The sequence below is a fragment of the Bradyrhizobium sp. USDA 336 genome, from assembly GCF_044908355.1.
GTDB classification, from domain to species: Bacteria; Pseudomonadota; Alphaproteobacteria; order Rhizobiales; family Xanthobacteraceae; genus Bradyrhizobium; species Bradyrhizobium yuanmingense.
This window is the reverse complement of record NZ_JBIYDC010000002.1, coordinates 2,586,741-2,700,909: the sequence shown is the minus strand read 5'-3', so window position 1 is coordinate 2,700,909 and position 114,169 is coordinate 2,586,741. Positions and strand designations below refer to the sequence as shown.

104 protein-coding genes and 2 pseudogenes (2 of these 106 only partly in view) are annotated in these 114,169 nt (G+C 65.4%); 63 read left to right on the top strand and 43 right to left on the bottom strand.

Annotated features, from left to right (window positions below; genetic code table 11):
• The 8 genes from ABIA45_RS13610 to ABIA45_RS13575 all read left to right on the top strand — a co-directional run.
• Positions 1-858, top strand: partial view of a TonB-dependent receptor gene (locus ABIA45_RS13610; RefSeq protein WP_404652392.1) — the 3' end only. It extends 1,500 nt beyond the left edge of the window; 858 of the gene's 2,358 nt are visible here — the last part of the coding sequence; the start codon falls outside the window, past its left edge; the stop codon is at positions 856-858.
• A gap of 12 nt (positions 859-870) precedes the next feature.
• Positions 871-2,295, top strand: coding sequence for a PepSY domain-containing protein (locus tag ABIA45_RS13605; protein ID WP_271541175.1), 1,425 nt, complete (start codon positions 871-873; stop codon positions 2,293-2,295).
• Positions 2,296-2,746: 451 nt separating this feature from the next.
• Complete coding sequence (locus tag ABIA45_RS13600; RefSeq protein ID WP_271541174.1) at positions 2,747-4,756, top strand: hydantoinase/oxoprolinase family protein; 2,010 nt, start codon at positions 2,747-2,749, stop codon at positions 4,754-4,756.
• Complete coding sequence (locus ABIA45_RS13595; protein WP_271541172.1) at positions 4,753-6,333, top strand: hydantoinase B/oxoprolinase family protein; 1,581 nt, start codon at positions 4,753-4,755, stop codon at positions 6,331-6,333. Before ABIA45_RS13600 ends, ABIA45_RS13595 begins: the two co-directional genes overlap by 4 nt.
• Positions 6,334-6,343: 10 nt before the next feature.
• Positions 6,344-7,639 (top strand): aminotransferase class III-fold pyridoxal phosphate-dependent enzyme, encoded by a 1,296-nt coding sequence (locus ABIA45_RS13590; RefSeq protein WP_404652391.1) that lies wholly within the window; start codon positions 6,344-6,346, stop codon positions 7,637-7,639.
• Positions 7,636-9,318 carry a long-chain-fatty-acid--CoA ligase gene (locus ABIA45_RS13585; protein WP_404652389.1) on the top strand — a complete coding sequence of 561 codons (1,683 nt, stop codon included), beginning with the start codon at positions 7,636-7,638 and terminating at the stop codon, positions 9,316-9,318. Before ABIA45_RS13590 ends, ABIA45_RS13585 begins: the two co-directional genes overlap by 4 nt.
• Before the next feature lie 115 nt (positions 9,319-9,433).
• The gene (locus ABIA45_RS13580; protein WP_271541166.1) at positions 9,434-10,366 is read left to right on the top strand and encodes an N-carbamoyl-D-amino-acid hydrolase; all 933 of its coding nucleotides are present in this window, start codon (positions 9,434-9,436) and stop codon (positions 10,364-10,366) included.
• Between the two features lie 5 nt (positions 10,367-10,371).
• Entirely contained in the window at positions 10,372-11,031 is a 660-nt protein-coding gene (locus tag ABIA45_RS13575) for a flavin reductase family protein (RefSeq protein ID WP_404652386.1), read from the top strand.
• Here ABIA45_RS13575 and ABIA45_RS13570 read toward each other — a convergent pair.
• The gene (locus ABIA45_RS13570) at positions 11,028-11,690 is read right to left on the bottom strand and encodes an aspartate/glutamate racemase family protein (RefSeq protein WP_157282598.1); all 663 of its coding nucleotides are present in this window, start codon (positions 11,688-11,690) and stop codon (positions 11,028-11,030) included. The two genes, ABIA45_RS13575 and ABIA45_RS13570, sit on opposite strands and share 4 nt — an antisense overlap.
• A 56-nt stretch (positions 11,691-11,746) precedes the next feature.
• Here ABIA45_RS13570 and hydA point away from each other — a divergent pair, with 56 nt between their 5' ends.
• The 13 genes from hydA to ABIA45_RS13505 all read left to right on the top strand — a co-directional run bounded on the left by hydA (position 11,747) and on the right by ABIA45_RS13505 (position 27,349).
• On the top strand, positions 11,747-13,216 hold the full coding sequence (hydA, locus tag ABIA45_RS13565; RefSeq protein ID WP_404652385.1) for a dihydropyrimidinase: 1,470 nt from the start codon (positions 11,747-11,749) through the stop codon (positions 13,214-13,216).
• A 16-nt stretch (positions 13,217-13,232) separates the two neighbouring features.
• On the top strand, positions 13,233-14,207 hold the full coding sequence (locus tag ABIA45_RS13560; RefSeq protein ID WP_404652383.1) for an NAD-dependent epimerase/dehydratase family protein: 975 nt from the start codon (positions 13,233-13,235) through the stop codon (positions 14,205-14,207).
• Between the two features lies 1 nt (position 14,208).
• Positions 14,209-14,958, top strand: a complete 750-nt coding sequence (locus ABIA45_RS13555; protein ID WP_404542105.1) for an SDR family oxidoreductase — start codon at positions 14,209-14,211, stop codon at positions 14,956-14,958.
• On the top strand, positions 14,955-16,391 hold the full coding sequence (locus tag ABIA45_RS13550) for an NAD(P)-binding domain-containing protein (protein ID WP_404542103.1): 1,437 nt from the start codon (positions 14,955-14,957) through the stop codon (positions 16,389-16,391). Before ABIA45_RS13555 ends, ABIA45_RS13550 begins: the two co-directional genes overlap by 4 nt.
• A 119-nt stretch (positions 16,392-16,510) precedes the next feature.
• Complete coding sequence (locus tag ABIA45_RS13545) at positions 16,511-18,130, top strand: ABC transporter substrate-binding protein (RefSeq protein WP_404542101.1); 1,620 nt, start codon at positions 16,511-16,513, stop codon at positions 18,128-18,130.
• Between the two features lie 28 nt (positions 18,131-18,158).
• Positions 18,159-19,193: an ABC transporter permease gene (locus tag ABIA45_RS13540; protein ID WP_275510197.1), complete on the top strand. Its 1,035-nt coding sequence runs from the start codon at positions 18,159-18,161 to the stop codon at positions 19,191-19,193.
• A complete protein-coding gene (locus ABIA45_RS13535; RefSeq protein WP_036005271.1) occupies positions 19,190-20,038 on the top strand; it encodes an ABC transporter permease in 849 nt (282 codons plus the stop codon). Before ABIA45_RS13540 ends, ABIA45_RS13535 begins: the two co-directional genes overlap by 4 nt.
• Positions 20,035-21,705: a nickel ABC transporter ATP-binding protein NikE gene (gene nikE, locus ABIA45_RS13530; protein WP_404652381.1), complete on the top strand. Its 1,671-nt coding sequence runs from the start codon at positions 20,035-20,037 to the stop codon at positions 21,703-21,705. The genes ABIA45_RS13535 and nikE overlap by 4 nt, the downstream gene beginning before the upstream one ends.
• Before the next feature lie 150 nt (positions 21,706-21,855).
• Positions 21,856-23,460 (top strand): ABC transporter substrate-binding protein, encoded by a 1,605-nt coding sequence (locus tag ABIA45_RS13525; RefSeq protein ID WP_157282610.1) that lies wholly within the window; start codon positions 21,856-21,858, stop codon positions 23,458-23,460.
• A gap of 17 nt (positions 23,461-23,477) precedes the next feature.
• Positions 23,478-24,419: an ABC transporter permease gene (locus tag ABIA45_RS13520; protein WP_157282612.1), complete on the top strand. Its 942-nt coding sequence runs from the start codon at positions 23,478-23,480 to the stop codon at positions 24,417-24,419.
• A complete protein-coding gene (locus ABIA45_RS13515) occupies positions 24,416-25,339 on the top strand; it encodes an ABC transporter permease (RefSeq protein WP_036005259.1) in 924 nt (307 codons plus the stop codon). The genes ABIA45_RS13520 and ABIA45_RS13515 overlap by 4 nt, the downstream gene beginning before the upstream one ends.
• 31 nt (positions 25,340-25,370) lie before the next feature.
• Positions 25,371-26,360: an ABC transporter ATP-binding protein gene (locus ABIA45_RS13510; protein WP_198399679.1), complete on the top strand. Its 990-nt coding sequence runs from the start codon at positions 25,371-25,373 to the stop codon at positions 26,358-26,360.
• Entirely contained in the window at positions 26,357-27,349 is a 993-nt protein-coding gene (locus ABIA45_RS13505) for an ABC transporter ATP-binding protein (RefSeq protein ID WP_404652378.1), read from the top strand. Before ABIA45_RS13510 ends, ABIA45_RS13505 begins: the two co-directional genes overlap by 4 nt.
• Positions 27,350-27,599: 250 nt before the next feature.
• On the opposite strand, the gene ABIA45_RS13500 is transcribed toward ABIA45_RS13505, so the two are convergent.
• The 11 genes from ABIA45_RS13500 to ABIA45_RS13450 form a co-directional block, all read right to left on the bottom strand.
• Positions 27,600-27,887, bottom strand: coding sequence for a YciI family protein (locus tag ABIA45_RS13500; RefSeq protein WP_404652376.1), 288 nt, complete (start codon positions 27,885-27,887; stop codon positions 27,600-27,602).
• A 76-nt stretch (positions 27,888-27,963) separates the two neighbouring features.
• Positions 27,964-28,938 carry a sugar ABC transporter substrate-binding protein gene (locus ABIA45_RS13495; RefSeq protein ID WP_271541142.1) on the bottom strand — a complete coding sequence of 325 codons (975 nt, stop codon included), beginning with the start codon at positions 28,936-28,938 and terminating at the stop codon, positions 27,964-27,966.
• Positions 28,939-28,979: 41 nt separating this feature from the next.
• The gene (locus ABIA45_RS13490) at positions 28,980-29,957 is read right to left on the bottom strand and encodes an ABC transporter permease (protein WP_404652374.1); all 978 of its coding nucleotides are present in this window, start codon (positions 29,955-29,957) and stop codon (positions 28,980-28,982) included.
• Positions 29,954-30,904, bottom strand: coding sequence for an ABC transporter permease (locus tag ABIA45_RS13485; RefSeq protein WP_404652372.1), 951 nt, complete (start codon positions 30,902-30,904; stop codon positions 29,954-29,956). The genes ABIA45_RS13490 and ABIA45_RS13485 overlap by 4 nt, the downstream gene beginning before the upstream one ends.
• Entirely contained in the window at positions 30,897-32,420 is a 1,524-nt protein-coding gene (locus ABIA45_RS13480; RefSeq protein WP_404542091.1) for a sugar ABC transporter ATP-binding protein, read from the bottom strand. Before ABIA45_RS13480 ends, ABIA45_RS13485 begins: the two co-directional genes overlap by 8 nt.
• 10 nt (positions 32,421-32,430) lie before the next feature.
• Entirely contained in the window at positions 32,431-33,825 is a 1,395-nt protein-coding gene (locus ABIA45_RS13475) for an FAD-linked oxidase C-terminal domain-containing protein (RefSeq protein WP_404652370.1), read from the bottom strand.
• A 50-nt stretch (positions 33,826-33,875) separates the two neighbouring features.
• Positions 33,876-34,760, bottom strand: a complete 885-nt coding sequence (locus ABIA45_RS13470) for an intradiol ring-cleavage dioxygenase (RefSeq protein ID WP_404652368.1) — start codon at positions 34,758-34,760, stop codon at positions 33,876-33,878.
• A 14-nt stretch (positions 34,761-34,774) separates the two neighbouring features.
• Positions 34,775-35,677, bottom strand: coding sequence for an NAD(P)-dependent oxidoreductase (locus ABIA45_RS13465; RefSeq protein WP_404652366.1), 903 nt, complete (start codon positions 35,675-35,677; stop codon positions 34,775-34,777).
• A 21-nt stretch (positions 35,678-35,698) separates the two neighbouring features.
• Positions 35,699-37,063 (bottom strand): amidohydrolase family protein, encoded by a 1,365-nt coding sequence (locus ABIA45_RS13460; protein ID WP_404652365.1) that lies wholly within the window; start codon positions 37,061-37,063, stop codon positions 35,699-35,701.
• A 4-nt stretch (positions 37,064-37,067) separates the two neighbouring features.
• Positions 37,068-38,147: a maleylacetate reductase gene (locus tag ABIA45_RS13455; RefSeq protein WP_404652363.1), complete on the bottom strand. Its 1,080-nt coding sequence runs from the start codon at positions 38,145-38,147 to the stop codon at positions 37,068-37,070.
• Positions 38,144-38,467, bottom strand: coding sequence for a Dabb family protein (locus ABIA45_RS13450; RefSeq protein ID WP_036034831.1), 324 nt, complete (start codon positions 38,465-38,467; stop codon positions 38,144-38,146). Before ABIA45_RS13450 ends, ABIA45_RS13455 begins: the two co-directional genes overlap by 4 nt.
• A gap of 107 nt (positions 38,468-38,574) precedes the next feature.
• Between ABIA45_RS13450 and ABIA45_RS13445 the strand changes: the two genes are divergently transcribed.
• The 5 genes from ABIA45_RS13445 to ABIA45_RS13425 all read left to right on the top strand — a co-directional run bounded on the left by ABIA45_RS13445 (position 38,575) and on the right by ABIA45_RS13425 (position 44,699).
• Positions 38,575-39,498, top strand: a complete 924-nt coding sequence (locus ABIA45_RS13445; protein WP_404652361.1) for a LysR family transcriptional regulator — start codon at positions 38,575-38,577, stop codon at positions 39,496-39,498.
• Between the two features lie 11 nt (positions 39,499-39,509).
• On the top strand, positions 39,510-40,955 hold the full coding sequence (gene xylB, locus ABIA45_RS13440; RefSeq protein WP_404652359.1) for a xylulokinase: 1,446 nt from the start codon (positions 39,510-39,512) through the stop codon (positions 40,953-40,955).
• Positions 40,956-41,093: 138 nt separating this feature from the next.
• Entirely contained in the window at positions 41,094-42,617 is a 1,524-nt protein-coding gene (locus ABIA45_RS13435; protein ID WP_404652358.1) for a sugar ABC transporter ATP-binding protein, read from the top strand.
• Positions 42,610-43,650, top strand: a complete 1,041-nt coding sequence (locus ABIA45_RS13430) for an ABC transporter permease subunit (protein WP_157282642.1) — start codon at positions 42,610-42,612, stop codon at positions 43,648-43,650. Before ABIA45_RS13435 ends, ABIA45_RS13430 begins: the two co-directional genes overlap by 8 nt.
• A gap of 101 nt (positions 43,651-43,751) precedes the next feature.
• On the top strand, positions 43,752-44,699 hold the full coding sequence (locus ABIA45_RS13425; protein ID WP_197946720.1) for an ABC transporter substrate-binding protein: 948 nt from the start codon (positions 43,752-43,754) through the stop codon (positions 44,697-44,699).
• A gap of 131 nt (positions 44,700-44,830) precedes the next feature.
• Here ABIA45_RS13425 and ABIA45_RS13420 read toward each other — a convergent pair whose 3' ends face one another.
• The 3 genes from ABIA45_RS13420 to ABIA45_RS13410 form a co-directional block, all read right to left on the bottom strand.
• Positions 44,831-46,366 (bottom strand): hypothetical protein, encoded by a 1,536-nt coding sequence (locus tag ABIA45_RS13420; RefSeq protein WP_404652357.1) that lies wholly within the window; start codon positions 46,364-46,366, stop codon positions 44,831-44,833.
• A 29-nt stretch (positions 46,367-46,395) separates the two neighbouring features.
• Complete coding sequence (locus ABIA45_RS13415) at positions 46,396-47,568, bottom strand: glycosyltransferase family 4 protein (protein WP_271541114.1); 1,173 nt, start codon at positions 47,566-47,568, stop codon at positions 46,396-46,398.
• A 206-nt stretch (positions 47,569-47,774) separates the two neighbouring features.
• Entirely contained in the window at positions 47,775-49,121 is a 1,347-nt protein-coding gene (locus ABIA45_RS13410; RefSeq protein WP_404652355.1) for a lipopolysaccharide biosynthesis protein, read from the bottom strand.
• A 408-nt stretch (positions 49,122-49,529) separates the two neighbouring features.
• On the opposite strand from ABIA45_RS13410, the gene ABIA45_RS13405 reads away from it, so the two are divergent.
• Positions 49,530-50,747 carry an FAD-dependent oxidoreductase gene (locus ABIA45_RS13405; RefSeq protein WP_404652354.1) on the top strand — a complete coding sequence of 406 codons (1,218 nt, stop codon included), beginning with the start codon at positions 49,530-49,532 and terminating at the stop codon, positions 50,745-50,747.
• Positions 50,748-50,766: 19 nt separating this feature from the next.
• Here ABIA45_RS13405 and ABIA45_RS13400 read toward each other — a convergent pair whose 3' ends face one another.
• Positions 50,767-51,903 (bottom strand): GNAT family N-acetyltransferase, encoded by a 1,137-nt coding sequence (locus ABIA45_RS13400; RefSeq protein ID WP_404652352.1) that lies wholly within the window; start codon positions 51,901-51,903, stop codon positions 50,767-50,769.
• A gap of 316 nt (positions 51,904-52,219) precedes the next feature.
• Complete coding sequence (locus tag ABIA45_RS13395; protein ID WP_271541106.1) at positions 52,220-52,342, bottom strand: hypothetical protein; 123 nt, start codon at positions 52,340-52,342, stop codon at positions 52,220-52,222.
• 237 nt (positions 52,343-52,579) lie between these two features.
• Between ABIA45_RS13395 and ABIA45_RS13390 the strand changes: the two genes are divergently transcribed.
• Positions 52,580-52,840 (top strand): hypothetical protein, encoded by a 261-nt coding sequence (locus ABIA45_RS13390; protein WP_128262436.1) that lies wholly within the window; start codon positions 52,580-52,582, stop codon positions 52,838-52,840.
• A gap of 74 nt (positions 52,841-52,914) precedes the next feature.
• Complete coding sequence (locus ABIA45_RS13385; RefSeq protein WP_275501217.1) at positions 52,915-54,204, top strand: c-type cytochrome; 1,290 nt, start codon at positions 52,915-52,917, stop codon at positions 54,202-54,204.
• Positions 54,205-54,234: 30 nt separating this feature from the next.
• Here ABIA45_RS13385 and ABIA45_RS13380 read toward each other — a convergent pair whose 3' ends face one another.
• Positions 54,235-56,205 carry a 4Fe-4S binding protein gene (locus ABIA45_RS13380; RefSeq protein ID WP_404652351.1) on the bottom strand — a complete coding sequence of 657 codons (1,971 nt, stop codon included), beginning with the start codon at positions 56,203-56,205 and terminating at the stop codon, positions 54,235-54,237.
• 137 nt (positions 56,206-56,342) lie between these two features.
• On the opposite strand from ABIA45_RS13380, the gene ABIA45_RS13375 reads away from it, so the two are divergent.
• From ABIA45_RS13375 to ABIA45_RS13330, 10 genes and pseudogenes are all read left to right on the top strand, one after another.
• Positions 56,343-57,110, top strand: a complete 768-nt coding sequence (locus tag ABIA45_RS13375; RefSeq protein ID WP_404652349.1) for a biotin/lipoate--protein ligase family protein — start codon at positions 56,343-56,345, stop codon at positions 57,108-57,110.
• Positions 57,107-57,646: a DUF6505 family protein gene (locus ABIA45_RS13370; protein WP_404652347.1), complete on the top strand. Its 540-nt coding sequence runs from the start codon at positions 57,107-57,109 to the stop codon at positions 57,644-57,646. The genes ABIA45_RS13375 and ABIA45_RS13370 overlap by 4 nt, the downstream gene beginning before the upstream one ends.
• Positions 57,643-58,651 (top strand): annotated as a pseudogene (locus tag ABIA45_RS13365) (DUF6352 family protein). The gene ABIA45_RS13370 and the pseudogene ABIA45_RS13365 overlap by 4 nt, the downstream one beginning before the upstream one ends.
• The gene (locus ABIA45_RS13360) at positions 58,648-59,163 is read left to right on the top strand and encodes a DUF3305 domain-containing protein (RefSeq protein ID WP_275501077.1); all 516 of its coding nucleotides are present in this window, start codon (positions 58,648-58,650) and stop codon (positions 59,161-59,163) included. Before ABIA45_RS13365 ends, ABIA45_RS13360 begins: the two are co-directional and overlap by 4 nt.
• Positions 59,160-59,771, top strand: a complete 612-nt coding sequence (locus tag ABIA45_RS13355; RefSeq protein ID WP_404652345.1) for a DUF3306 domain-containing protein — start codon at positions 59,160-59,162, stop codon at positions 59,769-59,771. Before ABIA45_RS13360 ends, ABIA45_RS13355 begins: the two co-directional genes overlap by 4 nt.
• A 129-nt stretch (positions 59,772-59,900) precedes the next feature.
• Positions 59,901-60,680, top strand: a complete 780-nt coding sequence (locus ABIA45_RS13350) for a molecular chaperone TorD family protein (protein ID WP_404652343.1) — start codon at positions 59,901-59,903, stop codon at positions 60,678-60,680.
• A gap of 29 nt (positions 60,681-60,709) precedes the next feature.
• Positions 60,710-60,919 (top strand): twin-arginine translocation signal domain-containing protein, encoded by a 210-nt coding sequence (locus ABIA45_RS13345; RefSeq protein WP_036005112.1) that lies wholly within the window; start codon positions 60,710-60,712, stop codon positions 60,917-60,919.
• Between the two features lie 13 nt (positions 60,920-60,932).
• The gene (locus ABIA45_RS13340) at positions 60,933-63,875 is read left to right on the top strand and encodes a formate dehydrogenase subunit alpha (protein WP_404652342.1); all 2,943 of its coding nucleotides are present in this window, start codon (positions 60,933-60,935) and stop codon (positions 63,873-63,875) included.
• Between the two features lie 13 nt (positions 63,876-63,888).
• Positions 63,889-64,485 carry a formate dehydrogenase FDH3 subunit beta gene (fdh3B, locus tag ABIA45_RS13335; RefSeq protein WP_036005105.1) on the top strand — a complete coding sequence of 199 codons (597 nt, stop codon included), beginning with the start codon at positions 63,889-63,891 and terminating at the stop codon, positions 64,483-64,485.
• 40 nt (positions 64,486-64,525) lie between these two features.
• Entirely contained in the window at positions 64,526-65,527 is a 1,002-nt protein-coding gene (locus tag ABIA45_RS13330) for a formate dehydrogenase subunit gamma (RefSeq protein WP_128262429.1), read from the top strand.
• Positions 65,528-65,542: 15 nt separating this feature from the next.
• On the opposite strand, the gene ABIA45_RS13325 is transcribed toward ABIA45_RS13330, so the two are convergent.
• Entirely contained in the window at positions 65,543-65,743 is a 201-nt protein-coding gene (locus ABIA45_RS13325; protein WP_036023649.1) for a hypothetical protein, read from the bottom strand.
• A gap of 340 nt (positions 65,744-66,083) precedes the next feature.
• Here ABIA45_RS13325 and ABIA45_RS13320 point away from each other — a divergent pair, with 340 nt between their 5' ends.
• Both ABIA45_RS13320 and ABIA45_RS13315 read left to right on the top strand, forming a co-directional pair.
• A complete protein-coding gene (locus tag ABIA45_RS13320; protein ID WP_271541087.1) occupies positions 66,084-67,148 on the top strand; it encodes a HoxN/HupN/NixA family nickel/cobalt transporter in 1,065 nt (354 codons plus the stop codon).
• Entirely contained in the window at positions 67,129-69,441 is a 2,313-nt protein-coding gene (locus tag ABIA45_RS13315; protein WP_404652340.1) for a TonB-dependent receptor, read from the top strand. Before ABIA45_RS13320 ends, ABIA45_RS13315 begins: the two co-directional genes overlap by 20 nt.
• A gap of 49 nt (positions 69,442-69,490) precedes the next feature.
• On the opposite strand, the gene ABIA45_RS13310 is transcribed toward ABIA45_RS13315, so the two are convergent.
• The 15 genes and pseudogenes from ABIA45_RS13310 to ABIA45_RS13240 all read right to left on the bottom strand — a co-directional run bounded on the left by ABIA45_RS13310 (position 69,491) and on the right by ABIA45_RS13240 (position 85,174).
• A complete protein-coding gene (locus ABIA45_RS13310; protein WP_271541083.1) occupies positions 69,491-70,555 on the bottom strand; it encodes a UDP-glucuronic acid decarboxylase family protein in 1,065 nt (354 codons plus the stop codon).
• A gap of 11 nt (positions 70,556-70,566) precedes the next feature.
• Positions 70,567-71,691, bottom strand: a complete 1,125-nt coding sequence (locus tag ABIA45_RS13305) for a glycosyltransferase (protein ID WP_271541080.1) — start codon at positions 71,689-71,691, stop codon at positions 70,567-70,569.
• Complete coding sequence (locus ABIA45_RS13300) at positions 71,688-72,776, bottom strand: glycosyltransferase (protein ID WP_271541078.1); 1,089 nt, start codon at positions 72,774-72,776, stop codon at positions 71,688-71,690. The genes ABIA45_RS13305 and ABIA45_RS13300 overlap by 4 nt, the downstream gene beginning before the upstream one ends.
• On the bottom strand, positions 72,773-73,903 hold the full coding sequence (locus ABIA45_RS13295) for a glycosyltransferase (RefSeq protein WP_271541076.1): 1,131 nt from the start codon (positions 73,901-73,903) through the stop codon (positions 72,773-72,775). The genes ABIA45_RS13300 and ABIA45_RS13295 overlap by 4 nt, the downstream gene beginning before the upstream one ends.
• The gene (locus ABIA45_RS13290) at positions 73,900-75,012 is read right to left on the bottom strand and encodes a glycosyltransferase family 4 protein (RefSeq protein WP_404652337.1); all 1,113 of its coding nucleotides are present in this window, start codon (positions 75,010-75,012) and stop codon (positions 73,900-73,902) included. Before ABIA45_RS13290 ends, ABIA45_RS13295 begins: the two co-directional genes overlap by 4 nt.
• Positions 75,009-76,295, bottom strand: a complete 1,287-nt coding sequence (locus ABIA45_RS13285; RefSeq protein WP_404652335.1) for a TIGR04295 family B12-binding domain-containing radical SAM protein — start codon at positions 76,293-76,295, stop codon at positions 75,009-75,011. Before ABIA45_RS13285 ends, ABIA45_RS13290 begins: the two co-directional genes overlap by 4 nt.
• Positions 76,292-77,350 carry an NAD-dependent epimerase/dehydratase family protein gene (locus ABIA45_RS13280; RefSeq protein ID WP_404652334.1) on the bottom strand — a complete coding sequence of 353 codons (1,059 nt, stop codon included), beginning with the start codon at positions 77,348-77,350 and terminating at the stop codon, positions 76,292-76,294. Before ABIA45_RS13280 ends, ABIA45_RS13285 begins: the two co-directional genes overlap by 4 nt.
• Positions 77,350-78,463 (bottom strand): annotated as a pseudogene (locus tag ABIA45_RS13275) (NAD-dependent epimerase/dehydratase family protein). Before ABIA45_RS13275 ends, ABIA45_RS13280 begins: the two are co-directional and overlap by 1 nt.
• Positions 78,464-78,670: 207 nt before the next feature.
• On the bottom strand, positions 78,671-79,876 hold the full coding sequence (locus tag ABIA45_RS13270; protein WP_404652333.1) for a phosphopentomutase: 1,206 nt from the start codon (positions 79,874-79,876) through the stop codon (positions 78,671-78,673).
• Positions 79,864-80,814, bottom strand: coding sequence for a beta-xylosidase (locus tag ABIA45_RS13265; RefSeq protein ID WP_404652331.1), 951 nt, complete (start codon positions 80,812-80,814; stop codon positions 79,864-79,866). Before ABIA45_RS13265 ends, ABIA45_RS13270 begins: the two co-directional genes overlap by 13 nt.
• The gene (locus tag ABIA45_RS13260) at positions 80,811-81,578 is read right to left on the bottom strand and encodes a TIGR04290 family methyltransferase (protein ID WP_404652330.1); all 768 of its coding nucleotides are present in this window, start codon (positions 81,576-81,578) and stop codon (positions 80,811-80,813) included. The genes ABIA45_RS13265 and ABIA45_RS13260 overlap by 4 nt, the downstream gene beginning before the upstream one ends.
• Complete coding sequence (locus tag ABIA45_RS13255) at positions 81,575-82,375, bottom strand: sugar phosphate nucleotidyltransferase (protein WP_404652329.1); 801 nt, start codon at positions 82,373-82,375, stop codon at positions 81,575-81,577. The genes ABIA45_RS13260 and ABIA45_RS13255 overlap by 4 nt, the downstream gene beginning before the upstream one ends.
• A 2-nt stretch (positions 82,376-82,377) precedes the next feature.
• Positions 82,378-83,481, bottom strand: a complete 1,104-nt coding sequence (locus ABIA45_RS13250) for a glycosyltransferase (protein ID WP_404652327.1) — start codon at positions 83,479-83,481, stop codon at positions 82,378-82,380.
• The gene (locus tag ABIA45_RS13245) at positions 83,478-84,074 is read right to left on the bottom strand and encodes a histidine phosphatase family protein (RefSeq protein WP_271541056.1); all 597 of its coding nucleotides are present in this window, start codon (positions 84,072-84,074) and stop codon (positions 83,478-83,480) included. The genes ABIA45_RS13250 and ABIA45_RS13245 overlap by 4 nt, the downstream gene beginning before the upstream one ends.
• Positions 84,074-85,174, bottom strand: coding sequence for an inositol-3-phosphate synthase (locus ABIA45_RS13240; protein WP_404542011.1), 1,101 nt, complete (start codon positions 85,172-85,174; stop codon positions 84,074-84,076). The genes ABIA45_RS13245 and ABIA45_RS13240 overlap by 1 nt, the downstream gene beginning before the upstream one ends.
• Before the next feature lie 113 nt (positions 85,175-85,287).
• On the opposite strand from ABIA45_RS13240, the gene ABIA45_RS13235 reads away from it, so the two are divergent.
• From ABIA45_RS13235 to ABIA45_RS13210, 6 genes are all read left to right on the top strand, one after another.
• Positions 85,288-85,530 (top strand): hypothetical protein, encoded by a 243-nt coding sequence (locus tag ABIA45_RS13235; RefSeq protein ID WP_404652325.1) that lies wholly within the window; start codon positions 85,288-85,290, stop codon positions 85,528-85,530.
• Between the two features lies 1 nt (position 85,531).
• Positions 85,532-85,819, top strand: a complete 288-nt coding sequence (locus tag ABIA45_RS13230; RefSeq protein WP_157282700.1) for a hypothetical protein — start codon at positions 85,532-85,534, stop codon at positions 85,817-85,819.
• A gap of 12 nt (positions 85,820-85,831) precedes the next feature.
• A complete protein-coding gene (locus ABIA45_RS13225) occupies positions 85,832-86,752 on the top strand; it encodes a hypothetical protein (protein ID WP_404542006.1) in 921 nt (306 codons plus the stop codon).
• A gap of 88 nt (positions 86,753-86,840) precedes the next feature.
• A complete protein-coding gene (locus tag ABIA45_RS13220) occupies positions 86,841-88,607 on the top strand; it encodes an SDR family oxidoreductase (RefSeq protein ID WP_404652323.1) in 1,767 nt (588 codons plus the stop codon).
• Between the two features lie 124 nt (positions 88,608-88,731).
• A complete protein-coding gene (locus ABIA45_RS13215) occupies positions 88,732-88,950 on the top strand; it encodes a DUF6894 family protein (protein WP_157282706.1) in 219 nt (72 codons plus the stop codon).
• Between the two features lie 14 nt (positions 88,951-88,964).
• Positions 88,965-89,435, top strand: coding sequence for a metallophosphoesterase family protein (locus tag ABIA45_RS13210; RefSeq protein ID WP_404652321.1), 471 nt, complete (start codon positions 88,965-88,967; stop codon positions 89,433-89,435).
• A gap of 21 nt (positions 89,436-89,456) precedes the next feature.
• Here ABIA45_RS13210 and ABIA45_RS13205 read toward each other — a convergent pair whose 3' ends face one another.
• Entirely contained in the window at positions 89,457-89,645 is a 189-nt protein-coding gene (locus ABIA45_RS13205; protein ID WP_404652319.1) for a hypothetical protein, read from the bottom strand.
• Positions 89,646-89,813: 168 nt separating this feature from the next.
• On the opposite strand from ABIA45_RS13205, the gene ABIA45_RS13200 reads away from it, so the two are divergent.
• On the top strand, positions 89,814-89,990 hold the full coding sequence (locus ABIA45_RS13200) for a hypothetical protein (RefSeq protein WP_275501111.1): 177 nt from the start codon (positions 89,814-89,816) through the stop codon (positions 89,988-89,990).
• Between the two features lie 610 nt (positions 89,991-90,600).
• On the opposite strand, the gene ABIA45_RS13195 is transcribed toward ABIA45_RS13200, so the two are convergent.
• Complete coding sequence (locus tag ABIA45_RS13195) at positions 90,601-90,780, bottom strand: hypothetical protein (protein ID WP_404652317.1); 180 nt, start codon at positions 90,778-90,780, stop codon at positions 90,601-90,603.
• A gap of 357 nt (positions 90,781-91,137) precedes the next feature.
• On the opposite strand from ABIA45_RS13195, the gene ABIA45_RS13190 reads away from it, so the two are divergent.
• The 4 genes from ABIA45_RS13190 to ABIA45_RS13175 all read left to right on the top strand — a co-directional run bounded on the left by ABIA45_RS13190 (position 91,138) and on the right by ABIA45_RS13175 (position 93,307).
• A complete protein-coding gene (locus tag ABIA45_RS13190) occupies positions 91,138-91,644 on the top strand; it encodes a DUF2243 domain-containing protein (RefSeq protein WP_271541034.1) in 507 nt (168 codons plus the stop codon).
• On the top strand, positions 91,616-91,780 hold the full coding sequence (locus tag ABIA45_RS13185) for a hypothetical protein (protein WP_271541032.1): 165 nt from the start codon (positions 91,616-91,618) through the stop codon (positions 91,778-91,780). Before ABIA45_RS13190 ends, ABIA45_RS13185 begins: the two co-directional genes overlap by 29 nt.
• A 142-nt stretch (positions 91,781-91,922) precedes the next feature.
• A complete protein-coding gene (locus tag ABIA45_RS13180; RefSeq protein WP_157287658.1) occupies positions 91,923-92,360 on the top strand; it encodes an NUDIX hydrolase in 438 nt (145 codons plus the stop codon).
• Positions 92,361-92,410: 50 nt separating this feature from the next.
• Entirely contained in the window at positions 92,411-93,307 is an 897-nt protein-coding gene (locus tag ABIA45_RS13175; protein WP_404652315.1) for an SIR2 family NAD-dependent protein deacylase, read from the top strand.
• A gap of 207 nt (positions 93,308-93,514) precedes the next feature.
• Here the strand turns inward: ABIA45_RS13175 and ABIA45_RS13170 are convergent, their stop codons facing one another.
• The 3 genes from ABIA45_RS13170 to ABIA45_RS13160 form a co-directional block, all read right to left on the bottom strand.
• Positions 93,515-94,525, bottom strand: coding sequence for a patatin-like phospholipase family protein (locus ABIA45_RS13170; RefSeq protein WP_404652313.1), 1,011 nt, complete (start codon positions 94,523-94,525; stop codon positions 93,515-93,517).
• A 218-nt stretch (positions 94,526-94,743) separates the two neighbouring features.
• Entirely contained in the window at positions 94,744-96,981 is a 2,238-nt protein-coding gene (glgX, locus tag ABIA45_RS13165; protein ID WP_404541987.1) for a glycogen debranching protein GlgX, read from the bottom strand.
• Between the two features lie 20 nt (positions 96,982-97,001).
• Positions 97,002-97,235 (bottom strand): hypothetical protein, encoded by a 234-nt coding sequence (locus ABIA45_RS13160; RefSeq protein ID WP_404652310.1) that lies wholly within the window; start codon positions 97,233-97,235, stop codon positions 97,002-97,004.
• Between the two features lie 189 nt (positions 97,236-97,424).
• Between ABIA45_RS13160 and treZ the strand changes: the two genes are divergently transcribed.
• A complete protein-coding gene (gene treZ / locus ABIA45_RS13155) occupies positions 97,425-99,236 on the top strand; it encodes a malto-oligosyltrehalose trehalohydrolase (protein WP_404652308.1) in 1,812 nt (603 codons plus the stop codon).
• A gap of 26 nt (positions 99,237-99,262) precedes the next feature.
• Here the strand turns inward: treZ and ABIA45_RS13150 are convergent, their stop codons facing one another.
• Both ABIA45_RS13150 and ABIA45_RS13145 read right to left on the bottom strand, forming a co-directional pair.
• Entirely contained in the window at positions 99,263-100,681 is a 1,419-nt protein-coding gene (locus tag ABIA45_RS13150) for a cytosine permease (RefSeq protein ID WP_404652306.1), read from the bottom strand.
• Between the two features lie 262 nt (positions 100,682-100,943).
• Positions 100,944-101,438 (bottom strand): MarR family winged helix-turn-helix transcriptional regulator, encoded by a 495-nt coding sequence (locus ABIA45_RS13145; RefSeq protein ID WP_404652304.1) that lies wholly within the window; start codon positions 101,436-101,438, stop codon positions 100,944-100,946.
• Positions 101,439-101,598: 160 nt separating this feature from the next.
• Between ABIA45_RS13145 and ABIA45_RS13140 the strand changes: the two genes are divergently transcribed.
• From ABIA45_RS13140 to ABIA45_RS13095, 10 genes are all read left to right on the top strand, one after another.
• Positions 101,599-102,876 carry an amidohydrolase/deacetylase family metallohydrolase gene (locus ABIA45_RS13140; RefSeq protein ID WP_404652303.1) on the top strand — a complete coding sequence of 426 codons (1,278 nt, stop codon included), beginning with the start codon at positions 101,599-101,601 and terminating at the stop codon, positions 102,874-102,876.
• 111 nt (positions 102,877-102,987) lie between these two features.
• Complete coding sequence (locus tag ABIA45_RS13135; RefSeq protein WP_404655666.1) at positions 102,988-105,279, top strand: xanthine dehydrogenase family protein molybdopterin-binding subunit; 2,292 nt, start codon at positions 102,988-102,990, stop codon at positions 105,277-105,279.
• Entirely contained in the window at positions 105,276-106,109 is an 834-nt protein-coding gene (locus ABIA45_RS13130) for a xanthine dehydrogenase family protein subunit M (RefSeq protein ID WP_157287672.1), read from the top strand. Before ABIA45_RS13135 ends, ABIA45_RS13130 begins: the two co-directional genes overlap by 4 nt.
• Positions 106,106-107,302 carry a 2Fe-2S iron-sulfur cluster-binding protein gene (locus tag ABIA45_RS13125; RefSeq protein ID WP_404652302.1) on the top strand — a complete coding sequence of 399 codons (1,197 nt, stop codon included), beginning with the start codon at positions 106,106-106,108 and terminating at the stop codon, positions 107,300-107,302. Before ABIA45_RS13130 ends, ABIA45_RS13125 begins: the two co-directional genes overlap by 4 nt.
• 76 nt (positions 107,303-107,378) lie before the next feature.
• Positions 107,379-108,533, top strand: coding sequence for an ABC transporter substrate-binding protein (locus tag ABIA45_RS13120; RefSeq protein WP_036004998.1), 1,155 nt, complete (start codon positions 107,379-107,381; stop codon positions 108,531-108,533).
• Between the two features lie 185 nt (positions 108,534-108,718).
• Positions 108,719-109,591: a branched-chain amino acid ABC transporter permease gene (locus ABIA45_RS13115; RefSeq protein WP_057029909.1), complete on the top strand. Its 873-nt coding sequence runs from the start codon at positions 108,719-108,721 to the stop codon at positions 109,589-109,591.
• A complete protein-coding gene (locus ABIA45_RS13110) occupies positions 109,588-110,634 on the top strand; it encodes a branched-chain amino acid ABC transporter permease (protein ID WP_404541970.1) in 1,047 nt (348 codons plus the stop codon). The genes ABIA45_RS13115 and ABIA45_RS13110 overlap by 4 nt, the downstream gene beginning before the upstream one ends.
• Positions 110,634-111,416, top strand: coding sequence for an ABC transporter ATP-binding protein (locus ABIA45_RS13105; protein WP_404541968.1), 783 nt, complete (start codon positions 110,634-110,636; stop codon positions 111,414-111,416). The genes ABIA45_RS13110 and ABIA45_RS13105 overlap by 1 nt, the downstream gene beginning before the upstream one ends.
• Positions 111,409-112,113, top strand: coding sequence for an ABC transporter ATP-binding protein (locus ABIA45_RS13100; protein ID WP_271541001.1), 705 nt, complete (start codon positions 111,409-111,411; stop codon positions 112,111-112,113). The genes ABIA45_RS13105 and ABIA45_RS13100 overlap by 8 nt, the downstream gene beginning before the upstream one ends.
• Positions 112,106-112,438 carry a Rieske (2Fe-2S) protein gene (locus tag ABIA45_RS13095; RefSeq protein WP_271541000.1) on the top strand — a complete coding sequence of 111 codons (333 nt, stop codon included), beginning with the start codon at positions 112,106-112,108 and terminating at the stop codon, positions 112,436-112,438. Before ABIA45_RS13100 ends, ABIA45_RS13095 begins: the two co-directional genes overlap by 8 nt.
• A 124-nt stretch (positions 112,439-112,562) precedes the next feature.
• Here the strand turns inward: ABIA45_RS13095 and ABIA45_RS13090 are convergent, their stop codons facing one another.
• Positions 112,563-113,423, bottom strand: a complete 861-nt coding sequence (locus ABIA45_RS13090) for an alpha/beta hydrolase (RefSeq protein WP_271540998.1) — start codon at positions 113,421-113,423, stop codon at positions 112,563-112,565.
• Between the two features lie 17 nt (positions 113,424-113,440).
• On the bottom strand, positions 113,441-114,169 hold the 3' portion of the coding sequence (locus ABIA45_RS13085; protein WP_404652300.1) for an amidase. 642 nt of this gene lie beyond the right edge of the window; 729 of the gene's 1,371 nt are visible here — the last part of the coding sequence; its start codon lies off the right edge, out of view — the gene reads right to left on this strand; it ends in the stop codon at positions 113,441-113,443.

Genomic DNA, 114,169 nt, shown 5'->3' with positions numbered 1-114,169 from the left:
AGCTTCGCGCTGATCGGCGGCCTCCGCGTCGAGCATATCGGGCTCGACCGTAATTCGACCGACAAGAACGGGATCGTGAAGGCGGGCTTCCCGTTCACGAAAGACTGGGCGCCGGTGACGGGCCGCATCGGCTACACCTGGGAGGCCGTTCCCGGCCTGACCTTCTTCAGCCAGTACGCCACCGGCGCCGACGTCGCAGCCAACAACATCTTCCTGCTCTCGCCCACCCAGCCGCTCGATCTGACCACCGCGCGCACCTATGAGACCGGTGTCAAGCACCTGTTCTGGGACAACCGGGCGGAATGGTCGTTCTCGGCCTACGACATCGTGCGCAAGAACGTCTATGCGGCCGCCGGCGGCATGCAGCTGAATATCGCCGGGCGGCAGGAGTCGAAGGGCATCGAGCTTGCCGCCTCGATACGCCCGATCGAGCCGCTGCGGCTGTGGGGCAACATCGCCTATGTCGATGCGCGCTATGCCGACTACAATTTTGCCGGCGGCTCGTTCTCGGGCAACACGCCGCCAAACGTGCCGCGTATCGTCGCAAACGCCGGCGCGTCGTATCGCTTCTTCACACCGTGGCCGGTGGAGCTTGGCATCACCGGTCGTCATGTCGGCGACCGCTACAACACCGACGCCAACGTCGTGACGATGAAGGCCTACACCGTGGCCGACGTCTACGCCTTCGTCGACATCCCCAAGACGGCGTTCAATGCGGTCGACCAGGCCCGCCTGACCTTCCGTGTCCGCAACATCACTGATAAGCGCTATGCGATCTGGGGCGATCCGTTCTATCCGGACCAGATCCTCCTGGGCGCGCCGCGCACCTATGAAATATCGGCCGCGTTCAAATGGTGAGGCCCTGAGCGCATGATGGGCGCGATCGTCCTCACGCATCGCTGGCTCGGCATCGCGTTCTGTCTGTTGTTCGCGATGTGGTTCGCGAGCGGGATCGTCATGCACTTCGTCCCGTTTCCGTCGCTGACGGAAGCGGAGCGATTTGCCGGACTTGTGCCGGTCGATCGCGACGGGACGAGGATCTCGGTCGCGGACGCCGTTGCGGCGAGCGGGATTGCCGATGCGACACGTGTTCGGCTGATCCAGCGGAGCGATGGACCGGTCTACGTCGTCTCGGGCTCCGCAGGTTCGCGAGCGGTTCGCGCCTCCGATGGAGGAGACGCGTCGGTGACATCAGCCGATGTCGCGCTCACCATCGTGCAAGCTTATTCACGTCAGCGCGGGCTTGAGGCGGTGCGCGCTGCAATCGTCGCGCGGTCGGACTACGATCAGTGGAGCGTGCCGAACGGTTTTGATCGGCATCGCCCCTTGTTTCGCGCCGCTCTCGGCGATGCCCCTGGAACGGAGGTCTACGTTTCGTCGCTGACCGGCGAAATCGTCCTGGATACGACGCGCAGCGAGCGCGCGTGGAACTGGGCCGGCAGCGTGCTGCACTGGATCTATCCGACAATTCTGCGCAGCAGCTGGGCGCTGTGGGATCGCGTGGTCTGGACGCTGTCGCTGCTGGCCCTGATCGCAGCACTGCTTGGCGCGGTGCTCGGAATCGTGCGTGTGAAGATACGGGGACGCCAGCTCTCGTCGCCCTATCGGGACTGGCACGCCCTGCATCACATCATCGGTCTTGTCGTGACCGTGTTCGTGCTGACCTGGATCTTCAGCGGCTGGCTGTCGATGGATCACGGCCGGCTGTTCTCGCGCGGGCAATTGACGCCGGCGGAGGCCGCCGTGGTCGATGCCGCCCCGGATTGGCGAGACGCTTCATCGCTGCAGCCAATATCGCCGTCGGCGCTCGAGGTCGAATGGTTCGCGTTCGGCGCCAAGGTCTATCGGCGCGACCGGGTTGGTCTCGGCCGTCAGGCTTTGATCAAGGCAGGGGACGTGCCACGCGGACAGTCGGCATACCTGGATAGGCCGGAGATCGGCGACCTGACAGCGCGCCTTGGCGCCGGCTGTGCCGCACCGTTCCTGCTCGCCGGCAACGACGGCTATCCAGCGCAATCCGCACTTCCGGGGGTCCCCGTCTACCGCACAACGTGCGGCGATCTCTGGTTCGATGTCGATGCTGCCGATGGCAAGGTGCTGCAAAGGCTGGACCCGTCGCGCCGCGCCTATCGCTGGCTTTACAGTGCGTTGCACACGCTTGACTTCCCGATTCTGCTGGCTCATGCGCGGCTGCGTGACGCTCTCATCGTCGGGCTCTGTACGCTCGGGCTGATGTTCTCCATCACCGGCATCGTCATCGGTTGGCGGCGCTTGCGGGCATGGCTGGCAGCCTGAGCAGCTTGAAACGGCACGCCGGGTGCTACGCCCGGTTATCCACCAGCGGCCGGTGATGTTCTCGCTTACTGACCGTACAATAAAGAGAGGCTGAGCCGACCTCCGTGCATAGCTCCTGGTCAGTCCTCTCTCCCGCACCGCCGTTCGATCGCCTGCAAATTAGACAAGCGACCTCGCGCGATCCGATTGCAGTGCAACGGGCGCTTCTATTTGCCTCGAAGAATCCAGGGGTGGGCTGCACATTTCTGCTTCGTGTGCTTCTGCTCTCTGCGCGAGCAGCGCTGCACTAAAACGTGCAGTCGATGGTGCGCCGCGCAATGCCGGTGGCTGTGCTGGCCCAGTGGTTTGCGACAACTCTGGCCCTATCCCGCGGCCATCGCTCTGTCGCACGCTCGCACGTGATGGCATGACAGGGAATGATGATGAACGTCATGCGTAGCTGACTGTGCAGATGAGCGATTCCGGCAATCACTGGGAGGTCGGCACCGATATCGGTGGCACCTTCACCGACATCATCGCGATCCGGCGCGATTCCGCGGAAGCGCGGATTGCCAAGGTGCCGTCGCGCCCCGACGCACCGGTGCAGGCGATGCTGGAGGCGATCGAGGCGGTCGGCCTGCGCAAGAGCGAGGTCAAGCGCTTCGTCCACGGCACCACGCGCGTGACCAACGCGATCGTCGAGAACCGGCTGCCGAAGGTGGCGTTGGTCGCGACCGAAGGCTTTGCCGACGTGCTCGAGATCGCCCGCTATCGCCGGCGCGATCTCTATCGGCTCGACATTCCGCCGAAATCGCCGCCTCTGGTGCCGCCCGAACGATGCTTTGGGCTCGCCGAGCGCCTCGATCATGAGGGCCGGGTGCTGAAGGCGCTCGAGGAAGCCGAGATCGAACGCCTGGTGGCGTGGCTGAAAGGCACCGGCGTTCAGAGCGTTGCGGTCGCGCTCCTTCACGCTTATGCCAATCCAGTCCACGAGAAGATGCTGGGCGAGCGGCTCAGGGGCGTCGTCGCCCATGTCTCGCTCTCGCACGAGGTCAATCCCGAGGCGCGCGAATATGAGCGAACCTCGGCAACCGTGTTCAACGCGGCCGCGATGCCGATCGCGGTTCAATATCTCAGCGAGCTGGAGCAGCGGCTGCCGATCGGGCCCGGTCTGCAGGTGTTTCACTCCGCCGGCGCCATGGTCCCGATTTCGGCGGTGAAGCGGCGTCCGCTGGTGATGGCGATGTCGGGCCCGGCGGCCGGCGTCTCGGCGTCGGTCAGCATCGCGCGCCAGCTCGGCTGCGCGCGGATGCTGACCTTCGACATGGGCGGCACCACGACGGACGTGTGCCTGATCATCGACGGCCAGGCCGAAATGACCGACGGCCGCATGCTCGGCGACAAGCCGCTGCGCCAGCCGATGCTCGCGGTGCATTCGATCGGCGCCGGCGGCGGATCGATCGTGCGCAACGGTCCCGGCGGCCTGACGGTCGGGCCGGAAAGCGCCGGCTCCGAGCCGGGCCCGGCCTGCTATGGCCGCGGCGGCACGGAGCCGACCATCACCGATGCCAATGCGGTGCTCGGCTATCTCAATCCCGAGACCAAGCTTGGTGATCGCATCGGGATCGACATCGCGGCCGCAAAGCGCGTCATCGCGCCGATTGCCCGCGCGCTCGGGCTGAGCCTGACGGAGACGGCGCTCGGCATCATCAAGGTCGCGAACGCGACCATGGCCCGCGCGCTCCGCCGTGTCACGGTCGAGCGCGGCATCGATGGCCGCGACTGTACGTTGCTCGCCTTCGGCGGCGGCGGTCCTATGCATGCCGCGGGCCTCGCCGATCTCTACGGCATTGCAGAGGTGGTCGTGCCCAGTGCCTCGAGCGCGTTCTCGGCGCTGGGTTGCCTCACTGCCGATTTCAGCTTCCTGCAGCAGCAGACCCTTCGCGCTGCCCTCGACGGCATCGATCTCGCGCGCGTCTCGGAACGGATCGAGGCCCTGATTGCCGATGCCTCGGCGCCGCTTCTCGCCAACAATGTTGCGAAGGCCGAGATCCAGGTCGAGCTGGTGGCCTTGATGCGCTACGCCGCGCAGAACGACGCCATTCCGGTATCCTTCACGCTGCCGCTCGACGTTGCCAGGCTGAAGCAGGACTTCCTGACGCGGCATCATGAGCTGTTCGGCTATGCGACCGGCGAACCCTGCGTTATCGAGTCGGTGCGGGTGCAGGCCCGTCGCCCGTCGACGACAATTGTCAGCCGGCCGGCGACCGCGGCGAGGGCAGTGTCTATGACCACGCGCACCTGCTCGTTCGACGGCTTCCACGACATCGCAACCGCGATCGTCGACCGCGCGTCGCTCACCGAGACCATCAATGGTCCCGCCATCATCGAAGACGCCTGGTCGACCGTGGTGGTGCCGCCGGGCTGGCAGGCGAGGCCCGATCCATCGGGCAATCTGTTCCTGACGCGGAGGGCGGCATGAAGCTCGATCCGTTCGTCGTCGAGGTCATCAGGCATGGGCTCTCCGCCGCGGCCGAGGAGATGAGCCTCGTGATGACGCGTTCGGCGCGCTCGCCGCTCCTGCGCGAGGCCGGCGACCTGTCATCGGCGATTACCGACGGCCATGGCGGCCTGGTCGGGCAGGGCCGCGACATTCCGATCCATCTCGGCGCGATGGCCTACACCATCCCCGAACTCCTGAAGGTGATGCCGCGCGATGGCCTGAACGACGGCGACGTCGTGATCTACAATGTCGGCGCGCTCGGCGGCAATCATCTCAACGACGTCAAGGTCGTGCGCCCCGTCTTCTTCGAGGGCGAGATCGTGGCTTTCGCAGTCAGCCTTGCGCATTGGCCTGACATCGGCGGCACCTGGCCCGGCAGTTATTTCGCCAAGGCCGTCGATACGTTCCAGGAGGCGATGCGGATTCCGCCGGTGCTGATCGCGACTGCCGCCGGCCTCAGTACGCCGATCGTGCAGCTGCTCAAGGCCAACGTTCGCGATGCCGAATCCTGCGAGGGCGATCTCCTTGCCCAGATCGCGGCGACCAAGGCCGGCGAGAAGCGCATCGTCGAGCTCTGCCGCGAGCATGGCAAGGCAGTCTTCATGGCGGCGCAGTCGCGCCTGCACGACCTCTCCGAAATCGAGATGCGGGCGGCACTGCGCGATCTTCCGGATGGCGTCTACGAGGGCGAGGATTATCTCGACGACGGCAGCGCAAACAATGCGCCGGCGCGCATCCATGTGAAGATCACCATTCGCGGGGATGAAGCGACCTTCGACCTCTCCGGAAGCTGCGACCGCGTCTCCAATTTCTGCAACACGACGCCGTTCATGGCGCGCTCGGCGGTCGCCTATGCCGCGCGCATCATGAGCGGACGCGACATGCAGCAGAACGCCGGCGCACTGCGGCCGCTGACCATCATCACGCGCCCGGGTTCGATCCTCGAGCCCGGCTGGACCGCCTCCGTTGCCGCCGGCAATCACGAGACCTCCATGCGCATCGTCGATGCGATCTTTCGCGCCATGCAGGACACCATTCCCGAGCGTCTGTCGGCGGGCGGGGCGACCACCGCGGGCGTGCTGTTCTTTGCCGAGCCGCGGCCGAACGGGTCGTGGAAGATGCTCTACGAGGTCCATGGCGGCGGTGAAGGCGCGCGGCACGATCGCGCCGGCACGTCCGCAACCCGCGTGCATCTGTCCAACACTTCGAACACACCGGTCGAGGTGATCGAGGCGAACTACGCGATCCGGCTCGAGCAGCAGGCGATTCGCCGGAATTCCGGCGGCGCGGGCGCACATCGCGGCGGTGACGGCTCCGTCCGCACCTACCGCATCCTGGCGCCCTCGATGCACCTGACCACTTGCATCGAGCGCATGGTGATGGCGCCGTGGGGCATGCAGGGCGGCTCTCCCGGCGAGGCCTGCCGCATCTCGCTGGTCCGGCAGGGCGCCAACGTCGCCATCGACGGCAAGTCGAACCTGGTGTTGCAGCAAGGCGATCTCGTCACGATCGAGATGTGCGGTGGCGGTGGCTACGGCGCCGTTCCGGCGGAGTGAGGCAGTGGCGATGAGCAGATTGTTGCGAACCGGGCTGAATGCGGGCGAGGCTGCGCCGATGGCCGTGGTCGGCGGCGAGGGCGTCTACTTTCACCTTGCGGATGGCCGCAAGCTGATCGACGGCAGCAACACCGGCGGCGGACTCGGCCACCGCCATCCCGCAATGGTGGAGGCGATCCGCCGCGCGGCGGATACGCCCGTCGTCAACGAGGGCTGGACCTGGGTCGGCCGCGAGCAGGCCGCCGACGATCTGATGGCTATCGCCTTCAAGGGCGAAGAGGACTGGGTCGGCGCGGTGCGCTTCTGCATCAGCGGCAGCGAGGCCAATGACATGGCGCTGTCGCTGTGCCAGGCGTTGACGCAGCGCTCGGCGCTGGCAACGCGCGAGCGCGCCTATCACGGCATCACCGGCCTGTCGCGCAGCATGACCGTGCAGCCGCAATGGCACGGCGGTCTCGCCGTGCACGCCGGCGGCTCCAAGATGCCGGCACCGATGGCGCCGGTGCGGATCCTGCCGGCGCCGCATGGCGCGATCTACGGCGCGCCGGCCAACAAAGCGCCGCCCAGTGAATATCTGGCGGATGCTCCGCGCCTGCTCTCGGATACGGCAGCGACGATCATCGACTACACCCAGGGCGGCATCTATTACGACGGCGCCTATCAGGATGAAATGGCAAAGCGCGCGCGAGAGGCCGGCTCGTACTGGATCGCGGACGAGGTCGTCACCGGCGCGGGCCGTGCTGGGCGCTGGTTCGCGTTCCAGGGCGCGCAGAGCCGCCCCGATATCGTCACGCTCGGCAAGTCGCTCGGCGGCGGTGCGGCTGCTGTGGCTGCCGTCGTGGTGTCGAAAGACATCGTCGAGCGGCTGAAGGGAACGAGCTGGCAGAATTACGGCACGCTGCGCGGTCATCCGATCAGCATGGCTGCGGTGAGCGCTTATCTGAAGGTCGTCAGCGACGATAAGATTCTGGAGCACGTCGCGAGCCTCGAGAAGCTGTTCGCCCGCCGCCTGCTCGCGATCGCACAAAAGCATCCGAGCGTGCAGCGCGTAGCGGGGCAGGGGCTGCATTGGACGGTTGAGCTGCACGGCCCGGACTGGCGCACCTGGCACGCCGACACCACCGAGGTGCCGATTGCTTCGCGCGTCGCGGAACGCGCGCTGGAAGCAGGCGCGGTGATCGGTACCAGCGGCGAGCAGACCTCGCTGTTCCTGGCGCCGGCGCTGGTGATCTCCGAGCGCGAGGCGACGCTGCTGCTCGATGCGCTCGACCACGGCCTCGATATTGCCGACAAGGAGCACGGGTGAACGCGGACCACGCAGCACCTCGTCGCTCGCCGGCCTGGCCGGCGGACGAGCCCTGGCATCTCGCGATGCCTGATGGGACGCTCTACGACGCCCTGGTGCGTGCGGCACGTGAACGACCATCGCATCCGGCGACAATGTTCTACGGGGCGAGCCTGAGCTACGCCGAGCTGCGTGACCGGGTCGATGCCATGGCCGGCTTTCTGCAAGGCGTTTGCGGAGTGAAGCGCGGCGACCGCGTCATGATCGCGCTGCAGAATTCGCCGCAGTACGTCATCGCTTACTATGCGACGATGCGGGCGAACGGCGTGATCGTGCCGGTCAATCCCATGAACAAGACCGCCGAGATCGCGTATCTCGCCGCGGACAGCGGCGCCAGGGTTGCAATCATCGGCAGCGAGCTAAGCGATGTGTTTGCACCGCTGGTAGGCGAGGCGATTACGCATGGGATTGTCGCGCGGTACCGCGACGAAGTTCCAGCCGCGACGCCCTACACGCTGCCATCATGCGTGACCGAAGCGCCGTTGGAGCCGCCGTCATCGCCGGGCTGGTATTCGTGGTCGCCCGCGATAATGCAGGACCTGCAGCCGGGTGCGATGGAGGCGGGGCCGGCGGATCTGATGATCCTGCCCTATACCTCAGGGACAACAGGCAAGCCCAAGGCGTGCATGCACACCCATCGCAGCGCGCTGTTCACCGCCGTCTTGCAGGCGCGCTGGTATGGGCTCGATGGCAGCGACGTGATGACCGGCTTCATGCCGCTGTTCCATGTCGCGGGCATGCAGGGCTCGATGAATGCCGCCATCGTCTCCGGCGCCACGCTGCTGCTGATGGCGCGCTGGGACAAGGATCTGCTGCCGGATTTGTTCGAGACCTATGGCGTCACATTCTGGAACGCCGCGCCGACCATGATCGTGGATGTGCTCGCCAGCGCCAGCTTCCGCGACAAATGTTTTGCGAAGCTCAAGGTGCTGACTGGTGGCGGCGCGGCGATGCCGACAGCCGTCGCGGAACGGCTGAAGGGGCGGTTTGGGCTCGATTTCGTCGAGGGCTACGGCATGACCGAGACGATGTCTCCAACGCACCTCAATCCAATGGCGGCGCCGAAGCGGCAGTGCCTCGGCATCGCCGTGCACGAGACCGATGCCAGGGTGATCGACCCCGACAGCCTGGTCGAGCTCGACGACAACGTGGTCGGCGAGATCGTCGTGCACGGGCCGCAGGTGCTGCAGGGTTACTGGAACAGGCCGGAGGCGGATGCCGAAGCCTTCATCGAGCGGGACGGCAAGCGGTTCCTGCGCACGGGCGATCTCGGCTACCGCGATGCCGGCGGCTATTTCTTCGCCGTCGACCGCCTGAAGCGGATGATCAATGTCAGCGGCTTCAAGGTGTGGCCGGCCGAGGTCGAGGCGGCGATGTACCAGAACCGGGCTATCCGGGAATGCTGCATCATTTCAGCGCCGGACGGCTATCGCGGTGAGACCGTCAAGGCGCTGGTGGTGCTCGATGACGCCGCGCGCGCGACGACGTCGGAGGGCGACATCGTCGGCTGGGCGCGGAGCGCGATGGCGAGCTACAAGGCGCCGCGCGCCGTCGTCTTCGTCGAGTCCCTGCCGCGGACCGCTAGCAACAAGGTCAACTGGCGGCTGTTGCAGGATGCCGAATGGGGGCGGACGGCATGAAAGCTGCTCGGCTGGAAAAACAGCGCGAGGCTGCGATATGCTGCGCGCGCCAACACGCCCCTGAACGTGCGATCCCAAGCCTCGCCAAGAAACTCAAGAAATCAGGAATTCGCTGATGCGCATCGTCAATGTCGCCGCCGCCCAGATGGGCCCGATCCAGAAAGCCGACAGCCGCGAGGCCGTGGTCAAACGCATGATAGCGCTGATGGACGAAGCCAAGAGCAAGGGTGCCGACCTGATCGTCTATCCCGAGCTGGCGCTGACGACGTTCTTCCCGCGCTGGTACGTCGAGGACCGCGCCGAGTTCGACATCTGGTTCGAACGCGAGATGCCGAACGCGGCGACCAGGCCGCTGTTCGAGCGCGCGGCGCAGCACGGAATCGCGATGAACTTCGGCTATGCGGAGCTGACGCCGGACGGTCATCATTTCAACACCGCGATCCTGACCGACAAAACCGGCAAGATCGTCGGCAAATACCGCAAGGTGCATTTGCCGGGCCATGTGGAATACGACAGCAAGCGCTCGCACCAGCACCTGGAGAAGCGCTATTTCGAGCCGGGCGATCTCGGCTTCAAGGTCTGGCGCGAGCTCGGCGGCATCATCGGCATGGCGATCTGCAACGACCGCCGCTGGCCCGAGACCTATCGCGTCATGGGCCTGCAGGGCGTCGAAATGGTGCTGATCGGCTACAACACGCCGTCGGTGAATGCCGAGAAGAGCGAGGAGGGCGTCGAGAAGCGCCTGTTCCACAACCGCCTCTCGGTGCAAGCCGGCGCCTATCAGAACGCGACCTGGGTGGTCGCAGTCGCCAAGGCCGGCAATGAGGACGGTCATGCGCTGTTCGGCGGCAGCCTGATCGTCGATCCCAATGGCGAGATTGTCGCCGAGGCCAAGAGCGAAGACGACGAGGTGCTGGTCCACGCCTGCGACCTCGACGCCACGGCCTTCGGCAAGACCACGATCTTCGATTTCGCTCGCCATCGCCGCATCGAACATTACGGCCTGATCACCAGCCAGACCGGCGCGGTGCCGCCGCCGGAGACGTGACGCCGATGGCTGACAAAGGCATCTCCTTGCGTGAACTCGATCCGCGCGATCGCTACAAGCTGCTGTGCGGCGTGGTGGTGCCGCGGCCGATCGCGCTGGTGACGACGCTGGACGAGAACGGGGCGGTGAATGCCGCGCCGTTCAGCTTCTTCAACGTGTTCTCCGAGAGTCCCGCGCTGATCGTGCTCGGACTCCAGCACAAGCCGGATCACGCGCCAAAGGACACCACCCGCAACATCCATCGCGACGGCGAGTTCGTGGTGCACATGGTGGACGAGGCGCTGTCAGGCGCGATGAACGACTGCGCGGTCGATTTTCCCTCCGGCGCCAGCGAGGTCGCCGCGACGGGCCTGGCCACGCTTCCCTCCGTCGACGTGAAGGTGCCGCGCCTCGCCGCGGCCCCCTTCGCGCTGGAATGCCGGCGCCATGTCGTGCTGACCTTCTCGCCCGATCGCGAGCTCCTGGTCGGCGAGGTCTTGCGGGTTCACGCCCGCCAGGGCCTGGTCGATACCGCCAACATGTATGTCGATCTCGACGCCTATCGGCCGATCGGCCGCATATTCGGCAATCTCTACACCACCCAGCGCGACACGTTTGCCCTGGTCCGCGAAAGCCATGCGCAATGGCTCGCGCGCCAGGACACCAAAGAGCTGAAGGACGCCTAGTGAGCCGAGAACTGCACCGTACCCAGCGCCATGGTGACGGCCGCCTGTGTCGGGTCGATGACGGGAATCCGCAGCGCGTCTTCCAGCGCGCGGCGGTGGCGCGCCATGCCGGCGCAGCCCATCACGACGGCACGGGCGCCGTCCTCGTCGCGCAGCGCGCGGCCGACCTCGATCATCTTGGCGAGCGTACCTTCGCCCGAAGCGGTTTCGGCGACGCTCATGTTCAGCGGCCGCTCGCCGGAAAAGCGGTCGGTCAGGCCCATCTGTCTGAGATAGCGCATGTGACGCGGGATCGAACGCTGGGCGATCGCGATGACGCCAAAAGTCTCCGCGCGGGAAAGCGCCGTCAGCACGCCGCACTCGGCGATGCCGAACACCGGGCGGTCGGTGCCTTCGCGGCAAACCTGCAGTCCGGGATCGCTGTAGCAGGCGATGATGAAGGCGGCCGAGCTGTTGTCGCTTTCGACCAGCTTTCGCAGCGGGATCGCAACGCTATCGGCGTCCGCCTGGCTTTCAATGCCGAACGGACCCTCGGCCAGCGTCTGGCAGACCACCTCGGGCCCGCCCTCGAAATCGAGCGGCTTCAACGCGTCCTCCAGCCCCTGCGTGACCTTGTGGTTGGAGTTCGGGTTGATGACGAGAATGCGCGGCCGGGACATGATGGACTTCCTGCGAGAATAAGCGAACGTGCCTCGAGCCTATCACGGAGTGCCTCATGACTGAACCCGCTTACGACCTGATCATCCGCGGCGGCCACGTCGCCACCACGACCGATGTCTTCGAGGCCGACGTCGCCGTCTCCGGCGAGACCATTGCGGCCATCGGCCGCGGGCTTCCTCCCGGAAGGCGCGAGATCGACGCGCGCGGCAAGCTGGTGCTGCCCGGTGGGGTCGACAGCCATGCCCATATCGAGCAGCTGTCGGCCGCCGGCATCATGAACGCCGATACGTTCGAGAGCGCCACCGTCTCCGCCGCCTTCGGCGGCACCACCACGGTGATTCCGTTCGCGGCGCAACATGTCGGCATGAAGCTGCCACAGGTCGTCGCGGACTATCACGCCCTGGCGAAGAAGGGTGCGGTGATCGACTACGCCTTTCACATGATCATTGCGGACGCGACCAAGGAGACGGTCGAGGAGCACATCCCCGCGCTGGTGAAGCAGGGCCATGCCTCGATCAAGATCTTCATGACCTACGACCGCCTCAAGGTCGACGACGAGCCGCTGCTCGACATTCTGCTCGCGTCTCGCCAGTCCGGTGCGATGCTGTGCGCCCATGCCGAGAACCACGGCATCATCGCCTGGATGGTGAAGCGGCTGCTTTCGCGCGGCTACACGATGCCGAAATACCACGCCGTCAGCCACGCCCGCATCTCGGAGGCGGAAGCCTTCACCCGGCTGATCGGCATGGCGGCGCTGATCGACCAGCCGATCATGATCTTCCATGTCTCGACGGCCGAAGGCGCCAAGGTGATCCGCGACTCGCGCGGGCAGGGGCTCAAGGTCTTCGCCGAGACCTGCCCGCAATACCTGTTCCTCACGGCAAACGATCTCGACAAGCCCGGCGCCGAGGGGGCGAAGTGGATGTGCAGCCCGCCGCCGCGCACGCATGCCGACCAGGAGGCGCTGTGGCAGGCGCTCTCGCTCGGCGATCTCCAGACCATCTCGTCGGACCACGCGCCGTATCGCTACGACGAGACCGGCAAGCTGCGCGCCGGCCCGAACCCGAATTTCAAGCAGGTCGCCAACGGCCTGCCGGGCCTTGAGCTGCGGCTGCCGCTGTTGTTCGACGCGATGGTGTCGAAGGGACGGCTGGGCCTCGAAAAGTTCGTCGAGCTGACCGCGACGGCGCCCGCAAAGATCTACAACCTGCATCCGCGCAAGGGCTCGATCGCCGTCGGGGCCGACGCCGATATCGCGATCTGGGATCCCAGCCGCGAGGTCACCATCGCGGACCAGATGATGCACGACCTCGCCGGCTACACGCCGTTCGCGGGTCGCAAGCTCAAGGGTTGGCCGGTGTCGGTGCTCTCGCGCGGCCGCGTGATCATCGAGGGCGACAAGTGCCTCGCGAGCGCCGGCAGCGGAAAATTCCTCGCACGCAGCGGCGGCGAGGCGGCCAGGCCGACCGGCCGGCTCGTCGCCGACATGGATCCCGAACGGAATTTTGGAGCCAGGCTGCTGTGATGGCGGATTGCGCGCGATGAGGATCGTCATCTTCGGCGGCACCGGCTTTGTCGGCCTCAATCTGGCCGAGGTGCTGCTCGCGCGCGGGCACGAGGTGACGCTGTATGATCGTGCGGCATTGCCGCCGTCCGCGCAGCGATCTCTTGCCGATTACGGCGCACGACTTAAAGCCGTGCAGGGCGATATCACCGATGTAGATACCATCGATGCCCTGATCGCACAGGGCTGCGATGCGATCGTGCTGGGCGCCGCGATAACCGCCGGCGATGACCTCGAACGGGTGTCGCCCGCACGCGTTCTCGAGATCAACGTCATGGCCCAGATCCCGATCCTGCAGGCCGCGATCCGCCATGGCGTTCGCCGCGTCGTGAATCTGTCGTCGGCCTCGGCCTATGGCACTGCGGGCCAGCGCTATCAAATGCTCGATGAGGAAACGCCCTGCGATCCAGTCTCGTTCTACGCCATCAGCAAGTTCACTTCGGAACGCTCCGTCGCGCGCCATGCCGAGCTCTTTGGCGGCGATTTCCTGAGCGTGCGCTTAAGTGCCGTTTTCGGTCCGTGGGAGCGGCCCGGTTCGGTGCGCGACACGCCCAGCCTCCAGTTCCAGATCCTTGCTGCGTTCGCGCGCGGCGAGCCGGCGCTGCTGCCGGCGCCGGGCATCAAGGATTGGACCTATGCTGTTGACGCTGCCGAGGCTGTGGCTGTGCTGATCGAAGCCGAGCGGCCGCGCCACCGGCTCTACAACATCTCCAGCGGCACGGCCTGGTCGGCGCTGCAATGGGGCGAGGCGTTTGCGGCCCTGCATCCCGGGCTGGAGTGTCGGCTGGCGGAGCCGGGCGAGAAGACCTTCATCAAGCTTCATGGGGGCGATCGCGCGCCGCTCTCAGTGACGCGAATGGCCGACGAATTCGGCTGGCGCGCCCGCTTCGGCTGCGCGGAGTCGGCTGCTGCGATGAGCGCCTGGTGGATGCAGCACAAGGAGGGGATCTGACATGCGGCTGCAGGGGCGCACGGCCATCATCACCGGCGCGGGCTCGGGTATCGGCCGCGCCAGCGCAAAACTGTTCGCGGGGGAGGGCGCGCGCCTTGCTCTGGTCGATCGCGACGCCGCCGGTCTTGAGGAAACAATGAGCCTAGTCGGCGAAGCGACGACGCATGTCGGCGACGTCGGCGATGGCGCATTCGCCGAAACCGTCGTCGGCGACGTCGTGGCCCGGCATGGCCGGCTCGATATCCTCATGACGGCGGCTGGCTTCTCCTGTGGTGGCACGGTGCTGACGACGAGCCTGGAAGACTGGGATGCGGTGTTCCGCGCCAATGTCGGCGGCACCTGGCTGTGGGCGCGGGCCGCGGTGCCGCAGATGCAGCGGCAGAACAGCGGCTCGATCATCACGCTGGCATCGCAGCTCGCCATTGCCGGCGGCAAGGGCAACAGCGCCTATATCGCCGCCAAGGGCGCGATCATTAGTCTGACGCGCACCATGGCCGTGGATTTCGCCGCCGACGGCATCCGCGTCAACGCAATCGCTCCCGGCGCGATCGACACGCCGATGCTTCGCCGCAGCTTTGCGCGTCACGCTAATTCCGAGGAAGTGCGCGAGGCTTCGCGCAACCGCCACGCCATGAAACGGTTCGGCCGGGCGGAGGAGATCGCGCAGACCGCGCTGCATCTCGCCAGCGATGCCTCGTCGTTCACGACCGGCACCGTGATGGTGGTCGACGGAGGCTGGCTCGCGGCATGAGTGAGGCGCTCATCCAGCTCGAAGCGGACGTGCACGCCGATCTCGCTCGGATCGCGCATCCCGGCGCGGCGTGGCTCGAACCGAAAGCGGGGCCAGACGGCAAGCCGGCGCTGGATGTTCTCATCATCGGCGCCGGCCAGTCCGGCATCGCCATCGGCTTCGGCCTGCTGCGCTCGCGCGTCAGCAACATCCTACTGATCGACAAGGTCGAAGAGGGCAAGGAGGGCCCGTGGCTCACCTACGCCCGGATGCCGACGCTGCGCAGCCCGAAGGACTACACCGGTCCCGACCTCGACATCCCCAGCCTGACCTATCAGTCCTGGCACGAGGCCCGCTTCGGCAAGGCGAGCTGGCAGGAGCTCGGCCTGATCGCGCGCGAGCATTGGGCGGAGTATCTGCTCTGGCTGCGGCGCATGGTCGGCTTGCCGGTGCGCAACGCTTGCGAGCTCAAGGAGATCGCGCCGGCGGCTGAGGGCCTGCTCGCTGCGCGCGTGAAACGGGCAGGAGAGGTCGAAACTCTCTATGCCCGCAAGATCGTGCTGGCGACAGGGCAGGAGGGCATGGGCGGATGGATGATTCCGGAGCAGCTGGCGCATCTGCCGGCGAGCTCTGTTGCGACCGTCGTCGACGACATCGCTTTCGAAAGCCTGCGCGGCAAGCGCGTCGCCGTGATCGGTGCCGGCGCCTCCGCCTTCGACAATGCGGCGACCGCGCTGGAGGCCGGTGCGGCTGAAGTGCACCTGCTGTGCCGCCGTGCGCAGATCCAGGTGATCCAACCCTATCGTTGGCTCACCTTTCGCGGCTTCCTGCGTCATCTCAGCGATCTCGACGATGCCTGGCGCTGGCGCTTCATGCGCAAGATCCTCGAGATGCGGGAAGGATTTCCGCAGCCGACCTATGACCGCTGCGCGCGTCACGCCAACTTCACACTGCACGAGGGCGCGCCGGTTGAAGCCGCGCGCAAGACCGATAACGGCGTTGAACTCCAGACGCCGCGCGGCGCCATCACCGCCGATTTCGTCATCTGCGGCACCGGCATCGACATGGACTTTGCCGGCCGCAGCGAGCTCGCCCGATGTGCCGCCAACATCGCGACCTGGGCTGACCGCTACCAGCCGCCGGAAGACGAACGCAACGAACGGCTCGGCCGCTTTCCCTATCTCGCCGACGACTATGCCTTCATCGAGCGTGTGCCCGGAAAGACGCCGTGGATCGCCGACATCCATCTGTTCGCCATCGCCTCGACCATGAGCTTCGGTCCGTCGGGCTCGTCGATCAATGCGATGACGACCGCCGTTCCAAAGCTGGTCCACGGCCTGACGCGCGGCCTATTTCGCGCCGATGTCGAACGGCACTGGGATTCGCTCAGCGCCTATGACGTGCCGCAGGCCGTGGTGACGCGTCAGGCGCGAGAAATGGGGGAAACGCTGTGATCACCCATGCGCCGTCGCGACCTCGCGTCCCTCGAAATGTCCGATCGGACTGGCGCGCAACTTGCTTCTTTCTGAACCTGCCTTGCTGGCGTTCTCGTTCGAAATTCAGGGAAAAACCAATGCGTTTTGTGTCTTTCAGACTGGCGACCTCAGTTCTCGCGACCACTGCGGTGCTGCTCATCGCCGCCGCGCCGTCACAAGCGCAAACCCGGGCAGAGACCTTGCGCTACGTCACCGGCGCGTCCGTCAACACGCTCGATCCCAACATTCCCGGCTCGACCCGCGAATCCTTCGCGCTGAGTATGAGCACCTACGACCGGCTGGTGGCATTCGGCCGCAAGCAGCTCAACGGCAAATGGGTGTTCGACCTCGATACGATCACCGGCGAGCTCGCCGAATCCTACGAGGTTAGTCCCGACGGCCTGAAGATCACCTTCCGCCTGCGCAAGGATGCAAAGTTCCAGGACGGCTCGCCGGTCACGGCCGAAGACGTCAAGTGGTCGCTCGACCGCTGCGTCACCGCGCCGATTCTCGGCAAGGCGCAGCTGCTGACGGGCTCGCTGACGTCGGCCGATCAGTTCAAGGTGATCGATCCCCTCACCATCGAGGTGACGCTGCCTAAGCCCGACAAGCTTGCGCTGCCTAATCTTGCCACCGTCTACCCGATGATCATCAACTCGAAAGTGGCGAAAGAGCACGCGACGGCTGACGATCCCTGGGCCACGGCCTGGCTGAAGGAGCACACCGCCGGCAGCGGCGCCTATGCGGTCGAGAGCTTCAAGCCGGGCGAGCAGGTGATCATCAAGCGCAACGAGATCTGGAATCGCGGATCGCCGGGCAAGCCGGCGTACTTCAAGCGCGTCATCGTGCAATCGGTGCCGGAGCCGGCGACCCGTGCCAACCTCGTCGAGCGCGGCGATGCCGATCTCGTGCTCGACCTGCAGGCCAGCGACGTGCAGTCGCTGGAGGCCAAGGGCAAGCTCAAGGTGATCTCGACGCCGCAATACAACGCGGTCACCTACGTCTCGATGAACAACCAGATCCCGCCCTTCGACAACGTCAATGTCCGCCGCGCCATCGCTTCCGCGCTGCCCTATGAGGACATGTTCAAGGCGGCCCTGTTCGGCCGCGGCGCGCCGCTGTTCGGTGCGACCTGGCCGGACGGCAAGCCGCTGAACGGCATCTATCCGTTCCAGCAGCCGGTGAAGCTCGATCTCGACAAGGCCAGGGAGTACCTCAAGGCTGCAGGTCTGCCCGAAGGCTTCTCGACCACTTTCAGCTTCAATGTCGGCCAGGCCGCGACGGCCGAGCCGATGGCCGCCCTCGTCAAGGAGTCTCTTGGCAAGATCGGCATCAAGGTCGACATCCAGAAGCTGCCGGACGCGCAGATGTCGACGCAGATCAACGAGAAGAAGCTGCCGTTCTTCACCGAAGGTATCGTCGCCTGGCTGCCGTCGACCGACTATTTCTACCGCAACTTCTACACCGGCACTCAGCGCTGGAATTACTCTTCGATCAACAATCCGGACCTTGCCGCGATTGCGCAGGAGGCGCGCTTCGAGCCGGATAAGGCCAAATACGAGGCAGCCGGCCGCAAGCTCAACGCAATGCATTTCGACCTGATGCCGCAGATCATGCTGTGGCAGCCCAATCAGGACGCGGTGATGGCGCCGTCGATCGAAGGCTACACCTATGAGTTCCACCGTCAGGTGGATTATCGCGATGTCAGCCGCAAGTGACACTTGCGGCCAGCAGGGACGTTGAATGGTGACGACCGGTCTTGGTGCAACGATGGTGCGGGCGGGCAGGCGGCTCTTGTCGTCGCTGCCGGCACTGTTCGGTGTGCTGGTCTTCACCTTCCTGTTGATGCGCGTCCTGCCCGGCGACCCCGCGGTGTTCTTCGCCTCGGGCCCCAATGCCGGCAAGGAGGAGATCGAGCAGATCCGCAAGCAGATGGGGCTCGACAAATCCGTGCCGGAGCAACTCGTGTTCTATCTCTCCGACATCGGCCACGGCAATCTCGGCCGCTCGATGATGACCGGCCAGCCGGTGCTGAAGGACCTGCGCGAGCGATTGCCGGCCTCGCTCGAGCTCACCTTCACCGCACTGCTGATCGCGCTGATCGCGGCAGTGCCGCTTGGGGTGCTGGCGGCGCTGCGGCCGGGATCGATCATCGATCACGGCGTGCGGCTGTTCTGCGCACTTGGGGTCTGCGTGCCGACTTTCGTCTCGGGCCTGCTCTTGATCTACGTCTTCTATTATCTGCTCGGGCTGGCCCCTGATCCGACGGGGCGCATCGACGTCTTCACCTCGCTGCCGCCGCAGCGCACCGGCTTTCTCTCGATCGACTTCCTGCTCGCCGGCGACGTCGAGGGCTGGTGGGCGGCCTGCAGGCAGTTGATCCTGCCGGCAGTGAGCATGGCGCTGTTCGTGATCGCGCCGCTGGCGCGGATCACCCGCGCCTCGATGCTGGTCTCGCTCGGCAGCGATTTCGTGCGCACCGCGCGCTCGGTCGGATTGTCCTGGCGCAAGGTGGTCGTCACCTATGCGCTCCGCAACGCGATCCTGCCGGTCATCACCATCGCCGGCATCGTGTTCTCGACCATGCTGGGAGCCAACGTGTTGGTGGAGAAGGTGTTCTCCTGGCCGGGCGTTGCCTCCTATGCGCTCGATGCGCTGCTGTCGTCCGACTATGCGCCGGTGCAGGGTTTCGTGCTGCTGATGGCCAGCCTGTTCGTGCTGGTCAATCTCGTCGTGGACATCTGCTACGGCATCGCCGATCCCAGGGTGTCGATCGAATGACCAGCGCCACACTTCGCCATTCGGTTTGGATCCTGCGCGGCAATCCGCTCACGGCGGTGGCCGCGGCCGGGGTGACGCTGTTCGTCCTGGTCGCGATCTTCGGACCGTGGATCGTGCCCTACGATCCCGTGGCCTCGAACGTCTCGGAGGCGCTGCTGCCGCCGAGCGCGGCGCATATTGCCGGCACGGACCAGCTCGGCCGCGACGTGTTCAGCCGCCTCATCATCGCTGCACGGCTCGACCTTGCCATCGCAGTCTCCGCGGTCGGAATTTCATTCGTGATCGGGGCCGTCGTCGGCGCGTTCTGCGGCTATGCCGGCGGACGGCTCGATCGCGCCGTCGGCCGCTTCGTCGACGTGATGATGGCCTTTCCGCTGTTCGTGCTGGCAATGGCGATGGTCGCCGCGCTCGGCAACCGGATCGAGAACATCGTGATCGCGACCGCGATCATCAATCTTCCGTTCTACATCCGCTTCGCGCGCGCCGAGGTCAACGTCCGCCGCAATGTCGGCTGGGTCGAAGCCGCGCGCGCCTGCGGCGAGAGCCATTTCTCGGTGGTGCTGCGCTTCCTGCTGCCGAACATCCTGCCCGCAATGGCTGTGCAGATCTCGCTCAATCTCGGCTGGGCCATTCTCAATGCCGCCGGCCTGTCCTTCATCGGCCTCGGCGTCAAGCCGCCGACGCCGGAATGGGGCATCATGGTCGCTGAAGGGGCGCGCTTCATCTCCACTGGACGCTGGTGGCTGGTGGCCTTTCCAGGCCTTGCGCTGATGCTGGCGGTGCTGTGCTTCAACCTCCTCGGCGACGGCATGCGGGACATTCTCGATCCCCGGATGCGCACATGAGCGAGGATCTGCTCAGGATCGACGACCTCCACGTCGCGTTCTCGACGCGGCGGGGAATGGTCGAGGCCGTGCGCGGCGTCACGCTCACCGTCAAGGCCGGCGAGATGCTCGGTCTCGTCGGCGAGAGCGGCTCGGGCAAGTCGGTTACCGGCTTTGCGACGACGCGGCTGCTCGATGCAGCCGGCCGCGTCACCGGCGGCAAGATCCTGTTCCGCGGGCAGGACGTCACAAAGCTCCGCGGCGATGATCTGCGCCAGCTGCAGGGAGCCGCGATGTCGATGATCTTCCAGAATCCGCGGGCGGCGCTCAATCCGATCCGCGCGATCGGCCTGCAGATCGCGGACGCGATCCTCACCCACAAGCGTATCTCGAAAGAGGCCGCGCGTGCCGAGGCGCTGGACCTGCTGCGCGCCGTTCAGATCCGCGATCCCGAGGCGCGGATGAACGCCTATCCGCACGAGCTCTCCGGCGGCATGTGCCAGCGCGTCATGATCGCGATCGCGATTTCCTGCAATCCTGCACTGCTCATCGCGGACGAGCCGACCACCGGCCTCGACGTCACCACGCAGAAGGTGGTGTTGGATCTGCTGGCAGACATTGCCGCCGCGCGAGGCATGGCCACGATCCTGATCACGCACGACCTCGGCCTTGCGGCGCGCTACTGCCGCCGCATCGCCGTGATGGAGCGCGGCCGCATCGTCGAGGAGGCGAGCCCCGGCATTCTCTTCAGCGCGCCGCAGCACGCCTATACGAGGCGCCTGGTTGCGGCCTCGCCCACGGCAACGTCGCGGATCGAGGATCTCGTGACGGAGGAGGAGAGAGAGCGTTACTCCGCTGTTGTCAGGAAGCCCAGGCGGGAACCCGCACACGGGACGCCCCCGCTGCTGGAAGTGCGCAAATTGGCAAAACGTTTCGACCAGGGATCCGCTGCGGTTGCCGACTTCTCGATGACGATGGCGGGCGGCGAGAGTGTCGGGCTGGTCGGCGAGTCCGGCTCGGGCAAGAGCACGACCTCGCGCATGATCTGCCGCCTGATCGATCCGAGTGAGGGCGACATCGTGTTCGACGGGCAGTCGATCGGGCACGTGGCGGCGCGCGATTTCCACCGCTCGCCATTGCGCAGGGACATCCAGATGGTCTTTCAGGACCCGAACGAAAGCCTCAACCCGCGTTTCACGGCGTTCGATTGCATTGCCCATCCTTTGATGCGGCTCGACGGCATGCGCTCGGGCGAAGGCTTGCGCAAACGGGTGGAAGAATGCGCCGAGCGGGTCGGACTGCCGCTCGATCTGTTGCCACGGTTTCCACATCAGCTCTCCGGCGGGCAGAAGGCCCGCGTCGGCATTGCCCGCGCCATCGCTTGCCGGCCGCGGCTGCTGGTGCTGGACGAGCCGACCGCCGCACTCGACGTCTCGGTGCAGGCGGTTGTGCTGCAACTGCTCGATCGCCTCAGGCGCGAGAACGACATTGCGCTGCTGTTCGTCAGCCACGATCTCAACGTCGTGCGCATGCTGTGCGACCGCACCATCGTGCTGCGCAACGGCGGCATCGTGGAGCAGGGCGAGAGCCGGGCGTTATTTGATAATCCAAAGACCGACTACACGCGCAAACTGGTCGAGGCGATCCCGCATATCGAGACCGGGCCGACGCTGGCGGCCGCTCTGTGAGCCCCGAACTCGCATTCCTGGACCGCCAAATGGCGAGATCCCGCTGGCGAAGCCGCATTTAGTGGCATACCATTTGCTTGCAAATGGGCTCGGTTTCACTTGCCCTTTGCCAATGAACAGCTGGCATCACGGCATTTCTGGGAGGACTTCATGGATCGCAGGACGGTATTGAAGGGACTGGCTGGCGCGGGCAGCCTGGCGTTGACGGGTGGCCTGTCGGCCCCGGCGATCGCTCAGGGTGCGGCGGCGCGCACCCTGCGATTCGTGCCCCAGGCCAATCTCGCCAATTTCGACCCGATCTGGGGCACGCAATATGTCGTGCGCAATGCCGCCGCGATGGTTTGGGACACGCTCTACGGCATCGATTCCTCGTTCCGGCCGCAGCGGCAGATGGTCGAGTCCGAGGAAGTGACCGACGACGGCACCACCTGGACGTTCAAGCTGCGGCCCGGCCTCAAGTTCCACGATGGCGAGCCGGTGCTCAGCAAGGACGTCGTGGCAAGTCTGACGCGCTGGTCGGCGCGCGATCCGATGGGCCTGATGATCAAGGCGCTCCAGCAGGAGCTCACGGCCGTCGACGACCGCACCTTCAAATGGGTATTGAAGCAGCCCTTCCCGAAATTGCTCTACGCGCTCGGCAAGAACAATTCGCCTTGCAGCTTCATCATGCCGGAGCGCATCGCGCAGACCGATCCGTTCAAGCAGATTTCTGAATATATCGGCTCCGGTCCGCTGAAGTTCGCCAAGAGCGAGTGGGTCCCCGGTGCGAAGGCCGTGTTCGAGAAATTCGCCGACTATTCACCGCGCCAGGAGAAGGCGTCATGGCTGGCCGGTGGCAAGCAGGTGATGGTCGACCGCGTCGAGTGGGTGATCATGCCGGATCCGGCAACCGCGGCGGCCGCGTTGCAGAACGGTGAGATCGACTGGTGGGAGAATCCGATCGCGGATCTCGTTCCGGTTCTGAAGAAGAACAAGAATATCAGCGTCGATATCGGCGATCCCCTCGGCAATATCGGCTCGTTCCGCATGAACTTCCTCTATCCGCCGTTCAACGACGTCAAGGCGCGGCGTGCGGTGCTGATGGCGCTCAGCCAGGAAGACTACATGCGCGCGATCGTCGGCGACGACAATTCGCTGTGGAAGCCGCTGCCCGGCTACTTCACGCCGGATACGCCGCTCTACACCGAAGTGGGCGGCGAGATCCTGAAGGGCAAGCGCGATCTGGACGCCGCCAAGAAGCTGCTCGCCGAGAGCGGCTACTCCGGCCAGCCGGTGACGTGCCTCGTCGCGCAGGACCAGCCGATCACCAAGGCGATGGGCGACGTCACCGCCGACCTTCTCAAGAAGCTCGGCATGAATGTCGACTTCGTCGCAACTGATTGGGGCACGGTCGGCTCCCGCCGCGCGCAGAAGACGCCTCCGGGACAGGGCGGCTGGAACATGTTCCACACCTGGCACGCAGGCGCGGATTGCGTCAATCCGGCTCCCTACACCGCCATTCGTGCTAACGGCGACAAAGCCTGGTTCGGCTGGCCCACCAGCGCGGCCACCGAAAAGGAGGTCACCTCCTGGTTCGAGGCCAAGAACGTCGACGAGGAGAAGGCCGCCATCGGTCGCCTCAACAAGGCGGCGCTCGATGACGTCGTTTACGCGCCGACTGGTTTCTTCCTGAGCTACACCGCGTGGCGTAAGAACGTCTCCGGCGTTGCCAAGGGACCGCTGCCGTTCTTCTGGGGCGTGTCGAAGTCCGCATGATCGTGCGTTGAGGCCAGATGCTCTCCTACATCCTCCGTCGCATCGTTGCGACCTTGCCGGTCATGGCGATCGTCGCGCTGTTCGTGTTCAGCCTGCTTTATATCGCGCCCGGCGATCCGGCCGTGGTGATCGCGGGCGATCAGGCAAGCCCGGAGGATGTGGAGCGCATCCGCCAGAGCCTCGGGCTGGACCGGCCCTTCCTGGTCCAGTTCGGAAGCTGGGTCTGGCGCATCCTGCACGGCGATCTCGGCACCTCGATCTTCACCAACCTGCCGGTCTCGGCGATGATCGGGCAGCGTCTCGGACCGACGCTGTCGCTGATGATCGTCACGCTGCTGCTCACGATCGTGGTGGCGGTGCCGCTCGGCGTGGTGGCGGCATGGAAGGCCGGCAGCCTGATCGATCGCGTCATCATGGGCTTTGCCGTGTTTGGATTCTCGCTGCCCGTCTTCGTGGTCGGCTACATGCTCGCCTACATCTTCGCGCTGGAGCTGGAATGGCTGCCGGTGCAGGGCTACACGCCCCTCAACCAGGGCTTCTGGCCCTGGCTCGAGAACCTGATCCTGCCGGCGATCGCGCTCGGCTGCGTCTATATCGCGCTGGTCGCCCGCATCACGCGGGCAGCCATGCTCGAAGTGCTGCAGCAGGACTATATCCGCACCGCCAAGGCCAAGGGCCTCGGGCAGGGCGGCATCCTGTTCATTCACGCGCTGAAGAACGCGGCGGTGCCGATCGTCACCGTGATCGGGATCGGCATCGCGCTCCTGATCGGCGGCGCGGTCGTCACCGAGAGCGTGTTCGCGATCCCCGGCCTCGGCCGCCTCACCATCGATGCCATCCTGCGCCGTGACTATCCGGTGATTCAGGGCATCGTGCTGCTGTTCAGCTTCGTCTACGTCCTCGTCAATCTGATGATCGACGTCGTCTACACGCTCGTTGACCCGAGGATCCGCTATTGACCGACACCACCGTTAATCCGCATTCGCTTCCGGCCGGCCTCGTCCTTGCGCCGCAACTGCCCGAGATCCTGCGGCCGGTCAGGATACGGCGCGGCTTCGTCGGCCTCCTGCGCGGCCACCCGACGGTCGCGATCGGCGGCGCGCTGCTGCTGATGCTGGTGCTGATCGCGGTCTTTGCGCCGTACCTCGGCACGGTCGACCCGACCGCGCTTGCGCCCGCCAAGCGCACCCGCGCGCCGTCAGCCGATTTCTGGTTCGGCACCGACGTGCTCGGCCGCGACATCTATTCGCGCGTGCTGTTCGGCGCGCGGGTCTCGCTCACGGTCGGCCTGTCGGTCGCGATCTGCGCTTCGGCGATCGGCCTTGCCATCGGCATGGTCTCCGGCTTCATCCGCTGGGCCGACGGCATCCTGATGCGGTTCATGGACGGCCTGATGTCGATCCCGCCGATCCTGCTGGCGATCGCGCTGATGGCCCTGACGCGCGGCAGCGTCGGCAACGTCATCCTGGCGATCACCATCGCCGAGATCCCGCGCGTCTCGCGCCTCGTCCGCAGCGTCGTTCTGTCCTTGCGCGAGCAGCCCTATGTGGACGCGGCCGTGGCCTGCGGCACGCGCACGCCGATGATCATCCTGCGCCACATCCTGCCCAACACGGTTGCGCCGATGCTGGTCCAGGCGACCTATATCTGCGCCAGCGCCATGATCACGGAGGCGATCCTGTCCTTCATCGGCGCCGGCACGCCGCCGACCATCCCGTCCTGGGGCAACATCATGGCCGAGGGCCGCGCGCTCTGGCAGGTGAAGCCCTACATCGTGTTCTTCCCGGCGGCGTTCCTGTCCGTCACCGTGCTCGCCGTGAATCTGCTCGGCGACGGCCTGCGCGATGCGCTCGACCCGCGCATGGCCAAAAGCCTGTGATGTTGTCTGTGATGGATCGAGGCTGATTGCGATGGCTTTGCTCGAAGTCGAGAACCTCCAGACCCATTTCCGCACGCCCGGCGGCATCAACCGCGCGGTCGACGGGGTGTCCTTCCATGTCAACGAGGGTGAGACGCTCGCCATCGTCGGCGAGTCCGGTTGCGGCAAGTCGGTGACATCGATGTCCTTGATGCGGCTGATTCCGGAGCCGCCGGGCCGGATCGCAGGCAGCATCCGCTTCGCGGGCAGGGATCTCCTGAAACTGTCCGACCGCGAGATGCGCGCGATCCGCGGCAACGACATCTCGATGATCTTTCAGGAACCGATGACGAGCCTGAACCCGGTGCTCACCGTCGGCCGCCAGATCCGCGAGACCTTGATGATCCATCAGGGCCTCGACAAGCAGGCGGCGGAGGCGCATGCGGTCGAGATGCTGACGCTGGTCGGCATTCCCGAGCCGAAGCGGCGTGTTGGCGAATATCCGCACCAGCTGTCCGGCGGCATGCGCCAGCGCGTGATGATCGCGGTTGCGCTGGCCTGCAATCCCAAGCTTCTCATTGCGGACGAGCCGACCACCGCGCTCGACGTGACGATCCAAGCGCAGATCCTCAAGCTGATGCTGGACCTGAAGCGCCGGGTCGGAGCGGCCATCATCCTGATCACCCACGATCTCGGCGTCGTCGCCGAGATCGCCGAGCGTGTCATGGTGATGTATGCCGGCCGCAAGGTCGAGGAGGCGCCGGTGGCCGAGCTGTTCCGCTCCCCGCGCCATCCCTATACGCAGGGCCTGTTAGGCGCGGTGCCGAAGCTCGGCTCTTCGCTTGCGGGCACCGCGACCCGTCTTGCCGAGATCCCTGGGCAGGTCCCTGATCTCCGCAAGCCCATTATCGGCTGCGTCTTCGCCGGCCGCTGTGCGCTTGCCACCGATGTCTGCCGGCAATATGCGCCGGGACTGGAAGAGAAGGGGCCGCGCCACATCGCGGCCTGTCACTACGCTGCCAAGGGAGCCGTCGCGGCATGAGTCCTCCGCTGCTCCAGGTCAACGACCTCAAGAAGCATTTTCCGGTCAAGAGCGGCCTGTTCGGCCGCAAGTCCGAGTTCGTATATGCGGTGGACGGCGTCTCCTTCGAGATCGCGCGCGGCGAGACACTGTCGCTGGTCGGCGAGTCCGGCTGCGGCAAATCGACGGTCGGCCGCGCCATCCTGCGGCTGTTCGAGATCACCTCGGGCCAGGTCATCCTCGACGGCCAGAGGATCGACGATGCCGCACCAGGCACGATGCGCCAGATGCGTCGCCGCGTGCAGGTGGTGTTCCAGGATCCGTTCTCGAGCCTCAATCCGCGCATGCGCGTGCGCGACATTCTCGCCGAGCCGATCCGCAATTTCGGCCTCGCCAAATCTGCAGAGGATCTCGAGGTCCGTGTCACATCGCTGATGGACACGGTGCGCCTGCCGCGCGAAGCCTTGAGCCGCAGGCCGCACGAATTCTCCGGTGGTCAGCGTCAGCGCATCGGCATCGCGCGGGCGCTGGCGGCCGAGCCCGAGCTGATCGTCTGCGACGAGGCGGTCTCCGCGCTCGATGTCTCGGTCAAGGCGCAGATCGTCAATCTCTTGCAGGATCTCCAGCGCGAGTTCGGTCTCGCGCTACTGTTCATCAGCCACGATCTTGCCATCGTCGAGCATATGACCCATCGCGTCGCGGTGATGTATCTCGGCAAGATCGTCGAGGTGGCCCCGCGCCGCGAGATCTTTGCCGCGCCAAGGCATCCCTACACCAAGGCGCTGCTTTCGGCCGTGCCGCTGCCGGAGCCCGGAGCCCAGCGCAACCCCATCATCCTCAAGGGCGACGTGCCGAGCCCGATCAATCCGCCGAAGGGATGCCGATTCCACACCCGTTGCCCCTTCGTCTTCGACCGCTGCCGGACCGAGGAGCCGACGCTGCGCGCCGCGGGTCCTGAGCAGTGGGTCGCCTGCCATCTCGAAGAGGCTGCGCCGGCAATGAGCAGCTGAGGGGACCTGACGCCAGTCCGCGTCGCGCACTCACGCCGACGCTTGGACGGGTGCCTGGGCAAGGGCGGACTGACATCGGGTGATGATGGCATTATGCCCCTGTTTTGCCCGACGAGTCAAAATCCACCGCCAATTTAGGGCGGCATTGGCCTCGGAAGCGAGGCCGCACGGCGCATCGGAAATTCGTAAGCAAAAACAAGCCCGTTCTACTGTGCATGGGGTTGTTTTCGCACTTTCGATGAGGCCGGTCTCATCCCTGCCGGCGCAGGAAGCCGGTGATCGTGACCTTTTCCCAGATGCCGGCTGCGGCAAAGGGATCTGCACGGTTGAAAGCTTCGACCTCGGCGCGGCCGGGGGCCTCGATGAGGAACAGGCTGCCGATCATGGTCTGGCCGTCGTCGGAGACGAGCGGACCGGACATCACGATCTTGACGCCGAAGCGCGAGGTGTCGCTGAGGAAAGCCTTGTGGGCATCGTAATTGACGAGCCGCGTCGGCAACGCGCCGGTGCGGTCGAGGGCGTGAATGGCGAACAGCATGCTGTCTCCGTTTCTTGGCTTCATTCTTGGGACGGCCGCGGGCTGCGGCCGTCCGGGCTTGGTGCGATCGGGTCGTCTACTTCGCGCTGAGCTTGCCGGCGTCTTCGAAGGTCGGGCAGGTCCGCTGCTCCAGCGGCACGTCGAACGGCCCGTAATTGTCCTTGGTGATCACCGTCGGCTTCAGCACGATCTCGCTGATAACAGGCTGGCCCCGCAAGGAGCGGATTGCCATCATGGTGCCGAGGCAGCCTTGCGCAAAGCCGTTGTAGTCGCCGCTCGCCAGCAGCTTGCCGGACTTGATTGCGTCGATCGCCTCCTTGGTGCCGTTGATGCCGATCACCTGCGCCTTGCGGTTGGCGCCGTCGAGCGCCTCGATCGCGCCGACCGCCATGGCGTCGTTGGCCGCCAGCACGCCGTCGATCTGCGAATTCGACTGCATCAAGTTCTCCATCACCTGGAGCGCTTGGAGCCGCTGGTAGTTGCCGGGCTGCGAGGCCAAGAGCTTGGCGCCGGGCGCTTCCTTTAGCGCGTCGTTGAAGCCGCGGACGCGGTCGACATTGGTCAGCGAGCCCTTGACGCCCTCGATGATGACGATGTTGCCCTTGCCGCCGAGCGTCTTCAGCAGAAAGCGCGCGGTCTCCAGCCCGAGGCTGTAATCGTCGGCGCCGACGAAGGACAGGAACTTGCCTCCGGCAGAACGGTCGGTGATGTTGACGACCGGGATCTTGGCTTCGTTGATCTTCTCGACGCCCGGCACCATTGCCTTGTAATCGACCGGCGTGAACACGATCGCGCTCGGCTTCTTCACCACGACGTCCTCGATCTGGCTGAGCTGCTCGGGAATCGAGTCCGGCTTGGTCGGGATGTATTGCAGCGTCTTCGCGTTCAGCACCTTCGCCATGTTGTCGGCGCCGACCCGCACCGTCTGGAAGAACGGGTTGGTCTGGTTCTTGGTGAAGACCGCGATGGTCTCGCCGTCCGCATGTGCCGCATTCGTGAACGCGGCCACCATCAGCAGCGGCAGCGCCACACAGCCAATTGTCTTTCTCATATTGCCTCCATCCCTCATTTTGCTTGTTGGATTGCCAGAACTCATTGCGCGCGGCGGCGGGTCTTCATGTCGAGCCAAACCGCGAGAATGACGATGACGCCGGTGACGAGCGGCTGCCAATTGGCGCTGACCGCGAGCAGGTTCATGCCGTTCAGCACCAGGGTCAGGATCAGCGCGCCGATGAAGGTGCCGAACACGGTGCCAACGCCACCGAACAGCGAGGTGCCCCCGATCAGAACGGCCGCGATCGCCGGCAGCGTCAGGCTCTCGCCGATGTCGGCCTCGGCCGAATTGAGCCGCGACAGGAAGATGATCGAGGCCAGTCCCGCCATGGTGCCTGAGACCGCGTAGACCAGCAGCAGGCGGCGCGCCACCGGGATGCCGGAGAGGCGCGCGGCGACCGGATTGGCGCCGATCGCATAGATCTCCTGGCCCCAGACCGTGCGCTGCGCGAAGAACGTCCCGATCCCGAGGAACACCAGGAGCAGATAGACCGGGATCGGCAGACCGAACAGATAGCCGCTGCCGATCTGGCGGAAGCCGGCGGGGAAGCCGTGCAGGGTCTCGCCCGCCATGTACCAATAGGTGAGGCCGTTCAGCACCCAGAGCATGCCATAGGTGGCGATGAAGGAGGGGATGCGCAGCGCCGTGACCATGATGCCGTTGATCAGGCCGACGATGCCGCCGCAGGCAAGCCCGGTGAGGATGCCGAGCGCGGGCGAACCGGTCGTGTGGATCACGGTGCCGGCGAGGCAGGCGGACAGCGCGACATTGGCGCCGACGGAGAGATCGAGGCCGGCCGTGAGCACCACCAGCGTCAGGCCGGAGGCGATGAAGAAGGTCAGGCTCGCTTGCCTCAGCACGTTGAGGATGTTGCCGAGGCTCAGGAAGGAATCGCTGAGCACGGCGAGCACGGCGCAGATCAGGAAAGCGGCGAGCAGGCGATAGAACAGCTGGACCGCGTCCTGCGACAGGAAAGAGCGGGGCGGCGCCATGGCGCCCTTGGTGATGTCGGTCATGTGCGGCTCCTGAGGCCGTCGAGGAACAGGGCAACGATCACGAGCACGCCGACGCTGGCGACCTGCACCGAGGAGGGCAGCGAGATCAGGTTCAGCCCGTTGCGCAGCACGCCGACGGAGAGAACCCCGAGCAGCGTACCGAGCAGCCAGCCATTGCCGCGCTCGAACGAGGTGCCGCCGACGGCGACGGCCGCGATGGCATCGAATTCCAGACCGAGGCCCGCGGTGGGGTGACCGGAGTTCATGCGTGCGGTCATCAACAGGCCGGCGATGCCGGCCATGGCGCCGCCGATCGCGTAGACCGCGATCAGCAGCCTGTTGGGCGAGAGGCCGGCATAGCGCAGTGCCTCGCGGTTGCCGCCCAGGGCAAAGATGTAGGTGCCGAACCGGGTGTGATAGAGCAGGCCGTGAAAGGCCGCATAGGTCACCAGCGCCATCACGATCGGCACGGGGATGCCTGCTAGCGTCGCCGAGTAGATGTCGCGCACGCTGTGGGGAATGCCGACCACGCTCTGGCCGTCGCTGACGATCAGCGACAGGCCCTGCGCCATGCCGAGCGTGCCGAGGGTCGCGACGAACGGCGGTATGCCGAGAATGGCGACTAGCCAGCCGTTGGCAACGCCAAAGGCCGTGCCGACCAGAAGGCCGGCGCCGAGGCCCAGTAGCATCGACTTGGTCGCGAGCGACACGATCGCCACGCAGAGCGAAGTCAGCGTCAGCACCGCGCCCATCGACAGGTCCAGCCCCTCCGTCATGATGATCAGCGTCATCGGCAGCGCGAGCATGGTCAGGATGGTCGACTGCACCAGCACGTTGGAGAGGTTGGCGACCGACAGGAAGCCGGGCGCGATCACGCTGAACAGCGCGATCAGCAGCACCAGCACCATGGCAACGCCGGGAATGCGCTGCAGCGGATTGGGTTGAGCGACGACCGCGACCTCACGCATGATGCATCCCCAATCGCACGATGTTCTCCTCGGTCAATTCGTTGCGTGACAAATGTCCCGCGATGCGCCCCTCGCGCATCACATAGGCGCGGTCGCAGACATGGCAGATCTCGACCTGCTCGGACGAGATCATCAGCGCCGCCGCGCCGTCCGCCACGAGGCGGTCGATCAGCGCGAAGATCTCCGACTTGGCGCCGATGTCGATGCCCCGCGTCGGCTCGTCGAAGATGAAGAGCTTCGAGCCGGCGGCGAGCCATTTGCCGATCACGACCTTCTGCTGGTTGCCGCCGGAGAGCAGGCCGACGGTCTGGCGTGCGCTCGGCGTCGCGATGCGGAGCTGCCGGATCAGGCCGTCGGCGGTACGCTGGGCCGAGCGTTGGTCGAACAGCCCGCTCGGGAACAGTTTTTTCAGCGCCGACACCACCAGATTGTCGCTGACGGATCGCAGCAGCGCGAGGCCTTCGCTCTTGCGGCTCTCCGGGATCAGCGCGATGCCGCGGCGGGCGGCGAGATCCGGCTCGCCGGACATGCTCTTGCCGTCGAAGATGATCTCGCCCGAGGCCACGGGATCGGCGCCGAAGATGGCGCGGGCGACCTCGCTGCGGCCGGAGCCGACCAGGCCGCACAGCCCGACGATCTCGCCGCGGCGCACCTCGATGTTGATGTCGGAGATGCCGGTGGGCGCGGAGAGGCCCTTGACCTCGAGCAGCACCTCGCCGGGCTTGTCGGCGAAATGGCGCGGATAGGTCATGTCGACGTTGCGGCCGACCATCATGCGGACCAGCTGGTCCGGCGTGACGTCGGCGGGCCGGACTCCGTCGATGCGGCGGCCGTCGCGCAGCACGGTGATGCGATCGCCGAGCGCGAACACCTCGGCCATGCGGTGCGAGATATAGACGATCGAGACGCCGTCGGCCTTCAGCCGCGCAATCAGCGCGAACAAAAGCTCGGTCTCGCGGTCGGACAGTGCCGCTGTCGGCTCGTCCATGACGAGGATGCGGGCGTTCTGGCTGATCGCCTTGGCGATCTCGACCATCTGCTGCTGCGCGACGCCGAGCTTGTCGACGGTGGTGGCGGGATCGATGTCGAAGCCGATGGTGTCGAGCACGCGCCTTGCGTCAGCCAATATCCTGCGACGGTCGATGGTGCCGGGAATGCGGCCCTTCGGCTCGCGGCCAAGAAAGATGTTCTGGGCGATGTCGAGATGGGGGACCAGCGAGAATTCCTGGAAGATCACGGCGATGCCGAGCTTCTGCGCATCGGCGGTCGAAGAGATCGCGACCCTCTCGCCGTTGTAATAGAACTCGCCCGCGTCGGCGCGATACGCGCCGCACAGCACCTTCATCAGGCTCGACTTGCCGGCGCCGTTCTCGCCCAGCAGCATATGGACTTCGCCGGGGTAGACGGCAAAGGACACGTCGTCGAGCGCCTTGACGCCCGGAAACTCCTTGCTGATGCCGCGCAGCTCCAGCAGCGGCGTGGGTGAGGTGACCTCGATCGGGAGCGCGTCGCTCATGGCGTATTGCTCATGTTTTGGCTCTGCCAGCAAAAATCTTTCCGGGGTTCATCAATCCGTCGGGATCGAGCGCCGCCTTGATCGATCGCATCACGTCCACGGCCTCGCCGAGCTCGTCGGTGAGATAGTCGATCTTGCCGAGCCCGATGCCGTGCTCGCCGGTGCAGGTGCCGTCCATGGTGATGGCACGCGCGACCATGCGGGCCTGCAGCGCCTTGGCGCCTTCGGCCTCCTCCGGTTTTGTCGGGTCGATCAGGATCAGCATGTGGAAATTGCCATCGCCGACATGGCCGACGATCGGCGCGGTGAAGCCATGCTCGTCCGCGTCACGACGCGTCTCGGTCAGGCATTCGGCGAGACGCGAGATCGGCACGCAGACGTCGGTGATGACGGCGCGTGCGCCGGGGCGCAGGCCGAGGCCCGCATAGAGCGTGTTGTCGCGGGCATGCCAGAGCCGGCTGCGGTCTTCCTGCGCTTTGGCCCAGGCAAAGCCATGGCCGCCATGATCGGCTGCGATCGCCTGCGCGGCTTCGGCCTGCTCGGCGACGGAGGTTTCGGAGCCGTGGAATTCGAAGAACAGCGTGGGGGCCTCGCGATAGCCGAGCTTGGCGTAGGCATTGATGCCCCGCATCATGACGTCATCGAGCAGCTCGATGCGGGCCACGGGGATCGCGGACTGGATCACGGAGATCGCGGTGTCCACCGCATCGTGCAGGGTGTCGAAGCTGCAGACCGCGGCCGAGATCGCCTGCGGCACCGGGTGCACCTTCAGCGTGATCTCCGTGATGACGCCGAGCGTGCCTTCCGCGCCGACGAACATGCGCGTCAGATCATAGCCCGCCGCCGATTTCCGCGCGCGCCGGGCAGTGCGGATGATGCGCCCGTCGGCCAGCACGACCTCGAGCGCCATGACGTTGTCTTTCATGGTGCCGTAGCGCACCGCCATCGTGCCGGAGGCGCGCGTCGAGGTCATGCCGCCGATCGAGGCGTCGGCGCCGGGATCGATCGGGAAGAACAGGCCGGTATTGCGCAGCTCAGCATTCAGTTGCTTGCGTGTGATGCCGGGCTGCACCACGACGTCCATGTCGCTGTCGTGCAGGCTGAGCACCTTGTTCATGCGCGCGAAGTCGAAGCAGACGCCGCCGGCGACCGCCGCCGCATTGCCTTCGAGCGAGGTCCCGGCGCCGAACGGGACGATCGGCATGCCCACGCCGGCGCAGAGCTTGACGATTTCTGCGACCTCCTGCGTGGTCTCAGGGAAGACCACGATGTCGGGCGGTAGGCTCTGATAGTGCGACTCGCTCTGCCCATGCTGATCGAGCACGCCGCGCGCGACGCTCGCGCGCGGACCGATCATTCCAGCAAGGCGCTCGGCCACAATGCCCGTGCTGACCCGCGGTCCCATCCTCAGCTCCCGTCCCTGTTTTACGGACTCTTGTTGGTCCGCTGTTGAGCTTAAGCGGCTCTTGCGTTGCTTGCGACCTGCTTCAGGCCGAAATCATAGTTGAGATGAAAATAGTCGCGCTCCACCATGCGACCATCCGGCGCACGGCCGGCCGGATGACGGACGAAGTTGCGGATCAGGCTGTCCTTGACGCCGAACACGACGTCGCTGTCGAGATATTGGTCGCCGGCAACGAACACGTGCGTCACCAGCTGCTCGAAACCTGGCGCTGAGATCATGAAGTGCACGTGCGCCGGGCGCCAGGGATGGCGTCCCTGCACCTCCAGCATCTCGCCGACCGGTCCGTCATGCGGAATCGGGTAGGCGGCCGGCTTGATCGACCAGAAATGGAAGCAGCCGTTGGCATCGGTGTGGAAGCGGGCGCGCATCGCGAGATCGCCGATCTCATCGAGCTGCTGCACGTCGTAATAGCCGTCGTCGTCGGAGTGCCAGACGTCCACGATGGCGCCGGCGAGCGGCTTTCCGTCCACGGTCGAGACCGAGCCGGTGACCAGCATGGGATCGCCATCCATCGGCCCGGAGATGTCAGCGCCGCTGTCCTTCTCGGGCGCAGCCTGGACGAAGAACGGCCCGAGCACCGTGGTCTCGGTCGCGCCTTCGGGCACCGGATGGTTGATGGCATCGACCAGCATGGAGACGCCGAGCGTGTCCGACAGCAGGATGAACTCCTGGCGCTTGTCGGTGCACATATGCCCGGTGCGGGTCAGGAAGTCGATGCCGTATTCCCACTCCTTCTGGGTCGGCCGCACCTCGCGGACGAAGGCGTGAAGATGCCGCACCAGCGCTTCGCTCACCTGCTTGATGCGCGGATCGGTCGCGCCCGCGATCCGCTCCAGCACCGCGTCCGTGATCGTGTTTTCGTTGAAGTTACGCATGTGTATCTCCGCGATCAGAGTTTTGGTTCGCCGAGGCCGGACAGTCGTTCGAGATGCTTGACGGTCGCAATGAAGTCGGTGTCGCCGTCGCCTTGCGCGACCAGCGCGCCATAGGTCTCGCGCACTTGCGCGGCAAGCTGCAGCGGCACGCCGACGGCGTGGCCGGCGCCCAGGATCAGGTCGAGATCCTTCGCCATCTGCTTGCAGGAGAAGGTGGACTCGAAGTCGCGAGTCCGTAGCGGCGCGGTCTTGTACTTCACCATGGGCGAGGCGACTGCGCTATCGTCGAGCACCTTCAGGATATCCTGCCAGGCAATGCCGCCCTTGCGCGCGAGCGCCAGGCTCTCGGCCATCATTGCCGCCGAGACCGCGATCATCAGGTTGACCGAGAGTTTTGCGTAACGCGCTTCCTCGGCCGGGCCGAGATAGGTCTGGGCGCGGGTGAATGCGGTGAACAGCGGCTTTGCGCTCTCGAACGCGTCCTTCGGCCCCGAGACGAAGCAGGTCAGCGCGCCGGTGTGCACGATGCTGGCATTGCCGGAGACCGGCGCGCGCAGATAGGCAATGCCGCGTGCCTGCGCGGCGGCCGCAATCTCAGCCGAGGCGTCGACACTCACGGTGCTGGTTTCGATCAGGACGGCACCTTGTGCCATCGCGGCGACCAGGCCGGCGGGGCCGAGCAACGCGCTGCGCAAGGCGGCGTCGTCGGGCAGGGACGTGATCACGGCCGCCTTGCCGCTCACGGTCTCGGCCGGCGAAGCGGCAATCGCAATGCCCTGCGCGTGAGCCTCGCTGATCCTCGCCGCGCTCTGATCGAACGCGGTGACGGTGTAGCCGGCTTTCGCGACGAGCACCGACATCGGCAGGCCCATCTTGCCGATCCCGATGAAAGCAACATTCTTCGAAGCGTCAGTCATTGTTCTGGTCCATTGGCGCCTTCAGGCGGCGTGTCCCTGTCGTTCGATATCCTGCACCAGCCGCCGGCCGGATTGTGCCAGCAACTCCTTCTTCGTCTCGAGTCCCTCGACCAGAAGCCGGCCGTTCCTCTTCTGCCAAACGCCGCCGATCATGACGGCCTCGATGTTGGCGAGGCTCGTCTGCATCACGACAGTTGCGATCGGGTCATGCACCGGATGAAGATTGAAATCGGAGGCGTTGATGATGACGAGGTCGGCGAGCTTGCCCGGCGTCAGCGAGCCGATCTGGTGCTCGCGGCCGAGCATGCGGGCGCCTTCCGTCGTGACCCAGCGCAGCGCTTCGCGCACGGGAATCGTGGTCGTCGCCGGAATGGCGCCACTCACTTTGCGCGATTCCGCATTGTCCAGTGCCCGCTGCATCGACAGCGCAACGCGCGCGGCGGAGAGGAGATCGCCGGCCAGCACGGACTCCAGGTCGATGCCGATGGTCGGCCGCACGCCGCGCTTCAGAAGGCGGCCGGTGATCGGAAAGCCATGGCCCTGGATCATCTCGTTCTCGGGCGTCACCGAGAACGATACGCCGAGATCGACGAGACGATCGAGCAGATCATCGGGCAGATCGTTGCCATGGACGATGTTGATGCCGGGGTCGACGAGGCCGACCTCGAGCAGCTTTTCCCAGCCGCCGGGCGTCTTCGCCGGACCGCCGCCGTGATGCATCGATGCGATCAGGTTCAGCTCCCGCGCCAGGCGGAAATCGTGCATGGCGACGTCGAGCGTCGAATAATGCGGACCGAGGATGGCGAGCCCGAGCGTGACGAGTCCATTGCGGTCGGCGAGGGGACCCGCCAGCAACCGCTCGACCTCGCGGCGCGGATGCGGCACTTCCGAGAAATGCGGCTCGCCCGGCTTCGGCTCGGGCTTCGGTGAGCCGTGGAAGAACGCGGCGCGGATGCCGCTTTCGATCAGGCCGCGCACGGCGGCGTCGGTATGGTCCGGCGTCGGGTTGTTGTGGCACCAGTCGACCAGCGTGGTGACGCCGTGATTGATCTGGTTCAGCGCGCCGACAAGGGTTGCGATGTAGATGTCGTCGGGCCGGAACACGGTGGCGAGGCCCGCATGCATGCGGCGGAAATATTCCAGCAGCGTCCAGTTCGCTGCAAAGCCGCGCAAGCCGGTCTGCCAAGTATGCATATGTGCGTTGATCAGGCCGGGAATGACGATGCGGCCCGTGCCGTCGACGACCTCCGTGTCGGCCGCAGCGTCGATCGACGGGCGCACCTCGGCGATCCGGCTGCCCTCGACCAGCACATCGCCGGTCGCGAGATCGCCGATCGCGTCATCCATGCTGATGACGGTGGCGGATCTGATCAGGGTGCGCCGCATCGCCTCACGCCGCCGCTTTGATGGCGCTTGGCGGCTCGCCGGCGAAGGCGCGTGCAATCAAGTCGCGAATGGCGCCACGCTCGAGCGGGCGCGGGTTCCAATAGGCGTTGGTGACGGCGAGATCGGCCGCCTTGTCGATGCCGCTCTCGGGCATGCCGACATCGCGCAGCGCGACCTTCGCACCCAGTCGCTTCGCAAGATCGAAAAGTCCCTGCGATGCGTCGGTCGCGCCGATCGCGCGCGCGATCCGCGCCATCGCGTCGGGCACGGCCGGCGCGTTGTAGGCCAGCGCATGCGGCAGCACGATGGTGTGGGTTTCGGCGTGCGGCAGGTCGAAGGTGCCGCCGAGCGTATGGCAGAGCTTGTGATGCAGCGCCATGCCGACAGTGCCCAGGCAGACACCGCACAGCCAGGCGCCATAGAGCGCCTCGGTGCGGGCCTCGCGATCGTCGCTGTTGGCGGCAATACCGGGCAAAGCGCGCGCCAGCGCGCGGATGCCTTCTTCGGCCATCAGCGAGGTGACAGGATTGGCGTCGCGCGCGTAGAGCGCCTCGACCGCATGCGCGATCGCGTTAATGCCGGATGTTGCGGCCAGACTCGCCGGCAGCGTCAACGTCAGGTCGACGTCGTAGATCACGGTCTCCGGCAGCACGGCCGCATCGCGCACCGTGGTCTTCAGCCCGTTCTCGGTCTGGCCGACGATCGGCGTCATCTCCGAGCCGGCATAGGTGGTGGGAATGCAGAGCTGGTTGACGCCGGTACGCAAGGCCAAAGCCTTGCCGAGCCCGGTGGTCGAGCCGCCGCCGAGCGAGACGACGCAATCGGCCTCGCATGTCTTCATCACCGCGAGCGCGCGTTGCGTGACCTCGACCGGCGTGTGCATGGTGGCGCCGGAAAAGATGCCGGCATAGAGCGGGCCGAGCGCTGCGCCGAGGCTCTTGCCCTGCGCCTCCTGCTGCGGCGTCGTCAACACCAGCGCACGCTTGCCGCCGAGCCGCTCGACCTCGGCCCTGGCGCTCGCCAGCGTTCCGCTGCCGAACACGACGCGGCAGGGCAGGTTTTCGAAGGTGAACGAACCGATCATGCGCCGGTCTCTTTGATGGGATAATCGACCTGGAAGCGCCCGATCCGCAAGTCGCCTAGCGCCTCGCGCACACGCAGATGTTCCGGGTGGTTGGCGTAGGCCGCAAGCGCCGCCTGGTCCGTGAATTCGGAGAACAGCACCACGTCGCAGGCGTAATCGACCGCGCTGACGTCCATGCCGACTTCGATATGGGTGAGGCCGTCGATCCGGCCTTTGAGGCCCTCGAACAAGGTCTTGACCTTGAGCCGGGCGGCCGAGCGCTCCGCGGGCGTCTCCCCGCGCAGTCGCCACATCACGATGTGCCTGATCGGGCCCGACATTTCCTGATTTCCTCGCCTGCAATGGTGCTTTGTTGGCGCCATTTTGCCTTGCAGAAAACGGAAATAAAGGTCAAAGTTTGTAAGTCTCTTTTCCTCGTTTCGCAAAAATGGACCGGCTGCTTCAACTCGAGGTCTTCTCCAAAACCGCTGAGCTCGGCAGCCTTTCCAAGGCCGCCGAAATACTGCGGATGTCGAACGCCGCTGCGAGCCGCCATCTCAGTGCGCTGGAGGAGCGGCTTGCGGTCCGGCTGATCGAGCGCAACACGCGCCGGCAATGGCTGACCGAAGCGGGACAGGAACTGCTGCAGCGGTGCAGCACGCTTCTGAACGAGCTCGCCGAGGCCGAGGACGCCGTCTCCGACCGCGCGCTGTCGCCGAAGGGCATGCTGCGCGTGACGAGCTCGCTCTCCTTTGCGATGATCTATCTCGCGCCGATGCTGCCCGCCTTCCGCGCGCTCTATCCTGATCTCAGCGTGCAGATCATCAGCGCGAACCGCTACCTCGATTTCATCGAGGCCGGCATCGACGTTGCGATCCGCACCCGCGAGCACGAGCCGGATTCAAACATCGTCGTCCGCCGCATCGGTCAGATGCACCGCGTGCTCGCGGCCGCTCCCTCCTACCTCGAGAAGCACGGCCGGCCCGAACATCCCGCCGATCTCGCCCGCCACAACATGCTGATCTACAACCTCGCCAATGATCCCTATTCGCTGCGGCTGAGCCAGGGCAGCACGACGCAGACGATCCGGATCGCGCCGACGCTCGACAGCAATGACGGCCAGATCATCTGTGGCGCGGCGCGCGCGGGGCTCGGCATCCTGATCCAGCCGCTCTATATCGTGCAGGGCGATATCGCGGCTGCGCGGCTGGTGCCTGTCCTGAGCGATTGGCAGCTGCCGTTGCTCACCATGAACATCGCCTATCAGAACCGCGTCAGGCTGCCGGCCAAGATCAGGGTGTTCTCCGACTTCCTCGTCAGCTACATCCGGGAGCATTCAGAGCCAGGGATCTGGATCGACGCGGCGAAGTGAGCGGAAGCAGCATGTATCTCGGCATCGATCTCGGCACGTCGGCGGTCAAGACGGTTCTCGTCGATGATGCCCAGCGCGTGATCGCAAGCGAGAGCCGGTCGCTCGCGACCGTCTCGCCGCAACCGGGCTATTCCGAGCAGGATCCGGCGCAGTGGATCGATGCGACCTTCGCCACGCTGGATGCCCTCAAGGCGTCGCATGCCGATGCGTTAGCAGCGGTCGCAGGCATCGGGCTGTCCGGCCAGATGCATGGCGCCACGCTGCTCGATGCGAGCTTGAGGCCGCTGCGGCCCTGCATCCTCTGGAACGACGGACGCTCTGCGACTGAGTGCCGTGTCCTGGAGCAACGCTGGCCCGCCTTGCGCGAGGTGACGGGCAACAAGGCGATGCCGGGCTTCACCGCGCCAAAACTGCTCTGGATCGCCGCGCACGAGCCCGAGATCTTCGCGGCGACGAAACTCGTCCTTCTGCCAAAGGCCTATCTGCGACTGGTGCTGTCGGGCGAGCCCGTCGAGGACGTCTCGGATGCCTCGGGGTCCCTATGGCTCGACGTCGCGCGTCGCGACTGGTCGGACGCAGCGCTGGGCGCGACCGGCCTGTCACGCGAGCACATGCCGCGCCTGGTCGAGGGATGCGCGCCCGCAACGATATTGCGCAGCGAGCTCGCGCGGCGCTGGGGCATGATCAGGCAGCCGGTGATCGCGGGTGGGGCCGGCGACAATCCCGCGGGCGCCGTCGGCATCGGCGCAATCCGGCCGGGGGCCTCCTTCGTGTCGCTGGGAACCTCGGGTGCCCTCATGGCCCCGACTGACCGGATCGCCGCCAATCCCGACCGAGTCGTGCACACGTTCTGCCACGCCATTCCCGGCATGTGGATTCAGGCCGGCGCGATCCTCTCGGCCGCCTCCTGCCTGGCCTGGCTCGCGCGCCTGTTCGGCGTCACCGAGGCCGAGCTGCTGGCACCGCTTGGAGCGCGACCGCAGGCGCCGTCGCCCGTGAGCTTCCTGCCTTATCTCGCCGGCGAGCGGACGCCGCACGACGACCCCGTCGTGCGCGGCATGCTGGATGGCCTGAGCCATGGCACCGATCGCGCGGCGATCGTGCAGGCTGTGCTCGAAGGCGTTGCCTTCGCGCTTGCCGATTGCCGCGATGCGCTCGCGGATGCCGGCATCGGAATTGCGGAAGCCGACGTGATTGGCGGCGGTTCACGCTCTGCCTTCTGGCTCGCGGTGCTGGCGAACGTGCTGAACATTCCGATCCATCGCTTTGCCGGAGGTGAAACCGGCGCCGCGTTCGGTGCGGCGAGATTGGGGCGGCTTGCTGTCACGGGTGAGGCAATCGGTGACGTATGCATGCAGCCGCAGCGCATCGAAACATTCGAGCCCGACGCTGCACTGGTCGATGCCTACGCCGAGCGGCTTCCCGCCTGGCGTGAACTGTATCGGCCGCGCCACTAGCTGGCCCAATCTGGTTTGCATACTTCGGTATACGCGCCTTCGGTATTGCCCTGCGTCACCCGCTTTTGTTTAATGACCAAACCGCGTTGCCGAGAAACGAGACGCGGGTAGGAAACGCATTGTGCGCCGGGAGGCACGATGAACGATCCGATCCTCGAGATGCGCGGGGTGTCGAAGACCTTCTTCGGCATCAAGGCGCTGCGGGCCGTCGATCTCACCGTCTATCCCGGCGAAATTCACGCCCTGATGGGTGAGAACGGCGCCGGCAAGTCGACGCTGATGAAGATCCTGTCCGGCGCCTACCGGCCCGATCCGGGCGGCGAGATCCGCATCGAGGGCAGGGCGGTGCGGATCGAAGGCCCGCTCGGCGGCCGCGCGGCGGGCATCTCCATCATCTACCAGGAGCTGTCGCTCGCGCCCAATCTCAGCGTTGCCGAGAACATCTATCTGGGACGGGAGATATCGCAATCGGGCTTGCTGGCGCGCGGCGCCATGCGCGAGGGCGTCGGCCCGATCCTGAAGCGCCTGGGCGCGGACTTCCTGCCCTCGACGCTGGTGGCGCATCTGTCCATGGGGCAGCGGCAGCTGGTCGAGATCGCCCGTGCGCTGCACGTCAGATCGAAAATCCTCATCATGGACGAGCCGACGACCTCGCTGTCGGCCGCCGAAAGCGAGCGGCTGTTCGCGCTGATCCGCCAGCTTCGCGCTGAAGGGCTTGCCATCATCTACATCTCGCATCGCATGGACGAGGTCTATGCGCTCGGCGATCGCGTCACCGTGCTACGCGACGGCCGCCTGGTGGGTTCGCTCGACAAGCCCGAGATCCGCGCCGACACAATCGTTCGGCTGATGGTCGGCCGCGACGTCTCCTCGTTCTACAAGAAGGACCATGATCCGGAGGCGGGGCGGGGGCATCCCGTGCTCGCGGCGATCGACATGGCCGATGGCGGGCGCGTCAAGGGCTGCTCGCTCACCGTGCATGCCGGTGAGGTGGTCGGCCTTGCCGGCCTGATCGGCGCTGGTCGCACCGAGCTTGCGCATCTCATCATCGGTGCGTCACCGAAAACCTCCGGCCGGCTCGAGCTGGAGGGACGTCCGGTCGAGATCCGCACGCCGGGCGAGGCGCTCGAGGCCGGCATCGCCTATCTGACGGAAGACAGGAAGGCGCTCGGCCTGTTTCTCGACATGTCGTGCCTGGACAACATCAACTTGGCCGTGCTCGGCCGCGATGCGAAGCTCGGCTGGTTCCTGGACCGCGACAAGGCACGCGAGCGCGCCGACCGCGCCTTTGCAGGCCTCAGCATCCGCGCCGCCAATGCCGGCGTTCCCGCCGGCGGCCTGTCAGGCGGCAACCAGCAGAAGGTGCTGCTGTCGCGGCTGCTCGCCATCGCGCCGAAGGTCCTGATTCTCGACGAGCCGACGCGCGGCGTCGATGTCGGTGCCAAGTCGGAAATCTATTCGATCATCGACAACCTCGCCAAGGCCGGCACCGCGATCCTCGTCATCTCGTCCGATCTGCCCGAGATCATCGGCATCTGCGACCGCGTCATCGTGATGCGTGCCGGGCACATCGCCGGCGAGGTCAGCCGCGGTCCGCATTCGCCGCTGGCGCAGGAAGACATCATGGGGCTTGCCACGGGGATGGAGCATCTCGATGCCTGACAATGGTGCTGTGGAGGCAAAGCCGGCATCGACGACGACCAACGGCGCTGCTGCGGAAACAAGACGCCAGCGGATGAGGATGCTGATCAGCGCGCTCGGCATGTTGCCTGTGCTGCTGATCCTCTGCATCGGCTTCAACGTGCTGTCGGAAGGCCGCTTCTTCACCGGACAAAACCTCGGCATCGTATTGCAGCAGGCCGCTGTGAACACCGTGCTCGCCGCCGGCATGACCTTCGTCATCCTCACCGGCGGCATCGACCTGTCGGTCGGCTCGATCCTCGCAGCTTCCGCGATGGCGGGTTTGACGCTCTCCAAGATGCCGGAGCTCGGGATGCTGTGGCTGCCGGCGGCACTGCTCACCGGCCTCGTCTTTGGCATCGTCAACGGCGCGCTGATTGCGCTGCTTCGCCTGCCGCCCTTCATCGTCACGCTCGGCTCGCTCACCGCGGTGCGCGGCCTGGCGCGGCTGCTCGGGGCCGACACCACCGTGTTCAATCCCTCCATTCCCTACGCGTTCATCGGCAACGGCTCGCTGACGCTCATTCCCGGCGTCGCGTCGATCCCGTGGCTCTCGGTGATCGCATTGCTCGTCATTCTCGTCTCTTGGCTGGTGCTGCGCCGAACCGTGCTGGGCGTGCATATCTATGCCGTGGGCGGAAACGAGAGCGCAGCACGGCTGGCCGGCATCAAGGTCTGGGCCGTCCTGATCTTCGTCTACGGCATCTCTGGACTTTTCGCCGGGCTCGGGGGTGCCATGCAGGCGGCGCGGCTCTATGCGGCCAACGGCCTCCAGCTCGGTCAGTCCTATGAGCTCGACGCGATTACTGCGGTGATCCTCGGCGGCACCTCGTTCGTCGGCGGCATCGGCTCGATCTGGGGCACGCTGGTGGGTGCGCTCATCATCGCCGTGCTCTCGAACGGGCTCATCCTGATCGGTGTCTCCGACATCTGGCAATATGTGATCAAGGGCCTGGTGATCATCGGTGCCGTGGCGCTGGACCGCTACCGGCTGCAAGGCTCCGCGAGAACGTGAGAGGCCTGGCGCGCAGCGGCGTGCGCATGGCTTGAGACGAGATTCCGATGCGGCAACTGGTCTGCCGCGCCGGGGACGAAGACAGACCAGGGAGGAAGTCCATGTTGAAGACGATCATGCTCGCCGGCGCCGCCATGGCGCTTGCCCTGACCACCGCACCATCCTTCGCCAAGGAGCTCAAGTCGATCGGCGTCTCGCTGGGATCGATGGGCAACCCGTTCTTCGTCGCGCTGTCGAAGGGCGCCGAGTTCGAGGCCAAGAAGACCAATCCCAACGTGAAGATCACGACCGTCGGCTTCGAATACGACCTCGGCAAGCAGGTCACCCAGATCGACAATTTCATCGCCGCCGGCGTCGACCTGATCCTGCTCAATCCCGGCGACCCCAAGGCGATCGGGCCGGCCATCAAGAAGGCCCAAGCTGCAGGCATCGTCGTCGTCGCAGTTGACACTGCCGCCGAGGGCGCCGATGCCACCGTGACCACGAACAACGTGCAGGCCGGCGAGATCTCCTGCCAGTACATCGTCGACAAATTGGGCGGCAAGGGCGACGTCATCATCGAGAACGGGCCGCAGGTCTCCGCCGTGATCGACCGTGTGGTCGGCTGCAAGAACGTGTTCGCGAAGAATCCCGGCATCAAGGTGTTGTCCAGCGACCAGGACGGCAAGGGCTCGCGCGAGGGCGGCCTCACCGTCGCGCAGGGTTATCTGACCCGCTTCCCCAAGATCGACGCCATCTTCGCCATCAACGATCCGCAGGCGATCGGCACCGACCTTGCGGCGCGCCAGCAGAACCGAACCGGCATGATCATCACCGCCGTCGACGGCGCGCCCGATATCGAGGCCGCGCTGAAAGATCCGCAGTCGCCGCAGATTCAGGCGTCCGCGTCGCAGGATCCGTTCTTCATGGCGCGGCGCGCCGTGCAGGTCGGCGTCGGCATTCTCAACGGCCAGAAGCCGGCTTCGACCGTCGAGCTGCTGCCGTCCAAGCTCGTGACCAGGGACAACGTCGCCGAGTACAAGGGCTGGACCTCGGATCGCTCACAGTAAGGCATCGCCCGTTGCTGGGGCGCCTCAAAAAGCAGGAGATCTGACGGGGCGGCGGTTCGAGCGCCGCCGCCCCGCGCGGGTCCCGTGCTGATTGCTAAAGCGCGCTGACGTTCATCCCAGTTGCATCGCCCTTAGCGCGCGGTGGAGGGATTGGTTCGCGCAGGTGATACGCCCGACGGACTTGCGCTCGCGAAGAGACTGGTCTTGGGCTGGACGCGCGATCCGTCGACGAGCTCGAGCCGTCCGCAGCGGTTCAAAGTATGCAGCTTCCTGCCCGGCCATGCCGGTCCGGGTTTCAGAGTGTGGCGGACGACCTGCTTGAATGCCGTCGGCGACAGCTCGACCACTTCCGCCAGGGCAAGCGCTGCGCCGTATCCGTCGGTGCAATCCTGGACCGGCCGCCACAGTCTGTCATTGAGCGTGACGAAGTTTCCTGCCGGCCGCGTGCTGGCGCGGTCGATCAAGACTGGATTGCTGGCGTGGGGCAACCAGGGCCCCAGGAGGCGATCGGCGTAATAGATCGCCAGCGAATCCGAATAGCCGCCGGCTCCGTCGCGCCAGGCGCCAAACAGATAATACAGGCCGTTGTGGCGCGTGATCGTGACGTCGGCCAGCTCGAGGCCAGAAAGGAGCGTTGCGTATCGCTCCCATTTGTCCGGAAACCGAGTGCAGTTGTAGAGGGCGACGTCCCCGCGGGTCGAGCTCTCCGGGATCATCCACAGCTCGCCATCGTCCTCGATCAGGAACGGATAGGAGAGGTGACAGGGCTCCTCCAGCACCGGCATCACCTCGCCGATCGGCCCCGCGTCGTTGAACCCGATCGCGGAAATGATACCTTTTCCGACACGGTGATCGAGATCCTCGAAGAAGGCGAAGGTCCGTCCCTGCCACGTGACGGGAAAGGGATCGGCGTAGAAGTGGTTTCCAGGATCTCCCAGAACGTTCCAGCTTGGACCTGACAGGTCTCCGGTCTGCCAGACGCCCGGGCCGTCGTTGAAGCGCCATCCGACATGCCAATGCGGGGCATAGCAGCAGAGGCGATAGATCTCCTTGGCGATCGATACGGCAAGGCCGCGCGCCACGTAGCCAACGGGTCCGCGGCGCGGGACAGTTGAAGCGGGGCGCGGCAGGTGCGGCACGATGCGAGGCCTTCCCGACAGGATCGCCGCCAGCATGGTCAGGGTCCGCGCTATGACCGTTTCGAGCGCACCACTGAGGCCCGCAGCAATCTCACCGGACGGATGGCCGCGGTCGAGGACCGAACCGTCGATCTCGTTGACGATCTCGATCACGGGCAGGTCGCCGGCGAGGATGGCGGCGAGCGCGGCATTTTCGCCTGCGACGCCGTTGAACAGCGGCCGCAGATACAGCCGGGCCGGGCTCGCCGGATCGCGCGGGGCACTCGTGAAATCGACGATCACGTCGGCGGTGCCGATGCTAGCCCGTGCTGGTTCGGAGCTGATCGTCAGCCTGTCGGCGCCGCTGTGCTTGCCCTTGTGCAACACGATGCGTTCGAGCTCGAACAGCGCATCGAGACCTGCCGGCCGCGGCTCCGCCGTTGCCGTCCATGCAACTTGCACCGGCACGTCCCGGCCGTCGACCGACAGCGTCCTGCGGTCCATCCAGCGCCGCGCGTAGTCACGTTCACAGCGAAACTCGATGATCATGTCGAGCCAATCTGTTCCGACCTATCAGGTCAAACGACCCGGTCGAGAATTCGGACGTATTCCTCGACCATGGCATCTACCGAATAGCGCAGCCGCAGGCCTTTGGCGTTTTGTCGCAGCTCGTCACGTAATTGCTCGTCGGTTACCAACCTGGAGACCGCCGCGGAGAGCTTCGCATGATCGGAGGCATCGACGAAGAGTGCCGTCGGTCTGCCTTCGTAGGACAACACTTCGCGCAGGACGGGAAGATCGGTCACGACGGAGGGAACACCGGCGTTGGCGGCCTCCACCGCGGCCAGACCGAAGGTCTCGGCCTGGGTCGGAAAGACGAACACGTCGAGACAAGCAAGGAAGTCCGCCATCCGGCCGGGAGGAATCTCTCCAAGCAAATGCAGACGGTCCGAGACGTTCAAGTCGTTCGCGAGCTGCCTCAGCCGGGCCTCGTCGGCTCCCTGGCCGGCCAGCGCAAGATGCCAGGACGGTTGATCCGGCAGCAGACCGATCGCCAGATCGAGCCGCTTGTGCGGATGCAGCCGTGCCGCGCAACCGAGCAGGACGCGGTCCGGCGGCAGGTTGAATTGACCTCGTGCCGCCTCCTTCGACAGGGTAAGGGCCTTGTCGTCGAAGCCGTGCGGCACATGCACCATGCGCGACCGGTAGGCTGCGGGGTAGCGCGAATATTCGCGCTCCATGTCCTGCGAATTGAGCGTGATGCAGTCGAAGAAGCCGAGGCTGCCCATGGCGATGTCGGCGGTGCGGACCGGCCAGCTCATCGCCAGCGCGGATGAAACCTGATTGGCGACGACGGGTGCACGGCTGACGAGGCGCGTGACGCCGGCGCCGATGACGTTGCCGAAATGCTGGAAGGTCAAGACGGCGTCGGGCCTGGTGGTTCTGATGTGGCCGCCGAGCGTCCACAGCATCCGCAGCAGCGCCAGCGGATTGCCCGGCCGGCTCGGCGCGCAATAGAGCGTCTCGGGCGGCTCATCAAAGGAGTCCGATTTGCGGAAGAAGAACAGGTTGGTGACCCGGTAACCGCGCGCGGTCAGCCCGGCGCCGAGCAGCCGGGAGATCTCCTGTGCACCGGCGTTCTCGGCCTGGGTTTGCGCAAGAAGCACGTGGAGTTTTCGCCCACCGCCGTTCCGCGCAGGTGCCGTCGCGCTCGTCTCGTCCAGGTCCTTGTTCGGCTGATAATGGAGCACGGATCCCGACCCGCTAAAGCAACGAAATCTTCACCTTCTTAACTCCGTACCTATCATGCGGGCATCTCGCGGACACCGGCTAGCAACAAACTGAGTTAATACGGATCCATGGCGACGACGTCGTTCGCGCAGCATTTCCGCTGGTTCCCGGCTGGCGCGTTAACCAATCGGTCCTGCGCGTTCACCCCGGCGGCGCGTGCTGACACCTAGTCACGCGAGTCCGCGCTGCGAACGGCGTAATTGCCGCGCCTCGATGCTGGGAAGCGCAAGAGCACCAGAACGGAAGGATCCACCCCGCTGCGCCGGCGGCAGAGGACGTTCAGGGCGATGGTCGCGAGCGCGAGCGACACGGTCGTCGAGATCGCCGCGCCAAGCACGCCGAGGAAGGGGACCAGGACGAGAAATCCGACGAGCCGCAGCCCGACGTTGGCAGCGACCACCGGTACATAGATTCGTTCATGACCGGTCAGTTGCAGGATCGCAGCAGACGGGCCACCCGCCGCCTGGATGGCGGTTCCGATTGCGAGCACGATCAGGACCGAATGCTGTTCGGCGAAATGAGGTCCGAACAGGTTGAGGAGATAGGGGCCGCCGATCCAGATCGTGGCGAGACCGGCGACGACGCAGAGCCCAGTCACTTCCGCCATCAAGCGCGAGGTCCGCGCGAACTCCCCGTGGTTCTTGCTGAAATACAGCGACGGGAGCCGGCGCGCACCGAACGTGTAAAGCGCCGCGGACACCATGGCGAAAATGTTGGCGAGGCGCGAGGCGGCAAAGTAGATTCCCGCGGTCGTCGGATCCAGCATCCAGTAGACCAGAATGACGTCGAGATACTGATTGGCGACTTCGAGGATCGATGCGAGCCAGAAGTGCAGGGCACTCGAGCGCCAGCGTGACGTCTCTGAGCGCGCCGGCGTACTGCGCAGATCCGGCAGCACGCGCGCGACGGATACGATCTGCGCAACAAGGCCAACCGACATGGCGACCGTCATCGCCGCGAACAGCTCGGCCGGATCGAGTTGGCGTTGGGCGAGCAGCATGACGAGCAGGAACACGACGACGAGGGCCCGCCAAAGGAACTCGCGGTTTCCTTCGCCCATGAGAATGCTGACCAGCGAGCGCGCGATCTGGCTGCCGAGCATCAATCCGGCATTGACGGCCGTGTAGGCCGACACCGCAAGGATCAGCAGCCACCAGTCGCCTCTCATGCTCGCGACGATCGCGATCCCGCCGATCACGATCAGCATTGCGACCGAGGCGATCTTCAAGCTCGATTGCAGCACGCCCTTGGTAAGGTCCGGCCTTTCGCCGACCTGATATTCGTTCAGGAATCGCACCAGCAGGGATTCCTGGCCGACCAGTCCCACGACGGCTGCGATCTGCGCGACCGACAGCCAGGTCGCAAAGATGCCGAAGCCGTCAGGCGACATCGTCCGCGCCGCCAGCGAGAACAACGCGAACGCGAGCACGCCGCTGCCGACCTTGAGCAGGATGGTCCCGGCAACGCCGCGCGTGACGTCGCGCCGCATGAACTGGAGAATGGATGCGATCATGGAAGGATTAAGGGAGCCGCGCTCCCCTGACGAGACATGTTCCGATACCGGCGAGAACCTAGCATGTCGAGCAATCGCGAGTGTTAATGGACGAGTTGGAGGATTCGGCGATCGCGGTGATACGGGTTGCTTCGTTCTGGAACATCGCTGTCTCCATTGTCCAACATCTGCGCGTTCCAACTCGCGCGACGGACGACACAACGCCGCATCGACGACTGAGAAGGCGAGATCTGGGGCTCGCGTGCAGAATGGATTCGGGACAGCAAGACGCGTGCCGCGGCGAGTCGGCGAACTGGGCACCTGCGGTCATTAACCTCAATCTCAGGAAATGTTCGCACCCGGCCCTGCGATGCGACATCAGGCGAGAGAATTGCACTGCAGACGCTGTTAACCGTGGGAGCCGGAGCCATGACGAGAACCGTGACCGAGCCGGTCGACGGGGACGAGACCGCAACCATCGACTCGGACGTCGCCATCGTCGGTGGCGGCCTTGCGGGATCGCTTGCGGCGGCCGTGCTGGCGCGGGCAGGGCGTCGCGTCGCTCTGATCGACAAGCGGGCAGTCCATCCGGATGAGTTTCGGGTCGAGAAGATGGGCGGCCATCAGCTGGAGCTGTTCGGCAAGCTCGGCTTTCTCGATGCGCTCGAAGATGTCGCGTGCCGATATGATCAAGTGCTCAACATCCGTGAGGGCAAGGTGGTCGATGTCAGCGTCGGCAGGGCCTACGGTTTTGCCTATGCCGATCTCGTCGCAATGGCGCGTCGCCAGCTTCCGGATCCTTCCAACCTGATCGTCGACGAGGTCACAGCGATTGGCAGCAGCGGCGATGTCCAGCATCTCGAGCTCGCCTCCGGACGGCGCGTGACGACGTGCCTCGTCGTTCTGGCCACGGGCATGGCGGGAGCCCTGGGCTACAAGCTCGGCATCAGGCGGCGCGTGCTGGCCGAGCACCATTCGGTGTCGTTCGGTTTCACGATCGCGCGCAAGGATGGCACCCCGTTCGATTTCGAGGCGCTGACCTGTTACGGCGAACGCACGGCGGATGGCATCGACTATCTCAGCCTGTTTCCGGTCCACGCCGGAATGCGCGCCAATCTCTTCATGTTCCGCGATCCGACCGATCCTGTTATGCGCGAGTTGCGCCGCGAACCGGAGGCGACAATCTTGCGCCTGCTGCCGGGATTGCGGAGCTACCTCGGCGATTTCCGCGTGACCGATCGCGTCCAGAACTGGGTGATGGATCTGACCGTCGTCGAGGGGCATCTCCGGCCCGGAATCGTGCTCATCGGCGATGCGTTCCAGACCAATTGTCCCGCGGCCGGAACGGGCGTCGCCCGCCTGCTCGTGGACGTCGACCGTCTCTGCACCGAATATGTGCCGCGATGGCTCATGACTGCAGGCATGGGCCTGGAGAAGATCTCGCAATTCTATGCCGATCGCGACAAGATCGCGGCGGATCAGCAGTCGCTGAAGATGGCACGCTTCCGCCAGGCGCTGACCTCGCGCAACGATATCGGCTGGGACGTGCGGCGACGGTTGCACTTCCTGCGGCGCAGTCTTGCACACCGCGTCGATCAGATGCATCCGGGCTGGCTTGGGCGTGTCCGCGGCGCGCTGCGCGCTTGAACTCTGCGACCTTCGCCGGTCAGCGCGTGGGCGTCGCAGTGTGCGCGGGTTGAACCTTCAGATCCGATAGCCGCTTGGCCGCCAGTTTGAGCCAGGGCGCCTGCTTCAGCGCGAAGAGGGCGATTGCGCCTGCGGCGCTGCCGACCTGCGTGACCTCCCACATCGGTGAAGGCTGTGCGCCGAACGATTTCTTGTACGGCTCGTCGCCGATTGTGAAGTCGAGCATCTGATCTCCGCGCTCGATACAATCTCGCGCCACTTGTTCGAACGTCAGCGCGCCGATGGACTGGCTCCTGTAGCCGGCTATGTCGAAGGCGCTCATGATGATGAGGAAGCTGCCGCGGTGACACAATCCGAGCACGGCAGCGATCACTTCACCGTCCATCTTCATGGCATAGAGACGGACGAAAGAGCCAAGGCCTCGAAGGGCGACGTCGGAATAGAAGCCGTAATATTCGGGCCGCTGCAGCAGGTCTCCGTCGCCTTGTGCGTGAAAGCGCGGGCCGCGAAACTTCCTCATCACCTCCATCGTCTCGAGCACGGCGGCGCTGTCGCTGCAGCATGAGAAGCTCAGCGCGCCCTTCTTCTGCAGCTGGCGATATTTCTTGGCGAGCTCCTTCTGGTAGGAGCGATCCATCGCACTGGCCCGCCATTGCTCGTACGGCGCGACCAGAACCGTGGCGTAGGCGTTGGTGTTCATCGAAACGCGGCGGGACGTGGCCAGGAGGTCCTCGATCGGAAGCCGTCCGTCGGGCAGCTTGGCCATTCGCAGCAGATCGAAGGGGCGGACAAGACGCCGAATCTGCGCGCATGCAGCCGCATCATGGAGCAATTGCGAGAACACGTCCGGGCTGCAAACCGGTGCCAGATAGTCGGAAACGCGCAAGTCGGCGAACTCGACGGTCCGTATCGGACCGCGCCGGATCCGGAGCAGCGGCAGCACCATGGCAAGGGCGCCGGTGTCGCGGTAACGCACCACGACGACCAGAGCCGTTGCATCCGTTTCCGGCGCGAGCCTGGTGTAGAGGCTGTGCAACCAGACCGGATGCTGGAAGGCAGTGGCAGCCGAACGATCGAACAGCTCTGCATATTCCGGAGACAGAAAGTCGAACGACGGCTCGATGGCGATGTCGAACGTGTTGCTGGGCTTATTCATGCGCAATCAAGAAAACCGGGATCATCCGCGAACGTCGCTCGAACCGTAGCTGCGCTTATACCAAGGCCGTTACAGGTCAGACACTGCCGCCGCGCAATTTGCGCCAATGCGTTCAACCATGCTCGTATGGTTACCGAATTCTGAAGCCGGAGGCGGAAATGGCGCGTGGAGCGCACCTTGCGCGGTGCCATCGTCTGCACGGCGCAGGCAATGATCTACGATCCTCGGCTGCAGGAAAACTATGGTTCGCAAGGTCGAGCTCGTTCCCTCCGCTCCGATTCTCGGGCCGATCGGGCTCAAGCGCGAGTGAGACTTCTCAGAGACGCACCCCGGTGGTGGCAAACGCGTGCGCGGCGGGCTCCTGCACGCGATCGAGGATCACCATCCCGGCAACCGCGATCACCACGGCCGCGACGCAGCCAAGCAAAAAAGCCTTCATCCTCAGCCTCCCTCGATTGGACCACGCCATCTATACGACAGGGCCTGCGGCGAGCAAGCTCGTCGATCGCATCAGCCATCCGCCCGCTAGGGGGCTCTTGAACACGGGATCGGCGGAAAGACGCATCGCCCATCGAGCCAAGGGACCGGAGCTCGGCGCTGCTGCGCTGCACGATCCGGAACGGATGCGGGTCTTGCAAGTTTCCTGCAGGCCTGGTGAGCGCATCGGAGGCTTGGCGTGAAATTACCGAGAACGATCCTGTGCTTCGCAGCACTTTGCATTGTCGAGGGCGCCCTGGCCCAGCCGGCGCAAACCAACTCGCCGACGGGGCAAACGCCTCCTGAGGACAAGGGCCAGCTCCAGCCGCAAGGTTGGACGGGTCCGATCAATACCGGCTCGGGTGGTGCGCCGCCCGAAAGCCCCCAGGGCCAGAGTCCGCCCGGAATGCAGCCCGCGCCGGAGGGGTCGTCCAAGACCACGACGGCACCGGCCAAGTAGATCGGTCCGGGATATTCATTTCCGTTGCCTGTTCTGGCAATCTCGAGCGGGTGAATGTCAGCAGGCGGCCAGGAATGAACAGATCGGCTCTGTGCACGAAGGTGGCCGCAGTGCTGTGGGCCATCTTTGCCGCATCGTCCGTGCATGCCGACATGGTCGGACATGGTGGCCCGATACGGGCTCTCGCCGTCTCGCCCAATGGCGACAGCCTTGTCTCCGGCAGCTTCGACACCGCCGTCATCCGCTGGTCGCTGAGGACGGATACGGCAGAGCAAGTGCTGCGGTATCATGCCGATGGCGTCAATGCCGTCGCCTTTGTCAAAGACGGCCGCATGATCACGGCCGGCGCCGATGCGCGCATTGCGGTGTGGACGGCGGGCCGGCCGGAGCCGGACCGGGTGCTGGAGGGACATGTCGCACCGATCGCAGCGCTTGCTGTGTCGTCCGATGGGACGCTTCTCGCATCGGCGTCATGGGACCGGACAGTGCGGCTCTGGTCGCTGTCGGACGGCACCTCCCGCGTGCTCGAAGGGCATACGCAGAACGTCAACGGTGTCGCTTTCCTGCCGGACGGCAGGCTCGTCAGTGTCGGCTACGATCTTGCGCTGCGCATCTGGCGTCTGCCGGATGGCCAACCTGACATCGTGACTTTGCCGGCGCCGCTGAACGCGGTAGCTGTCGCGCCGGATGGTGAAATCGTCACGGGCGCGGTCGATGGCAGGCTGCGCATGCTGACAACGGACGGCAAGGTCAGCGGCGAAGTCGCGGCCAGTCCGACGCCGGTGGTGGCCTTGGCCGTGTCGGCGGACGGTGCGCTGATCGCTGCGGCCGGGATCGGCGGCACGGTGGCGATCATCGATCGCAAGTCGCGCAACCTGCTGCGCACCCTGGTTGGGCCCGGGCTGCCGGTGTGGGCGGTCGCCTTCCTTGCCGATCGCGAGACACTGATGACGGGTGGTGCGGACGGCAGAATCAGGCGCTGGAATGCCCGCACCGGCAATCCCATCGGTTCAAGCCTGATCGGCACACCGGCCGACCCGCTTGCGGCCTACGCCGGTGATCACGGCGCCGATGTGTTTCGGGCCTGTGTTGCCTGCCACACGCTCTCGGACAAGGAGGTGCAGCGTGCGGGTCCCACGCTTGCGGGACTCTACGGCCGCAAGATCGCTTCGGTGCCGGGATATCGCTTCTCTGATGCACTGAAGACGATGGACATCGTCTGGACGCCGGAAACCGTCGCACGATTGTTCGAAATCGGGCCGAATGCCTACACCCCCGGCACGAAGATGCCGGAGCAGCGCATCGGCTCGGCCGAGGACCGGCGCGCGCTGACCGACTTTCTGGGCCGCGCGACGTCGAGATGATTGCATTGCGCCGATTCGACGGCGTCCGCTTTAGTCCTTGCCGTTGCGTTCGCGGAGATAGTCATCCGTCGTTCGCGGCGGCGTTCGTTCCGGAACGCCCTTGAACGGATCGAATTGCTGTTCGCTCATGACCACGACGCGGCAGTCCGCGCACATCCTGAGCGCCTCGATTCGCTTGTCGCCGGCCGGATACATCCAGTGCCGGCCTTCGAGCTTGGCGGCGATGCGTTCGATCGTGCTCTTGACGCCGAAGGGCGTGCCGCAGCGGACGCAGAGCGCGGGCTCCTCTTCCTTGATGACAACGGCAGGCGCGCGTGCCGCCCGGAAATCGATCTGCGGCTTGAGGCTGATGACCTTTTCCGGACAGGTGCTCTGGCACAGGCCGCACTGCACGCAGGCATCCTCGATGAATTTCAGCACCGGCCGCTCGGGATCGTCGCGCAATGCGCCGGTCGGGCAGGCCGAGACGCAGGACAGGCACAGCGTGCAGCCATCGGTCTCGACGCTGATTGCGCCGACCGGCGCACCTTGCGGCAGCGCGATGACGTCGACCGGCTGCGGCGCCAGCCGGTGCAGCTCGCTGAGGGCGAACCGCAAGAGGTCGCGCCGCTTGCCGACGGTCTTGAAAGTTGCCGGCGTCGGGACCGCGGCGAGCGTGCCGATATCAGTCAAATGCGCGCCGAGCGCGTCGGGATCGTCGGTTTCGATGGTGGCGAGGCGACGGCCCGCAAATCCAAGGCCGCCGAGGATCGCCTCAGCCATCGCGATCGTCTGCGTCAATCCGGTCACGTCGTGGCGCGGCTTGCCACGGAGCAGGAAGCGCACGGCAGAGACGCCATAGGCGAAGGCGCCGACGATCGCCTCCAGCCCGACCTGCGTGAGCTCGTTGACGGCAAAGGGAAGCACGTTCGCCGGCAGGCCGTCGCCATGCCGCGCGAGGGCGTCGATCAACGGCGTGCCGTGCGGGCTGTCGTGAAAGAGCAGCACCGCATCCGCGCCGCCGGCCTCGCGATAGGCGAGCAGCATGGCGCGAAGTTTATGGAGCTGCGTATCGGCGGGCGGCAGCGCGTAGGAGACCGCGCTGGTCGGGCAGGCCGCCGCGCATTGGCCGCAGCCCGCGCAGATATTCGGATCAATTGCGACATGATCGCCGACGGGCGTGATCGCCCCGGTCGGGCAAAGATCGAGACAGCGATGGCAGCCCGTGCGCTTCGAGCGCGAATGGGCGCAAAGCGCGGGCGCAACCTCGACATACTTCGGCTTGTCGAAGCTGCCGACGAGATCGCGCGCGGTCAGCACGGCGCGCAGCACCGCGGCGGGATCTTTCGCGTCGGCGCGGAGATAGCCGTCGCGCAGGTCGTGGGCGGGAAACAGTGGCGGACCGCCGGAAAGATCGAGCACGATATCGCAGCGCGAGGTGACCCCGCTTCGCGGCGGGTCGAGCACAAAGCGATCGCGCGAGGAGGGGCGGGGACGCGCATAATCGTCGATGACAAGTTCGAATGCGCCGAAATGTCCCTTCGCGGAGCGGATCGTGCCCTTCACGATCGGGAACACCGTGGCAACCGGCGGCACCGTGTCATCGAGCTGCTTCAGCATCACGGTGACGTCGAGGTGATCGGCAAGCAGGCGGCCGGCCTCGATCGCGGCCTCATTGCGCCCGTAGATCAGGATAACGCCCTCGCTCGACAAGGTGACGAGAGGATAGTCCGGGGCGGGGATGGAGGCGGATGCAAGCAGAGCGGCCATTTTTGCGCCGGCGTGCGCGCCGTCGCGGGACCAGCCGGCCGTCTCGCGGATATTGACGAAGCCGATCGCATCAGGCCGCTCGCCGGCCTCGTCCGAAAATTGCGCCGCCTGCTGCGTGCAGGCGACCGTCAACACGCCTTCTGTCGCGGCCATGTTGCGGAAATGATCGAGCTCCGCCCCGCAGAGGTGGCGGAAGCTCTTGACCTCGCTGTTCGGACATGCGCGCCGGATCGCAGCCACGTCGAGGCGCATCGTGTCTTCGCACGAGCAGATCAGGATGGTCTTCGACGGCTGCTCCAGGTTAACTCCTCCGCCTTTCGGACGACGACGTCGGACTCGCGCCGGCCCTTCGCCTCGTATAGACATTATCCATCGGGAAGAAAAGGAAAGTGGAGGACGGCCTGCCGTCGATCCCAGTGAGCCATGTTTCCGCGGCGGAACCGATCCACCTGCCGCCGCCGTTCACATTGGTGCGATTGCGCGAGAGCGGTGACGCTTTTGCCCATGCATGCCGCATCGCACCGGAGAGCGGCGCCGGAACGCTCGTCTATGTCGGCCGCTTCGACCTCGCCGAGTTCGCCGTGGTGCTCGAGCCGGCCGAGCCGTTGCGCAGTGCGCGGCGTGCGTTCTACGCAGGCATGGTCGCGCTCACCGACGCGCTTCGCGCCTATGCACCGCCGAGCAAGCCGATCACGATCGGCTGGCCGGATGCGGTCAGGATCGACGGGGGGCTGGTCGGCGGCGGACGGATGGGTTGGTGTTCCGGAGCTGACGAGGACGCGCCGCCGCCCTGGCTGGTCTTCGGCGCTATGATACGGACGGTTGCCATGAATGATGACGATCCAGGCGTCCACCCGCTGGCGTCGGCGCTTGACCAGGAAGGCTTTGGCGAGGCGGGCGCGGCGCAGATCACGGAAAGCTTCGCCCGGCACCTGATGCTGGCGCTGGACGGCTGGCGGGTCGACGGCTTCGACAGCGTCGCGCGCGACTATCTCACGCGAATGCCACGTGAAAGGCAGACGATTCAGCGCATCGATGATTGCGGCGACCTCCTGACACGCCGCATCGGGACGGAGATGATCGAACGAAGAGACCTCGTCCAGGCGCTCGCGGTGCCGTCTTGGCTCGATCCGGCCCTCGGAGGACCGCGCCTGTGAAGCTCCTGCGTACCATCGCGCTCGATCCCTCCGACACCTTCGTGTTCGACGTGGCGGCAGAGCCGGGCGAATGGGCCGTCTCCGGCGCCTTCCGCTTCTGGGATTGCGATGGCGCAAAACTCGAGGGCAAGACCCGCGCGGCGTTTCGCGGTGGTTTCCTCGGGGTGCAATCCTGGGGCTGGTCGACGCTGGCGCAGATCGTTCCGGCGACCGCGGACGATTACCACGGCCTGGTCGATCTCCTGGCGAGGCAATTGGTCGATCGTTTCGGCGCGCCGGATATGGCGGCGGCGAAAACGGCCGCGGAAGAGGAGGTCGCTTTCGCCCAGTCGCTCTGTAGCCATCCCATCAGCTCGCTTATTGCGGTGCACCGCACTTCGAACGACGGTGAGGTCCGCGAGTCGTTCCGCCGGCTGCAGCTCCGGGAAGGCCAGGGGCATGGCAAGGCGTTTTCGTTCATGGAGATGGAGGACGACGTCCAGCCGGACGGCGATCTCAGGCTTGCGGATCTGGGCCGGGAGCCGACCGTCCGATGATCGATTTCTGGATCGCCTGTGGTCATCATCTGCTCGATCGCGACGAGGGCGGCGGCCTGCGTGTCACGGACGAGTTTCTCAAAGCCTATTTTGCCCGTCCCGAGCTGATGCCGCCGGACGACGCGTGCCCGGTCGAACGCCGGCTGCACCGCGATTTGCTCGCCGACCCGCGCCAGGCCGTCGGCGCCGGCGAGATCGCCGCGATTGCCGATGCGGATGCCAGGGAGAATTGGCAAGTTCGTGCTGGCGTTCCGCGATCTTCTGCTGCGGCATCCGACGCTCGAAGCCGCCTATCTTGCCTGGGTGCGCTCAGGGGCGAACGATCTGCCGCCGCTGTTCGTCAACCAGCTCGTGCACGTCATCCTGCGCAACGCGCTCGATGGCTGCGACGACCCGTTCGTGCTGCGCGCGGCCGAATTGTTCTTCCGGATCCAGCGCGTTCTCCCACATGAGCACGCTTTGTTGCTGGGAGACGAGGAGGTCGTCGGCGGCCGGAGCCCGACCCCGGTGCTCTCGCTGATGTCGATGCTCGGCGCCACCACCGATGCGGTGGTCGAGGTGTTGGGCGAGGAGAATGCCGAGGCCTATTGGCACCGGAGCGACCAGTTCGACATGGCCCTCGACCTGACCGCCGATGGCCGCGGACCTGTAGCGCTGGCGCAGGCGATGACGCGTTGGGTCTCCCATCTGCTCGGCATCGATGTCGTGATCGAGCCGCTACGGGCGCTGCACGAGGCGAAGCTGACCTGGTATGTCGGGCTCGATGCCGATGCCACGAGGCTCGGCGACCGTCTGTGGCACGGCGAAGAGCTCGGCGAGCGCGACGCCGATCGCGTGCTCGCGCTGTTCCGGCTGACGTTTGCGGATTCCAGCCGTGCCGTCGACGATGTCGGGGATGAGCCGGTCTACCTGATCCTATCGATGACGGCGGATCAGAAGCTGCGGATGAAGCCACAGAATCTGGTGACCGGGTTGCCGGTGAAGCGGCTGGAGATGGCGACATGAGCCCCGCGGCATTGCCGTCCCTCTCGATTGCCGTCGGCGTCGTGGTCGAGCGGCGCAAAGCCGACTCGCCTTGGGTCGATTTCATCTGGCGCGGAATTGCTGTCCTGCCGGACGAGCCGTCGACCCAACCCTGGACCGTGCTTCGCGAGCAGGACGGCACGACCCTGTTCTATGCCGGAAGCGCGACCATCGATCTCTATCCGTCGGAGACGGCGCGCTATCGCGACAATCTCGCCTCCGGCCGTCCGAGCATCTGGGTCGTGCTGTCGCCCGCGGAAGGCGCCTGGCCCTATACCGTCACCGCGGTGACCGCCGACCCCGCCGAGGGCGAAGGCTTTACCGAAGCCGCCGACAATCTCGTCGAGGCCGTGCCGATGCCGGAGGTGCTGCGCGAAGCGATTGAAAGCTTCGTGGCCGAGCACCATGTCGAGCGCGAATTCGTCAAGCGCAAGCGGCGCCGTGCCGACCCGGAGGCGCTGGCGCGGCGCGAACATGAAGGCGGACAGGAATGAGTGAGGAGGACTTCCTTGCGCGTTGGTCCCGCCGCAAACAGCAATCGCGGGCGGAGCCGTCGAAGCCTGCCCCGGCGCAGCCCGAGCCGCCGCCCGAAACCAAAGAGGACGAGACGGAGCTCGATCTGTCGAGCCTGCCGTCGATCGACGAGATCAATGCTGCCACCGACATCACCGCCTTCCTCGGCAAGGGGATTCCTCGCGAGTTGAGTCGTGCGGCCCTTCGCCGCGCTTGGGCGACCGATCCCGCGATTCGCGACTTCGTCGGGCTTGCGGAGAATGCATGGGACTTCAACGACCCGACGGCGATGCCGGGATTTGGCCCGCTGGATTGCTCCTCGGAGGAACTGGCAGCACTGGTGGATCGCATTGTCGGCGGCGTGCGCGAGGTGGCTCAGTCTCTCGCAAATACATCGATCGAACCGGCAGATTCTCCGGCGGAATTGCGTCAAGCCGACGTAACTGTCGTTTCCAATGTCCTTGAGCCGCCCGATGAGACGCAGCACCAGGCAATTCCTGCTGCAGTGCAACCGGCAGTGGGTGACAGACCCGCGGATTCTGCGGAGCCGGTGAGGTCGCGCACGCATGGTGGTGCACTGCCGCGCTGACCCACGACCAAAGGCTATAGGGACAGGCTATGGCAGGCGATTGACCGTTGCAGGAACCCGGATTACGCTACCTACTGCTTTGTAACAAAAGCGATAATCGAGCAGACGGGACTTGGATGGGAGGTCCACGTGCGGGATGACGGGCTTGATCGAGCGATCGATGCCGCAGGCGGCATCGCTCAGCTTGCACGCAAAATAGGCATCAGCCAGCCCTCCGTGTCGAATTGGACCCGTGTGCCCGCACAACGGGTGGTTGCAGTCGAAACGGCGACCGGCGTCTCCCGAAACGATCTGCGGCCCGATCTTTACGGTGAGCAAGCCGGCTCCGCCGAACTCGTCGATCCCATCGATGCGGCGCGCGCGCAGGAATACGCCTTGCTCGCGGCGCTGCTGTCTGCGCCTCCGTCGAAGCGCCTGCTCGATCAGCTCGCCGCGCTCAGCGGCGACGCGACGCCGCTCGGGCGCGCGCATGCGGCGCTTGCCGAGGCCGCCTCGAACGCCGTCCCAGCGAAGGTCGAGCGGGAGTATTTCGATTTGTTTGTCGGGCTCGGCCGCGGTGAATTGCTGCCCTATGCTTCCTATTATCTCACGGGCTTTCTCAACGAACGGCCCTTGTCGCGCCTGCGCGGCGACCTGATGACGCTCGGCATCGAGCGTATCGCCAACGATTCCGAACCCGAAGATCACGCTGCCATCTTGTGCGAGATCATGTCGGGCCTTGCCGATGGCCGCTTCGATGCCTCGCACGAGGCGCAGCGCGCCTTCTTCGAAAAGCACGTGTCGCCATGGATGGGGCGGTTGTTCGCCGACATCGAGAACGCGGGGACTGCCCGTTTCTATCGCGCAGTCGGCGCGCTCGGCCGCAGTTTCATCGAAATCGAGACGGAAGCATTTACATTCGCCAGCTGACCGAGGCGCTTCGGTCCGGGAGAGATGCGATGAGTGACGAGACGAAAGCAAAGGTCGGACGCCGCGATTTCCTGCGCAAGGTCGGCTTGGGTACCGCCGGTGCCGGCGCGGCGCTTGCGACACCGTTGGTCGGGTCCGCCCAGGCCGACAGTGAAACCAACGATGAGAAGCGCAAGGCGCGCTACAAGGAATCCGATCACGTGAAGACGTTCTACCGCGTCAATCGTTATCCGGCCTGAGAGGGAGGCTGCCGTGCTAGTCAAGCGAACACACCAGCGTTCCGATCGCCGCGGTTCCGTCGCCGAATCCCTTGCGGGGCAGGGCGGAGGACTTGATCGCCGCACATTCCTGCGCAAATCCGGTCTGGCCGGCGGCGCGCTCGCCGCGCTCGGGGCCATGCCGGTCGGCAACGTGCGCAAGGCGGAGGCGGCCGCCGCCGGCCCGCTCGCGGCCGGCGCCACCGTCAAGAAGAGCATCTGCACGCATTGTGCCGTGGGCTGCACGGTGACGGCGGAAGTCCTCAACGGAGTCTGGATCGGGCAGGAACCGAGCTGGGATTCGCCGATCAACCGTGGCTCGCATTGCGCCAAGGGCGCCTCGGTGCGCGAGCTCGTGCATAGCGATCGCCGCCTGCGCTATCCGATGAAGCTGGTGAACGGGCAGTGGACGCGCGTGTCGTGGGACACGGCGGTGAACGAGATCGGCGACAAGCTGCTGCAGGTTCGCGAAAAGTCGGGCAGCGATTCCGTCTATTGGCTCGGCTCGGCCAAGATGACCAACGAAGGAGCCTACCTGTTCCGCAAGCTCGGCGCGTTCTGGGGCACCAACAACACCGATCACCAGGCGCGGATCTGCCACTCCACCACCGTCACCGGCGTCGCCAATACCTGGGGCTATGGCGCGATGACGAACAGCATCAACGACATGCGCAACTCCAAGACGATGCTGTTCATCGGCAGCAACGCGGCGGAAGCGCATCCGGTCAGCATGCAGCACCTGCTCGAATCCAAGGAGCTCAACAAGGCGAATTTCATCGTCTTCGATCCGCGCCTGACCCGCACCGCGGCACATGCCACCGAATATGTCCGCATCCGTCCCGGCACCGACATTCCGGTGCTCTACGGCATGATGTGGCACATCCTGAAGAACGGCTGGGAGGACAAGGAATTCATTGCCCAGCGCGTCTACGGCTTCGACGACCTGCGCAAGGAGGTCGAGAAATGGAATCCGCAGGAGGTCGAGCGCGTCACCGGTGTGCCCGCCGCGCAGCTCGAGCGCGTCGCCAAGACATTCGCGACGGTCAAGCCCGCGACCATCATCTGGTGCATGGGCCAGACCCAGCACACGGTCGGCACCGCCAACGTGCGGGCGAGCTGCATCGCGCTGCTGATGACGGGCAACGTCGGCAAGGCCGGGGCCGGCGCCAACATCCTGCGCGGCCATGACAACGTGCAGGGCGCGACCGATGTCGGCCTCGATATCGTGACGTTGCCGTTCTACTACGGCCTCGCGGAGGGCGCCTGGAAGCACTGGTCCCGGGTCTGGGAGGTCGACTACGACTATCTCGTCTCGCGCTTCGACGAGAAGAAGCAGATGGAGACGCCAGGCATCCCGCTGACGCGCTGGTTCGATGCCGCGCTGTTGCCGAAGGCCGACGTCGCACAGAAGGACAACGTCAAGGCTGTGTTCGTGCAAGGCCACGCCAGCAACAGCATCACGCGCATTCCCGAATCGCTGAAGGGCCTGAAGGCGCTCGAGCTGCTGGTGATCGCGGACCCGCACCCGACGACCTGGGCGTCTCTGGCGGTCGAGGCCGGGCGCAAGGACGGCGTCTATATCCTGCCCGTGGCGACGCAGTTCGAATGCGCGGGATCGCGCGTCGCCTCCAACCGCTCGATTCAATGGGGCGAGCAGATCGTCAAGCCGATCTTCGAATCCAAGGACGACCTCGAGATCATCTATCTGCTGGCGAAGAAGTTCGGCTTCGCCGACAAGATGTTCAAGAACATCAAGGTCGAGAACAATCTTCCGGTCCCCGAGGACGTGCTGCGCGAGATCAACCGTGGAAGCTGGTCGACCGGTTATTGCGGCCAGTCGCCGGAGCGCATCAAGGCGCATATGAAGAACCAGCACAAGTTCGACTTGGTGACGATGCGCGCGCCCAAGGACGATCCGGAAGTCGGCGGCGATTATTACGGCCTGCCTTGGCCGTGCTGGGGCTCGCCCGAGGTGAAGCATCCCGGCTCGCCGCTGCTCTACAACAACAATCTGCACGTCATGGACGGCGGCGGCGCATTCCGTCCGCGCTTCGGCATCGAGCGCGAGGAGAAGCTGCCCGACGGCACGACGCGGAAGGTGAGCCTGCTCGCCGACAAGTCCTTCTCCAAGGGATCGGAGATCGAGGACGGCTATCCCGAGTTCACGCTGGCGAGCCTGAAGAAGCTCGGTTGGGACACGGATCTCACCGAGGCCGAGATGGCGACCATCCAGCGGGTCAACCCGGCCAATCCGGATGCGGTGTCTTGGGCGCTCGACCTCTCCGGCGGCATCCAGCGCGTCGCGCTGAAGCATGGCTGCGTGCCCTTCGGCAACGGCAAGGCGCGCATGAATGCGTTCGGTCTACCGGATCCGATCCCGGTGCACCGCGAGCCGATCTACACGCCGCGCGTCGACCTCGTCGAGAAGTATCCGACCTTGCCCGATGCCAAGCAGTTCCGTCTGCCCAACATCGGCTTCTCGGTGCAGAAGGCGGCGGTGGAGAAGGGGATCGCCAAGCAGTTCCCGCTGATCCTCTCCTCCGGACGTCTCGTCGAATACGAAGGCGGCGGCGAGGAAACCCGCACCAATCCGTGGCTCGCCGAATTGCAACAGGACATGTTCATCGAGATCAGCCCGGCTGATGCCGCTGACCGCGGCATCAAGGACGGCGGCTGGGTCTGGGTGAGCGGCGCTGAGAACAACTCGCGGGCCAAGATGAAGGCGATGGTGACCGAACGCGTCGGCAAGGGCGTCGCCTGGATGCCGTTCCATTTCGGCGGCTGGCTCGGCGGTAACGACCTGCGCAAGAACTATCCTGCCGGCACCGACCCGATCGTGCTGGGCGAGAGCGCCAACACGATCACGAGCTACGGCTACGATCCTGCAACCGGCATGCAGGAGCCGAAGGTCACCCTTTGTCAGATCGTCGCAGCCTGAGAGGAGCACGCACATGGCTCGGATGAAATTTCTCTGCGACGCTGATCGCTGCATCGAGTGCAACGCCTGCGTCACCGCCTGCAAGAACGAGCACGAGGTGCCCTGGGGCATCAACCGGCGGCGTGTCGTCACCATCAACGACGGCAAGCCGGGCGAGCGCTCGATCTCGATGGCCTGCATGCACTGCACGGACGCGCCCTGCGCGGCGGTGTGTCCGGTGAACTGCTTCTACACCACGGCCGATGCCGTGGTGCTGCACTCCAAGGACCTCTGTATCGGCTGCGGCTATTGCTTCTACGCCTGTCCGTTCGGCGCGCCGCAATATCCAAAGGTCGGAAACTTCGGCTCGCGGGGCAAGATGGACAAGTGCACCTATTGCGCCGGCGGCCCGGAGGCCGACGGCAGCAAGGAGGAATACGCGAAATACGGTGCGAACCGGCTGGCCGAAGGCAAGCTGCCGCTCTGCGCGGAAATGTGCTCGACCAAATCCTTGCTTGCGGGCGACGGCGAAATCATCGCGCAGATCTACAAGGAGCGCGTCATGAAACGCGGTTACGGCTCCGGTGCGTGGGGCTGGAAGACCGCTTATCGCGAGGCGATCGAGTCCTGAGGTGGCAACAGAAGGGCGCGCAAATACCGGGGAGGACGTGATGGCGTCATTTGGAAGGTTCATTCGCCTGGCGTTCGGCGTTTGCACGCTGCTTCTCTTGGCGATGGCGGCGCCTGCGAGTGCTCAGCAGGTCAATCCGACTGCAAGCGCGGTCAAGGAGCAGCAGCTTCTGCAGGAGCTGAACCGGATTCAAGGGCGTGTCAGCATTCCGGATCAGCGGTCCGGCGTTCTCGAGCAGCCGCAGGGGCGGGAATGGCGGGAATTCCGCATGGTGACGCTGCCCTGGATCGGCGGCGTTGCCATCATCGGCATGATCGCCCTGATCATGATCTTCTATCTCACCCGCGGCATGGTTCGACTGGAAAGCGGCCGCTCGGGCCGCACCATCGTGCGCTTCAACGGTTTCGAACGTTTCGTGCACTGGATGACGGCAACCTGCTTCATCATCCTGGCGATCTCTGGCCTCAACGTCACCTTTGGCCGGCAACTGCTATTGCCGCTGATCGGTTTCGAGGCCTTTTCCGAATGGTCGCAATGGGCCAAATACGCCCACAATTATCTGAGTTTCCCGTTCACGCTGGGGGTCGTCCTGATCTTCCTGATGTGGATCGGCGGCAACATTCCCAGCAAGGTGGATATCGAATGGGCCAAGCGGGGTGGCGGCCTGATCGGGCATGACCATCCGCCGGCCAATCGCTTCAATGGCGGCCAGAAAATGATCTACTGGATCGTCGTGATCGGTGGTGGGCTCGTCGCGGCGAGCGGCTATGCGCTGATGTTCCCGTTCTACGGCACGGGTATCGAAAGCATGCAGATGGCCCAGATCGTCCACTCCATTGTGGCGGTCCTGTTCGTCGCGGCGATGATCGGGCACATCTATATCGGCACCATCGGCATGGAAGGTGCGTTCGCGGCCATGGGCTCGGGCGAAGTCGACGTCAACTGGGCGCGCGAGCACCACAGCCTCTGGCTCGACGAGCAGATGGCGCGAACGGGACCGAACGACGGGCAGCGGCAACCCGCGACCGCAGCGGCCGAATAAAGCGAGCCTGCCCGCCTACCGCAGCTCTTTCGCAAACAAAACGGAGCGGTCCTGCAGCTCCTGCTCGGGAAGCTTGTCGGCCCGTCCCGTTTGCATGTCTTGAATGGACGCCATGCCGGGCTGACCGAAGTGAGGCACTGGATGCGGCCTGAATACGCTATTGGCCGCACCGGCGAGAAGCATGGCTGCGATTAGCGAGAGCATGAGGAGTTTCATGCGCGTCTCCGTCTGCCATCTCCACCCGGCACGATGAATACATCCGGATCGTCGAATCGGATGTGAGCCGCTTCACAGCGATGGGTTCCGTGGGCCGAGCTCCCCTGACGACAGTCAACTTCGGCGTCAAACTGGACATCTGCTTGCCAATACGAGCGCCCATCCCGCATCGGCGCGGTGATCCGCTGAGGCGGAATTCCCCCATCAGGCCAGCCATTTGGCTCGCATTCCGTCGGCTCGTCAGGGATCAGCGCGAAACTGGTCCGGCTCTTGCTCTTGTCAGTATGAGAAATCTTGATAAACGTCATACTGTAAAGGCGGGCGAATGGAACGAGTAGCGATGCGGACTTTGCGGGCGGTCGAGCCCGGAACGGTGGCGCTGCTTGGCGGGCTCGTCGCCGCCAACATCGCCGCATGGGCCTGGGCCTTCACGCTGTTCGGCGAGCGGCCGACGGTGATGGCGACCGCCTTGCTGGCCTGGGTGTTCGGCCTGCGTCACGCCGTCGATGCCGACCACATTGCCGCGATCGACAACGTCGTGCGCAAGCTGATGCACGGCGGCGAGACGCCGCGCAGTGTCGGCCTCTATTTCGCGCTCGGCCATTCCACCGTTGTCGTGGTGGCGACCATGCTGCTGGCACTGGGCGTCGTGAGCCTTGGCGGCGACAGCCTGCTCAAGGAGGTCGGCGGTCTCATCGGCACCTCAGTCTCGGCGCTGTTCCTGCTTGCGGTTGCCGCGATCAACCTCGTCATTTTCGTCGGCCTGTGGCGGACGTTTCGCGCGGCGCGGGAGCATGGCGTTCACGATGCTGCGCAGCTCGATGCGCTGCTTGCCAGCCGCGGTATTCTGGCCCGGCTGCTCGGCCCGATGTTCCGCCTGGTCACGAAGCCCTGGCACATGTACCCGCTCGGCTTCCTGTTCGGCCTCGGCTTCGACACCGCAACGGAGATCAGCCTGCTCAGCATCTCCGCCAGCGAAGCCGCGCGCGGCGCCTCGCTCGCCGATGTGCTGGTTTTCCCCGCGCTGTTCGCTGCAGGCATGGCGCTGGTCGACGCGGCCGATTCCGCGCTGATGGTGAGCGCCTATCGCTGGGCCTTCGTCGATCCCTTGCGCAAGCTCTGGTACAACCTCACGATCACCGGCGCCTCCGTCGCGGTTGCACTGTTCATCGGCGGGATCGAAGCGCTCGGCCTGATCGGCGAGCGGCTCGGTCTCTCCGGCGGCGCATGGGCGCTGGTCGAGGACCTCAACGAGTCGCTTGCCAATGTCGGCTTTGTCGTGATCGCGCTGTTTGCGGTCGCATGGCTCGTCTCGGTCGTGCTCTATCGCCGCATGTTCGGGAACGAGCCTCGCCGCGCCGGCACGAAAGTTTTGGAATGCACCGATGCGACCGAGGCGGCCTGAGCACGGTCGTCACGGCGTCGCTTTGACGGCACTCTCGGTCTTGGCGCTGCTCGCGGATGACGGCCGCGCCCTCGCACAGAGCAATGACGCCTCACGCGAACTGCCGCCGGTCGAGGTCAGTGGCGGCGCCGCGCCCGGGCGCAAGATGACGGCCGCATCGCGCCGTGCCGCCAGACCGCCCGCGGCCGGCCGCCGCATCTTCGTGTCTTCCGCGACGGCGCAGGCGTCGGATCCGCGCAGCGCCGGCTCGGGTGCAAGGGCCGCAGCCGGCATGGCCAGCGAGATCACCGTCTCCGGCGACGAGATCAACGCACGCCCGTTCACACGGCCGGGCGAGGCGCTCGAAGCCGTGCCCGGTCTGATCGTGACGCAGCATTCCGGCGAGGGCAAAGCCAACCAGTATTTCCTGCGTGGGTACAATCTCGACCACGGCACCGATCTGGCGATCATCGTCGACGGCGTCCCCGTCAACATGCGCACCCACGCGCATGGCCAGGGCTATGCCGATCTCAACTGGCTGATCCCGGAAACCATCGCCGCAATGGACGTGCGCAAGGGACCTTACTTCGCCGACGAAGGCGACTTCGCCTCGGTCGGAAGCGTTCACATCGGCCTGATCGACAGCACAAGGCGGCTGGCGCAGGTGAGCGCCGGCGGCTTCGGTTACCGCCGTCTGCTCGGCATGGATTCCGCGAAAGTTGGCGACGGTTCGCTGCTGGTGGCCGGCGAGATCGGTACCTACGACGGCCCGTGGGACGATGCGGACAAATTGCGAAAGCTCAACGGCCTCGTGCGCTACAGCCAGGGCACCGCGACCGACGGCATGTCGGTCACCGGCATGGCCTACGTCAACAAATGGAATTCGACCGACCAGGTGCCGCAGCGCGCCATCACCAGCGGGCTGCTCGGCCGGTACGGTTCGGAAGATCCGAGCGACGGCGGTCATGCCAACCGCTTTGCGCTGTCCGGGCGCATCGCGCAGACCGACGACATCGGTTCATGGAAGGCCAACGCCTATCTGGTGAAGAGCCAGCTCGACCTCTTCAACAATTTCACTTACTTCCTCGACGATCCCGTGCTCGGCGACCAGTTCCACCAGCACGACGACCGCTTGATGACGGGCGCCAACCTCTCGCGCACGCTGAACGGCTCCTTTGCCGGCCTGCCGATGCAGACCATTTTCGGTCTGCAATCGCGCTATGATGCGATCGACCTCGCGCTCACCAATACGTTCCGGCGCGGCTTCATCGGCAATATCCGCAGCGACAAGGTCGGCGAGGGCAGCGTCGGGGTATATGCCGAAAACACGGTGCGCTGGACCGACTGGCTCAGGACGACGTTGGGCTGGCGGGGCGATTATTACGCCGCCGACGTCACTTCTCTGTTCAACGCCGCAAACTCCGGCCGCGCCGATGCCGCGCTCGGCAGCCCGAAATTCAGGATGGTGCTTGGTCCGTTCGACCGGACCGAATTCTTCCTCGGCGCCGGCTACGGCATGCACTCGAACGACGCCCGCGGTGCGACCACGACGGAAGATCCCACCGATCCCGCGATAAGACTCACGCCGTCGCCGCTCCTGGTGCGCACCAGAGGCGCGGAGGTCGGGGTTCGCAGCAGGATCATTCCCGGCCTCGACAGCTCTCTCAGCCTCTTCATCCTGGATCAGGATTCCGAGATCCTGTTCTCCGGCGATGCCGGCGATACCTCGGCAACCCGCGCCAGCCGCCGCTACGGCTTCGAGTGGACCAATCATTACCGGCCGCGGTCCTGGATCGACATCGATGTGGATCTTGCAATGACGCATGCGCGCTTCCGCGGCCATGACGGCGAGCAGGCCGCGGTCTATGCCTCGCTCGCCGGCTATCCCGAGGCGCAGATCGGCAATGCGCCCGGCAACTACATTCCCAATGCCCCCGCGATGGTGGCATCGGCCGGAATAACGCTCGGCGAGAAGACCGGCTGGTTCGGCAGCGCGCGCTGGCGCTACATCGGCGCGAGCCCGTTGACCGAGGACAATGCGTTCCGCTCGCGACCGACCGGCATCGTCAACGCGCGGCTCGGCTACCGCAGCGAGAACGGCTGGCGAATCCAGTTCGACGTGCTCAACCTCTTCAACAGCAAGGCGAACCAGATCACCTATGCCTATGGCTCGCTGTTGAAGACCGACACGCTCTACAATCTCTGCACATCAGGCACCGCGCCGGCGGCCGTTTGTCAGAACGGCGTGATGGACTACGTGCTGCATCCGGTGGAGCCACTGACGTTCCGCGTCACTGTGGCCGGTACGTTTTAGGTTCATTGCGCGAGCGGTTTACCGGGCGAGCCTGCCAAAGCAATGACCTTCACCGTTGGTCGGACATCGTCAGCCGGTTGCGGGCTGGAGGGCGGGTCCTGCGCCCGGCGATGGCCGGCACGAGCGTGGGCGCTTCCCCGGCCAGACGGAGCGCGAAATAGGCAATGGTCGCTTGAAGGCCGTCCTTCAATGCCACCCGCGGACGCCATCCCAGAATCTTCTCGGCGGCATCGATCACGGGCTTGCGGCGCTTGGGATCGTCCTTCGGCAGGGGCTCGAAGCGCAGCGGCGACGCCGATTCGGTGCATGCCAGCACTTCACGGGCGATGGCCTCGATCGTGACCTCGTGCGGATTGCCGAGATTGCATGGGCCGGTGACCGAGGCGGGGCTCTCCATCAGGAGCTGAAGCCCCCGCACGAGATCGTCGACGAAGCAGAAGCTGCGCGTCTGCGTGCCCTTGCCGTAGATCGTGATCGGCTCTCCGCGCAAGGCCTGCACGATGAAGTTGGAGACGACGCGGCCGTCATTCTCGAGCATGCGCGGCCCGTAGGTGTTGAAGATGCGCGCGACCTTGATCTCCGTCCCGTGCATCCGCCGGTAGTCGAACATCAGCGTCTCCGCGGCCCGCTTGCCTTCGTCGTAACAGGCCCGCGGCCCGACCGGATTGACGTTGCCGAGATAGGACTCCGGCTGCGGGTGCACCTCCGGGTCGCCGTAGACCTCGCTGGTGGAGGCCTGAAGGATCCGGGCGCCCTTCTGCCGTGCCAGTTCGAGCAGGTTGATCGAGCCGAGCACGCAGGTTTTCATCGTCCCGACCGGATCGACTTGATAGTGGCGGGGCGATGCCGGGCAGGCGAGGCTGTAGATCCGGTCGATCCCGCCCTCGATCTCGATGGGATCGCGCACGTCATGCTCGATGAAGCGGAAGTTCGGATGGTTGAGCAGGGGCCGGATGTTGTCGGTGGTTCCCGTGAACAAATTGTCCAGGCAGATCACCATGCTGCCGCGTTGCAGGAGCGCGTCGCAGAGATGCGATCCGATGAAGCCGGCGCCGCCGGCGACCAGGACCGTCGGCGAGCGGCGCGATGCGTGGATGCGGGTCTGGAGCGTCATGACGTGGCCTTTCAGAGTTGGGCGACCTGCATGGGACGAACAACAGGGAGTGGTGCCGTCTTGCGGCGGCGCCGCGCGGCTGCCTCGGCATAATAGGTCTCCAGCTGCCGTGCGCGATGGTCGGGCGTGTGGTCGGCGAGAACCCGCCGCCGCGCGTTGTGTGCGATCGTGCGCCGTTGTTCTTCCGGCATATCGCGCAGGATCTCGACGACCTCGCGCGGGCTGGCTGCCAGCAGGATTTCCTTCGAGGGCGCGAAGATCGTCTCGATCCCCGGCCAGCGGTCCGAGATCACGGGCGTGCCGCAGGCCGCCGCCTCGAACAGCCGGACGGACGGGGAGAAGCCCAACGCCTTCATGTCGGCGCGGGTGGCGTTCAGCGTGAAACGCTGCGCCGCGTAGAACTCCGGATGCTGCTTTGGCGAGAGGTGCTCGATCCGAGTGACGTTGGCGGGCCAGGCGATATTGTCCGGATATTGCGCACCGGCGACGACGAATTGATCCGACGGCAGCGTGCGCGCTGGTGCAAGCAACAGCTCCTCGAGAACGGGCTGCCGGTCCTCGCTGTAGGTGCCGAGATAGCCGAGCGCCCATTTCGGCGGCGCCTGCTTCGGCGCGTAGATCTCAGCATCTGCGCTGCAATAAAGCACACGCGCGAGCGGACTGCCGTAGCCCTGCTCGATCATGCCGGGCACCGGTCCGCCGCTGAAGGAGAGATAGAGATCGAAGCGCGGGATCATTGCCGCCGAGAGATAATCGAGGCCTTGCTCCAGCCGCGCCAGAGTGACCGGCGTGTCGATGTCGTAGAACGCCGTGACGCCCCTCGCGTGGGTCGTGGTCCACTCGGCGAGCGCGATGCCGTCAGGGACATAAGAGCCGATGATCACCAGATCGGCATCGCGGATCAGCTTGCCGAACTGGCGCGGAACATCCTGCGAAGACTTGTACAGCTCGACAGTCCAGGCAGAGGGCTTGGTCAGGTCACGGTGATCCCGATACCAGGGCACGTCCCGCTCCAGGAACGTGACGCGGTGACCTCGTCGCGCCAGCGCTTCGATCAGGGCGCGGTAGGTCGTGGCATGACCGTTGCCCCAGGACGAAGTGACCGAAAGACCGATGACGACGATGGAGAGGTTCATTCTGCTGCCTCTACTCGGGAGCTGGGGGCGACGAAGAGATCGTTGAACTGGCGGGCGCGCTGCCGGTAAGTGTGCTGGCTGAGGATGCGTGCGCGGGCACGCCGGGCGATCGACCGGGCCCGCTCGGGATCGAGCGCGGTGAGGTGCTCGGCCACCTCGGCTCCGTCAGCGGCAACCAGCACCTCGCGGCCGGGTTCGAGGAAATGATCGATGCCGGCCCACTGATCGGTGATCAGGCAGGCGCCGGCGCCGATCGCTTCGAACACCCGCGTCGGCGGCGAGAAGCCGTAGCGCGCCATGCTGTCGCGATTGACGTTGAGCGTGGCGAGCGCGGAGCCGAAGAACGCGTTGTGATCGGCGGTGCCGACATGGCCGACCTTGCGCAGATTGGCGGAGGCGTCCTTGTCGTCCCAGCCGGAGCCGCCGAGTACGAAGGACTTCTCGGGCAGGCGGCGTGCAACGTCGAGGAAGAAATGCTCGATGCGCCTCTCGCGGTCGGGCAGGCGGTTCGCCAGCAGGCTGAGATCGCAGGCGAAGCGCGGATTGGGCGGCGACGGAAAATGCGTGGCCGGATCGAGCGCGTTGTAGATCGGTACACAATCCCGCGCGCCCACAGATCGATACGCGGATACGACGCCCTCGCCGCCGCCATAGGTCAGGACCATATCGTAGCACGGGATCGCGCGACGCAGATGATGCTGCGGATCGCTTTCGATCGCCTCGAGCGTGGCGGGAGCATCGACGTCCCAATAGACCCGCGTCAGCCGCGACGGTAGGGCGGCGACGGCGTTCTCCAGCTCGAGATCGAAGACGCCGACGCCGCTGGCCTTGACCAGCATGTCGGCCGATTGTGCGGCGGTGTCGAGCGCACGGCGCCAGCCGTCGGCGGTCGCGGGATAGACGATCACCCTGGCCCAATCCGGTTCGTCGATGTCGCGATGCGACTGGCGGTCGAAGGCGTCGGGCTCGTAGAAGGTGACCTCGTGGCCGAGCGCCGCGATCTCCTTCAGCATGCCGCGGTAATAGGTGGCGGCGCCATTCCAATAGGACGAGACGAGGCTGGATCCGAAGAAACAGATCTTCATGCAACGGCTCCGATGTCGTGCTGAGGCCGTGGCGAACGGCTGGAATCCCTGAGGTCGGTGACGATGTCGATGAGCTGCTCGGCGCGGTGGCGGCACGTATGGCGATCCCTGATGACCCTCAGGCCGGTCTCCACCATCGCGGCAGAGAATTCCGGATCGTCGATGACGGACCGAAGCGCATGCTTCATCTGTTCGCCATCGCCAACGCTGAGATAAGCGCCCTCGGGGAACAGGCCTTCCTCATCCGACCAGGGTGCCGAAACCAGGGGAATGCCGCAGGCCAGCGCCTCGAAGACGCGGATGGTCGGGATGCCCGGAAGCAGCGCGACGTAAGGCCCGCGCGGCACATGGATGGTCGCGCGCGCGCCGGCGAAGGCGATGGGCGCCCAGTGCGCCGGCAGCCAGCCGCCATAACGGATGCCTGCGCGCCTGATGGTGTGGAGTGCGTCATCCGAGTAGCGGACGCCATGGACGCTGGCGCGGAGCTTCAGCTCCGCCGCGGGCTTGACCAGGAACTCGTTCAGCTCGGCGCTGCGCTCGCCATCTCCCCAATTGCCGATCCAGACCAGATCGTCGGTCCGCTCCACTTGCGGCAGTGGATGATACAGCGCGATATCGGCGGCCTCGTGCCAGGTGAAGACCCGGTCGGCCCAGCCGAGCTTCAAATAGATCTGCCGAAGCACCTCGCCGAAGGCGAGCACACCGTCGAAGCCGTCGAGGTCGAATTGCGCAAGCTCCTCGGGCGCGCTGACGGCACGGTGATGAGTGTCGTGAAAGAGCAGGGTGAAGGACCCACCTCGCGCCCGCCTGCGCCCGATCTGCGCGATGAGATCGGGCGAATTCCATTCATGCACGATGACGAGATCGGCGCCCTCTAGCGCCCGGTCGAGATCGAGGCCGGTATCGTAGCGGCGGATGTCGATGCCGGAGAAGAGTGCCGGGATGTCGTCCATGGCACGACTGCCGCCTTCGCGGATCGCGTTCAGCCGGCTCCAGCCGTCGATGGGTTCGAACACGACGACCTCGTGCCCGAGCGCATGGAGCTCGCGCGCATAGCCTCGCAGGAAATGTGCGTTGCCGTTGTTCCAGCACGAGGTGAAGGCATGATAGAACAGGACGCATTTCATGCGCGCACCTCGATTTGGCTGGCCGCCGTGCTCGTCCGGCGCGATGCGATCAGGTCCCGGTAGAGACCCAGATAGGCGCTCGTCATGCGCGTCAGCGAATAGGTCAGGGATTGCTCATAGGCGGCCCGCTGCAGCCGCGCTCGACCCATATCGTCGGCGCAAAGCTCTGCCAGGGCCCGATGCAGCGCCTCGTTGTCGGCGGGATCGACGAACAAGGCTGCGCCGCGCCACAACTCCCGGAACGTCGGGATGTCGGAGAGGACCAGCGCACAGCCCGCGGCGGCGGCTTCCAGCACCGAGAGGCCGAACGGTTCATAGAGCGCGGGGCTGACGAAGATCCCTGCATGCTGCAAGCGCGCCTCCAGCTCTTCATGCGGCAGCTCTCCGAGCCAGGTGACGCCAGCTGGCAGATGTGCGTCGATCGGACCAGCCACCTCGACCGGCCATTCCAGCCCGGGCGCGGCGGCAGCGAGCGCCTCGATGTTCTTGGCTCGGTCCCACAGCCGTCCTGCCGCGAAAATCAGATCCTGCTTCCGTCCAGAAGGGTCACGCGGCGCAGTTCCGTTCCAGATCACCGCGCCGCGCGATCGCGGCTGGTAGATCGCGGTGATGACGTCGTAAAAGGCCCGGCTCGGACAGACCCAGGCCTGCGCCATGTCGAGCGCCGCAGCGACCCGCTCGCTGTAGCGGCGCCATTTGGGCTCGCCAAGCCAGGCCGTATCGTGGCAGGCCAAGGCCCAGGAGTTCACGCAGGAATGCGCCACCAGCACGGTCGGGGCCTGCCAGGCAAAGGTCGCCTCGCGAAAGCTGTTGAGATGCACAACGTCGGGCGACAACCTGGCTTCCAGGTTTGCAAGCACGCGCCTTGCGTCGGGAACGTTTTGGCCCTCCGGGTCCTGCCATTCGAGTGCGAGGTCCGTCTCGATCAGGTGAACGCTGGTCTCACGCAGCATCTGGCGCTGATCGACCCGTGCCCGCGGGCCCAGCGTCACGAGCGTGACGTCGGCACTGGACGCAGCGAGACTGGCGGCGAGGGCGCAGGAATAGGTCCACACGCCGCCAACCGTGTCGGTCGTCATCATGATCCTGATGTCGGCGCCACGGGTCATGAGGCCACCTGGAGTTCGAGGCTGTCGAGCGGCACCGGGCGATCGTTCTGCACGTCGCTGAACTGGTCGAACATCGCGAGATAGTGCCGGTGTGCGCGCTCCCAGGCGACATCGTCGGGCTCGCCCCAGAGCTTGCGGTAGTCGGGAGAGCCGGGATAGGGGTAGAGCGGCACGGGATCGTTGGCCCAGACGCCGGCATCCTGCATCGTGCGGCGCCAGCGCTGCACCACGGGATCGTCGTCCTCGGGCACCTCGATCAGATTGGCCTGCACGAAGGGGACGTGGCGGCGGGCTTCGACCAGCCGTTCCGCGAGCTGATCCGTCGTCATCTTGCAATTCTTGGCAAGGGCCGCGCGCCCTTCCACGGTGAGGCTCTCGATGCCGGCTTCGATCGAGACGCAGCCGGCGCGCCCGAGCAGGGCGAGCATGTCGGGCTTCCAGAGGTCGATCCGCGTCTGCACGCCGAACTTCAGCCCGCGCGTCGTCAGGCCCTCGAGGAGCTCGCGATTGGGAAGGAAGATCTCGTCGATGAAGTAGACGTACTCGATGCCGTGACGGCGCAGACGATCGATCTCGTCGAGAATGACCGTGGGCGGCCGCTTGCGATAGGCGTTGCGGAAATTCTCCTTGGCGCAGAACGTGCAATTGTACGGACAGCCGCGCGAGGCCTCCACCTCGGCGCCCGGCGCCGTCGGCTCGGCCTCGAAGCGGTGATGATGGTGGTGGTGACGCCGGATCATCTCGTCAGGCCAGTCGAGCGCGGGCTGATCGCTGAACGCGACCGCCTGCGGGCCGCCATTGACCCGGAGCGACGCACCGTCGGCGAAGCACAGGCCGGGAAAGTCCCGCTCGCCATTGGCGAGACGCAGCAGCGAGGCCTCGCACTCGCCCATCACGACGATGTCGACACCGAGCTTCTTCAGGGCGGTCTTCGGCGTTGTCGAGCCATGCGGGCCGACCGCGATCAGGGTCGGCGCAAGGTCCCGCACCGCGATGGCGAGCTGCTGCGGCACGCGCAGCTCGGGCGGCGCGCAGCGCCAGAACAAATAGGTCGGTGCGGTGGTGAAGACGATCTGGTCGGGATCAAAGGCGCGCAGCTCGGCCCCGATCTCAGCGAGGGAGAGATCGAACATATGCGCATCGAGCAGCAGCGTGTCGTGGCCCGCCGCCTTCAGATAGTGCTGGGAGATGCCGAGCTCGAGCGGCAGGTGAGGCGAGCGGCAGCCGAAATAGATGCTGCCTGAAAAATCCCAGTTCGGATTGATGAGGGCGACCCGCGTCATGCCAGGGCCTCGCTTCTGTCCTGTGACCCGAAGCGGCTGTCGAGCCAGGTGTGGAGCGAGCGCAGGCCGTCGGCGAGCGGCATTTGCGCCGTCCAGCCGAGCGCGGTGGCGAGCGCCCGCGTGTCGGTCACGTACCAGGGCTGATCGCCCGGCCGCCAGTCCGCAAAGCGATAGCTGACCTTGCGGCCCGTCAGCTCGGTGATGCGGTCGATCAACTCGAGCAGGCTGACCGCATTGGCCGGACCGCCGCCGAGATTGAAGACGCGCCCGCGCGCCAGTGCGATGTGGTCGAGCGCCGCGAGCCAGGCGCTCACCGCGTCCGACACGTGCAGCGCGTCGCGGACCTGCTTGCCGTCGCCATAGATCGTCAGCGGATTGCCGCTTATGGCGCTGAGCAGGAAGTGTGCGATCCAGCCCTGGTCCTCGGTGCCGAATTGCCGCGGCCCGTAGATGCAGCTCATGCGCATCACCACGGTCTGCAGCCCGAACACCCGGGCATAATCGTGGACGTACTGATCGGCGGTGCCCTTGGAGCAACCATAGGGGCTGTAGAAATCGAGCGGGGTGTTCTCCGAAATGCCGCCAGCGAGCAGATCATTGACCGGCGTGTAGCGGCGGCCGGCGAGCGCGATCTCGCCGTCCTCGATCAGGCGTCCGTAAACCTTGTTAGTCGAGGCGAAGATCACCGGCGCCGGGGAATTGTGCGAACGGACCGCTTCCAGCACATTCAGCGTGCCGCGCGCGTTGATCTCGAAATCGGCCGAGGGATCGCTGACGCTGTCGGTCACGGCGACCTGGGCCGCGAGGTGCAGCACGGCCCGTGCCTCGCGCACGGCGTCGATCACCGGAATGGGCTCGCGGATATCGGCCACCGTGATCGCGACGCGCTCGCCATGCCGGGATTTCAGCCATTGCGCGTTCTCGCGCGCGCCGGCGCGGGCGAGATTGTCGAGCACCAGCACACGGTCGCCGCGCTCGGCCAGACGGTCGGCGAGATTGCAGCCGATGAAGCCGCAGCCACCGGTAACAAGGACGGGTCTGTTGTCTTCACTCATCACGCGACCAACCCTCGTTGCAGCAGCTCACGGGGTCGCCCGCTCCGCCTGATCGTCGGCGATCTGGTCGGCGAGGTACCCGGCGAGCTCTTCAAGCCCGTCCTTGAACGCGACATGCGGCTCGAAGCCGAGCAGGTCGCGTGACTTGCCGATATCGGCAAAGCAGTGGCGGATGTCGCCGGCACGGTATTTCCGTGTGATTTCGGCAGCGATCTCGCACCGTCCCATCACCTCCGCCAGATCCTCGGCTACCGACAGAATGGTGCGGCTCTGGCCCGAGCCGACGTTGAAGACGTCCTGGGCATAGTCGGATTCGAGCGCCATGCGGCAGGCGCGGGCGACATCGTGCACGTGGACGAAGTCGCGCCGCTGCAGGCCGTCTTCGAAGACGAGCGGCGGCCGGCCATTGAGCAGCCGCGCGGCGAAGATGGCCAGCACCCCGGTATAGGGATTCGACAGCGCTTGCCGCGGACCGAACACGTTGAAGAAGCGCAAGCCGACGGTCGGAATGCCGTAGGCCTTGCCCGTGATCAGGCACATGCGCTCCTGCGCATATTTGTTCAGCGCGTAGATCGAGCTCAAAGACGGCTGCTTGGTCTCAGGCGTAGGCACGGGATCAAGCGCATGGCCTGCATGATCCCGCAGTTCCCACTCGCCTTGGCGAAGCTGCCCGATCGGTCGTTCATCGCAAGCGACGACGTTGCCGACGGCATCGCGATAGAGGCCTTCGCCATAGATGCTCATCGAGGACGCCATCACCAGCCGTGCGACCGGTCGCTTCGCCAGCGCTTGCAGCAGCACGGCGGTGCCGAGCTCGTTCGTCCGGACATAGGGCTCGATGTCGTACATGCTCTGGCCGACGCCGACGGCGGAGGCGAGATGCAGGACCATGTCGGCGCCGCGCAAGGCCTGTTCGACGGCGACGCTATCCGTGACGTCGCCTACCACGAGCTCGGCGTCGTTGGAGAGATAGGCGGGCCGCTGACGGTTGCCGCCATGGACTTGCGGAGAGAGATTGTCGAGAAGGCGGACATCATAGCCGGCCGCAAGCAGCGCGTCGGCCGTATGCGAACCGATGAATCCCGCGCCCCCAGTGATCAATACTCGCGTCATTCACCGCTCCGTGCCGCATGGGACCGATCCGTTCGGACCAGCCGATGATGAGAGTTGAAGCGCGCTTTGCTTGGTCGGGCGACCTGCGCGCCAGTCACGTCTGGGAGTTAGAAGCGGTGCAAGGAATGTTCGTTCCTGCGAAACCTACAAACGAAAATTTCTCTAACCTGGATCAATAACCCAAGTGAATCCCGGCTAGAATCCCGGTTAGAAATGCGCGCCATGAGGCGGCGCCGGCAGGTCGAGATGTCTTGCAACGGTCGCGCCGATGTCGGCAAAGCCGGCGCGCCGGCCGATCGGAGCCGTTGACCGCGCGGTCCACGCCAGGATCGGGACCTGCTCGCGCGTATGATCGGTGCCGCTCCAGGTCGGATCGCAGCCATGATCGGCGGTGATGATGAGAAGATCGTCGCTTCGCAGCCGGCTCAGCAACTCGGGGAGGCGGGCATCGAAAGCTTCGAGCGCCGTTGCGTAGCCGGCGACGTCACGGCGGTGGCCGTAGAGCGTGTCGAAATCGATGAAGTTCGCGAACAAAAGCCCGCCTTCTGCAAGGCCTCTCAGCCCATCGAGCGCGGCATCGAAAAGCGCCGCATTGCCGTCGCCGCGCAGGTTTCGCCCGGTGCCGCGATGGGCGAAGATGTCGTCGATCTTGCCGATCGTGACGATGTCGCGGCCGGCAGTGTCAGCAAGGTCGAGGATGGTTCGCTCGGGCGGCGGCACCGAGAAATCGCGCCGGTGCGAGCTGCGCTTGAAGCTGTCCGCGCTCGTTCCGACGAACGGACGTGCGATGACGCGGCCGATGTTCAGGGGATCGACCAGCCGCCTCGCGACCGTGCAGACCTCATAGAGTCGCTCGAGCCCGAAGGTCTCCTCGTGCGCCGCGATCTGGAACACGCTGTCGGCCGAGGTGTAGCAGATCGGCTCGCCGCTGCGCATGTGGCGCTCGCCGAATTCGGCGATGATGTCGGTGCCGGAGGCGTGGCGGTTGCCGAGGATGCCGGGCAGTCCGGCTTGTTCGCACAGCTTTGTTACAAGATCGCGCGGGAAGCAGGGCTGGATCTTTGGAAAATAGCCCCAGTCGAACGCGACAGGCACGCCGGCGATCTCCCAATGGCCGGATGGCGTGTCCTTGCCCCTCGATATCTCGCTGGCGCAGCCATAGCGCGCATGTTGAACGCAGCCGTCGAGCCCGGGCGGGACGCGGCCCGTGGAGAGGCGGCAGGCCTCGCCGAGGCCCAGCGCCACGAGATTGGGCAGGCACAGCGGCCCCTCCCGCTGCGGACTATTGGCACGCCCGGCCATGCACGCATCCGCGATGTGGCCGATGGTGTCGGCACCCTCGTCGCCGTAATTGACAGCGTCGGGCGCCGCGCCGATTCCGACGGAATCCATCACCAGGATCAGGGCACGCATGTCGGCTCCCTGATCGGCGGGGAGGCGCCACTAGAGGAGGCGAGACCGGTCCTCGTGCAATAGCGCTCGACCATCCGCGCGCAGAAATCGGCGAACTCGTTCGCATCGAGCGGCGGGCTGGTGTGATGCGGTTCGAGGCCGCGGTGTTCCGGCGTGAAGCAGAAGGTCACGGTGACCTCGAACTCGGCCAGCGCATCCATCTGGCGATCGAACCAGTCCAGCGCATTGGGACGGAAGCTGTCGGCCCATGACAGGCCGGTCCGCAAGTGCCTGACGCCGAAGCGGCGCATCCAGCGCACGGCGTCATCGAGACGATGGTCCTCGAAATGAAACCACTGGCAGAGGCCCATGTCGGCGGCATATTGGCCGAACAGCTCCGCTGCGGCTTTCGGCGTTCCATCCTCGCGCAGCAGGCCCATGTGAAAATGCCGGTAGTACGACGACCCTTCCGCCTCCTTGTGCCGCGTGGTCGCCTCCCAGGCCGAAGGAAGATCGTAGAGGCTATACCAATGGATGCGCGGCGCGCGGCCGATCAGAAGGTCGGCGGTGCGCGACAGACCCCAGGCCTGCACCTCCTCGGCGCCGAACGAGGAGACGCCGACCTCGGTCACCCAGACCGGGAGCGAGGTGACAGCCTTGATCTCCTCGATCTTCGCCGGCCATTCTCCGATCTGCCATAAATTCCAGTCGAGCGGAAAGCCGTGCACGGCGACGGCGTCGACGTGGTCGAGCACGCCGCGCGCCTGCATGCTGCGCATGAAGGACGGGTCGATCGGCGAGATGCCGCCGAGCACGCGCGGCAAGGTCGGATGCGCGCTGCGGATAGATTTTCCCGCCGCGAGGGCAAGATTCGCGAACATCGTCCAGTCCGGGTCGATCAGCAGGTCCCAATGCGACTTGTTGTTCGGCTCGTTCCAGATCTTGGCAGCCTCGATCATCGACCCGCCTCCCGTGATGGATAAACCGGTCCGTCAGCCTGCGGCCGTACCGTGTGCCTGCACAGATAGACTTCCTCCTCCGGATGCGCCGCGATGGCAAAGCCGGCGCTGCGCAGCATGGCCTCGACACAGGCGCGATTGGGCACCCACCAATTGGTGGGATCGTCGGCATATTTGTGCTCGATGAAGTGCAGCTTCGGGTAGCCGGAGGAATCGAACTGCTCGGTCGTCCAGAAGTCGTAATTCTTCTCGACCAGATCGACGCGGCTGTCGCCGCGCTGCATCGACTGAAACAGCAGGAGATCGCCGGCGACGTGCTCATGGATCAGGTCCAGCGCCAGCAGCGGGTGTCGCAGATGATAGAGCACGCCCATGAAGATCACGAGGTCGAACTTCTCGCGGAGCTGCCCGACATCATAGGCCGACATCTTGCGGAATTCGATCCTGAGCCCGTTCACCTCGGCCGCGAAGCGAGCCTGGGCCAGATATTCTTCGTCGGTGTCGAGGCCGAGCACGCGTTCGGCGCCGCGCCGCTTCATCTCCATGGCGTAGAAGCCGGCATTGCAGCCGATATCGAGCACGGTCTTGCCTTCGAGCCGGTCGGGGATGATGCCGGAGAAGCGCTGCCACTTCACATTGGGATAGTCGCCGAGGAAGTGCGACGGCGCGGTCGGCACGCCCTTGAGGTCGAGATTGTGAAACCATGGCCCCAGCGCATCGACGCGCTGGCGGATTTCCTCACGGGAGAGGGCGCCTCCGGTCATGCAATCGCTCCGTTATTCATTGAGACCGGCCGGGCCCCGTCCGATGAGGCGCGGGTCCGCGACTTGGAACGGCCCTCGACGCCCTCGGCGAGCAGGGCCATTGCCGTGCGATAGCCGTCGATGGTGCCGACATCGACGTAGGATTCGCCGGCCTTGATGCCGATGCCGATGCCGCCGGCCGCAAGATAGGCATTGACCAGCGTCCCAAAATATTCGTCGCGGCGTTCGCGTGCGCGCCACAGCGACTGGAGCTGGCGGAAGCCGTGCGCCGACATCTTGAAAGCACCCCAGATCCAGCGCGAGGCTGCATTCGGCTGCTTGACCTGGATCTCCGTCACCTGCTCGCCGTCCAGCACCACCGCATCGAAGAATTCGGGGTGCTCGACCGGGAACAGCAGGAACGAGAGGTCTGCGTCGGGTAGGGATTGCAGGGCCGCCTTGGGAAACCAGACCGTGTCGGGCAAGCCGACCATGACGTCCTCGTGCTGCCCGACGACGGTGCTTGCCCTGAACACCGCGTCGCACAGTCCGGAGGCTTCGGGCTGCACGACATAGGCGAGCTCGGCGCTGCCGTAATGGTCGCCGAAATATTCGAGGATGTCGGACTTGCCGGGCGAGATCACGAAGCAGATCTTGTCGGCGCCGCCGAGGATGAGGCGCTCCAGCAGATATTCGGAGACGGCGCAGGGACGATCGGTACCGTCGTCATGCCGGCTGCCGACCGGCAGCAATTCCTTCGAGAAGGCGAGCGGCTGGATACGGCTGCCGCGGCCTGCGGCCGGAACGATGCCCCACATGATCAGGCCTCCTCGATTTGTTGCCGGCTGACGCGGCTCGACGCAATCTGCTCGAGCATCGAGATCAGTTCACGCGCCCGCTTGTCGGATGTGTGCTGGTCCATGGTGCGGTCATAAGCGCGCAGGGCCATGCGTCTGAGCTCGGCATCCGGCATCGCGAGTGCGGCAAGCGCGTCGTGCTCATCGCGTGCGATCAGGATCTCCTCTCCGGGCGCGAAGAAGTCCGCAATTCCGGGCCAGTCGTCGCTGAGCAGCGGAGCACCGCATGCCGCGGCCTCGAACAGCCGGCCCGACGGGCACCAGCCCATCTCCGCCATGGCCCGGCGGGTGACGTTGAGGGTCAGCCGCGATGAGGCAAAGAACGGCGCGTGCTCGGACGGCGGTAGGTGCCGCACGAAATAGATGTTGGGCGACCATGGGAAATCGTCCGGATATTGCGCGCCGCCGATCAGGAAACGGAGATCCTGGCGCGCCCGCGCGGGCGCGACGAAAAGCGTCTCGAGCGTGCGCTGGCGGTCTTCGGAGTAGGTGCCGAGATAGGACAAATCGGCGCGATAATGCGGCTGCGGCGCGACCGGATGGTGGATGTCTGTGTCGACATGCCCATAAAGCGGCCGCGTGTCGCGCGCGCCGAGCCTGTTGCGGAATTCGTCCGCAACGTGAGGCCCTCCAGTAAAGCTGAGCACCAGCGCGAAGTCCCGCAGGCCGCGCGGGCCGATATAGGGGACAGCCTCGCCGGCGGTGAGCCTTGCCAGCGTGACCGGCGTATCGAGGTCGTAGAACACGGGAACGGCACGATCCTCGGCGAGGATCAGCTCGGTCGCGGCGATCGCATCGGGACAATAGGAGGTCACGATCGCAACGTCGGCTTCACGGATCTCGGCGATTGCCGCCTGCCGCACATCGTCCCAGTTCGCGAACAGTCGGAGCGCGCCACCCGGCAGTTCGTAGAGATCCCGGGCACCGGCATAATAGGGCACATCGCGCTCGAAGAAGACGACGCTGTGTCCCGAACGCGCGAGATGCTTGCAGAGGCCGCGCCACAAGGTGGCGTGACCGTTGCCCCAGGACGAGGAGATTGTCAGGCCGAAGATGACGATCTTCACGCCGGCACCCGCTTGTTGATCCCGGTGATCTTCATGCCGCTTCTGTCGGCGCGGAGCGTGCTGATGCTGGCCGGATCGATCTCGATCGAAAGAAACTGGTCGAGCGGCGTGCGCGAATAGTGCAGCAGCGCGGCGCGGATCGGCTCGGCGTGGCTGACGAGGACGACGGTGTCGAGATTGCGATCGGCACGCAGCTGCTCCAGATGAGCGACCATGCGGCTCTGAAGCGACCGCATGCTCTCGCCGCCGGGCGGGCGGCTGGTGCCGCGTCGCCCATTCCAGCGTGACCATCGGGGATCCGGCGCCAGGTCGTCGAACGATCGTCCGGTCCATTCGCCATAATCGAGTTCGTCGAGAGCGGGAACGATCTCGACCGGCAGCCTGAACTGCGCCGCGAGGATGCAGGCCGACTGCATGCAGCGCCGTTGCGGGCTGGACTGAATGAGCGATGGCCGCGGCGCGATGGTGCCGGCACAGCGCGCCATTTCCTCACAGCCGAGATCGTCGAGCGCGACGCCTTTCATCCGGCCGCACAGGATACGGCCGAGCAGGGCATGATGACCGTGGCGGACGAGATGGATGATCCCAGCCATCACGCAAACGCCTTGTCGTCGATGAAGGCGCGCGTTCGCCGTCCGGCCTCCTCGTCGGTGAACTGCTGCGGCGGCGATTTCATGAAATAGCTCGAAGGGCCGGTCAGCGCTCCGGCCTGGCCGCGGTCCATGGCGAGCTTGGCACAGCGCACCGCGTCGATCACGACGCCCGCCGAATTCGGGGAGTCCCAGACCTCGAGCTTGACCTCGGCGCTCAGGGGAACGCCGCCGAACGTCGTTCCCTCTAGGCGGATGAAAGCGAGCTTGCGGTCGGTGAGCCATGGCACGTGATCGCTCGGTCCGACATGGATGTTGTCGGGGTCCATGGGGACGTCGAACTGGCTGGTCACGGCCTGGGTCTTGGAGATCTTCTTCGAGGCCAGCCGCTCCCGTTCGAGCATGTTCTTGAAATCGGTGTTGCCGCCGACATTGAGCTGGTAAGTGCGGTCGAGCCGCACCCCGCGCTCGCGGAACAGATTGGCGAGCACGCGATGCAGGATGGTGGCACCGACCTGGCTCTTGATGTCGTCGCCGACAATCGGCAGGCCTGCCTCCTCGAAGCGGCGCTGCCATTCGGGATTGGAGGCGATGAAGACCGGAATGCAATTGACGTAGCCGCAGCCGGCCTCGATGGCGCGGGCCGCATACCACTCGCTGGCGCGCTGCGAGCCGACCGGAAGATAGGAGACCAGAACGTCGGTGCGGGACATCGCCAGCACTTCGGACACGTCGGCCTCCGGCACCTCCGCAATCGGAACGTCGTCGGTGAGATAATGTCCGATGCCATCCAGGACCGGACCGCGCTGAACGATCACGCCTGTCGGCGCGACGTCGGAGAAGCGGTGCGTGTTGTTGGGCGGGGCGAAGATCGCATCGGCGACGTCGCGGCCGACCTTGTTGGCGTTGACGTCGAACGCCGAAGCGATCTGGATGTCGCTGATATGGTAACCGCCGAGGTCCGCGTTCATCAGCCCCGGGACCGGCTCGTTCGACTTGGCGTTGCGGTAGTAGGTGAGGCCCTGGACGAAGGAGCTCGCGCAATTGCCGATGCCGACGAGTCCGACGCGCACGCGGCGCCTGTGTTGGAGACGAGAATGCATGGAATGAAGCCCTCCGGAAGCACGCGGCGTCGGTGCAAGAGTCGGTGTAAGTACGTCGGCGAACGTGTGGAAGGTATGTTCGTTCCTGGAAAGGAGATGGCGGGCGGCACGCCTTGGCCGATTCCTCGCGACAAAATGCGACGCGCTTAACATGGGATAAAATCCCGTACCGCCTGCTCGGAACGAACGACTTTCATGATGAAGATGAAGAAGATGAAGAAGATGAAGAAGATGATGCTCGCCTCGCGCGACCGCTTCGTACTATCGCGAAGAACAAATCACCCCGGCCCGCGTTTGTCGGCCAATGGTTCGATGCAGTGCGCGGGTTCATCGCCCGGCTAGTCAACGAGGTGTGACATGACGTCCAAGGCGCAAAACAGCGAAGCTCACGAGACTACCGATCACAACGTCATCCAGAAATGGGCCGAGGAGCGCGGCGGGAGGCCGGCGACCGTGAAGGCGACGGAGGAGGATGGCCACGCAGGAATCCTGCGCATTGATTTTGATCCGCCGGACGAAGCGCTGGATCGCATCAGCTGGGACGAGTTCTTCGAAAAGTTCGATGAAGCCGGCATTGCGTTCCTGCATCAGGATCGAACCAAGGACGGCAAGCTCAGTCGATTCCACAAGTTCGTGCGACATTAGCGACCGCGCGACATGGCGGGCGGCTGGGCGGAAGCAATCAGGGCGGGCGATTTCGCACGCGCCTGGACGATCAACGATCGAGATTTGTTGGAGATCGCGCATCCGCCCAAGCACACCGGCCCGCGCCATCTCCAGCGGATCTGGCGCGGCGAGGACATGAACGATAAGCACGTGCTGGTGCGCTGCTATCACGGACTCGGCGACACCATCCAGTTCCTGCGCTTCATGAAGCCGCTTCGCGCGATTGCGCGCAGCGTCACCCTGTGGTGTCAACCCGAGGTGCTGCCGCTGGTCGAGGGCGCAGCGGGCGTCGATCGCGCCATCCCGCTGCATGATGGTGCGCCCGAGAGCGCTTTCGAGGTCGACATCGAGATCATGGAGGTACCGCACGCCATCAGAGCGCGCCGGGATCAGGTGGAGATGCGTGGTCCTTACCTGGCGCTGCCTCCAATTGCTCTTCCGCCGCTTCGGCGAGAACAAAGTCTGGCCGTCGGCCTGGTCTGGAAAGTCGGTGAGTGGGACAAGCGGCGGGAGGTTCCGGCCGTCTTGCTGCGCAATCTCGCGGGTCCCGGCGTGACGCTCCATTCGCTCCAGCGCGGCGCCAGCGCCGATGAGCTCGCGGCGATTGGGGCGCGGGACGTCAGCACGCCCGACATCATAGCGCTCGGCCACCGCCTGCGGCAGCTCGATCTCGTCGTATGTGTCGACACCATGGTGGCGCACCTTGCGGGCGCGCTGGGATGCGAGGCCTGGGTCTTGCTGCATGCCGATTGCGACTGGCGCTGGCCTCAATCCGGCGCGCGTTCGTTCTGGTATCCGAGCCTGCGGCTGTTTCATCAAACACGGCCGGACGACTGGGGTCCTGTCATTGCCGAGGTCCGAAACGGGCTGCAGGCCCGCCTCGAAGCAGGTAGAGCGACCGCAGCGATGTGATTTCCAGGCCATTATTTCCAAGACATTGCTGAGGAACGAGCGCCGCCCACGCGCTTTGGAGCAACGTCTTCGCGAGGGAAAGACGCTCATGCAAAGTTCCGACGCCGGTGTGTCGACCGCCAGCCTATCGCGCGTGACAGACGATATCTGGATCGTGAACGACAAGCCGATCAGCGCCGCCGGCCTGCAACTGCCCGTGCGGATGACCGTGATCCGCCTGTCGAATGGCGACCTCGTGCTGCATTCGCCGGTGAGATATTCGCCGGCTCTGCGCCAGGAGCTGGAGCGGCTGGGCACGATCAGATACCTGCTGGGGCCGAATATTGCGCACTGGATGTTCCTGCCTGAATGGCAGAGGCAGTTGCCGCGGGCAGCGGTCCTTGCCGCGCGCGGCCTTGCGGCGCGCGGGCAGGTGCGGGCGGCGGGCCTGCGTATCGATCGCGAGCTTGGGGATACGACGCCGGAGGAATGGGCCGCCGATCTCGAAACGGTGTCGGTGAATGCTCCGATGTTCTCGGAGATCGAGCTGTTCGACAGACGGAGCCGGACGCTGGTTCTGACCGATCTCGTGCAGAACCTCGATCCCGACCACCTCAGCGCCTCGAATGCGGCTGCGGCGAACCTGCTCGGCATTGCCAGGCCGGACGGGAAGGCCCCGGTCTATCTGCGGCTGCTGCTCCGCCTCGGCGGCCGTTCGGCGCAGGCTGCGGCCGAGCGGCTCGTGAAGCTGGCTCCGGAGCGGGTGATCTTTGCGCATGGTGACTGGTTCGAAACACAGGGAACGGCACGGCTGCGGCGATCCCTGCGCTGGCTGCTTCCGGCGAAGGTCTCGGGGCGCGAGCACGGGCAGATGGTCGGCACGCGCGTCGTCATCACCGGCGCCTCCAGTGGAATCGGGCGAGCCGCGGCGCTGGCGTTTGCGCGCGAGGGCGCAAGCGTGGTCCTCGCCGCACGCCGCGGCGAGGTCTTGACGCGCCTTGCCAGCGAGTGTGAGGCGCTCGGAGGCCGGGCCCTGGCCGTGCCAACCGACGTCACTGACGCGGAGGCCGTGCAGCGTCTGGCCGGTGCGGCGGACGAGGCCTTCGGCGGCATCGACGTCTGGATCAACAACGCCGGCACGGGCGTGTTCGGGGCCTATCAGGACGCGGACATCGCGCTCCATCGCCGGACCATCGAGGTCAATCTGCTCGGCACCATGCATGGCGCGTTCGCGGTGCTTCCGATCTTCCTTCGCCAGAACCGCGGTGTCCTGATCAACAACATCTCGCTTGGCGGCTGGGCGCCGACGCCCTTTGCCGCAGCCTATACCGCCAGCAAGTTCGGCCTGCGCGGCTTCACCGCAAGCTTGCGTCAGGAGCTCCGGGCTCATCCCGACATTCATGTCTGCGGCGTCTTTCCGTCCATGGTCGATACGCCGGGCTTCGTCCACAGCGCCAACGCCTCCGGACGAAGGCTCGATCCTGGTCCGCTGCTTTATCAATCCGAGGACGTGGCCCAGACCTTCCTGCGCCTCGTCCGCGCGCCTCGCGACGAGATGGCCATGGGGTGGCCGGCGCGCGCCGGGCAACTGGCCTATGCGATTGCCCCTGAGATCACCGAGAATATCCTAGGAGCTGCATTCCGCTGGCTACTGTCGCGCGCGCGTCCCGCAGCAAGGAACGAAGGCACCTTGCTCGAAGCGGGTCCGCAGGGCACGTCCGTCGACGGCGGCTGGCTGGTGCGGAAGCAGGTTCCGCCGGCCGCTGTGCTCAGCAAGGGGCTCGTGGTGCTCGGGATCGCTGCCGGCCTGGCATTCGCGGCATCGAGGGCGGGCCGTTCCAGGCCCCGCGCGAGGACGCGGCGGCGCCGCGCGTGAGTCCGCGGCAATCTCGCGCCGAGGACCCGACGGCGATGCCCCCCGCCGGACCGCAGATGGCTCCGGCGCCGGAACGAAGCCCCGAAACCGCGCGTTCCTGCGGGAAACATCCGAGGACCAGACGTTGCCGCTCTATCATTTTGATTTGGTGGATTCTGAAACCGTAGCCGACGAGGGAGGTGCCGATTTGCCGGACGACATCAAGGCTCTGGATGTCGCCGAAGAGATTGCGCGGCGCCTGCTCGAGGAGCGTCCCGAGCTCAAGGGCCGCCACTTCTCGATCCTCGTCACGAACGAGGATGGTGAGGAAATCGGCCGGATGCCGCTGGATGTAGTGCACTGAAGCCGTGATCTGACATGACGTTCACGATTGGGGTGATCGCCGACACGCATGGACTGCTAAGGCCCGAGGCGGAGCGCTGCCTCGCCGGCGTCTCGCACATCATCCACGCCGGCGACATCGGCGCCCAGGCGGTGATGGACGGGCTTTGCCGCATCGCACCCGTCACCGCGATCAGGGGAAATGTCGACCGGGGCACGTGGGCTAAACGCTTTCCCGAAACACAAACGCTGCGCCTCGGCGGCCGCAGCTTCCACGTCCTGCACGACCTCAACGAGCTGACGATCGATCCTGCCGAGCTCGAAATCGATGTCGTGGTCTCAGGGCATTCCCACCGCGCGCGGATCGAAACCGTCAACGGCGTGCTTTATCTGAATCCAGGCAGCGCAGGGAAGCGACGCTTCAAGCTGCCGATTACGCTGGCAACGCTGGAGCTCGATTCCGGCGGGCCGCTGCGGCCCGTCATTCATGATCTCGACAGGATCTGACGCTAGGCCGGCGACCGCCGCCTAGTGCGTCTTCGATTTCTGCCACCGCTCCAGATCCAGCGGCGGCCGTTCCGGATCGATCTGTTCCTTCTCGGGATTGCCTTGCCAGGGCTTATTCGTCTGCCGGTGCGTCGGCATGTCGGTCTGCCGGCGCGGATCATCAAGCGGAGTCTCTCGCGGGTCGGTTTCAGGTTCGGTCGCCTTTGGCATGTGTGCTCTCCCGGAACTTGTGCGGTGCCGATAGGGCAACAACCCGAGCAGTATCAGCTCGTTCCAGCGGCTTGTCATGGTTCCGGCTGCGGCGATCGGTTCAGGAACGACTCGGGGCGTCAGTTCATTGCTCCATATCAGGATCGCGAAGCGATACAGGAGCAAAAGATGTCGAAGAAAATGCCTCCCGTCCCCGAAGAGCAGCGAAGCAACAAAGGGCCGGGTTCCGATCCCGCCGTTGAAACGGCGGAACGGGAGCCGGGCCGCGAGAACTTCGACACCCAGGGCCACCACGGCAACATCAAGCAGAACACGACCAATCAGGGCTATCAGCAGGACCGATGACGCTCGACCTCAACAAACCCAGTGAGAGACACGCGATGAGCAGAATGGGTCTCGTGCTGGTCGCCGTATTGGCGGCCGCCACCGCCGGTCCCGCATGGGGACAGGGAGGCGGCGGTGGAGCGGGGGGAAGCGCCGGTGGCGGGGCGGCTGGAAGCACGTCGTCGGCGCCCGGGACCAACTCGGCCGGAACGGCTCAGTCGAGCGGTGGCGCAGGCCCAAGGGGATCGACGACGGTCGGGCGACCCGGCAATCCGGCAGGCGGCTCCAATGTCGGACGCATCGACGGGACGGTCACGTCCGGACCCTCGCTGCAGGGCGACGACCAGATTCGCTCGGAGAGCTCCCGCGATTCCGAGGCGGATCGAAAGATCAAAGGCATCTGCAGGGGATGCTGAGCCCATGATGCTGCCCCCTTGATCAGCAGGGCTATCGCATTTGAGATTTTCCCTGCGGCCATCCTTCGAGACGCCCGCTTGAGGCGGGCTCCTCAGGATGAGGTCGGTGCGCGGCAGCAGTTTCAACGGGCACTGACACCGATTAGCCTCATCCTGAGGAGGCGCGTCAGCGCCGTCTCGAAGGACGAGGCGTGCGCGCAGACCGCCGCCACAAGTCATATGCGATTGCCCTGCCCCTGATCAGGACGCCGGCTTGACCGGCGTCCAGTCCAGGTCCGCATCATCGCGAGGCTCGGCTCGACCAACCCCGCCTCATCGGCTTTCTCCAGCGCTTCCTCCTTGGTCGGAAACGTGCGGCTCATCTTCTCTCCGTCCTTGAGCAGGGCGTATGCCATGATCGCCTCTCTGGCTTCCGTCGCTACGCACTATGCGATTTCCCTGAGGTTACTCAGGGTCGACAATCCGAGGCCACCCAAAGCAAGCAAGAACGATCTTCTCGGCATGTGCATCTCCAACATGTGAGCGACAGACGCAGCGTGATATCGAACGTTCCTACGGGAATGAAGCCGATAACCAATCGCGCACGCGTGCCGACGAATGTCTGGCTCGCCTTAACGCATGTTAGTCCCGATGAATTGGCACGATTGATCGCAAGCTCGATCCCAGTGAGATGCTGATTGCCATAGGAACGTGCGCGTGTGGCATGGCTTGATTCCGCATCGGAAGTGCCGAGCCGCGCACGAGTTCACCACATGCAAGACAGACAAAGCAATTTCCCGACGTCCGCAGGCGTCCTTCTCGGACTTGGCCTCGGCGCATTCTTCGACGGCATCGTCTTTCATCAGCTGCTGCAATGGCATCATATGTTAAGCGGTTGGTATCCGCTCAATTCCATCGAGAACATCACCCTCAATACGACTTGGGACGGCATCTTTCACAGTACCGCCTACGTCCTAGTGCTCGCCGGGCTTTTTCTGCTGTGGCAGCGGACACGCCGAAGCGCGCCGCGGTGGTCCGGCTCGCAGTGTTTCGGGACGATCCTGATCGGGTGGGGCATCTTCAATCTCGCTGAAGGCGTGGTCGATCACCAGATCCTGAGATTGCATCAGGTGAACGAGACCGTGCCCGACGGCCAGCGCATTTTCTGGGATATCGGCTTCCTGCTGTGGGGGGCTGCGATGATCTTCATGGGCGTTGCCATGGCACGAGTGGGGGCGCAGGAGGGAGTGCATGCGAAAGGCAGCCTACAGGGTCGTTAGAAACACGCCGCCGGCTCTGGTCTACGTGATCTTTCTGCTGCTGCTCGTGCTCGCAACGGCACCAGCGTTTCGACCAGTGCTGTTCGGCCTCTCCATCGACGATCTCTTGCAGTTGCGCTGTTTTTCGCCGGTCTGAGCGCGGAGGTGACCGGGTGGAGTTCAGGCTTCCTAGAAATTCCCGCGCCCCCACGCGAGGCGCCACTTCGCGAGGCGCCACTTCGCAAAAAAGGAACCATGGCTGCGGCGCTCGCTTATCAGACGCGAGTTGGAGGCGCCTGATGGGAAAGAAGCAATTTGCCGCTCTGCCGTTTCGTCTGGACAAGTCGGAGCTGCGGGTGATGCTGATCACGACCAGGCGCAAGCGCAGGTGGAGCGTCCCAAAGGGATCGCCGATGCGCAACAAGGAGCCGCACCTGACGGCTGCGTTCGAAGCCTATGAGGAGGCGGGCCTGGTCGGTGTCGTCGCCACGCGCGCACTGGGCAGCTTCAAGCATCGCAAGCGAAAAGGTGATCGCAAGCGGACCATGAGCGTTGCCGTCTTCCCCATGAAGGTGCACGGGCGGGAGCGCTGGTGGCCCGAGAAGGGCGAGCGGGAGGCGATCTGGGTCTCGCCGAAGACGGCGGCGCGCCTGGTGCACAAGGCGCAGCTCCGGCGCCTGATCGCCCGGTTCGCGGCGCAAACGGCGCGCGAGACATCCTCGCCGCTCGGCCGGTGAGGGGTGGTCCGGGATTAGGAACGCGTCGCGCGCCCGATCATTCAAGGTTGATGGACCAACAAACCACGGGGCTCATATCGGAGGAGCGGCCGCCTCACGACATCCTGGCAGCGGCGATCGAGCGACGCCGCGCTGTCCTGTTTGTGGGCGCCGGTGTCTCGATGGCGGTCGGCCTGCCGTCCTGGCAGTCCCTGATCGATCATCTCCTTGACGATCTCGGCCTCGATCGCAACGTCATCGATGGAATGCATGGCGGCTATCAGATGCTTGCGGAATATTATCGGATCAAGCGCGGCGGGATCGGCCCGCTGCGCAGCTGGCTCGACCGCAATTGGCGTGTCGACCCCGAGAAGATCGCCGCTTCAGAGCTGCACCGGATGATCGTCGAGCTGGACTTTCCGGTCATCTACACCACCAATTACGACCGCAATCTCGAAACCGCGTTCGACGTGCTGAACAAGCCCTTTGCGAAGATCAGCAACGCGAAGGAGATCGCGAGCGCGCGTGCCGGTGTCACCCACATCATCAAATTCCACGGCGACTTCGACGACGATGCTTCGCTGGTTCTGACCGAGACCGACTTTCTCAACCGGCTCGCCTTCAATTCCCCGCTCGATATCCGCTTTCGCGCCGATGCGCTGGGCAGCACGCTGCTCTTCGTCGGATACAGCATGTCCGACCCGAACATTCGGCTGTTGCTGCACCGGATCTGGCAGATCTGGGACGAGTCCGGGCACAGGCAGGACCGGCCGAGATCCTTCGTGTTCGTCGCGCAGCGCAATCCGGTGCAGGAGGCCGTGCTCGCGAACTGGGGCATAACCACGATCGCCCCGCCCGACGGCATGGCTGCCGATGACGGTCTCAGGCGGTTGCTGCGCGACATTCGCGAGCGGCGTGACGCCAGGACAGCGCCTAGCTCGTGTCCCGACACCGAGAGACATCGTTAAAGCGTGATGAGATCAGGTTTGATTGCGACAAGGTAAGTGCACTCCCTCTCCCGCTTGCGGGAGAGGGCTGGGGAGAGGGTGTTTCCGCAATGGGATGGCCGCCTAGAGGAGAAAGCCCTCACCCGCGCCTTCGGCGCGACCTCTCCCGCAAGCGGGAGAGGTTGCACCGAGCCCGTGGCAATCGATTCAACCTAAAGCCATTCCGCTTTAGGGCCGCCGCACGCTGCAGATCTCGTTCGGGGCTGGAGCGAGGCTTGCGGCATATTGCATGTCCAGAAAGCCGGCGCGCCAGCGCTGCGCCATGGCCGTCTCCGACAGGTCGAAGGATTTTTCCGGCCCGGCTTCCTCGCGGCCCGGGCGGTAGCTCAGGAGATAGACCTCGTCGTCGTAGTGGAGGTCCTGAAGCTCGGCGCGAAGCTGACGGGCCTCCAGCGCGTAGCCGAGGCGCTGGAAGGTCTGGTTGCCGAAGGTCAGGTCGCTCTTGCGCTCGGAGGCGGCCTCGAGCCCGTTAGGGACCTTGCCGTCGCGCGGAAACAGATCGATCACATAGAGGCGGAGCGGGCCTGCAGTTTCGAGGATCGGATCGAACGGCGCGTTCAGCGAGAACCCACCATCGCAAAGCCAGCGGCCGGCGATCTGCACCGGAGCGAATTCGGGGAGATACCCGCAGCTGGCCAGGATATGGTCCATCTCGATCCGCTCCGACGCGGAGTCGAACAACACGGCATCGCCGCTCTCGACGTCCGTGGCGCAGATCGTGATCCGCAGATCGCCGCCGTTCAGACGTCCGAAATCGATCAAGCGCTGCAGGCGTTGCCGGGTCGGGCCGAGATCGTAGAGGCCGCCGAAGTGAGACGCCGGAATGGGGAGGCGGGGGTGGAAGAAACCGGAATGACCAAGCACGCGCGTATTGATCGAGCTCAGCCACGCGAAGGTATGGCGGCCCGCGTTCGGCACGTCGGATGGACTGCTTGGTGCATGCCAATAGCTGCGTAAATTTCGCAGCCGATCGTCGCGCGGGCTTCCCGCGATCAGCGCGGCCGTGATGGCCCCGGCCGACGAACCGGTCACCCAGTCGATCGGCAGCCGAAGAGAGGTGAGTGCTTCGAACACACCACCATGATAGGCGCCGAGGCCGAGACCGCCGGAGAACGCGATGGCGGTGAGAGGACGCTCGGCTGCGGATGCGCCGCCTGGCTCAGCTGCACGGTCGGTCAAGACGGGCGCCAGTTGCCGGTCAGGTGGTCGCGCCGATCACCGGTACATCCTGCAATGGCGCGCACGGCCGTAGCGGGGATTGATCGCGAGAGCGGCGGCGAGCAATCGACATTCATTTCAAAGCTCCAATGCCGACAATGAACGCGGCTCTTGATGCGGTGTTCCAAGGGCTTCGAACGACACGCATCCAGAACAATCTCCGAGCCTCGGCAACGCGGCTACTCGGGCAGAGGCGTATCGGCGATGTCCAGCAGCGCGCCGAGGCCTTGGCGGAGGCGCCGCGTCGCGATGCTGTCGTTGGCAAGGCCGAACACCACGAGCGAGCGCGCGGTCACCGCGTAAGCATGCCCGAACTCGAACTCGGCCATCGGTGCGTCGGGCCGATTGGTATCGATCAAACCCAGCCAGCTGTGTCCTTCGGTGACCTCCGGCAGGGTGAAGTTCACGACGTCGTGGTGCGCGTTGTAGACCAGCAGCATGGTCGCGTCCGAGCCGCGCCGCTTGATCCCGGTCTCCTGCGCGCGGCCGTCGAGCAGCATGCCGAAGCATTTGGCGTTGCCGTCCTGCCATTGCTCCGTCGTCATCTCCTCGCCGGACGGCGACAGCCAGGTGACATCCTTGACGTCGAGCTCCTCGTTGTGCGAGCCGACCAGGAAGCGGCTGCGATATAGGATCGGAAACGCCTTGCGGGTGGCGATCAGCTTGCGCACGAACTCGCGCAGGCTGCGGCCGTTCGCGGTGATGCCCATCCAATTGAGCCAGGTGGTCTCGTTGTCCTGGGCGTAAGCGTTGTTGTTGCCGTTCTGGGTGTGCCCGAACTCGTCGCCTGCGAGCAGCATCGGCGTGCCGTGGGACAGCAGCATCGTCGCCAGCAGATTCCGCTTCTGGCGCTCACGCAAGGCGGTGATCTCGGGGTCGTTGGTCGGCCCTTCGGCGCCGCAATTCCAGGAATGGTTGTTGCTGTGACCGTCGCGATTGTCCTCGCCATTCGCCTCGTTGTGCTTGTCGTTGTAGGAGACGAGATCGTTGAGGTTGAAGCCGTCATGCGCGGTGACGAAATTGACGCTGGCCCAGGGCCGGCGTCCGCGCTTGTTGAAGAGGTCGCCGGAGCCCGAGACACGCTTGGCGAAGTCGGCCAGCGTCCCCGGATCGCCCTTCCAGAAGGCGCGCACCGTGTCCCTGAACTTGTCGTTCCACTCGGCCCAGCCCGGCGGGAACTGACCGACCTGGTAGCCACCGGGCCCGATGTCCCAGGGTTCTGCGATCAACTTGACGCTGGAGAGCACGGGATCCTGGCGGCAGGCGTCGAGGAAGCCGCCGCCTTCATCGAAGCCATAGGGTTCGCGCGCCAGGATGGTGGCGAGATCGAAACGGAAGCCGTCGACCCGCATCTCGGTCGCCCAGTAGCGCAAGGAATCTGCGACGAGTTGCAGCACACGCTGATGCGAAAGATTGACGGTGTTTCCGGTGCCGGTGTCGTTGATGTAGTAGCGCTTCTCGTCCGGCAGCAGGCGGTAATAGCTGGCATTGTCGATGCCCTTGAACGACAGGGTCGGGCCGAGCTCGTTGCCTTCGGCGGTGTGATTGTAGACGACGTCGAGAATGACCTCGATGCCATGGGCGTGAAACTGGTTGACCATGGCCTTGAATTCGTTGGCCGACGTCGCCTTCAGATAACGCGGCTCCGGCGCGAAGAAAGCAATGGAGTTGTAGCCCCAGTAATTGCGCAGGCCTTTCTCGACCAGATAGCTGTCGTCGACGAAGGCATGGATCGGCAATAGCTCGGCGCTGGTGATGCCGAGCGAGCGCAAGTAGGCCGGGATTTCCGAATGTGCGAGGCCCGAGAACGTGCCGCGGTCGGCTTCCGGCACCAGCGGATGCAGCTGGGTGAAGCCCTTGACGTGCATCTCGTAGACGATCGTGCGCTCCCACGGCACTTCCGGCTTGCGCGCCACGCCCCAGGTAAAGGCGGGATCGATGACGCGGCATTTCTGCATCAAGGGCGCGCTGTCGCGTTCATCATAGGACAGATCCTTGTCGGCGTGATCCAGCCGGTAGCCGAACAGCTCCGGCCCCCAGCGGAGCTGGCCGACCAGCTGCCTGGCATAGGGATCGAGCACGAGCTTGTTGGGATTGAAGCGGTGGCCGGCGTCGGGTTGGTAAGGACCATGGACGCGATAGCCGTAGACGGTGCCGGGGCGAGCGGAGGGCAGATAGCCGTGCCAGACCTCGTCGGTATATTCGGGCAGCTCGATACGTTCGAGCTCGGCTTCGCCGGTATCGTCGAACAGGCAGAGCTCGACCTTGGTGGCGTGGGCGGAGAACAGCGCGAAATTGACGCCGAGGCCATCCCAGGTGGCGCCGAGCGGGAAAGGTCTGCCTTCGGTGATCCGGGTGCGGCGCAGGCGTGAGGCCGTCCGCGTCAGGGCGTCGTCTGAATGTGCTGGCTGGTCCATCTCTGCCCCCGAGTTGCCCGTCAGGATGTCGGCGCAGTCGCGGCGGTGGGCTCCACGTCGGCCGGCTTGGACGGCGCGTTGGCTTTTTGCAGAGCCGCCTCCTTGCTGATGGCCGGAATGGAGTTGCCGATCCGCCCGGCGATCGCGATCAGCTCAGCGTCCGAAAGTCCGAGCCGTTTCTTGACGAGGCGCACCTGGGCGCGGTCGGTCAGGTCGAGCTTGTTGCGGATCAGTTGCGGCTTCGGGCGGCGCATGGCCACGGCTCCTGTCTGGGGTGGTAACCGTCGCGCTGCTGATTCCGTTCCCGTTGCGCTGCAAATGTCCGGCGTCGGCGCCGTGGAGGAACGAACGCACACGGCTCCGCTTTGTCGCTCCGACGCGCGCAATTGCATGCCGAGATGGACATGCCGCGAAAGGGGATGGGCTTGAGTCAAAGACTGGGAATGGCCGAGCAAAGTCGGCGCCATGGTCCTCAGATCGTCGATCATGGGGTCTCGTTCAACCTGTGGGCGCCGACGGCGCGATCGGTCGAGCTGCTCGAAATCGGCCAGCCGCCACGGAAGATGCCGCGCGATGCGGACGGCTGGTATCAGCTGTTGAGCCAAACTGCGCGCGCCGGCACGCGCTATCAGTTCAGGATCAACCAAGACCTCGTCGTGCCCGATCCCGCCTCATGCTTCCAGCCGGACGACGTCGGCGCGCCGAGCGAGGTGGTCGATACGGCCGCGTTGAGGGACCCGGTGCTCTATCCGGGCCGTCCCTGGGCGGAAGCGGTGATCTACGAGCTGCATGTCGGCACGTTCAGCGAAGAGGGGACCTATGCCGGCGTCGAGAAGAAGCTGCCTTATCTTCGCGATCTCGGCATCACCGCCATCGAGCTGATGCCGCTCAACGACGTCCCCGGGCGGCACAATTGGGGCTATGACGGCGTGCTCCTGAACGCGCCGAATGCCCGCTATGGCCGGCCGGAGGATCTCAAGCGGCTGCTGCGCGCCGCGCATGCCCTTGACCTCATGGTCTATCTCGACGTCGTCTATAACCATTTCGGGCCGCAGCTGAACTATCTGCATCTCTATGCGGAGAACTTCTTCAACCCGCGCCACACCACCGGCTGGGGGCCCGCCGTCAACCTCGAAGGAGCCGACGGCGCGTTCGTGCGCGGGTTTCTGATCGAGAATGCCCTGATGTGGCTGCGCGATTATGGGTTCGACGGCCTGCGCTTCGATGCCGTCCATGCACTGAAGGACGACTCCAAGCGTCATTTCCTGGTCGAGCTCGCCGAGACCCTGCGCAGCCAGCTGGCGGGCCGGCGCATCCATCTGATGCTGGAGAACGAGGCCAATCAGGCGCACCTGCTCGCGCGTTCGCAGGGACGAGCGACGTACTACGATGCGCAATGGGGCGACGACTTCCACAACGCGCTCCATGTCCTGCTCACGGGCGAGGACGAAGGCTATTACCGGGCGTTTGCGGACAAGCCGCTCGAGCATTTGGCGCGATCCCTGACCGAGGGCTTTGCCTATCAGGGCGAGGTGTTTCCCCTGCACGAGGCGCCGCGCGGCGAGCCGAGTGCTCATCTGCCGCCCGAAGCGACCATCTTCTTTGCCCAGAACCACGACCAGGTCGGCAACCGCGCCTTCGGGGAACGGCTGTCGCGGCTGGTCGGTCCGGACAAGCTGGAGCTGGTCCTCGCACTGGTTCTGCTCAGCCCGCATATTCCAATGCTGTTCATGGGCGAGGAAGCGGCAGCCGAAACGCCCTTCCTGTTCTTCGCCGACTGGACGGGCGAAGCCGCCGAACTGACACGGGAAGGCCGCCGCAAGGAGTTTTCGCACTTCAAGGCGTTCGCGACCCCCGAAACTCGCGCCCGGATCCCGGACCCGTGCGACGAAAGAACCTTCCTCGCCTCCAGGCTGGACTGGACCAGCATCAAGCAATCGCCTTCCGGCACCAGGTTCCGGGCGCTGACGGCGCAGCTATTGACGATGCGGCGCGAGAAGATCGTGCCACTGATCAAACGTGGGTTCGTTTCGGCGCAGCGAGACTTGCTGGGCGCGGATCCACGCATGGGCGGCGTGGATGTGCGCTGGCAGACGGAGCAGGGCGACGTTCTGCAGATCGTCGCCAATTTCGCCGACCACGAGCTGCCGATGCCGTCACTGGTCGACGGCGAGAGCCTGTGGCGATTGCGCCGCCATGTCGCCGGAGCACTTGGGCCCGGCGACATGATCGTGAGGCTTGGCCGCAAGCGCTGACGCAAGACGAGGTCAGCGCTCTCAGGCTAGCTGCCGGCACGGCTCGCGACGGCCGGTGTGGGCGAGGTCGCGAACTTGCCGAGCCCGAGGTAGACGAGGCCCGCCACGCCGATTCCGAACAACCAGCTCAGATCGGCGCCGCCGAGCAGATAGATCGAGATCGGCCCCTGCAGCGCGCTGACGAGGCCGTCCTGCACCAGCCATCCGGCAACGAGGCCGGCGAAGAACGCGATCATGCCGGCCCAGTTGATGTCGCCATAGGCGCTGCTCTCCGGCGAGCGATAGAGCTCGGCCACCTCGATCTTGCCCTTGCGCTTGATGAAGAAGTCGGCGAGCACCACGCCGGCCCACGGGCTCATCCACAACAGCAGGCTGATCATCCAATGGTCGAACGCCTTCGCGAAGGACGGCGCGAAGATGAAGTAGAGGGTAACCAGATAGCCGGCGACGCCGACGATGACGGTGAGCCAGAAGCGCGAGAGTTTCAGCCCCGCGCTCAGGGCCGCCAGCGCCGCCGAATAGACGTTGAGGATGTTGGTGGCGATCGGGCCGTGCAGCACCATCAGGAGGACAAGGATGCTGACGGGACCGCCGAACACCGCGCTGACCATCTTGGCGGGATCCGTGTCCAGCGTCGTCGAGGCAATGGTCGCGCCGAGAATGCCGAGCCAGACCGTCGGCACGAACATGCCGACATAGCTGTACCAGAACACGACTTTCGACGGCGTGGAGCGCGGCACGAAGCGCGAATAGTCGGAGGCCCAGGTGACCCAGGAAATGCCCCAGCCGACGCCGATTGCGGTCATTAGCATCGTCAGCATCGCCAGATGCGCGCCGGGCGGCAGCGAGGTGGTCAGGTTCCAGTTGACGACGCCGGGCCGCGTCCAGGCCAGCACGCTCATCAGCACCATGATGGCGATGGTCGGCGGCACCGTGTACTTCTCGAAGGTGCGGATCGCGTAGAAGCCGTAGACGCCGATCATCACCTGCACCGCCATCACCAGCGTGATGACGATCATCTCGACCAGCCAGGTGTCGGGCACGCCGAACTGGCCGAGGATGCCCATCGAGACCTTGACCGGGAAATAGGTGTTCACGCCGATCCAGCCCAGCGTCATCAGGAACATCAGGATGCTCGGCAGATAGGCGCCACGGACGCCGAAGGCGGACCGGCTCAGCACCATCTGGTTGACGCCGGTCTTGTGCCCCATCACCGTGAAGGTCGCGAAGATCGCGCAGCCCACGATGTTGCCGAGCACGATGACTGCGATCGTCTCCATCAGGCCGAGCTTGAGGATGATGCCGAGCGCGCCGAGCGCCCAGTTCACCGGCGCGATGTTGGCGCCGGCCCAGATCCACATCTGCTGCGGCCCGCTGGAGTCCCGGTCCGCGTCGGGAATTGGCTCGATGCTGTGAATATCAGCGCGAAGTTCGGAATCCGTCATGGCATCCCCCAATACGAAGCACGCTTCGCATCATCGCAGCATAAATCGTGCCATGGGTCGCGGAGCGGCCGGGCAGGGTGCGTTTCGATGCCGGACGCAGCGAGGCTCGCCTCGGATGCAATTGCGTTTTCGAGCGCGGGGCATGCTGACGCGTCGGCCTGCCGCGGCACGCCGGACCCGCCGGATAGTGGCGATCGATGCACGGCCGGGCAGCGGTACGATGATAAATTAAGCAGCCCAACTCAAAGCGCAGCACTCGCCTCTAGTCGAATAGGGCAGCGGCGCTGTCGCGACTGGGATGGCCGGCCACGATGCGCTGCATCATCTCGATGAAGAGCGCCTGTTCCCGCTGGCTCAAATCGCCGAGCGTTGCGCGATGCGCCCGCCGCGCTGCGCCCTCGATTTTAACCAGGAGCGCGGCGCCGGCCGGGGTCAGGCGGCACAATCGCGCGCGCCGATCGTCCCTGTTCACCGCGCGCTCGACCAGGTTGCGCGCAGCGAGGCGCTTCAAGGCGCCTGTTGTCGTGGTGCGATCGAGCGCGATATCGGCCGCCAAAGTGGTCTGATCGGCGGTTTCGCGCACCTCCAGCGCCGAGAGCAGGCTGTATTGCAGCGGCGTGACCTCGAATTCGCCGCAGGCTTCCTGAAACAGCGCGACGTGAATCTGGTGCAGCCGGCGGATCAAATAGCCGGGCCGTTCCGACAATGGCCAGGGGCGGTGCTTGCCCCCGCTGCGACTTTTCCTGGCTTGCCGCAATGCACGCTCTCCCAACCCCAGACCGTTCGCGCTTAGCTCGATTCGAACGCGCTCGCCACCACAGGATCATGGCACGAAGCTTGCTTTTATCCAAATGCGAAGCATGCTTCGTAATTCGAGAGCGGGGCAACCGCCTGCGCAAGAGCCTGAGGAGAGCGCCATGTCCGTCACTGCCAGCTTCGATCTTCTGCTCCGGGGTGGCCGCGTGATCTGTCCGGCCTCCGGCGTCGATGGCCTCAAGGACGTCGCCATCCGCAATGGCAAGATCGCGGCGGTCGCATCCGACATTCTGCCGACCAGCGCGAAGGAGGTCGTCGATGTCAGCGGCAAGCTCGTGCTGCCCGGGCTGATCGACACCCACGCGCACGTCTATCAATATGTCACCGGCCGTTTCGGCATGAACCCCGACATGGTGGGCGTGCAGTCCGGCGTGACGACGCTGGTCGACCAGGGCGGTCCGTCCTGCATGACGCTGCCGGGCTTCCGCCATTTCATCGCGGAAGCCTCGGCCTCGCGCGTCTATGCGTTTATCTCCGCCTATCTCGTCGGCGGTCTCGAGGGCCATTTCTATCCGCAGCTCTACAGCCCCGACGGCGTCGACATCGATGCGACCGTCAAGGCGGCAACCGCCAATCTGGATCTCGTGCGCGGCATCAAGGCTCATGCCGAGATCGGCGGCTTCGCGCGCTGGGGCATTCGCGTCATCGAGATGGCGGCCGAGATCGGCAAGCGCGCCGACCTGCCGGTCTATGTGCATTTCGGCCAGCTCTGGGGTCTGCCCGAGAGCGGCGCCAATGGCGAGGACGCCGACACCATCCTCACCCGCGTCATTCCGCTCTTGCGCGAGGGCGACATCCTCGCGCATCCCTTCACGCGCCATCCCGGCGGCTTCGTCAACCGCGAGGGCGAGGTCCATCCGGTGATCCAGGCCGCGCTCGACCGCGGCCTCAAGGTCGACGTCGGCCACGGCAGCCATTTCTCCTATCGGCTCGCGAAGAAGGCGATCGCCGCCGGCATCATTCCGACCACGCTCGGCGCCGACATCCACGGCTACAACACCCATGTGCCGGCGCCGGCGGGAACGCCCGACCAGCACGAGGACGATGAGAACCATCCGTTTGCGGGACAAGCCAAGTTCAGCCTGGTCCAGGCGATGAGCTCGATGATGGCGCTCGGCCTGTCGCTGGAGCAGGTGGTGCCAATGGTCACCTCCAATCCCGCGAAAATGCTCGGCCGTAGCGAGGAGATCGGCGCGCTCAAGGTCGGCATGGACGCCGACGTCTCCGTACTCACGGAGCAGCATGGCCGCTTCGTGCTCAAGGACAACGAGACGAACGAGGTGATTGCCGAGCGCCTGCTGCAGCCGGGGTTCTGCCTGCGCGCCGGCACGCGCTTCGATGCGGTCGCGCCGATCCTGCCGCAAGCCGTTGCGGCATAAGGCCGGGCGGTGGAGGAGAACGCGAAGTTGCGCAACGAGCGAGAATTTCCGCACGGCAAGACGGGGCAGGGCGTTGGCGCGCGGCTGCCGCGCAAGGAAGACGATCGCCTGATGCGCGGCCGCGGCCAATATGTCGGAGACGTCAGGCTCGCCGGTCTTCAGGACGTCGCCTTCGTGCGCAGCCCGCTGGCGCATGCACGCATCCGCGGCATCAATGTGCCCGAACGCCATCGCGGCAGCGTGTTCACGGCGGCCGATCTCGTCGGCATCAAGCCGATCCGCGCGGTGTCGGGGCTGCCGGGCTTCAAGATCTCTGAGCAGCCAGTGCTGGCGACCGGCAAGGTGCGTCAGGTCGGTGAGCTCGTGGCGATGTGCCTCGCGCCGACCCGCGCCGAGGCCGAGGACATCGCGGCGGCCGTGACGCTCGATCTGGAGGAGCTGCCCGCAATCCATGACATGCTGAAGGCGCGCGAGCCCGGCTCGGCGCTGGTGCACGAACATTGGGGCGACAACGTCTTCCTGGAGACCAATTACGAGGTCGACATCTCCGCAGCGCTCGACGCGCCGATCAAGGTGACGCGCGAGATCTCGACGGCGCGGCAATGCATGTCGCCGCTGGAAGGCCGCGGCGTGGTCGCGACCTTCGACAAGAGGCTCGACCAGCTCACACTGCATTCGGCGGCGCAGATGCCGCACATCACGCGCAGCGGCCTCGCCGAATGCCTCGGCATGGAGGAGGGGCAGATCCGCGTGATCTCGCCCGACGTCGGCGGCGGTTTCGGTCACAAGGGTATCCTGTTGCCCGAAGAGGTCTGCCTGTCCTGGCTGACGATGCGCTGCGGCCATCCCGTGCGCTGGCTCGAAGACCGCCGCGAGCATCTCGTCGCCAGCTCCAATTGCCGCGAACATCATTACAAGATCACGGTCTATGCTGACCGTGACGGCACGCTGCGCGGCATCGACTGCGAAGCGACGGTCGATTCCGGCGCCTACTCGTCCTATCCGTTCTCGGCCTGCCTGGAGGCCGCGCAGGTCGCCAGCATCCTGCCCGGCCCCTACAAGATGCCGGCCTATCGCTGCCGCACCTTCTCGGTCGCCACCAACAAATGCCCGATCCTGCCCTATCGCGGCGTCGCGCGCACCGGCGTCTGCTTTGCGCTGGAATTGATGCTGGACGTCGTGGCGGCGGAAGCCGGCCTCGAGCCCGGCGAGGTGCGGCTGCGCAATCTGGTGCGCCCCGAGCAGATGCCGTTCGACAACATCACCAAGAAGCATTTCGACAGCGGCGATTATCCGGAAGCGATGCGCCGCGCGCTCGCGGCCATCGGCATCGACGCCATCCGCGCCAGGCAAAAGCAGGGCGAGGCCGACGGCCGCCGCATCGGCGTCGGCATCTCCATCTATTGCGAGCAGGCCGCGCACGGCACCTCGGTCTATTCCGGCTGGGGTATCCCGATGGTGCCGGGCCATGAGCAGGCCACGGCGCGCCTGACGCCGGACGGCGGCCTCGAACTGCGCGTCGGCGTGCACTCGCACGGGCAGGGCATGGAGACGACGCTCGCCCAGGTCGCACACGAAATCCTCGGTGTGGATGTCGCGAACATCCGGATCCTCCTCGGCGACACCGCGATGACGCCGTATTCGACCGGCACCTGGGGCTCGCGCTCGATGGTGATGGCGGGTGGTGCGGTCGCGACCGCCTGCCGCGAGCTCGGCGAACGTGCGCGCCGCATCGGTGCGAAGCTGTTGCAGCACGATCCGGCCTCCGTGGTGTTGCAGAACGGCGAGGTGCGCGGCGTCAACGGCAGCGTCAGCCTGAAGGCGATCGCCCACACTTGGTACCGCCGCCCGCAGGATTTGCCGCCAGACGTCGATCCGGGCGGGCTCGAGGTCACGCAAGGCTACAAGCCCGTGCGCGACAGCGGCACCTTCAGCTATGCCGCGCATGCAGCCGTGGTCGCGGTCGATCCTGATCTCGGCGAGGTGGAGATCCTCGACTATGTGATCGTCGAGGACGGCGGCGTGCTGGTCAATCCGCTCGTCGTCGACGGCCAGATCTATGGCGGCCTCGCGCAAGGCATCGGCACCGCGCTCTACGAGGAAATGCCGTTCGACGCCTCCGGCCAGCCGCTGGCAACGACGCTCGCGGATTACCTGCTGCCCGGCCCGACGGAGGTCCCGGCCGCGCGCCTCGACCACATGGAGACGCCGTCGCCCTATACGCAATTCGGGGTGAAAGGCATCGGCGAGGGCGGCGCCATCGCACCGCCCGCCGCGATCGCCAATGCCGTCAACGACGCGCTGCGCCCGCTCGGCGTCGAGCTGATGCAGTCGCCGATCACGCCGCATCGCATAGTCGCGGCTGTGCTGGCTGCGCGTGCGGCTGAGAGGAGCGCGGCATGAAACCGGCGCCCTTTGCTTACGAGCGCCCGCGCGATCTCGATGCGGCTCTGTCGATGCTGGCCGCAAGCGGCGGATCGGCGAAGATCATCGCCGGCGGCCAGTCGCTCGGCCCCATGCTCAATCTGCGCCTGGTGCAGCCGGAGCTGGTTATCGACATCTCCGGTCTTGCCGAGCTCAAGCGGGCAGAGGTCTCCGGCGACGAGCTGGTGCTGGGCGCCCTCGTCACCCATGCCGATGTCGAGGACGGCCGCACGGCCGACGTGACCCGCGGGGCGATGAGGGCCGTCGCCGCCAATATTGCGTACCGCGCGGTGCGCAACCGCGGCACCATCGGCGGCTCGCTCAGCCATGCCGATCCCGCCGCGGACTGGATTTCGGCGCTGGCGGCCCTGGGTGCGCGCGTGACATTGCGCAGTCTTGCCGGTGCGCGATCGATGGCGGTCGAAGCGTTTGTGGTCGGTGCGCTGGAATCTGCGTTGCATGCCGGCGAGATCGTCGAGGCGGTCCACGTGCCGGCGCGATCGGCGACGGCGCATTGGGGTTATGCCAAGAGCTGCCGCAAGACCGGCGAATTTGCCCACGCGATCGGTGCGGTGCTGGTCGATCCCGCCGCCGCCTCGGCGCGTATCGTCATCGGTGCAATCGACACGGCGCCGATCGTCGTCACGAATGCCGAGCTGTTCGGCGGGCGGATCGCCGCGGACTACAAGCAGCGTTTCGATGTTCGTGTCGCCGACGCGCTCCTCGCAAAAGCCGGCATCGACGATGCCGCGCAGCGCCACATCCATGTCAGCGTGCTGAAGCGCGCCGTTCTGGAGGCCGCGGCATGACCACAATCGCGCTTCAGGTCAATCGCCGCGCGGTGGAGCTGCCCGCCGAGCCGCGCACCAGCCTTGCCGATTTCGTCCGCGACAGGCTCGATCTCACCGGCACGCATCTCGGCTGCGAGCACGGGGTCTGCGGCGCCTGCACCGTGCTGCTCGACGGCGTGCCGGCGCGCTCCTGCATCACCTATGCGGCGGCCTGCGAGGGCGCCGATGTCACCACGATCGAAGGCCTCGACGAGGACGAGATCACGACCGAGCTGCGCGCTGCCTTCACCCGCGAGCATGCCCTGCAATGCGGCTATTGCACGCCCGGCATGCTGGTCTCGGCGCGCGACCTGGTGCTGCGTCTGCCCGACGCCGACGAGCGCCAGATTCGCATTGGCCTCAGCGGCAATCTCTGCCGCTGCACCGGCTATGTCGGCATTGTGCGCGCGGTGCAGTCCGTGATCGAGGCAAGGCGCGCGCGCAACGTCGCGCCGGTGGCGGATGGGGGCCGGACCATCCTTGGTCCTGCCGGCTCGGGGCGAGCGGCAACCGCCCGGAACGAGCTGCGGCCTGCGCGGCACGCGCCAGCTCCGGCACTGGAAAGTGCCACCCCAAGCAGCATCCCCGACTTCACGCCGGCAACAATACTCGATCAGCGCTTCACGTTGCCGTATCCGCCGGCAAAGGTGTTCGCGATGTTCGAGGACATTGCAAGCATCGCCGCCTGCCTCCCTGGCGTATCGCTGTCGTCGACGCCAAAGCCGGAGCGCGTCGAAGGATCGATCCGCGTCAGGCTCGGACCGATCGGAGCAAGCTTCGAGGGTGCCGCGCGCGTCGAGCGGGATCCCGCGACACTCTCGGGGCGCATCGTCGGCATCGGCACCGACCAGCGCAGCCATTCCGCGACGCAGGGCGAGATCCGTTACCGCCTGCTCCCGCTGGAAGGCGGCGCGGTGACCGCGGTCGAACTGTCGATCGGCTACACGCTCACGGGAATGCTGGCTCAGGTCGGTCGTCCCGGCCTCGTGCGAGACCTTGCAAAACGTCTCGTTGCGGAGTTTGCCGCCAATCTCGACCGCCACATGTCCGGCGCCTCGTCGGGGCAGGCAGCTCCGGCGGAGCTCAGCTTCTGGTCGATTGCATCGGACGTCTTGCGAGCCCGGCTCGCTCAAATATTTCGCCGCGCCTTCGGAAGAGGTGGCGCGGAATGATCGGCGCGCCGGCGCCGCGGAGTGACGAAGCCTGGACTGCCCTGACATCAACAGCGTGGGATTTGGAGAGACAAACATGACACGAACACTCGGACTGGTTCCGGCAATCGCGTTGGCGACGGCCTTGTTCGGCGGCGCCGCGGGGGCGCAGACCATCAAGATCGGCGTCAACGAGCCGCTCACCGGCGCGTTCGCGGCCTCAGGCACTTACGTCGTCAACGGGGCCAAGATCGCCGCCGACGAGATAAATGCCAAGGGCGGCATCCTCGGCAAGAAGATCGAGCTCGTCATCGAGGACAACAAGAGCAACCCGACGGAGGCCGCCGCCGTCGCCGAGAAGCTCATCACCAGCGACAAGGTGCCGGTCCTGATGGGCGCCTGGGGCTCGAGCCTGACACTCGCGGTGATGCCCAAGCTGATGGAATACGAGACACCGATGGTGGTGGAGACCTCATCCTCCGGCAAGATCACGACGACGGGCAATCCCTTCATCTTCCGCATCTCGCCGCCCTCGGCGATCGAGGCGGCCGCGTTCAAGAACATCGTCGACAAGCTCGCGCTGAAGAAGGTCGACTTCCTCGTCATCAACAACGACTGGGGTCGCGGCACCGCCGAGGACTTCAGCAAGATGATGAAGGAGAAGGGCATCGGCATCGGCCTGGTCGAGACCATGGATCAGGGCGCGCAGGACATGAGCGCGCAGCTGTCCAAGATCAAGAGCTCGGATTCCGAGACCGTCATCGTCACCACCGCGGTCGATCAGCTGACCCTGATCTTCAAGCAGGCCGCCGCCCTCGGCCTGAAGAAGCGCATCATCACCACCGGCGGCTCGCAGAACCCGGACCAGATCATCGCGCAAGCCGGTGCGGCCGCCAACGGCACCATGCATCTGACGACCTTCCTGCCCTGGTTCCCGGACAAGACGCCGAACCCGGAAGCCACCAACTATTTCATCGCGGAATGGAAGAAGCGCGGCTTCGACTTCGCGGGCTGCACCGAGAGTTTTCGCGGCTATGACGGCATCCGCACCGTCGCCGCCGCGATCGAGAAGGCCGGCAAGGCCGAGCCCGCCGCGATCAAGGCGGCGCTCTGGAACATCAACATCAAAGGGCTGAACGGCGACATCGTGTTCCGCAAGTCGGGCCCTGAGGGCAAGGAAAGCGGTCAGAGCCAGCCGAACGTCTATCTCATCGAGATCGCCGACGGCAAGATCGAGATGAAGACGCTCTAACGCGCGATGAGATCAGATTCGATGCAGCAACGAGGAGGTGCGCTCCCTCTCCCGCTTGCGGGAGAGGGTTGGGGAGAGGGTGTCTCCGCGGTGGGATTCCCCAAGAGGATAGAACCCTCACCCGGCGCTTCGCGCCGACCTCTCCCGCAAGCGGGAGAGGTAATGCAGAACATCCGGGAACAATCTTGAGCGAATTCCTCCAGCATCTGATCAACATGCTCGTGCTCGGCGGCACCTATGCGCTGCTGGGTATCGGGCTGACCTTGATCTTCGGCATCATGAACGTCGTGAACTTCACGCATGGCGTGCTCTACACGTTCGGCGCCTACATCATGTTCATCGTGGTGCAGCAGCTCGGGCTGAACTTCTTTCTCGCGCTGCCCGTGGCCGTGCTGGCCGGATGGCTGCTGGGTGCGGCCATTGAATTGACCTTGCTGCGTCCGCTGCGCGGCTCCGACATCGACACCACCATGCTGGTGATGATCGGCGCCTGGATCGCGATGCAGTCGGGCACGCTGTGGATCTGGGGCGGAGTCGCAAAAGCGGTGGCGACGCCATTCCCGGAGGCGCCGCTGGTGCTGGGGCCGGTCTCGGTTTCATGGCTGCGCCTGTTCGTGCTCGCCGCGGCGGCCATGTTGATCCTGGTGACGTATCTGCTCATTAACAAGACCAGCCTCGGCCGCGCGATGCGGGCGACCTTCCAGGATCACGACACGGCGTCCCTGATGGGCGTGAACGTCGACATGATCTACACCTCGACCTTCGCGATCGGCTCCAGCCTCGCCGCCGCCGCGGGCGCGCTGCTCGGGCCGGTCTACGTGATCTTTCCGCAGATGGGCGATCTCGCCGCGGTCAAGGCTTTCGCCATCGTCATCCTCGGCGGCCTCGGCAACATCACGGGCGCGGTGATCGGCGGCTTCATCCTGGCGCTGGCCGAGGAGCTCGGCGCCGGCTACGTCTCGTCAGGCTACCGCGATGCCATGGGCTTTCTCATCATCATCGCGGTGCTGATCTTCCGGCCGACAGGCCTGTTCGCGCGCGCGGAGCGCGTCGGATGAAGACGATCGTCACGATTCTCGCCGTTGCGGCGCTGGCCTCGGTGCCGCTCTGGCTGCGCGATCCCTATCTGCTCAACGCGCTGATCACGACCGGCATCTTCGTCATCGGCGCGATGAGCCTCAATCTGCTGCTCGGCTTCACCGGCCAGCTCAGCCTCGGTCATATCGCCTTTTTCGGCATCGGCGCCTATGTCAGCGCGCTGACTTCGCTCGGTTTCGACATCGGCCTGCCCGGAGGCTTTCGTCTTGTCCACGCACCATGGCCGCCGATCGTAGGCTTCGTGCTGGCGATCCTGATTGCAGGATTGTGCGGCTATTTCGTCGGTCTGTTGTCGTTCCGCGTCCGCGGCGCCTATTTCGTCATTGTGACGATCTCCTTTGCCGAGGTGGTCCGGCTGGTCGCGCTGAACTGGGTCGAGCTGACGCAGGGCCCGTTGGCGCTGACCAATATCCCGTCCATCGCGTTGCCCTTGCCCGGCTTTGGCGAGCTGACGCTGCGCACGAAATTCCACAACTATTATCTCGTCCTGGTCGTTGCGCTCATCGCCTATCTCCTGATCGCGCGCCTCGTTCATTCCCATTTCGGCCGCTCCATGCGTGGCCTGATGGAGAACGAAACGCTGGCCGTCTCGGTCGGCATCGACGTGACCAGGACGCTGACGATCGCTGCGGTGATCTCCGCCGCGATCGCCGGCGCGGCCGGGAGCCTCTATGCGCACTACATCCGGATCATCGATCCCGAAGTCTTCGCCTTCATCAACACCGTCACCATGGTGATCATGGTCATCAGCGGCGGCAAGGGCTCGCTGGCGGGTCCCGTGGTCGGCGGCCTGATCTTCGGCCTGCTGCCGGTGGCGCTACGTCCGGTGATGGCACCGGAAGCGCAGTGGATCGCCTATGGCGGCGTGCTGATCGCCATCCTATTCGTGTTGCCGCGCGGCATCGTGCCGTCGCTGGCGCAGCGGTTGACCCGGCGACGGCGCGGGACGACGGCGCTGGCACCGGTGACGCTCACTGAAACCGGCGCCAAGGAGCCGGCGTGATGACTGCGCGCAGCATCGCCATGACCATCGATCAGGTCGCGGTCCGCTTCGGCGGGCTGGTCGCGATCTCCGACATGAGCTTTGAGGTCGGCGAGGGCGAGATCGTCAGCCTGATCGGGCCGAACGGCGCCGGCAAGACCACCGCCTTCAACGTCATGACCGGTTTCCTGACGCCGAGCGCAGGCGGAGTGACCTATCGCAACACTGCACTCGGCGGATTGAAGCCGCATGAGATCGCCGATCTCGGCCTGATCCGCACCTTCCAGCGCACCAGCGTATTCCCGAACGACACCGTCTATGACAACCTCCTGATCGGCCTGCACCGGCAGGGCCGGGTCCGGCTGCTCGACGCCATCCTCGGCCTGCCAGGCGCGCGCGCCTCGGAGCGCAAGCTGCGGCAGCGCGCGAGCGAGCTGCTCGAATGGGTCGGGCTCGAACGCCGCGCCCACGATGCGGCTGGCTCGCTCTCCTACGGCGAGCAGCGCTTGGTCGGCGTCGCGCTGGCGCTGGCGGCCGAGCCGTCGATGCTGCTGCTCGACGAGCCCGTCTCCGGCATGAACGCCTCGGAGACGCACCGTTTCGTCGAGCTGATCCGCAGCATCCGCGACCGCGGCATCACGATTTTGCTGGTCGAGCACGACATGCCGATGGTGATGACCGTCTCGGACCGTATCGTGGTGCTCAACTATGGCCGCATCATCGCCGAAGGGACGCCGGATGTGATCCGCAACGATCCTGCTGTCATCGAAGCCTATCTTGGACATGGAGCAGGACGTGCTTGAGATCCGCGACATGGTCTGCGGCTACGGTGGCGTCACCGCGCTGCGCGGCATCTCGCTCGACGTGAAGGCCGGCCAGCTGGTCGCCCTGATTGGCGCCAACGGAGCCGGCAAGAGCACGACGCTGCGTGCGATTTCCGGCCTGGTGCCGCCGCGCTCGGGCCAGATGAAGTTCGAGGGCATCGACATCACCGGTGCGAGGCCGCCGCGCGTGCTGGCGAGCGGCATCGCCCATTGCCCGGAAGGGCGGCGCGTGTTTCCGCATATGAGCGTCGAGGAAAATCTCGACATGGGGGCTTACCTCCGTCGCGGTTCGGGTGAGATCGCGGCCGACCGCGATCGCATCTACTCGGAATTCCCGCGGCTCGCCGAGCGGCGCAGGCAGGCCGCGGGCACGCTGTCGGGCGGCGAGCAGCAGATGCTCGCGATCGGCCGCGCGCTGATGTCGCGGCCGCGCCTGATCATGTTCGACGAGCCCTCGCTCGGGCTCGCCCCCAATATCGTCGAGCGCACCTTTGCGATCATCCGCGGCATTCGCGATGCCGGCACCACGGTGCTGCTGGTCGAGCAGAACGCCTTCGCCGCGCTCGAGATGTGCGACCACGCCTATCTGCTCGAGAACGGCCGCATCGTGCTATCGGGCGCCGGCAGCGAGCTGATCGCGAACGAGCACGTGCGCAAGGCCTATCTCGGTGGGTGACGACGCCGGATGGATTGACGTCTGCGATCTCGACCGGCTGAAGGCGGAGACCGTCGTCCGCGTCGCCGGGCGCGACCTGCTCGTGATCTGGAACGAGGGCAACGTCGTCGCCTGCGAACGTGCATGCCCGCACGAGCAGGCGGATCTGGCCTTGGGGCAGGTGACGGCCGGGCGCCTCAATTGTCCCCGCCATGCGGCATCATTCGATTTGCGCGATGGCGAAATCAGTGCGGGATGGCCGAGCCGGCCGCTGCGGCTTTATCCGGCGCGGATCATGGACGAGCGAATCTGGATTGAGCTGCAGGAGCGGCAGCCTGGGCGATGATGCCATCATGCCCCTGTTTTGCCCGACGAGTCAAAGCGGCGGCGGCGGTGTCGATCGGCCCTCAAACAGTTCGCCTTTGCAAACAACGACATCGCTACTGTGCATGGGGTTGTTTTTCGCACTTTTAGTCTAGCAGCCGCCGCGCGGCCTCCACCAGGACTCCGTCCGGACGGCGCAAAGCCTCGAGAATGGTGAAATGGTCGGCGCCTTCGACCGAGATGAGCTTGCCCGGCGCTCCCGCCGCCACGCGCCTGTCGTAGAGATTGATCGAATCGCAGACGAGCGCCGGCAGCTCGCTGCTGCCATAGGCGATGTCGAGGCGCTTCCGGGTGACGGGCAAGCGCAGTGGCGACAGCGTGGCGATCTCCTCGTCCGTCAGCTTCAGAGCGTCGTTCAGCCCCGTATCGCGGATCGGCGCGAGATCGTAGACGCCCGAGAGCGCGAGCCCCGCATGGACGCGCGGATGATCCAGCGCCATTGCGACGAGATGGGCGCCGGCGGACCAGCCCGACAGCACGACCGGCCCGGCAACGCCGTAGGACGCGCCGTGCGCCGCGAGCCAGTCGAGCGCGCGCGGGATCTCGGCGACGATCTCGCTGAGGGACACCTCGGGCGCCAGCGAATAGCCGGGGATCGCAACCGACCAGCCATGCGCGGCGACGCCTTCGACCAGCATGGCGAACAGCTCGCGCGAATTGCGCTGCCAGTAGCCGCCATGCAGGAACACCAGGCAAGGCGCATCAGGCTTCGCGGCCGGGTAGAGGTCGATCTTGTTGTTGGCCCGCTCGCCATAGGGCAAGTCGAGATGCGACTTGAGCGTGCCCCGCAGGCGGCTTGAGGCCTCGTTGCGCTCGGCGATCAGGGCCGGGCTGTTCTTGACCGCCGTGTTGTTGTCATAGGCCGCGCTGCGCTCCGCCCGGGACAGTTCGGACCAGCGGTCGCGGGGATCGAGCGGCCGAATTGTCGAATAAGCGTTCTCAACCATGGGAGTCTCCGTTTGCGTCAGGCACTGCGCAAGATCGCTTCGATCTCTTGCGCTGCTGCGAGCAGCGAGCGGTCTTGCCCGCGCGCCGCGATGATCTGAAGGCCGAAGGGAAGCCCGCGCCGATCCGTTCCGCACGGAATCGAGATCGCCGGCAGGCGGGCATGATTGACGAACGGCGTGAACACCGCGTGGGCCCGCGGGCTTGCGGGCTTTCCGCCGATCATATCAGGGCCAAGCTGCGTCAACGGCCAGGCGACGCAGGGGACGGTCGGCGCCAGCAGCACGTCAATTTCGGTGAAGAAGGCGGCGAAGGCGTTGGCGATCGCGGTGCTCGCAAGCAGCGCTGCAGCGACCTCCGCACCCGACCAGGAGAGACCTCGCTCGATCTGCTTGGCAACGTCAGGATCGAAGACAGTCTGATCCTTGCGAAAGCTATCGCCATGGAGCGCCGCGAGGCCCGCATGCTGCAGCGGCAAGATCGCATCCTCCGTGGCGCCTGCCGGCCAGATGGGATCGCGTCGTGTAATGTTCAAACCTGCTGCGGAAAGCCGGTCGACCGCGGCGGCGAGGCCACTCGCGACGACGTCGTCGATCGCGACGCCGAGACCAAGGCGCGGCGAGAACGCGATGCGCTGGCTGCCGATCTCTCTGGCCTGCTGCGCAACGACGGCAGACTCCGGATCGCGCGGATCGGCGCCGACCATGGCTTCAAACGCCAGCGCGATATCGGCCGCGTCCGATGCGAT

What these genes read in the sequence shown, in the direction of transcription:
- ABIA45_RS13605 (WP_271541175.1), top strand. Translation starts at nt 871, where the DNA reads ATGATGGGCGCGATCGTCCTCACGCATCGCTGGCTCGGCATCGCGTTC.
- ABIA45_RS13600 (WP_271541174.1), top strand. Translation starts at nt 2,747, where the DNA reads ATGAGCGATTCCGGCAATCACTGGGAGGTCGGCACCGATATCGGTGGC.
- ABIA45_RS13595 (WP_271541172.1), top strand. Translation starts at nt 4,753, where the DNA reads ATGAAGCTCGATCCGTTCGTCGTCGAGGTCATCAGGCATGGGCTCTCC.
- ABIA45_RS13590 (WP_404652391.1), top strand. Translation starts at nt 6,344, where the DNA reads ATGAGCAGATTGTTGCGAACCGGGCTGAATGCGGGCGAGGCTGCGCCG.
- ABIA45_RS13580 (WP_271541166.1), top strand. Translation starts at nt 9,434, where the DNA reads ATGCGCATCGTCAATGTCGCCGCCGCCCAGATGGGCCCGATCCAGAAA.
- ABIA45_RS13575 (WP_404652386.1), top strand. Translation starts at nt 10,372, where the DNA reads ATGGCTGACAAAGGCATCTCCTTGCGTGAACTCGATCCGCGCGATCGC.
- ABIA45_RS13570 (WP_157282598.1), bottom strand. Translation starts at nt 11,690, where the DNA reads ATGTCCCGGCCGCGCATTCTCGTCATCAACCCGAACTCCAACCACAAG.
- hydA (WP_404652385.1), top strand. Translation starts at nt 11,747, where the DNA reads ATGACTGAACCCGCTTACGACCTGATCATCCGCGGCGGCCACGTCGCC.
- ABIA45_RS13560 (WP_404652383.1), top strand. Translation starts at nt 13,233, where the DNA reads ATGAGGATCGTCATCTTCGGCGGCACCGGCTTTGTCGGCCTCAATCTG.
- ABIA45_RS13555 (WP_404542105.1), top strand. Translation starts at nt 14,209, where the DNA reads ATGCGGCTGCAGGGGCGCACGGCCATCATCACCGGCGCGGGCTCGGGT.
- ABIA45_RS13550 (WP_404542103.1), top strand. Translation starts at nt 14,955, where the DNA reads ATGAGTGAGGCGCTCATCCAGCTCGAAGCGGACGTGCACGCCGATCTC.
- ABIA45_RS13545 (WP_404542101.1), top strand. Translation starts at nt 16,511, where the DNA reads ATGCGTTTTGTGTCTTTCAGACTGGCGACCTCAGTTCTCGCGACCACT.
- ABIA45_RS13535 (WP_036005271.1), top strand. Translation starts at nt 19,190, where the DNA reads ATGACCAGCGCCACACTTCGCCATTCGGTTTGGATCCTGCGCGGCAAT.
- nikE (WP_404652381.1), top strand. Translation starts at nt 20,035, where the DNA reads ATGAGCGAGGATCTGCTCAGGATCGACGACCTCCACGTCGCGTTCTCG.
- ABIA45_RS13525 (WP_157282610.1), top strand. Translation starts at nt 21,856, where the DNA reads ATGGATCGCAGGACGGTATTGAAGGGACTGGCTGGCGCGGGCAGCCTG.
- ABIA45_RS13520 (WP_157282612.1), top strand. Translation starts at nt 23,478, where the DNA reads ATGCTCTCCTACATCCTCCGTCGCATCGTTGCGACCTTGCCGGTCATG.
- ABIA45_RS13510 (WP_198399679.1), top strand. Translation starts at nt 25,371, where the DNA reads ATGGCTTTGCTCGAAGTCGAGAACCTCCAGACCCATTTCCGCACGCCC.
- ABIA45_RS13505 (WP_404652378.1), top strand. Translation starts at nt 26,357, where the DNA reads ATGAGTCCTCCGCTGCTCCAGGTCAACGACCTCAAGAAGCATTTTCCG.
- ABIA45_RS13500 (WP_404652376.1), bottom strand. Translation starts at nt 27,887, where the DNA reads ATGCTGTTCGCCATTCACGCCCTCGACCGCACCGGCGCGTTGCCGACG.
- ABIA45_RS13495 (WP_271541142.1), bottom strand. Translation starts at nt 28,938, where the DNA reads ATGAGAAAGACAATTGGCTGTGTGGCGCTGCCGCTGCTGATGGTGGCC.
- ABIA45_RS13490 (WP_404652374.1), bottom strand. Translation starts at nt 29,957, where the DNA reads ATGACCGACATCACCAAGGGCGCCATGGCGCCGCCCCGCTCTTTCCTG.
- ABIA45_RS13485 (WP_404652372.1), bottom strand. Translation starts at nt 30,904, where the DNA reads ATGCGTGAGGTCGCGGTCGTCGCTCAACCCAATCCGCTGCAGCGCATT.
- ABIA45_RS13480 (WP_404542091.1), bottom strand. Translation starts at nt 32,420, where the DNA reads ATGAGCGACGCGCTCCCGATCGAGGTCACCTCACCCACGCCGCTGCTG.
- ABIA45_RS13475 (WP_404652370.1), bottom strand. Translation starts at nt 33,825, where the DNA reads ATGGGACCGCGGGTCAGCACGGGCATTGTGGCCGAGCGCCTTGCTGGA.
- ABIA45_RS13470 (WP_404652368.1), bottom strand. Translation starts at nt 34,760, where the DNA reads ATGCGTAACTTCAACGAAAACACGATCACGGACGCGGTGCTGGAGCGG.
- ABIA45_RS13465 (WP_404652366.1), bottom strand. Translation starts at nt 35,677, where the DNA reads ATGACTGACGCTTCGAAGAATGTTGCTTTCATCGGGATCGGCAAGATG.
- ABIA45_RS13460 (WP_404652365.1), bottom strand. Translation starts at nt 37,063, where the DNA reads ATGCGGCGCACCCTGATCAGATCCGCCACCGTCATCAGCATGGATGAC.
- ABIA45_RS13455 (WP_404652363.1), bottom strand. Translation starts at nt 38,147, where the DNA reads ATGATCGGTTCGTTCACCTTCGAAAACCTGCCCTGCCGCGTCGTGTTC.
- ABIA45_RS13450 (WP_036034831.1), bottom strand. Translation starts at nt 38,467, where the DNA reads ATGTCGGGCCCGATCAGGCACATCGTGATGTGGCGACTGCGCGGGGAG.
- ABIA45_RS13445 (WP_404652361.1), top strand. Translation starts at nt 38,575, where the DNA reads ATGGACCGGCTGCTTCAACTCGAGGTCTTCTCCAAAACCGCTGAGCTC.
- xylB (WP_404652359.1), top strand. Translation starts at nt 39,510, where the DNA reads ATGTATCTCGGCATCGATCTCGGCACGTCGGCGGTCAAGACGGTTCTC.
- ABIA45_RS13435 (WP_404652358.1), top strand. Translation starts at nt 41,094, where the DNA reads ATGAACGATCCGATCCTCGAGATGCGCGGGGTGTCGAAGACCTTCTTC.
- ABIA45_RS13430 (WP_157282642.1), top strand. Translation starts at nt 42,610, where the DNA reads ATGCCTGACAATGGTGCTGTGGAGGCAAAGCCGGCATCGACGACGACC.
- ABIA45_RS13425 (WP_197946720.1), top strand. Translation starts at nt 43,752, where the DNA reads ATGTTGAAGACGATCATGCTCGCCGGCGCCGCCATGGCGCTTGCCCTG.
- ABIA45_RS13420 (WP_404652357.1), bottom strand. Translation starts at nt 46,366, where the DNA reads ATGATCATCGAGTTTCGCTGTGAACGTGACTACGCGCGGCGCTGGATG.
- ABIA45_RS13410 (WP_404652355.1), bottom strand. Translation starts at nt 49,121, where the DNA reads ATGATCGCATCCATTCTCCAGTTCATGCGGCGCGACGTCACGCGCGGC.
- ABIA45_RS13405 (WP_404652354.1), top strand. Translation starts at nt 49,530, where the DNA reads ATGACGAGAACCGTGACCGAGCCGGTCGACGGGGACGAGACCGCAACC.
- ABIA45_RS13400 (WP_404652352.1), bottom strand. Translation starts at nt 51,903, where the DNA reads ATGAATAAGCCCAGCAACACGTTCGACATCGCCATCGAGCCGTCGTTC.
- ABIA45_RS13395 (WP_271541106.1), bottom strand. Translation starts at nt 52,342, where the DNA reads ATGAAGGCTTTTTTGCTTGGCTGCGTCGCGGCCGTGGTGATCGCGGTT.
- ABIA45_RS13385 (WP_275501217.1), top strand. Translation starts at nt 52,915, where the DNA reads ATGAACAGATCGGCTCTGTGCACGAAGGTGGCCGCAGTGCTGTGGGCC.
- ABIA45_RS13380 (WP_404652351.1), bottom strand. Translation starts at nt 56,205, where the DNA reads ATGCGCCTCGACGTGGCTGCGATCCGGCGCGCATGTCCGAACAGCGAG.
- ABIA45_RS13360 (WP_275501077.1), top strand. Translation starts at nt 58,648, where the DNA reads ATGAGCCCCGCGGCATTGCCGTCCCTCTCGATTGCCGTCGGCGTCGTG.
- ABIA45_RS13355 (WP_404652345.1), top strand. Translation starts at nt 59,160, where the DNA reads ATGAGTGAGGAGGACTTCCTTGCGCGTTGGTCCCGCCGCAAACAGCAA.
- ABIA45_RS13345 (WP_036005112.1), top strand. Translation starts at nt 60,710, where the DNA reads ATGAGTGACGAGACGAAAGCAAAGGTCGGACGCCGCGATTTCCTGCGC.
- fdh3B (WP_036005105.1), top strand. Translation starts at nt 63,889, where the DNA reads ATGGCTCGGATGAAATTTCTCTGCGACGCTGATCGCTGCATCGAGTGC.
- ABIA45_RS13330 (WP_128262429.1), top strand. Translation starts at nt 64,526, where the DNA reads ATGGCGTCATTTGGAAGGTTCATTCGCCTGGCGTTCGGCGTTTGCACG.
- ABIA45_RS13325 (WP_036023649.1), bottom strand. Translation starts at nt 65,743, where the DNA reads ATGAAACTCCTCATGCTCTCGCTAATCGCAGCCATGCTTCTCGCCGGT.
- ABIA45_RS13320 (WP_271541087.1), top strand. Translation starts at nt 66,084, where the DNA reads ATGCGGACTTTGCGGGCGGTCGAGCCCGGAACGGTGGCGCTGCTTGGC.
- ABIA45_RS13315 (WP_404652340.1), top strand. Translation starts at nt 67,129, where the DNA reads ATGCGACCGAGGCGGCCTGAGCACGGTCGTCACGGCGTCGCTTTGACG.
- ABIA45_RS13310 (WP_271541083.1), bottom strand. Translation starts at nt 70,555, where the DNA reads ATGACGCTCCAGACCCGCATCCACGCATCGCGCCGCTCGCCGACGGTC.
- ABIA45_RS13305 (WP_271541080.1), bottom strand. Translation starts at nt 71,691, where the DNA reads ATGAACCTCTCCATCGTCGTCATCGGTCTTTCGGTCACTTCGTCCTGG.
- ABIA45_RS13300 (WP_271541078.1), bottom strand. Translation starts at nt 72,776, where the DNA reads ATGAAGATCTGTTTCTTCGGATCCAGCCTCGTCTCGTCCTATTGGAAT.
- ABIA45_RS13295 (WP_271541076.1), bottom strand. Translation starts at nt 73,903, where the DNA reads ATGAAATGCGTCCTGTTCTATCATGCCTTCACCTCGTGCTGGAACAAC.
- ABIA45_RS13290 (WP_404652337.1), bottom strand. Translation starts at nt 75,012, where the DNA reads ATGACCCGTGGCGCCGACATCAGGATCATGATGACGACCGACACGGTT.
- ABIA45_RS13285 (WP_404652335.1), bottom strand. Translation starts at nt 76,295, where the DNA reads ATGACGCGGGTCGCCCTCATCAATCCGAACTGGGATTTTTCAGGCAGC.
- ABIA45_RS13280 (WP_404652334.1), bottom strand. Translation starts at nt 77,350, where the DNA reads ATGAGTGAAGACAACAGACCCGTCCTTGTTACCGGTGGCTGCGGCTTC.
- ABIA45_RS13270 (WP_404652333.1), bottom strand. Translation starts at nt 79,876, where the DNA reads ATGCGTGCCCTGATCCTGGTGATGGATTCCGTCGGAATCGGCGCGGCG.
- ABIA45_RS13265 (WP_404652331.1), bottom strand. Translation starts at nt 80,814, where the DNA reads ATGATCGAGGCTGCCAAGATCTGGAACGAGCCGAACAACAAGTCGCAT.
- ABIA45_RS13260 (WP_404652330.1), bottom strand. Translation starts at nt 81,578, where the DNA reads ATGACCGGAGGCGCCCTCTCCCGTGAGGAAATCCGCCAGCGCGTCGAT.
- ABIA45_RS13255 (WP_404652329.1), bottom strand. Translation starts at nt 82,375, where the DNA reads ATGTGGGGCATCGTTCCGGCCGCAGGCCGCGGCAGCCGTATCCAGCCG.
- ABIA45_RS13245 (WP_271541056.1), bottom strand. Translation starts at nt 84,074, where the DNA reads ATGGCTGGGATCATCCATCTCGTCCGCCACGGTCATCATGCCCTGCTC.
- ABIA45_RS13240 (WP_404542011.1), bottom strand. Translation starts at nt 85,174, where the DNA reads ATGCATTCTCGTCTCCAACACAGGCGCCGCGTGCGCGTCGGACTCGTC.
- ABIA45_RS13230 (WP_157282700.1), top strand. Translation starts at nt 85,532, where the DNA reads ATGACGTCCAAGGCGCAAAACAGCGAAGCTCACGAGACTACCGATCAC.
- ABIA45_RS13225 (WP_404542006.1), top strand. Translation starts at nt 85,832, where the DNA reads ATGGCGGGCGGCTGGGCGGAAGCAATCAGGGCGGGCGATTTCGCACGC.
- ABIA45_RS13220 (WP_404652323.1), top strand. Translation starts at nt 86,841, where the DNA reads ATGCAAAGTTCCGACGCCGGTGTGTCGACCGCCAGCCTATCGCGCGTG.
- ABIA45_RS13210 (WP_404652321.1), top strand. Translation starts at nt 88,965, where the DNA reads ATGACGTTCACGATTGGGGTGATCGCCGACACGCATGGACTGCTAAGG.
- ABIA45_RS13205 (WP_404652319.1), bottom strand. Translation starts at nt 89,645, where the DNA reads ATGCCAAAGGCGACCGAACCTGAAACCGACCCGCGAGAGACTCCGCTT.
- ABIA45_RS13200 (WP_275501111.1), top strand. Translation starts at nt 89,814, where the DNA reads ATGTCGAAGAAAATGCCTCCCGTCCCCGAAGAGCAGCGAAGCAACAAA.
- ABIA45_RS13195 (WP_404652317.1), bottom strand. Translation starts at nt 90,780, where the DNA reads ATGGCATACGCCCTGCTCAAGGACGGAGAGAAGATGAGCCGCACGTTT.
- ABIA45_RS13190 (WP_271541034.1), top strand. Translation starts at nt 91,138, where the DNA reads ATGCAAGACAGACAAAGCAATTTCCCGACGTCCGCAGGCGTCCTTCTC.
- ABIA45_RS13185 (WP_271541032.1), top strand. Translation starts at nt 91,616, where the DNA reads ATGCGAAAGGCAGCCTACAGGGTCGTTAGAAACACGCCGCCGGCTCTG.
- ABIA45_RS13180 (WP_157287658.1), top strand. Translation starts at nt 91,923, where the DNA reads ATGGGAAAGAAGCAATTTGCCGCTCTGCCGTTTCGTCTGGACAAGTCG.
- ABIA45_RS13175 (WP_404652315.1), top strand. Translation starts at nt 92,411, where the DNA reads ATGGACCAACAAACCACGGGGCTCATATCGGAGGAGCGGCCGCCTCAC.
- glgX (WP_404541987.1), bottom strand. Translation starts at nt 96,981, where the DNA reads ATGGACCAGCCAGCACATTCAGACGACGCCCTGACGCGGACGGCCTCA.
- ABIA45_RS13160 (WP_404652310.1), bottom strand. Translation starts at nt 97,235, where the DNA reads ATGCGCCGCCCGAAGCCGCAACTGATCCGCAACAAGCTCGACCTGACC.
- treZ (WP_404652308.1), top strand. Translation starts at nt 97,425, where the DNA reads ATGGCCGAGCAAAGTCGGCGCCATGGTCCTCAGATCGTCGATCATGGG.
- ABIA45_RS13150 (WP_404652306.1), bottom strand. Translation starts at nt 100,681, where the DNA reads ATGACGGATTCCGAACTTCGCGCTGATATTCACAGCATCGAGCCAATT.
- ABIA45_RS13140 (WP_404652303.1), top strand. Translation starts at nt 101,599, where the DNA reads ATGTCCGTCACTGCCAGCTTCGATCTTCTGCTCCGGGGTGGCCGCGTG.
- ABIA45_RS13135 (WP_404655666.1), top strand. Translation starts at nt 102,988, where the DNA reads ATGCGCGGCCGCGGCCAATATGTCGGAGACGTCAGGCTCGCCGGTCTT.
- ABIA45_RS13130 (WP_157287672.1), top strand. Translation starts at nt 105,276, where the DNA reads ATGAAACCGGCGCCCTTTGCTTACGAGCGCCCGCGCGATCTCGATGCG.
- ABIA45_RS13125 (WP_404652302.1), top strand. Translation starts at nt 106,106, where the DNA reads ATGACCACAATCGCGCTTCAGGTCAATCGCCGCGCGGTGGAGCTGCCC.
- ABIA45_RS13120 (WP_036004998.1), top strand. Translation starts at nt 107,379, where the DNA reads ATGACACGAACACTCGGACTGGTTCCGGCAATCGCGTTGGCGACGGCC.
- ABIA45_RS13110 (WP_404541970.1), top strand. Translation starts at nt 109,588, where the DNA reads ATGAAGACGATCGTCACGATTCTCGCCGTTGCGGCGCTGGCCTCGGTG.
- ABIA45_RS13105 (WP_404541968.1), top strand. Translation starts at nt 110,634, where the DNA reads ATGACTGCGCGCAGCATCGCCATGACCATCGATCAGGTCGCGGTCCGC.
- ABIA45_RS13090 (WP_271540998.1), bottom strand. Translation starts at nt 113,423, where the DNA reads ATGGTTGAGAACGCTTATTCGACAATTCGGCCGCTCGATCCCCGCGAC.